Source organism: Flavobacterium sp. 38 (genome assembly GCF_057799715.1).
In genome coordinates this window covers 1-115,343 of sequence record NZ_JBYNWZ010000007.1, presented here as the reverse complement: position 1 = coordinate 115,343, position 115,343 = coordinate 1, and the positions used below count along the sequence as shown (strand labels likewise).

Genomic DNA, 115,343 nt, shown 5'->3' with positions numbered 1-115,343 from the left:
ATTTCGCAAAATCCAAATCTTCAGCACCTGGTTCTGTGCCTTTTGGATCATACACAAATCGGAAATATTTTGCGGTAACAGACGTAATTGTATGCGTATTCGGAAAATCCATATCCTGCCAGCCGTGGCGTGGCGCAATCAGTCTTTCGTGGAATTTAAAATGAACTCCATCATCGCTCACTTCAACTATTAAACGCTGTGCCTGATAATCTCTTCCTTTAGTTTCAATTACAATAGATTTGCAAGTAAATGGCTTTTCAAATTCGTATTGAATCCAGCCTGCATCGGAAAACTTGAAATTTTCTTCTTTTTTAGGATCAGCCAAAAAAGAAGCGTCTGTATTATTTGATGTCGTTACTTTTGGTAATGGATTATGCGAAGTAGTTTCGTATTCTTTTATTGGAATTGCAAAAACCGCAATGTCTTTATAATAGTCTTTGTAATGTTCTGGAACTGGCAGTTTTGAAACTAATTTTTTTCCACCTAAAATTTCAGTCGTTGACCAGACTACTTTCTGCATCGACATTTCTGGTGTAATCCACGGACCGCCTGCAACGGCAAAACCGTCTGCTCCGTGAAAAGCAAGTTTCAAACCTAAACGATCGGCTTCTTTAAACGCCCAATGAATCATATCCCAAAACTCTGGACTCAGCTGTAAAACCGGCGGATCAATCAATGGCGGATTTGCTGGACCTTTGATGGTCATTAAATACGCGCCTGCAATTCCGTTTTGTTTCATAGCTTCTAAATCTGCTGTGATTCCGGCTTTAGAATAGGCCGATTTCATCCAATACCAATACACCCAGGTTTTGGAGGATTCTAATGTTGGCTGAAAAGAGTTTTCTTTTTTATGGACTTCCTGAGCAGAGACGAAGCTTGCGAATAGGAGGATAAAAAAGAGGTGTTTTTTGTTTAACATTTCTGTTGTTTTATTTTTTTTCATTCTGTTTGTCATTTCGACCGAAGGGAGAAATCGCACTCGTAACCACAAAGATTGGCGATTAACTGTACGGAAACCCGTGTGTGATTTCTCGTTCCTCGAAATGACAAACTATATCTTTAATCTCATTTTTGTCAAACATAGCCCAAGGTTTCAACCTTGGGTACACAACGTAAACACAACGTAAAACGTAACGTGATTTACAATACGTTTCCCAAGGTTGAAACCTTGGGCTATGTTTAATAATTTTTGTCGAATTACTTTGCGTGGGCTTCTCCCGAAGCATCGGTACGCTCAGCCTGACAAAGTATATCTTTTAATTTTTAATTCTTAATTTTAATTTTTAATTGATATTGCTAGTACTTAAACTTCTTCAAACTACTCTCCAACTGATTTTTAGAACCGCTGAAAGGCATTAAATAAAAACTATATTGATAATTTCCTGATTTAATTTGATATTGTTCAATTGGCTGAGCGACAATTGTCCAGCTGTCGTTTCCTCCAACTCCCATTTGGATTAAATCGATGTTTAGCGTCAAGAATCCTGGGTCCTTTAAATCGTACGTATGACCTGATGCACTCAGATTTTCCTGAGTATAAGGCCATGCACTCATGCTCAAAAGTTTAGTGTCGTTTACCACAACAAAACCTTGATTTTTCTGTGGAGTTGATAATGCCATCCATCTTACATCGCAACGATTTCCGTTTTCCTGTGGTTTTGGATAATGTTCGATAAAATCATTAATTGGCAACGAATACTTACCAACAAACGAGCCAAAACTTCTGTCGATGTAATTTTCCAATTCTCCTTTTCCGTACCACGAAATCTGGTCGAATTTTCTTTGAACGCCCATCTGCATTCCGATTTTTGGAATATTTGGCAATTTATCTGAAGCTTTTAAACTGTAATCTACTTTTATCACGCCGTCTGGACTGATATTGTAAACCACATTTACGCTCGCACTGTCTTTTATAATTTCATAATCGCTTGTAACTTTAATTTCAGAAGCCGATTTGTCGATTTTTACATTCACCAATTTTGGTTTTGCTTTGTACCATTGTTTCAACAACTTTTGCGATTTCCATCCGCGTTTGTCGTTGTCTGTAAGCGGTCTAACGAAGTTAGGCATCAAAGGTGCAAAAACTTGTTCTTCTCCGTTGAAAACGTACGAACTCAAAGCGCCGTTTGTTTTGTTGATTTTTATATCGAATGATTTTCCTTTAATAAAATAATCCAAATCTGATTCCGAAACATTTACTGTTCCTTTAGCAGCTGGATTAACTTCGCTTTTCTTCTGAATCACGAATTGATCTTCCGCGACAGTGTAACCTTTAGAAGCCCAAAGTTCATCTGCTGAAAGCTGGAATTCTATATTTAAAATATATTCGGCATCGGCTTTCATCTTTGGCAGATATGAACTAATATTTAAAGTCGTCGATTGTCCTGCTTCTACTTTTAAAGGTTTTAAAATCTGAGTTTTAATTACGTTTCCGTTTTCTAATATTCTTAAAACCGGAATATAACTTTCTAAAGATTTAACTGCACTGCGATTTTTAATTTCTAACTGATTTCCGTTTAAAGTTGAAACCGCTGGCTGATACACCCATTTATTCTCAAAAAGCGAACCTTTTGGTTTTCCGTAAGAATCTACAATTCCTTTTGTATTGAAATTTCCGTCGTGGTATTTTTCGCCAAAATCTCCTCCGTGTGCAAAATAATTTTGTCCAGATCTTGAATCGAATTTCACGATTCCCTGATCTTTAAATTCCCAAATACAGCCTCCGATAACTCTTGGAAGCGAACGGAATTCATCCCATAATTCTTTTAAATTTCCAACTGAATTCCCCATCGCATGAGAATATTCAACGAAAATAATCGGTCTTGTATCTTTCTTTTGATCAACCAAAAATTTCGGAGTGAAAACACCTGGATAAAAACGGCTGACCATATCCACATACGAATCATCTTGCGGATTCTCAAATCTGTAAGCGTGATCGATTGTTTTTGGATATCTCGGATCAAGCGGATCGATATAACCGTCTAATTTTGCATTCCCCTGTGCTGGTTCATAATGCACTGGACGAGTCATATCAAAATCGTGAACCCAGCCCGACATCGCAGCATGATTTGGTCCTTTCCCGCCTTCATTACCCAAACTCCACATGACCACAGACGGATGGTTTTTATCGCGTTCCACCATTCTGATCATACGTTCCATATAAGCATTTGTCCAAAGCGGATCGTTAGCTAATTTTCCGCCAATTCCGTGCGTTTCTTGGTTTGCTTCATCCATGACCATGATTCCGTATTGATCGCATAATTCGTAAAAATAAGGGTCATTCGGATAATGACTTGTACGTATAAAGTTGAAATTAAACTTTTTAATCGTCGTGATATCCTGTTTGATATCTTCTCTTGTAACCGCTTTTCCTCTTGTCGGATGATGATCGTGACGGTTTACACCATATACATAGGTTTCCTTTCCATTGATGAGCATTTTTCCGTTTTCTTTCGAGAATTCGATTGAACGGAAACCTACTTTACAGCTTTTAGCATCGGTTACATTTCCATTTTTATCTTTAATCGAAATAACCATCGTGTATAAATTAGGTTCTTCCGAACTCCATTTTTTCGGATTTTTGATGTTTTCTTGGAAGAATCCAAAACGAACATTATCCAAACGCGGATAACTTTCATTGATTAAATCGAGTACAGGTCTTTGAAGCGGTTCTTTGAACATTGGTAAATTATTCGCATCATACAACTGAACATTCATTGTATAATCTTTAGCTTGAACTCTTTCTCCAGTCAGATTCTCTACTTTCGGACGAAGTTTAAATATAGCATCAGTATATTGTTTATCTAATTTCGTCTGAACAAAGAAATCCTGAATACGCAATTTCGGTTCAGCCATAATGAAAACTTCACGCTGGATTCCGCTCATACGCCAATGATCCTGATCTTCTAAATAAGAACCGTCTGTCCAACGGATTACACGAACTGAAACTACATTTTCTCCTGCTTTTAAATAAGGTGTAATATCAAATTCTGAAGGCAGAAAACTGTCTTCGCCATAACCTAAAAATTCTCCGTTTAACCACACTTCAAACCCCGAACTTACAGCTCCGAAGTGCAAAGTTACGGTCATGTCTTTCCAATTTTCAGGAACAGTAAAACTTCTTTGATACGAACCTACTCCATTGTAATCTTTCGGAATAAATGGCGGATTTATTGGTCGAAACGGATAAACAGCACTTTTGTAAATCGGATTGTCGTAACCTTTCATTTCCCAGTTAGATGGCACTTCAATTTTATCCCAGCCCGAAACTTTGTTTTGATAAAAATCTCTAGATGCTTCTTTTAAGTTTACAGCATATTTAAAATCCCAATCGCCCGTCAACATCTGCATTCGGCTTTTGGTTCTGTCGCCTTTTAAAGCGTCTTCGACAGATGTATATGAATATGCTGTAGCACGAGAAGGCTGTCTGTTGATGCTTGTAATCGTTGGATCTTCCCACGGTGCATATTGGTATTTCTTATGCAATTCTGGAACTCCCGCTGGTTCTCCTGTTACGGATTGTCCATTAGTGTAAAATGTTAAAAGTAAAATGAAAAATGTGAATACTGATTTTGGTATCGAAAATCGAAACCTTGAAAAGTGATTGTTTTGAATTGGTTGAAACATTAATTCTATTTATTTTTAGTTTTTTTGTCATTCCGACGAAGGAGGAATCGCACTAGGAATTTCGCAACTATAATCGACAATCTTTGTGGTTACGAGTGCGATTTCTCCCTTCGGTCGAAATGACAAAACTGTGTCTTAATACTTAATTCTAAATACTTAATTCTTTTTCTTCTTCTCCGGCGGAGCCACAAAATTCAATTTGCTTTTCCCTAAATCTTTCGAAGTCGCAATCGCAATTCCTCTTTGTTCTGCTTTATTGACCGCGCAATAAAAATGATAAACCACGCCATCATGTTTTACAACAAAAGATTTATGCGCAAACAAATCGTCGTAAGGTTCAGAAGATTTAACTAAATCGTCGCCTTTCCAGTCTGTCCAGTTAACTAAATCATTTGAAACCGCAAAGCGGTTAAATGCGCCTTGATTCCAACCCGTCCAAAAAGCGCCAAAATAGAACATTACCCAAGTATCATTAATACGCTGAATATAAGCATCTCCCGAAATTCCTTTATGATGATTAATTAATGGTTTATCGCCATAACGTTTCCAGGTTTTCATATCGTTTGATACCGCCATTGCGATACGCTCGGCGCCTTTAGCTGGATTGATACTATCGCCACGTGCATTGTAATACATGATAAAATTGTGTCCTGTCAGTTTATCTTTATCACGAATTACACTGTTTTTGTACATTGTGCTGTTATCCCACCATTTGACGTCTTTATCTTTTGGCGTTAAAACTGGATTTTCTAATCTTTGAAATTCGTGTGGTTTTGTCGGCGCTTCTTTTGTATACGCCATTCCGATTGACAAAACGCCTGCTTCGTAACCTTTGCTGTCTCCACCAAAATAACTCATCCAGTATTTATCATCGTATTTTTCCCATTCGTAACTTCCGCCCCAAGTCATATCTTGTAGCGAAATATATCCTGCTTTTTGGTTGACATCCCAGTGTTTTTCATTTTCTGAAAAGGACATTACTTTTCCTAAATGTTTCCAATCAAGCAAATTATCACTTTCTGCTAACCATGTTTCGTAACCTCTTCCATCGTAAATTAAATACGTCATATACCATTTGCCGTCTTTTCTGAATACACTCGGACAATCCATTTTGTAGGAGTTGTCTGTTGGCACCATTACCAAACCGTACTTATAAGGTGTTTTTACTTCTTCGTAAATTTCCTGCATTACGCTGTCGGTAATTTCACGCTTCTTGTATTTGGTTGCACAGCTTGTTAGGACAAGTGTTGAAATGGTTAGGATTAGATACTTAATTTTCATTTTTTGGTTATGTTTTGTTTGCTTTTGCCACGAAGGCACTAAGACTCTAAGTTTATTTTTTCTTTGCTACTTTGTGTCTTTGCGAGATTAATTCTAAGCTTTATTTTTAGCTCTCGCAAAGTCGCTAAGGCACAAAGTTTTTTTTATTCTTCTCTCGCAGATTTTGCAGATTTAGCTGATTTTTTATCTGCTTGATCTGCAAAATCTGCGGGAAATTTTAAACTATCCTCATATTCATTAAAATAAAATCTGTGTAAATCAGCGTTTTTACGAAGTAAATCCGTTTAATCCGCGTTCTATTTGTGCTAAATTATTTTTTTAATTCTTTCAATTTAGACTCCATTACATCTTTGTTCAGTTTTACTTTTACCATTCCTGTTGGATGAAATCTTCTTTTTAAATCGATGGCATTGTAAACGATAGTATAAACGTCATTTCCTTCTGGGATTAGGCAAAGTGGCGTTCTCATAATATCCCACCATTTATCTACTTTGGTTTCGATTGGGAGATAATGCGCTTCTGCCCAATTTACACCATCTGCTGATAACGAATACGCAATCATATTCGGTAAATGATGTCCCCAACCGTCTGGACCTCCGTCGAAAATCGCGATGTACATTCCGTTTGGCAATTGACTTACAATTGGATTTTCAACAAAAAGCGGATGCATCGTTTTGATGGGTTCCAAACCTTTGTTCATTCGCAACCAAGGGCCTTCTAAACTTTTGGATTCGGCTAAAGCCACAAACCAGCCTTTTCCTGATTTCTTCGGATAATCTGCCCACGAATTAAAAGGATACGCTCCACTGTAAAATCCGAAATATTTTTCTCCAACTTGGTACGGGAAAAAGGAAGCTACTCCCTGACGTCCTTCCCAAGGCTGAGAATCCAATCCTGGTTCCATGATAATTCCCATATCTTTATAAGGTCCGCCAATTCCGTTGATGCCCTCTACCATTGATTCGCAACGCCAAATTCTCCCGAAAGAGTGATTAGGTTCTATTTCTTTACTTACGGTATACGCCAAATAATAGCCGTACCATTTGTTTGCTTTTTCATTAAAAATTGGCATATAAGACCAAATAGCTGCACGACGATCATTCATCGGATTATCATCTTCGGTTACAGCATAAACTCCGCTTGCTTGGTAGATTGTCGATTCTCTTTTCCAGTGAATCGCATCTTTACTGGTCCAATGCCCTATTTTGGTTTTTACACGATCATAATAGTAATCAACACCTTTTTCTCCAGCTCTTTCGGTTGGAAACATATGATACGTATCACCGACTTTTACCACACGTCCGCCTTCAAAACCTCCTTGAATGTCTTCTGTTCCAGACATTCCTTCATCAATAACGGGTTTGTTTTCTCCTCCAATAATTTCAAAAAGCGGTTTTTCATCTGAAAATCCTTCCACAATAAAAGTCGGCTTCCACAATTTACCGTCTGGAAGTTTGGCGTCTCTAGATTCTAGTTTTTCAGAAGCTTTTACAACTCCCAAAATGGCAAATAAACCTTTTCCAAAATTGATGTTTTGAGTTCCTTTTGAATAAGAAACAGCATAAATATTTACTGGAGGTAAACCTGTAATCGTTACTCCGTTTTCTAAAATTAACTTGGCATTTTGAAGTTTATCAGCTTGAAGATATTCGGAATTATTTTCCTGAAAAACTCCAACCAAAACCGTTACAGCATCTTTAAATTTTAACTGCAATGGCGCATTTACACCGTTTTTGTATTTGTCTAAAGGAAGTTCAATTCCTTTTAAACCTTGTAATTCCGGGGCTAAACGAACAATATTATGTTTACTTCCTGAAAATACATGCGCGTATTGAGTAGTTTTGAAAGTTTTGTAATTGGATTTTACAATTTCGAATGACGCTGGTTTCCATGCAGTTTGGGCGTTGGCTTGTAAGCATAGGAAAAAGAGCGCTAGGAAAGCAGTTTTAAGATTGAAATTGTATTTTGTGTTTTTTGGTAACATTGGTTTTTTATTTTTTGTTTGTCATCTAGAGGAACGAAGCAATCAAATTTGCAAAAGTACTTTGTGTAATTATTAGCGAGGTTGCTTCGTTCCTCGCAATGACAAACTGGACGTTAAAACTAAGGACTAATAACTAGGGACTAAGGACTACAGTGCTTTATAACTCACCTTATATTCCACATTCGGCTTAACAATCAACTGATATTTATTCTTTTCTAATTCCGTAATCGTTCCAGAGTTTGTTTTGGGTTTGCTGGCACTTTTAAAAATTAATTTTCCTTCACCTTCGCCTGCTTTTATCTTAATTTCTTTAGTACTGCAATACACGGCAACTTCTCCGTTTGGTGTTGGGACTTTTCCTTCCATCCATTGTAAACCTCCCAAATTTGGTTTGATTTCATATTCTGAATAACCTGGAGCGTTTGGTTTTACACCTAAATAATATTTTCCTAACAAATAAATTGGACTTGCTCCCCACGCGTGGCAAAGGCTTTTCCCGTAAGGGCGACCATACATTGTTAAGTGCTCTGCTCCTTTTTTCTTCGGATTGTATTCTTCCCAGAAAGATGTTGCGCCTTCATTCAACATTCCACCCCAATACTCTTTCATTTCTTTTAAAACGTAATCCTGTTCGTCCATAGCGCACAAAGCTTCCAATTCGTAAAAACGCATATATGGCGTTGTGATTTGAAGAACATCTTTATTCAGCAACACTTTATTTTTTACACTTTGTTTTTGATCTTCAGTAAAATAATTGAAGAAAATACCGAACATATTCGCATATCGGGTTACAATATTTTGCATTTTTCCGTCAATACGCTGGTGTTTCATGACGTTTTCTTTTTTATCCCAAAACACATCAAATAATTTTGCTTTCAAATCAGCTGATAATTTTTCATACTGTTTTTGATCTTCATTCTCATTTGCAATTTTAGCACTGACGGCCATCGCTTCTAAACTTCTTGCCAAAAGCATTTGCTCAAAACTAACTTCACCGGTTTTTGGCAATCCGTCTGCCCAGTCAATGAAAACCCAATCGCCTTCTAATGGTTCGAGGAATCCGTTTTTATTTCTTCTTTCTAAACAGAAATCCATCAGCGATTTCATTCTTGGATAAAAAGTTTTAATGAATTTCGTATCGCCTGTATGCAAGTAGTAATCGTAAACACCTACAAACCAATACAGCGAATAATCCATTATGATGTTTACGTGAGCCGTCACAGGGTCTTTGCCACGAAGAGCAATCATCGTTCTTTCAACAGAAGGCGAATCAAAGAACAAATAATAATTCATCAAATAACTTTGATACGCATCGCCAGACCAAACCCAGCGGTCACGTTTGATTCCGTCAATAAAAAATTCTCGTGACGTTAAATGCATCGTGTAAGCCGACACATCCCAAATTTTATTCAATAATTGATCTGAAGATTTGAATGCGCCACGATAATCTAGTGGCAGATATTCGTAAAGCATCGAAATCGAATCGTATTTTACGCCTGCATCAGCCTGTACTTGAACATAGCGGAATGCTTTTGAACCATCGTGTGTATAGGTTTCTGGCTGTTTTCCGTCAAAAGACAAATGGTCTAAGGTTTCGCATTTGGCAGAATCCAGCGCTTCTTCGCGAGATTCTCCGTAATAAAGCGCTACTTTGCCTTTTCCTTTTAAACCGTGAATTTTAATGTAACCGAAAGTTTCTTTTCCAAAATCTACCAAATCTCCATTTCCATTTTTCTCTGTTTTTTTTGCGAATAAAGGTTTGGTTGTCAGTTTAAACTCCGAAGGTTTAGTTTTTGGAGAATCAAAATTCCAAGAACCAACAGGAATCCAAGGCGTACCAGATTGCTGTGCTTTTCCTGCTTCGTCAATCCAAAGTTTATCTTCGTTGGTTACTTTCCATGAAGCATCAGATTTAACATAATTACCTTCAATATAGATTGCAGGCAATACTTCCTGATTGTAAACTTTAAATGAAATTTTATGTTTTCCGGCCGGAACTGTTATTGATTTTGGCTGTCCATAAATTTGAACGCCGTCTAAAAGTAATTGAAAAGGCCCTTCAGAGTAAATTTTCACCTCGTCTGGTTTTGGAATATCTACTTCTGTCTGAAAAGTTACTAAAGCATAAGGACTATAATATTGCCAAAGCGGAGGAAAAACTGCTTCACGTTCTGTACGTCTTACCTGCATTTTATTGCTCAACCAAACTTCAAAATCTCCTGGATACCAGATCCATGTCGCTTTTTTTTGCTTTTCCTGCGCCAATACTAGCGAGCAAGAAAAAAGAATGGCAAAAAGAAATATAATCTTAAAAATGGAAGGGCGGTTTAGCATAGTAAGTTTATTTTGGGACTAAAGATAAGTGTTATTATCACATTTCACAACCTGCACTATCCTGCTATTTCATAAAAAACAGTAATCTTTGATAATTTTTTAAGGGAAAAATTACGAGTTATCACTTTTTTAGTATTAAAAAAAATGATGTTACAATTTTTATGGGACGCAGATGACACGGATTTTTAAATTTTTAAACACATAGAATCATAGACTTATCTGTGTGTAAAAAGTCGTTTCACTTGTTTAAACACACATAGCTATGTGTTAATGACTAAGTCATTTTCAATATTCTCTATTTAGTCAAGTAAATAAAAATCTATGTTTTTATGTGTTTAAAAATAAAATCTGCACAAATCAGCGTCTTCGCGGTAGCGAATCCGTTTTATCCGCGTTCAATTATGCAGAAATTTTATCCTCGTTTTCATCTTCCAAAATATAATTAGAAGGTGTTTTTCCTAAATGTTTTTTGAACATAAAAATAAAGGCACTTGGAGTTTCGTAGCCTAAATTGAGTGCAATTTCTTTAATGGATTGTTTTTCGCCTAATCTTTTAATGGCTTCAAGCAACTTCAAACGAGTACGCCAATCGCTGAAATTCATTCCTAATTCTTTGATAAACAAACGAGATAAAGTTCTCGTGCTCATAAAAGAGAGTTCAGCATAATAATCTATGGTTTGTTTGCTTGCGACATCATTCATTAGAAGCTCGACAACTTTTTGAAGTCTTTCATCGTTTGTTGTGGGCAAAAATGTTGCACTTGGCACAATCAAAGCCAATTCATCTAGGAAAACGTCTATTACTCTTCTTTGTGAAGCTTCTAGATTTCCTTCTGTTCCAAATGTGATGATTTTAAAAACTAATTGTTTTAAAAACATCGGAATATCAAAGGAGAAACTATTAATTGGTAAACCTTTAGTAACCGAAGGATCTATAAAAACACTGTAGTAATTTACGTCTTTCTGAAACGTAACCTGATGTTCTACTCCACCCGGAATCCACAAACCTTGCAACGGATTCACCACCCAAATATTATTGCCTACGACAACATTCATCACACCGCGAGTTGCGTATATCAACTGCCCGCGTGGATGAGCATGCGAAATACAGGTTTCATAATTCACTGTTTCTGTGTATCCTAAAACAGGAATTGACGGATCTATCTGAAATCCGTAATCTTGAGCCACCCTAAATGTCCGAATCTGATTATTCATTGTCCAAATATAGCAATTTTGACATTGTTATTTATTTCAATTTTGTAAAAAATTAGTGCCACTATTATTTTCCAAACAAATATTAATCTAAAAATAACTCATGGAAACCGTTAAAGTACAACCAGAAGTCATTAAAAAAACAACTTATTCAATCTTATTTATAATCAGCTTTTCGCATTTAATTAATGATCTTTTACAAGCTGTAGTTCCTTCAATTTATCCGCTCATTAAAGACAATTTTGGTTTGAGTTTTACCCAAATCGGAATCATCACACTTACGTATCAAATGGTTGCTTCAATCCTTCAGCCGTTTGTGGGAATGTTTACTGATAAAAATTCTAAACCGTATTCGCTGATTATCGGAATGTGTTTTACAATGGTCGGATTATTTCTGGTTTCAATTTCAACAAGTTTTGTCTTTCTATTATTATCAGTAAGTTTAATCGGAATCGGATCTTCTATTTTTCATCCTGAATCTTCTCGTGTGGCGCATTTGGCATCAGGTGGAAAAAAAGGATTGGCACAGTCTATTTTTCAATTAGGAGGAAATGCTGGAAGCGCCATCGGACCGTTATTAGCTGCTTTTATCATTATTCCGCACGGACAATCTTATGTGGCTTGGTTTTGTATAATTGCTTTGGTCGGAATTTTTGCTTTGTATAAAATTGCGATTTGGTACACTGAACACCTTTCTGAAAGAATGGCTAACAAATCGGCACATAAAATCGAAACGCATCATTTGTCTAAAAACCGTGTCATTGCATCTTTAGCTATTTTATTGGTTCTTATTTTCTCTAAATACTTCTACATGAGCAGTATTACGAGTTATTACACTTTCTTTTTGATTGATAAATTCCATATCTCAATTCAGCAGTCGCAAGTATATTTATTCTTGTTTTCTGGTGCCGTTGCAGCAGGAACTTTAATTGGTGGACCTATTGGTGATCGTTTCGGAAGAAAATACGTAATCTGGGTTTCTATTTTGGGTGTTGCGCCGTTTACATTAATGCTACCTTATGTTTCTCTTTTCTGGGTTGGAACCTTATCTGTAATCATCGGATTGATCCTTTCTTCGGCTTTCTCTGCGATTTTGGTTTACGCAACAGAATTACTTCCAGGTAAAGTGGGTCTTGTAGCCGGTCTTTTCTTCGGATTTGCTTTCGGAATGGGCGGATTGGGTTCTGCTATTCTAGGAAAAATTGCCGATGCAACGAGTATAGAATATGTATTTAGAATCTGTGCATTTCTACCGTTGATTGGTGTAATTACTGGATTCTTGCCGAATATTGAAGGTCGTAAAAAGGCTTAAATTTTATGTTGCCACGAAGGTGCTAAGGCGCAAAGTTTTTTTTAAAGTTGAATTGCGTCCAGCTTTAGCTGGATGAGAAAATAATTTTAAAGTCATAGGCTTTAACCAAACTGTAAGTAGTGCGGCTAAAGCCTTTTTCTATACTTGCTTTATACCTCCAGTTAAAACTGGAGGCAATTCATAAAATCTTTTGTGTCTTGGTGCCTTCGTGGCAAACTTTATATTCTTTTTGTGGAACATTAATTCGTAACATAAAATTCTTACATTTTATTTTCAATTCTCTAAATTTTTTACGATATTAGCAAGAGAATTCATAAAAAAACTTCACTATCGATATCCGCCTATGAGCATCCTAATATAAGCCCAAGTAACTAGTTCGTTTTTTGAATTATTTTTCTAAAACACCTAATCTATTAATTTAACCAAAAAATTTATGGAAAAAACTACATTCACTAAAGCAAAACAATTATTAGGAAACTGGCTGCCACAGGATCCGCAAATTATCGAAAATTGGACATTAAAATTAAAGGAATTTACCAAAAAAAATCCAACGCCACTTATTCCTGAAATTGTCGAATTTCAAAATATGGTATATTCAGACCCCGTTTTGTATGCAAATGTGCAGGGAATGTTTGCCGAAGCACATTTTTTAAAACAAAGTACTCCCTTACCTTGGGAACCGGAGCCTGTGACTTTTGAAGATTTTCTTGTTTTACTAAACGGAATCATGCAAACCGCTCCTGAGGCTTATCAAACTGGTGCTCCTGGAAATCAATCGCCTGCGGGTATGATTGGTTTTCCTATTAATGCACTTCTAGCCTGGCCAATGGCAACCAATTTTGGATATGATGTTTTTTCAAATGCATTGGTGAATCAGCAGTTGAAGAAAATATTAAACTACTGGTCTAAATTTTTAGTTTCGGAAGATTCCAGATATGTTTTAATCGAAAATGATCCTTCAGAAAACGTAATTGCATGGCTGAGCGACTTAGCACAATCTGAAATGATGGAAGTCGCTAAAGGAGCTTTGGGCTTAGAACCGAATCCTATTCCTGCCAGCGCTACATTTTCTGATGTTTTTCAGTCCAATCCTTCCGATCCCTATTATGGATTCAAAAGCTGGGATGATTTTTTCACCAGATTGTTTTGTGCAAATGTACGCCCTGTTACTGCGCCAAATGATGACTCGATTATTGTAAATGCCTGTGAGTCGGCACCTTTGCAAGTGGCTAAAAATGTAGCTTTATCAGATCAGTTTTGGTTAAAAGGACAGCCGTATTCGTTAGAAAACATGCTGAATTTTGATGAATTAACGCCACAATTTGCTGGTGGAACAGTTTATCAGGCTTTTTTGAGCGCCTTGAGCTACCACCGCTGGCACAGTCCTGTAAACGGTAGAATCGTAAAAACGGCTATTGTAAATGGGACTTATTATTTAGAAAATCTATATCAGGGTTTTTACAATCCACAAGGACCTGATTCTAGCGCACCCAACAATTCTCAAGCGTTTTTAACAGCAGTTGCCACCAGAGCCCTTATTTTTATTGAGGCCGATAATCCCGCTATTGGACTTATGTGTGTAATGCCTGTGGGAATGGCGGAGGTTTCTAGTTGTGAAATAACTGTAAAAACCGGCGATATTGTAAAAAAGGGAGATCAACTAGGAATGTTTCATTTTGGAGGTTCAACACATTGTTTATTTTTTAGACCAGGTGTTAATTTAGAATTCAGCAATTATGAAAACCCAGGTTTGGAGGCTCCTAATAATATTCGTGTAAACACGCAAATTTTTAAAGTGCTGTAAATTATTCTCAGGAAATAATTCTCTATATAAATAAAAAAACACATAACGTTCTTTTGAATGTTATGTGTTTTTTATTTTAGAATATAGCCTATTTCAATCGTGGGTACGCAATGCAAATCCTCAACGATATGTACCTACGGTTGAAACCGTGGGCTATGTATACTAAAAACGGTAGCAACTGTTTCGCGTTGGTGTACTAATGAAGTTCAGCCTACTGTTGAAACACTTTATGAAATTTCTAAATATTTAAAGGTTTATGTTGGGGGTTGTTGGTTTCTACGAAATAAAAAAAACGCTTTCATATTGGAAAACGTTTTCTATAATTCAAAATTTTATAAGTTTAAGATAAAACTAAATCATCGCTTGTTAATTTTACTTTTGGTTTTCCCAATTTTATTACAGCTTCTTGTACTTTAGTCTGGTCTTCTTTTGAAAGAAATACAGGTATTAAAACTGCTATTTCAATTTTCAACAATCTATTTATAACAATTAAATCTCTCAAAGTAAATGGTTTAATTCCATTTATAAGTTCAGACATATAAGTTTTGCTTTTATGACCTAAAATTAAAGCCAGATTTTCCTGTGTTAATTCAAGTTCTTTAAGTTTCTTTCTTATTATTTGTTTCCTGTTTTCAAGAAATAATCTTTCTAATTCTGCTATACGTTCAGATTTATCGCTTTCTAAAATCTTTTGATCATCAATTTTATCGACATCACTCCATTCAGCATTTTCATACTTCTCAATTATCTCACGAAGCTTCGATCTCACGTTTTTAAAGTAGACGTTGTCTTTTGCTAAAAGCCTTAGTTTCCGATCAGAAATAAGAGCTCTTTCATAATCCAATTCGTTTGTAATTATACCTTTTTCTATTAATTTTTCTATATCAAAATGCGTTTTCATTATTCTATATAGCTATTTTTTCGTAACCATTTTTCAATAGTCGTTTTGTTATTTTTAAATGTCGATTCGTATTCCTGATGCGTTCCTGCCCAAACAATTGTAGCTTCTCCATCATCATCAAACTCAATCAATATAAGTGTTCTGTGAATATTAATATTAAAGAAATAAAAACCTTCATTGTGCACACAGTCTGCATCATTTCTAATTTCGCTAAGATTATCTTTTTCAGGATTAAACTTTTCTAAATCAGCAATTAACTTGTCGATTTCGTCGCATAACTTTTTATTGCCTATGTTTTTCTTTTTAATTTTTAAAATTGTCTTTTTCCCAATAATCCTCATAATTCCAGCTTAGCAAAGATAATTAAAAGTTCTTATATAAACCGAACTTTAAATTTGTAGTTCATTTTCAAATTCATTCGAAGATTCTATTTTTTAAATAAAAAAGACAATCTTCTGTAAAAACAAACTTACAAATTATTTTTAAAAATTAACACGTATTTACTTTCTTATTTTTTCAAACAAACATAAAAAAAACGCTTTCGTCTATAGAAAGCGTTTGTAAAATATAAAAAATGAATCTCTTTAATTCCCATTAAAAACCAAATACAAAACAAAAATCACCACTCCCAATAACCCGAACAACAACTTCACTTTTTTACTTGTTTTTGGAATATCGGTTTCATCAGAAAAATTGGTTTCAGGATTTTTATCTAATAGCGAAATAGCGATTGCGGTTACGGTTAAAACAGCAAAAATGTAAAACGAAATCAATAAAAAGTGAGGCCAAACCGGATATTCATCGGCAGGAAAAATCCACAGGTACAAAACCCCAACAAACAAACTAAACGCCGAACCCCACGATAAAGTAAAGTTTACGGCTTTTTTGGTCGTGCGTTTCCAAAAAACACTCAATAAAAACACCACAGACAGCGAAGGCGCCAAAAAGCCTAAGACCGCTTGGAAAATATTGAACAAATTCTGCCCTTTAATATTATCTATCGCAACCGCCATTAAAATTGCGAACAAACATCCAGCTGCAATCGTAATTCGGCCAATCTTAATCTGGTCTTTTATTGTCGCCGTTGGATTGATTTTCTTTACATAAATATCATTCGTAAAAACGGCGCTCAAAGCATTTAGCGAAGAACCAATTGTTCCCACCAAAACGGCAATCATAACACAGATTACCAAACCGTTCATTCCGCTTGGAAAAAGATTGGTAACCATCGTCATATAAGCCAAATCGGAGTTTTTGCCCAATTCGGGATATAAAACATAACACAAAATTCCAGGCAGAATAAACAACGGAAGCGCCATTACTTTCAGCCATCCGATGAAGTTTACGCCCAATTGTCCCTGTTCTAAATTTTTAGCTCCCAAAACACTCTGCACCATCGATTGATCGGTACAGAAAAAGGCAACAGCAGCTACAGGATATCCAAGCAAAATGGCTGGCCACGGATAACTCGCATCATCCGCAGGACGAACTAAATTCCAAAAATTAGAAGGTGTTTTGGAAAGTAAAACGTCGATTCCGCCTACTTTCTGCAATCCTAAATAAGAAAGCGTCAACGAAACGACAATTAATAAAATCATTTGAAAAACGTTTACTTTCGCAATCGCTTTTAATCCGCCTGCAAAAGTGAAAATTCCAGAGAAAATCACTAAAACGGTAACGCTCTGCCACATCGGAATTCCCAGAATCTGACGCACTAAAACGCCTCCGCTGAATAATCCTAGAGAAAGCCAGCTTACGAGAATTTTTACTAAAGCGTACCAAGCCAGAATATTCTGAGTGCTGTCGCCGTAGCGTTTTCCCATATACTCCGGCATCGTGCTGACTTTACTCGCAATATATCGCGGTGCAAAAACCATCGCCAAAAGCAGTAAAAACACAAAAGCATACCATTCGAAATTTCCGGCTACGATTCCCGTTGCGTAACCAATACTCGCAAAAGCCAGCAATGACGACGGACCAACATTGGTTCCCCACATATTAAACCCGATATTGTACCAGTTTAGGGAGTTTCCAGCCAGAAAAAGCGTTTCATTTTTCTTGCTCTGCTTCACGCTTACTATGTATCCAATGACCAATAAAGTCACCAGATAAACCGCTACTATAATAAAATCGAGCGTGGTTAATTTATCGTAGATGCTGTTCATAGTCCGTATTCGTTAAGAATATCGGCAATTTTAACCGGCATTCCTGTTTGTAACGTTTTATCCATTGCCTGCAGTAAAGCCACGGTTCCAATTCCTTCTTCCATATCTGGATAAGCGGTAAAACCCTGTTCGATACTGTCTACGAAATATTCTAAATAATTCTGATATTCTCCGCCGTGGTGGCTCTGTCCTTCAAAACGGAAATAATATTTTAAAGTGCTATCGCCCCAAGTAATTACTTTTTCTTCGCCCGTTTTATCCGTAACCGCATAACGCAATTCGTGATAATCGGCCTGACTTGCGCCTTCTGTCGCTCTCAAAATCGTACTCATTCCGCTGTCGCGTTGCGCAGGTTGGGTCGGCGATGTATAGACTCCGCTCACACGTGCAATTCTGCCGTCGGTTGCTTTGAAAATAAAGTGCATCGTATCTTCATTTTTCAATCCAGCTGATTGTCCGTTACTGCTGATCATTCCGTAACCCATTACTTCCTGAATGTTCGGAAGATACCATCTGATGAAATCTACAGGATGACTCAAACCTCCGTACAGCCATTTAAACGATTGTAATAAAGACCATTCTTTCTTTAAAAACCATCTGTGATCGGCGTGGTATTGAGCTTCAATCGTAATTAAATCGCCAATTAATCCTGCTTCGTAATCGGCTCTTTGTCTTTTGGCTGGTTCGAAGAAACGAGAACTTTGTCCGATGAAAACTTTCTTTCCTGTTGATTTACTTAATTCTAACAATTCTTTAGCATCCGAAAGATCATCGATAAAGGGTTTGGTGCAAACGACATGTTTTCCGTGCAATAAAGCTTGTTTAACATGATTTGCATGCAAATGATCAGGCGTATAAATGGCGATAATATCAATTGATTCATCATTTAGTAAATCATCGTAATTGGTAGTGTACGAATGAAAATCGAATTCTTTTGCTCTTTGCTTGCACAATTCTTCGTTTCGGTCGCATACTTTTACAAGTTCCAGTTTTGAACTTTCGATAGCGGCCGACATTGTGCTTCGTCCTTCTCCAAGTCCCAGAATGGCTATTTTTAACATGGGTGGTTATTTATTTTAGATTGTTGATGTTAGATTTTAGATTTTTTTTTAGCCACGAATTCACGAATTTTCTATTGAAATACTTTATCTAATATTATTCGAATTAATTCGAAAAAATAATCGCAAAGATTTTAAAAAGAAAATTCGTGAATTCGTGGCTATCTTTCTCTTATTTAGTTTCTACTTTATTTAAGAAAATCCAGGTTTCGTCTGATTTTGTGCCATCGATTCCGGTTTGGTATTTTTTCATTAAAGCATTCCAATCGTCTACTCGCGGATTATTTTGCGTTGTTTTCGGATTTAGTTTATCCAGATTTTCACCTTTCGGAATACTGATAACTAAGATTAATTGTCGGTCTTTTTTGAAAACCTGCAACTGCTGAAAATCGGCGTTACAGAAACCTTTGGCAACTTCTGGCCATTTTTCGAATTGCGTTTTGTGATACTCTACATATTCTTTCTGCAGTTTTTCATCCGAAGGAAGATTTGCTGTTAAAACAATATTTTCCCAATCAGATGCCGGCTTCGAATCTTTACATCTTTCGAAGTTTTGGAAATCGTAAACCAGATCTTCATAAATTTTTATTTCTAAAGAAGGAAAAGCTCCCGCCAGTTTTCGCTTCGTTCTTTCTGGCTGATTCATTTTTCCGTAAATCACCAAATGATTTTTCCATTGGTAGAATTCCTGACCTACAATTCTGAATCCAACCAAAGTCGATTTGATTTTTTCGATGTCGAAGTCACTTCCAATTAATTCGATCGCATACGGTTTTGGCATTTCCTGCAATCCCCATTTTTCATCGATTACAATTTCTTTTTCTAAATCCTTGTAAGGCGCGCGAATTCCCGCTGCATCTTTAATTTTTGTACTTACATACGGGTCGTTATGTTCCCAGATATTTCCTTTTGGACCATTATGGTTTTTAAGGATTTTCTTTTCGGCAATCCAGTTGTTTTTAATCGTAAAACCTTCCGAACCTTCATCGGTATACAAATACAGCCATAAAAACGGATCGTGTGCATAGGGACTGTTGTAAACCTTGTCGATATAATTTTCTTCAATTCGGCTACCAGGCTGTGCCGAAAGCGTGTAAATTCCCGCTACATCATGAAGATGTTTGGCATAATGATGAATTTTATTCGCCAGAATTTTATTGTTCTGCATCACGTTTGGCGTATGCGTCCAACCCCAACCCATCGAAATCCCAGAATACGAAACGTCCGAAATCTCATTGTGCTCAATTGTAAGGTTTCGCACAAAACCTGCGGCGATTCCTAAAGTTCCCCAATCTTCATTGGTTACGTTGGTTATTAAATTATCAGCAATTACTTCATCCGAACACATTTCTCTTTCATCTTTTATGATTAAAGGCAAATGCGCTTCAAAAGGCTCTTCGGAGAAAATACCAACATTAATCGCGCTTCCTCCAATGTCTTTAAATAAATTTCCTTTTACCGTATTATGATTCGTTCCTTTGTTTAAATCCAAACCTGTCGAAGCCAAATGCTCAAAACGGCACGACTCAAACTGAATATTATTAGAATAATTAACTTCAACCGCCGCTCGAGGTCTTCCTACCCAAGCTTGATTTTCTAAATTCGCCTGATTTGGAGTTCCAGGCTGTTTCAATTTATAAGCATCCAAAAGATACAATCCTGCCTGCAAAGGTACGTGACCTTGTTGCGAAGGGCGGAGCCAGTTGCTGTACTGAAACGAAATTCCTTTAAAATTAAAATGATGAACAGGAGAATCAATTGTTCCTTTTACTTCAACCAAACTTTCTAAAATCGGAGCGGTAACTTTTACTGAATTAATCTCTTCTCCTACTCTAGGAATATAATAGATCTTAGCATTTTTCTTGTCTAAAAACCATTCTCCAGGCTCGTTTAAAAGTGAAAAAGAATTGTTTAAGAAATAAGCCGAATTTCCATTATTTTTAGAAATCCACGGTGCTGGCCACGGATGTTCGCTCTGAATACGGCTTTCTGGTTCTTCAAACGACAATTTTGCACTGTCTTTTTGTATTTCGATATTTTTGATACGCAAGTTGGCATTCGACCACCATTGTACGATAAACATTTCCATTCCCGGTTCAAACTTTACCGATTTATCTTTAAACGGAATCCAGCAGGTTTGCTCTTCGTGATTCCAAGACAGAATGCGTTCCATTGAAGTTCCGGCCGTATTTTTGGCTCTTACGGCTTTTTTGCCATTTACCCATAATTGTCTGTAATCAATTAAAGTTCCTGCTTTTTTAGGAGCGTCGGCCACCCAGACAGCACCTTTTTTAAGTCCGTTGATAATGGTCGTAGATTTTGTCCAGTTTTTGATTTCGATTCCACCGCTAATAATTGGTTTTGCGTTTGCATCGGCTACAATTGTTGTTGGACTATCGGGAGTTCCAGAATCTTCTGGTCTTACAAATAGTGGTTCGTTTAAATAATACGTTCCGTCCATTACTATAATTCTGATTCCGTCTTTTACAGATGGATCTTTTAATCGGCGGAGTTCTCTGGCTTTTCGCATCGCCATGTGAACCGTAGCCAACGGACTTTCTTTTGTTCCCGAGTTTTTGTCATTCCCTTTCGGGGAAACCCATATTTCGGCCGCATTTATCGAAAACGTAACGCAGAGGATTAAACAGAAGGTCAGGATTTTAGTAAATTTATTCAAACGCATTATTTAATATTTTGATTTTTTTCTGGGTAAAAAATTATTGGGCAGTCAATTTTAAGTAGATATAATTTACAAATAAATGTATTTTTAACACTTTTACCAAATAATTCGTCCAATTTACTTGAACATAAAGTTATATGTATCCTGTACCCTCCTGTTTTGGTTGTTTTTAAACCATATAAGTCATGTAAGTTTATTTTAAAGCTCTGTAGTTGATTAATCTCGCAAAGTCGCTAAGGCGCAAAGGTTATTCTCATTTTTTGTCATTTCGAGGAACGAGAAATCTCCGCTTGAAACTCTACAAAGATTGGAGATTCAGCTTGTCGAGCTACTTGTGAAGATTTCTCCTTCGTCGAAATGATAAACAGTACTTAAGAACTGAGAAAAACAATTAAAAACTTTAAATTGAACTTAAATGACTTATATGGTTCAAAACTTTCACCACAATTCTATTTTCTAAACTTTTTTTAATAGATTTGTGTAATCGATTACATTTAACTATTGTTATTTTTGTGAGAAGTAATTTTTCAGATCTATAAAAATAACACCAAAATTTTACTAACAATGAAAACCAACCGAATCAATCTTTTTTCTCTTGCAATGGCAATTATGCTTTGCCTGGGGTCAAAAAATGTAAATGCTCAAAGCGCACCTTACGATACTTATGCCAATGTTGAATTCAAAATGCCGAAAGTTAACGAACCTGTTATTCCTGCTAATACCGTAAATCTAAAAGATTTTGGAGCGGTAAACGGCGGTTACGTTTTGAATACCAAAGCTTTTGCAGATGCTATTGAAGCACTTTCGAAAAAAGGCGGTGGTAAATTGATCATTCCACCTGGAATCTGGTTAACAGGTCCGATTATTTTAAAAAGCAATATTGAACTGCATGCACAAACGGGAGCTTTGATTAAATTTTCTACAGACAAAACGTTATACCCAATTATAGAAACGAGTTTTGAAGGTTTGAATACTTGGCGTTGTATCTCTCCTATTTATGGGAAAAATTTAGAAAATGTTGCTTTTACAGGAAATGGCGTTTGGGATGGTTCTGGTGAAGCTTGGAGACAGGTTAAAAAGAGTAAATTGACTGACGAACAATGGAAGAAATTTGTAGCTTCGGGCGGTGTTTTAAATGAAAAGAAAGACAGCTGGTATCCTTCTGAACAATATATGAAAGGCGCGAAAGGTGCCGATCAGAATGTACGTCATGATTTAAAAACAAAAGAAGATTTTGAAGCGATTCACGATTTTCTTCGTCCTGTTTTGGTGAGTATTCAGAATAGTAAAAGAGTGCTGTTTGATGGTCCTGTTTTTCAAAATTCGCCAGCTTGGAATCTTCATCCGTTGTTAATTGAAGATTTAATTGTTCGAAATGTAACGGTCCGTAATCCGTGGTTTTCTCAAAATGGCGACGGACTGGATGTAGAATCTTGCAAAAATGTAATTATCGAAAACTCTAGTTTTGATGTAGGTGACGATGCCATCTGCATTAAATCGGGAAAAGATAAAGATGGACGCGATCGTGGCGTTGCCTGCGAAAATATTATTGTAAAAAATAATATCGTCTATCATGGGCACGGCGGTGTTACAGTGGGAAGTGAAATGTCGGGCGGTGTAAAAAACCTGCACGTTTCCAATTGTACTTTTATGGGAACTGATGTTGGTCTTCGTTTCAAAAGTACGCGTGGACGTGGCGGTGTGGTCGAAAATATCTTTATTTCAGATGTTTTTATGACGGATATTCCGTCTCAGGCAATTTCGTTTGATTTGTATTACGGCGGAAAATCGATCGCTGAAACACTTGCTGAAGGAGGAAATACAGTTACAACAAAATTAGTTCCTGTAAACGAAGAAACGCCTCAGTTTAAAAACATTTCAATCAAGAACGTTACGATTAAAGGCGCACAGCAAGCGGTATTTTTACAAGGTCTTCCTGAAATGAATTTGGAAAATATTGAGATTTCAAACCTGATTGCGAAATCTCAAAAAGGTTTTTCTATTATTGATGCAAATGGAATTAAAATCAGCAATGCGCAATTGGATATTGAAGCTAAAAATGCATTCGAAATTTATAATGTTCAAAATCTTTCTTTGAAAAAAGTAGAATTTAATCCTGGTTCATCAAATGCGATAACTATTGATGGTGCAACAACTAAAAATATCGATTTGAGTGGTTTATCTAAAACTACTACTATTGGAAAAGATGTTCCTAAGAAAGCGGTTAAGTTTTAATTTTTTTTTTGAAACATATAAGTTATTTAAGTTCAATTTAGCTGGATGTTAAATAGTTCTCGCAAAGACGCCAAGTCGCAAAGTTTTTTATTCTTAGCGACTTGGCGTCTTTTTTTTACGAAATTCTTTATCAAACATAGCCCGAGGTTTCAACCTTGGGTACGTAACGTAACCACCATGCGTTCCCACGGTTGGAACCGTGGGCTATGTTTAAAATTTAGGATAGAATTTCCACAATTTTGTCATTTCGCTAAAAAGTCCCTAATAATAGCAAGGCAAATCACAGTTTAACCGCAAAAAATATCAAAACTTTGCGACTTGGCTCCCGATAGCTATCAGGATTGCGAGAATTCAGCTAAACTGAACTTATATATCTTATATGGTTTAAATCTTTAGCTTATAAAACGCAGTAGCATTCTCAAACCAAATTTTATTCTGATCTTCAACAGAAAACTTCGAGATATAATTTTCTAATGTTTTTACAACTTCGTTATAATCCGAAGCCACATTTAGAACCGGCCAGTCTGATCCGTACATCAATTTATCTGTTGAGAAGTTATCGAAAATAACTTCCAGATATGGTTTTAAATCTTCTGGTTTCCAATTTTTCCAGTCGGCTTCTGTGACCATTCCTGAGATTTTACACCAAACGTTATCGCATTTTGCAATTTCTTCGATGCCTCTTTTCCATGAATCGATATCGCCTGATTTGATGTCTGGTTTTGCAATATGATCGATTACAAATCTTTGGTTCGGAAAATCTTTTACAAGACTTATCGCCGCTGGCAATTGACGATGGAAAATTAATATATCGTAAGTATAATCGAATGCTTTTAAAGCTGCAATTCCGTTACGGAATTCGGTTCCGTACATGAAATCATCTGGTTCGCCCTGAACGACATGTCTGAAACCTTTCAGCGTATTATAATTCGAATAAAAACTTAGACGGCCTTGAATATTTTCAGCTCGTAAATCGATCCAGCCGACAACGCCTTTTATAAAATCATTTTTGGAAGCCAAATCCAATAAAAAATTGGTTTCTTCTTCTGATTGACTTGCCTGTACGGCAACACAACCTTCAAACTGATTTTCTTTCAATAACGGCTCTAAATCTTCTGGAAAAAAATCTCTCTGAATTACAGCCATCGTTTCGTCAATCCAGCTGTCGCGAACGGGGTCAAACTTCCAAAAATGCTGATGTGAATCTATTCTTTTACTCATAATTTCTTAGTTAACATCGCTAATTAATGCGCGGTCTAAATGTACGTAACCTCCATCCACAAAAACAAATTGTCCTGTAGTGTGCGATGATTTTTCTGAAATAATGAAAAGCGCCGTATCCGCAATTTCTTCTGTTTTTGTCATTCTGCCTTCAAATGGAATACTTTTATTGATTTTCTTTAAAACGTTTTCTCCGTCTTCCAATGTTTTAATCCAATCTTCGTAGGCTGGCGTGTAACTTTCGGCAATAATAATGGCATTCGAACGAATTCCAAACTGAATCAAATCTACAGCCCATTCTCTTGTTAATCCTAAAACGCCACCTTTCGCAGCAGCGTAACCAGAAGTGCCACCCTGCCCCGTTAAAGCCACTTTTGAACCAATATTTAAAATATTTCCTTTTGATTCTTTTAAATATGGAAGCGAATATTTAGCTAAAAGAAAATAACTTGCCACATTCAGTTTCAAAGAATTCATGAAATCTTCGTAGCTTGAATCTAATCCTGCGCCGTCGTTTACTCCAACATTGTTAATGATAGCATCAATTCTTCCATATTTTGCAGCAATTACTTTCACCGCGTTTTCCATTGCAACAGGATCTGTCACATCGGTTTGAACAAATAACGAATTAACACCTCTATTTTGAAGTTTTTCCGCGTAAGCGAAACCTCTAGCATTTCGATCAACCAAAACAGGAATCGCGCCTTCGTCTGCTAAACGGTTAATGATCGTTTCTCCGATACTGCCTTCTTTTCCAGCCGAACCAGAAACGACAACTATTTTATCTTTTAAGTTTAAATTCATTTCTTTCTTAGTTTTAAATTTAAATTTTTAAACACATAGAAACATAGTTTTGGATTGTGTCAAAAGGCGTTTCACTTGTCCCAATTCACATAGCTATGTGTGAGAAACTAGTTTCTTTCAATTACCTTTAGTAAATAAAAAATCTATGTCTCTATGTGTTTAATTTTCCTCTCATTTTTGTCATCCTGACGAAGGAAGGATCTCCGCAAGGAACTCCGCAAAGATTGTCGATTTAGATTGTCGAGCTACTTGTGGAGATCCTTCCTTCGTCAGGATGACAAACTGTGGACAAAAATCTTTATTTGTATCCCTATTCTATCTCAATCAACGCCTTGATCACATTGTTTTTAGGATCAGTAAGATTCTTAAAATCAGTAATCATTTCGTCAAAACTTGTTCTGTGCGTGATGTATTTTTTCGGATCGATTTTTCCTTCTTTCAGGCATTTCATTACATATTCAAAATCTTCAATTGTTGCATTTCGGCTGCTCATTAAAGTCGATTCTCTTTTGTGGAAATCAGGATGACTGAAACTCAATTCTCCTTTTTGAAGTCCAACCAAAACAAATCTTCCGCCATGCGAAATATAATTGAAAGCGCTATTCATTACTTTCTGATTTCCAGTCGCATCAATAACCACGTTTGCCATGTCCCCATTTGTTAATTCAGCCAATTTCGCAGCAACATCATCGTTTAATGGATTAATAGTTTCGTCAGCATTTAATTCCGTTTTGCAGAAATTCAAACGATAATCGTTGATATCCATTACGATCACTTTTGCTCCTGCAATTTTAGCAAACTGAATCAAACCAATTCCGATTGGTCCTGCTCCCATTACCAAAACCGTATCGGTTGATTTTACTGCCGCTCTTCTCACGCCGTGCGCTGCAATTGCTAGAGGTTCTACCAATGCCAATTCATCATAATCCAAACCTTGTCCGTGCAGTAAATATTGTTCCGGAATCGAAACATATTCGGCCATTCCGCCATCAATATGTACTCCAAAAACTTTGATATTCACGCAGCAATTTGTCAATCCGTTACGGCATGCCACACATTTTCCACAGTTAAAATACGGAATAAAAGTGACTTTATCACCTGGTTTAAAACCTTCTGCATTTCCTTTTACATATTCAGCAGCCAATTCGTGCCCTAAAATTCTAGGATATTCAAAATACGGCTGCGTTCCGCCAAAAGCGTGAATATCAGTTCCGCAGATTCCGATTCTTTTAATTTTCAATAAAACCTCACCTTCTTTTGGTTCTGGAATAGCCGTTTCTTTTAGTAGAAATTCCTGTGGTTTTTCGCAAACAATATATTTCATTTGTTGATTTTTAGTTAATTCCTTTGGCGTAATTTGTAAATTTTATTTAACATAGAAACATAGTTCTTGATTACGCACAAGGCGTTTCACTTTGCATTAATAAACATAGGTTATGTGTTAAAAGCATGCTTTTTTCAAACTCCCTAAAAAAACAGCTATAAAAATCTATGTTTCTATGTGTTAAAATTTATTACACCTAAGACGTTTATAATTATTTTTTATAAGCAACAGCTTTCTGTTTGCTCGTTCCTAAACCTTCAATTCCAAGTTCGATAACATCTCCAGCTTTAATATAAATTGGATCTGGTTTGATTCCTAAACCAACTCCCGGAGGCGTTCCTGTACTAATAATATCACCCGGAAGCAAAGTCATAAACTGGCTTAAATAATGCACCAAATAAGGTATTTTGAAAACTAAATTTAGCGTATTGCTATCCTGATATTTTTTACCATTTACCGTCAGCCACATTTTCAAATTGTCAACATCGGAAACTTCATCTTTGGTTGCCAAAAATGGTCCAAGAGGCGCAAAAGTGTCGCTTCCTTTTCCTTTTGCCCATTGTCCGCCACGCTCCAACTGAAAAGCTCTTTCGCTATAATCATTCAACAAAGCATAACCCGCAACATAATCTAAAGCTTCAGCTTCTTCGACATAACTTGCTTTTTTTCCTACTACAAAAGCCAATTCTACTTCCCAATCGGTTTTTTCACTGTTTTTAGGAATGATCAAATCATCATCTGGACCGCACAAAGAAGTTGTCGATTTAAAAAAGATTATAGGTTCGGTCGGAATCAGGGCATTGGTTTCTTTACAGTGATCCACATAATTCAATCCAATGCAAATAATTTTTGAAGGCCTTGCAACAGGCGATCCCAAACGTACCGAAGCGTCTACTTCTGGCAGAGACGGATTATTTTCTAATGTTTTTTGTAATTTTTCCAGCCCATTCTCTTCAAAGAAACTTTCATTAAAATCGGTTACAATCGAAGAAACATCAAATCTTTTTTCTCCGATAATAATACCCGGTTTTTCTTTTCCGATTTCTCCAAAACGTATTAATTTCATAATCGTATATTTTTAGTTGTTAGTTTATATATTTAGAGGGTTGAAAGCCATCCAATCTTTATTTTTCGTGAATCTTCCAGCATTTACCAATTTTAAATTCGCTAAAAAAAGGAATCAAAAATAATAAATGTAAAAAATACAATTACAAAAATACTTTTTCTAAATTAATAACCGCGATCTATTTTATTTTTCTGCTCTTAAAATAGTCATCGTTCAAAATTTTATAACATTTTTTATACGGTTTGTAAAAATTAACAGCCTAAATAACCTTTTCAGCAAAAAAGAATAGTTAATAAACACGGGATTTCTTGCTCATTTCAATCTTATTTCTACTTTTGTAATTGTATTTTTTACATTTATTATTTCCAACTAACATTCACTACCCAAAATCCCTATAAAATGATAAAATTAAAAGGCATAACTTGGAACCATACAAGAGGTTTGCTTCCAATGGTTGCCACATCGCAGCGTTTTACAGAGTTACATCCAGAAATTGAAATTTCTTGGGAGAAAAGAAGTTTACAAGAATTTGCCGATGCTTCGATTGAAGATCTTGCTAAAAGATTTGATTTATTGGTAATCGACCATCCTTGGACTGGATTTGGAGCACAGACTAAAGCAATTCTTCCGTTATCCGATTATTTATCAGCAGATTATATTAAAGATCAAGAACGCAATACCGTTGGAAAGTCTTACGGTAGTTACGTTTTTCACAATAAATTATGGGCATTGCCTATTGATGCTGCAACTCCTGTAGCATCTGCAAGATTAGATATTTTAGAAAAAAACAATCTAGAAGTGCCAAAAACTTATGAAGATTTATTGGCTTTGGCGAAAAAAGGCTTGGTAGCTTTTGCTGGAATTCCAGTTGATGTTTTGATGAGTTTCTACATGTTTTGCTGCAGTTTGGGAGAAGCTCCTTTCCTTTCTGAAGAAAAAGTTATTTCTGAAACTACAGGAAAAAAAGCGCTTCAAATGTTTAGAGAATTAGCGCAGTTAATTGATCCTAAAAACTTTAACAGAAATCCAATTCAAGTTTATGAAGCAATGGTGAATTCAAACGAAATCGCTTACTGCCCTTTTGCCTACGGATATTCTAATTATTCGAGAGTTGGCTACAGCAAAAATCTATTGCACTTTTTTGATTTGGTGAGTTTAAATGACAAACCTATGATTTCTTCGCTTGGCGGAACTGGTTTAGCGGTTTCATCTTTCAGTCAGCATATTGGCGAAGCGATTCGTTATGCTGATTTTACAGGATCTTCTGAAGTTCAGCAGAATTTATATACCGACAACGGCGGTCAGCCAGGACATTTGGAAGCTTGGAAAAGTGACCGATTAAATGACTTAACTCACGATTATTTCAAAAACACATTGCCAACTTTACAGCGCGCGTTTTTACGTCCGAGATATTATGGACATATGTATTTTCAAGATCACGCCGGAGATGTTGTCCGCAATTATTTAATGTACGGTGGAGATGAAGATAAAGTTCTAGAAGAAATGAACGGACTTTATGCAGAATCTCTAAAAATTCAGACAATATGAGACCTTTAGAAGGACTAATTGTTCTGGAATTCTGCCAGTTTTTGGCGGGACCTTCAGCCGGATTAAAATTGGCTGATTTAGGCGCACGCGTGATTAAAATCGAACGTCCAGTAAAAGGTGAAGCTTGCAGACAATTGAGCATTAAAGATTTGTTTGTAGACGACAGCAGTCTGCTTTTTCATACGATTAACAGAAATAAAGAATCTTTTGCAGCCGATTTAAAAAACCCAGACGATTTGGTTTTAATAAAAAAACTAATCGAAAAGGCTGATATTATGACACATAATTTCAGACCGGGCGTAATGGAAAAAATCGGTTTAGATTTCGAAAATACATTAGCCATTAATCCACAGATTATTTACGGAACGATTACAGGTTACGGCAATGAAGGTCCGTGGGCGAAAAAGCCGGGACAGGATTTATTATTACAATCACTTTCGGGTTTAAGCTGGCTAAGCGGACGCAAAAGTCAGGGACCAGTTCCGTTTGGTTTGGCGGTTGCCGATTTAATGTGCGGAAATCATTTTGTACAAGGAATTTTAGCAGCACTTTTAAAAAGAGCCAAAACCAAAAAAGGCGTTTTGGTCGAAGTAAGTTTGTTAGAATCGATTCTAGACGTTCAGTTTGAAGCGATTACTTCTTTTTTAAACGACGGCGGTCAATTGCCTGAAAGAGGCGATATTAAAGGAAGCGCGCATGCTTTTTTAAGCGCGCCATACGGAGTTTACCAAACGCAGGATGGCTTTTTATCTCTTGCCATGGGTGATCTGATTTTTATTGGAAAAACACTTGGTTTGGATTTAAGTCCATTTGCTGATAAACATTTGTGGTTTGAAAAACGTGATGAAATTAGAACGATTTTAAGCGAAAGAATTCAAACTCAAACGTCTGATTACTGGATTGAAATTTTACAGAAAGAAGGCATTTGGTGCGGCAAAGTTTTCAATTACGAAGAATTGGACAATCAGCCTTTTATTGAGGAATTACAGTTGAAACAAACTGTAAAAAATACAGAAGGTGAAACTTTGGTTACAACCAGAAGTCCGATTCAGTTGGACGGTGAAATTTTACTTAGCGAAAAAGCAGCGCCAAAAGTGGGTCAGGATAATGTAGCAATACATGCAGCCTTTATTCAATAATTCAGTTAAAATTATTTTTTAATTATACTCAAAATGGAAATTAAAATCTGCGATATCTACTTTAATCTGTGCAAATCTGCGTGAAAATCTATTCGCAAAAAGTATTTCACGCAGATTTTAAAAGATTTAGGCAGATCAAATTAGATTTTAAATGTTAATTAAAAACGATTAAACAGATAAAACGGTTAACAAAAAATGAAACCATTAGAAGATTATTTAATTGTAGATTTTAGTCAGTTTCTTTCGGGGCCGTCAGCGAGTTTGCGTCTTGCCGATTTGGGCGCCCGCGTGATAAAAATTGAAAAACCAGGAACGGGAGACATCTGCCGAACCTTATATACTTCAGATTTGATTATGAATGGCGAATCGTCTGTTTTTCATACGATCAACAGAAATAAAGAATCGTTTGCCATTGATTTTAAGCAGCCTGAGGAACTTCAAAAATTAAAAAAATTATTAGCCAAAGCTGATGTTGTCATGCATAATTTCAGACCGGGCGTTATGGAACGCATTGGCTTAAGTTATGAAGAAGTGAAAGCCATAAATCCGAATGTGATTTACGGATCGATTTCTGGTTTTGGAGAACATCCAGATTTGAAAGATTTACCGGGACAAGATTTGCTTTTGCAGTCTTTAACGGCTTTAACTTGGCTGAGCGGCAATCAGGAAGACGGTCCTGTACCAATGGGATTGTCAATTGTAGATATGCTGGCTGGAGCGCATTTGGCACAAGGTATTTTAGCCGCTTTATACCGAAAAGCAACTCACAATATTGGAGCGCAAGTTCAGGTAAGCATGCTAGAATCGGCTTTTGATTTTCAGTTTGAAACGATTACGACATTTTTTAATGACGGAGGCGAATTGCCTGTTCGTACCAAAACCAATAATGCTCATGCCTATTTGGGTGCGCCATACGGAATTTACAAAACTAAAAACGGTTATTTAGCTCTTGCAATGGGTTCAATTCCTGTTTTGGCTTCACTTTTAAAATGTGATGCTTTACTGGCTTTCCCAGAGAATAAATTTACGCTAAGAGACAAAATCAAAAATATTCTTGCCGATCATTTACAAACGCAGGAAACACAATTTTGGCTGGATATTTTAGAACCTGCAGACATTTGGTGTGCGGGAGTTTTAAACTATCAGCAGCTTTTTGCAGAGGACGGATTTAAAGTTCTGAATTTCACTCAACAAGTAGAAATGCTTGACGGTTATACGTATAAAACTACACGCTGTCCGATAAAAATTGACGGCGAATATCTGACTTCTGGAAAAGGTTCGCCGAAACTAGGTCAGGACAACGAACGAATTATTAAAGAATTTATAGACTGCTGATGGAAAAAATTAGAATCGCCGTTCGAAAATTCGATCCTTTCGAAAGTACACTTCAAAAGCTTTGGGATGCGTTTTGCCTTCAAAACAATATAAAAATTGAAGCCGAAATGATTCCGATGGAGCTTCATGATTTATATGAAACTACAATCACAAAAAAGGGTTTAAAAGAAGGAAAATGGGATATTGCACACCTTAATACCGATTGGATTTTTGATGCTGTACATGAAAAAGCTGTTCTAGATTTATATTCCTTTATTTCCCAAAATCCGCCTGAAAATTATCCGCACGGCTGGCACAAATCGCTTTTGCATTTACAAAAAATTGATAATGGAACGTACGGACTTCCATTTCATGATGGGCCAGAATGTCTGATTTACAGAAAAGATTTATTCGAAAACGAAACGGAAAAAGAGAATTTTAAAAAGCAGTTTGGTTACGAACTTTCGACGCCAAAAACTTGGAAGGAATTTCAAGAAATTGCAACTTTCTTTAATCGACCAGAAGAAAATCTTTACGGCTGTATTTTTGCCAATTATCCAGACGGACATAATATGGTTTTTGACTTCTGTCTGCAGTTATGGACGCGCGGAGGTTCTTTAATCAATAATAAAAACCAGATTTCAATTAATAGTCAAGCAGCAATTGAAGCTTTAGATTTTTATCGAAAAATTGTGAATGACGCAAATGCTGTCCATCCGAAATCAAAAGATTTTGGTTCTGTTGAAGCAGGTTTGGCTTTCGCCGAAGGGCAAGCGACAATGGCGATCAACTGGTTTGGATTTGCTTCGATGACAGAAGTGATTGAAGAATCGAAAGTAAAAGGAAAAATTGATATTACTTCCCTCCCGTCCGATCCTGGTCATAAAACGGCTTCACTAAATGTATATTGGTTATATACTATTGGTACAGGAAGCAAACACAAAAAACTGGCTTATGACTTTTTACGATTTGCAACAACTGCTGAAAGCGATAAATTATTGACTACTGAAGGCGGAATCGGTTGTAGAAAATCAACTTGGAAAGACGAGGAAATTAATACTTTAATTCCGTTTTATCATAAACTGGAAATGCTTCACGAAAATGCTTTGACTTTACCACAGACACCAATTTGGCCAAAGGTTTGCGAATTTATCGATCATATGGTTTTAAAAGCGATCAATAGTGATATTCCGTCGGCACAATTATTAGAAGAAACACAAATTAATATTCAAAAAATAGAATAGAAAACTTTGTCAAAGTTTAAAACTTTGACAAAGTCGAAACTAACATAAAAATATTTACAAAATGAATATTCCCTATAAACCTTTACTGCCCGAAACAGAACAGCCGATTATCATTATTGGAGCGAGTGGTATTGTAAAAGATGCGCATCTTCCGGCTTATGAAATGGCTGGTTTTAAAGTTTTTGGTATTACGAATAGAACGATTTCTAAAGCATACGATTTACAGAAACAATTTAAAATTGATCATGTTTTTGAAAATGTTGCCGAAGCAGTTAAAAATGCGCCTTCAAACGCAGTTTACGATATTACGGTTCTGCCCGATCAATATATCGAAATTTTAGAGCAATTGCCAGACGGCGCTGCGGTTCTGATTCAGAAACCAATGGGAAATGATCTGGCTCAGGCACGCGAAATTGTAGAAGTATGCGAAAGAAAAAATTTGGTTGCTGCGATTAACTTTCAGCTTCGTTTTTCATCTTTTGTAAGCGCTGCAAGATATTTGATTAATGAAGGAATAATTGGTGAACTTTATGATTTCGAATTTAAAGTAACCGTAAATACGCCTTGGGAATTATTCCCTTTAATTAAAGAGCATCCAAGATTGGAAATTCTTTTTCACTCTGTGCATTATATCGATTGTATTCGTTCTTTCTTAGGAAATCCGAAAGGTGTTTATGCAAAAACAGCTAAACATCCATTGAAAAAATTATCTTCAAGCCGATCGACTATTATTTTGGATTATGGAGAAGATAAACATGTTGTAATCAATACGAATCACGATCATCATTTTGGGCCAAAACACGAAGAAAGCTATATTAAATGGGAAGGAACAAAAGGTGCCATCAAAGCTAAAATGGGCTTGTTGATGAACTACCCTGATGGTTTGCCTGACGTTTTTGAATATGCGCTTCCGAAAAAAGACAATGAAAATGAATACGAATGGACGGAAGTGAAACTGGAAGGTTCTTGGTTTCCTGAAGCTTTCATTGGCGCAATGTCCAATCTGATGCGTTTCAAAGAAGGTTCGGACTCGGTATTATCTGCCAGTGTTCAAGATGTCTTAGGCACAATGAAAGTTGTCGAAGCTTGTTATATCAGCAGTAAAAACGGCGGAATTTCTTTTGATGAAGTGTAATTAAAACACTATATTTCCAAACCATATAAGTTATATAAGATAATTTAAGCTGAATGCTTTTTTAAGCTCATAAAAGTTTTAAACAAAGCAGATTAAATGAACTTATATGGTGAAACCAAAAATTAAACCATAAAAGCTATATAAGGTAATTTAAGCTGGATGCTTTTTAAGCTCATAAAAGTTTTAGACAAAGCAGATTAAATGAACTTATATGGTGAAAACGAAAATTTAAACCATATAAGTTATATAAGGCAATTAAAATTTTGCAGCCTTATATTTGCTTTCGAATGCTTTGCGCAATCTGAGATTAAATAAACTTATATAACTTATATGGTGAAAAACACAAAAAAATAATATTATGTTTTTTAAATCAACTTTTTTCGAAGATTATACAATCGACGATAAACGAATAACTATCGGAAGAACAATAACAGAAACTGATTTTGTGGTTCATGCCGGACACACTGGAGATTTCTTTCCGCACCACATGGATGAAGAATGGTGCAAAACACAGCCATTCGGACAAAGAATTGCACATGGAACAATGGTTTTCAGCATTGGAATCGGTTTGACCGCTTCTGAAATTAATCCCGAAGCATTTTCAAGAGGTTACGACAAAATGCGCTTCGTAAAGCCAGTTCATATTGGTGACACTATTCACTCTGAAATTACAATCTCTGAAAAAGGAGATGCTAAAAAACCTGAAATGGGTGCTGTTACTGAACATGTTGAAATTATAAATCAGCGTGGTGAAGTGGTGCTTGTCTGCGATCACCTTTTGTTTGTCAATAAAAAGTAAACTTTTTCTTGAAGTGACAAAGAAACAAAGTTACAAAGAGACAGAGGTTTCTCAACTTTGAACATATTCTTTTGGCACTTAAACTTGAAGAAATAAAGCAAAAAAATAAACAACAAAGAAATTTAGGTTTCCACACTTTGAACCTTTGTCTCTTTGTCACTTTGAACCTAAAAAAACTATCAAACGAATGCAAATTACAAACCAAACTGGCGATCAACACGAAGTGCCAACGGAAGGTGGAAACGGAAAACAATATCTGCTGCCTTTTATTCTAGTTACATGCCTATTTTTTCTGTGGGGAATGGCCCACAATCTTGACTCTGTATTGATTCCGCACTTGAAAAAAGCGTGCGAATTAAATAACCGCCAATCGACTCTTATTGATACTTCGGTTTTCTTTGCTTATTTTATTATGGCGATTCCTGCTGGAATGCTTATTAAAAGGTTTGGTTACAAAAACAGTATTATTACTGGATTATTAGTTTTTGCTATTGGAGCCTTTTTGTTTGTTCCTGCTGCTAATACTCGAACTTATGAATTGTTCTTATTTGCTTTATTCGTAATCGGATGCGGATTAACAATTTTAGAAACGAGTGCTAATCCATATGCGGCGATTTTGGGGCCAGCTGAATCTTCTTCTAAAAGATTGAATTTAGCAGCTTCTTTCAACGGCTTAGCGGCAATGGTTGCTCCTATTGTAGGTTCGCTATTTATTCTTTCTGGAACTAATCATACGCCAGAACAAATGGCAGCGATGCCAGATGCTGAAAGATCTGCTTATTTATTAGGTGAAGCGGCTTCTGTAAAAATGCCTTATATTGTTTTAGGAAGCATTTTAGTTTTGGTTGCGATTATATTTTACTTCGTACAATTGCCTTCTATGAAAGCGACTCACACAGAAGCTGAAATCAAACCTGGATTTTTCTCTGTTTTAAAATTCAGACATTTGAGCTGGGGAGTTGTAGCACAATTTTTCTATGTGGGTGCGCAGGTTTGTATTACGAGTTTCTTTATTCGTATCGCACAGCAAGGTGCAGGATTAGACGAAAAAACGGCTGGATATTATTTAGGTATTTATGGTTTCCTTTTTATGGCTGGACGTTTTATCGGAACTTTCTTTTTACGTTTTGTAAAGGATTATGTTCTTCTTTCTATTTATTGTGTAATGAGCGTTTTACTTTGTCTAGTAGCAATCTATGGTTCTGGAATCGTTGTAATTTACGCTCTTGGTGGAATCGGATTTTTTATGTCTATTATGTTCCCGACAATCTTTTCTTTAGGAATTAAAGGCTTAAAATCAAATACAGAAACGGGTTCTTCTTGGTTGGTAATGTCTATTGTCGGCGGGGCTATTATTCCGTACGGAATGGGAACTTTAATTGATATGAATCATGATGATATTCAGTCTGGATATATTATTCCACTGGTTTGTTTCTTGATTATTCTTTCGTTTGGCGCTATTGGACATAAAGTGAAAACTGTTTCGGAATAGTTTTTATAGCCACAGATTCTTTTTTATAGCCACGAATTACACAAATTTCTCGAATTTTTATTTTATCGAAATATTAATTGCCTCCAGCTAAAGCTGGAGGTTTTTATTTAAGCTTCTTGAAGGGCTTTAGCCAAACTTTTTTAGCCACGAATTCACAAATTTTTATTTTACCAAGACTGCATTAACTGAAGCTTACTTGAATTTAAAAAAGAATATTTTCTAACCACAAATTACACAAATTAGCGCAAATTTTATTTCTAAAATACCAATTGCCTCCAGCTTTAGCTGGAGGTTTTTATTTAATAAAGCAGGAAGGCTTTAGCCAAACTAAACTCAAAGTTTGGCTAAAGCCCATACATTCTCAATCTTTTAACCTCCAGCTAAAGCTGGAGGCAATTCATCTACATTTTTTTCAGCCAAAAATTAGCATAGATTGTATATTTCTTTCCAATAATAAAAATTCGAGAAATTTGTGAAATTCGTGGCTAAAAAAAATCTTTTTAATCCCAATAATCTGTGGCAAAAAACACAATAAAAAACGCCTCCAAATTGGAGGCGTCTTTCTTTAGTCATGTTTAAAATTAACGGTGTTTGCCGTTACCGTGATCGTGGTTCTTGTCTGACTGTTGTTTGGAGTTATTTCCTTTTTTGTTTCCGTTGTGATTTCCGTTATTGCTTTTTACTGGTTTTTCTCCTCTGTTTTTTTGAGGTTTCCCTACATAGCCTTTCGGATAATTGGCTCTGTGTTTTGTATGGTAACTATAAGGAGAATCTCCTCTGTAATCGGTCAAAACTACTTTGTAGCCAGAGTACAAATCATAATTTCTGTATCTTGACGGAAGTCTTTTTTCGCGAATCCATTTTCCGCTGTTATCGTAAATAAATACGCTCTGATTTACATCATAATATACATCGATATCCGGCAGGTAATAATAACGGCTGTTGTCGTAACCTTGCGGTCCCCAATTTGGAGGAGTACCAATATTTACATTTACTGATACTTGCGCTTGAGCAAAAAATACACTCATAAAAAGCACTGAGGCGAATACTAACTTTTTCATGTCTTTAGAATTTAATTGTTAATCTTAGTAGATACTAATCGAAAGTAATGCCAAAAAGCTGCTGTTCAAGTAATCATTATACAAAATCACCAAACTAATCGACGGATAGTGCTTTTTAAACGATGTACTTTTCAAAAAAACGTCTCAAAAATTGAGACGTTTTTTCATTATAAACAATTATTTCCAACCACCACCCAACGCTCTGTACAAATTGATTACAGCTTGCAGTTTTTGCAGATTATCTGCTACTCCGCTTAACTGCGCTGCTAAAAGATTTTGCTGCGATGTTAATACATCTGTATAATTAGTTGCTGAACTGTATTCTAAAAGTTCTTCGGTAAAATCTACTGCTTTTTCCAAAGCTGCAATCTGCTTGGCTCTTGAATCTTCTTTTTCTACAGCCATTTGGTACGAATACAAAGCATTTGAAACTTCCTGACCCGCCACTAAAAGACTTTGCTGGAAATTATTGTATGCTTGCAATTGTTGCGACTGCGCCGTTGTCAATCTCATTTTGTTTAATCCGTTATTGAATATAGGCTGTGTTAATCCTCCAATAATCGAATAAAAAATCGAATGGCTAAAGAAATCATTCAATTCTAAATTTGAGAATCCTGTGCTTGCTGTAAGTGTCAAACTTGGGTAGAAATAGGTCTTCGCTAAATTTGTTGATTCGAAAGCAACTCTGAAGTTAAATTCCGCTTGACGGACATCTGGACGATTATTTAGCAATTGAGCAGGCATACCGATAGAAATTTGCTCTGGAATAATCTGTGTGCCTAAAACTCCTCTATCAATTGGTCCTGGAGCTTGTCCTAACAAAATGTTTAAAGCGTTTTCTGTCTCACGAATATTTTGTTTCAAATCTGGAATCAAAACTTCCGCTGCATGCTGGTTGGCCTCACTTTGCACTACTGCTGCACCTGTAACAATTGCACCTTCTTTTAAGGCTTTAATTGTTTCCACGTTTTCAATACGGGTTTTTAAAGTTTCTTGCGTAATTTCTAGCTGTTTATCATAAGACAAAAGCAAGAAATAATTATTAGCAATATCTGCAATCAATTGCGTTTGAACGGCTTGTTTTGCAGCATCTGTTGCAAGATATGTAGCTAAAGCTGCTCTTTTAGAACTGCTTAGTTTTCCCCAAACATCAATTTCCCAAGAAGTACTTACGCCCAATTTATAAGTTGTCGTTAAAGTATTGATATTGATTCCCGCCGGAAAGTTTAATCCTGCTTGAGATTGCTTATTGTGTGTTACATTGGCATCCAATTGCAATGATGGATAATACGCCAATTTGCTCTGACGCAAAGTAGCTCTCGCCTGAACAATGTTTTCAATCGCATTTTTCAAATTCAGATTTTGATCTAATCCTTTTTGAATTAATGCATTCAGTTTTTCATCTTTAAAAACCGTATTCCAAGGCATATCAGCAATCGTAGTCGAATCTGAAGAATTCTGATCGCGATACAATTGATCGGTTTTTAAAGTAGTGGGACGTTCGTATTTCTTGGTAACAGAGCACGCACTAATCAGTGCGGCTGTTATTACCAGTAAAATATATTTATTTGAACTATTCGTCATCTTTCTTGTAATTAAAATTTACTCTTTGTGAGCTTCTATTAAATGAATTTCGTCTTCATCATCATCGTCATCGTCATAACCGTCTTTTGCCGGTCCGCTAATTTTTTCCTGTAAAGTCTGGAAAATGATAAACAATACTGGAATTACGAAAACCCCTAAAATTGTTCCGATTAACATTCCGCCTACGGCTCCAGTACCAATCGATCTGTTACCAACCGCACCCGCTCCAGTAGCAAACATCAGCGGTACCAATCCTAAAATAAAAGCAAATGAAGTCATCAAAATTGGCCTTAAACGTGCCACAGCTCCGTCAATTGCAGCTTGCACAATCGGAAGACCTTTTCTTCTTCTATCCAAAGCAAACTCGACAATCAAAATACCGTTCTTCGCGAGAAGTCCAATAAGCATGATTAAGGAAATCTGCAAATAGATATTACTGTTCAATTTGAAAATAATCGAGAATAAATACGCTCCAGCCAATCCAAACGGAATTGAAAATAATACTGCAAATGGCAGAATATAACTTTCGTACTGCGCACTTAACAAGAAGTAAACGAATACCAGACACAGAATAAAAATGAAAATCGTCTCACTTCCTGATGCTAATTCCTCACGCGTTAATCCAGAAAATTCGTAACCGTAGCCTGCAGGAAGATTTTCTGCTGCCACCTCTTGAATGGCTTTAATAGCATCTCCCGAACTGAAGCCTGGTTTTGGCGCTCCTGTAATCGAAATAGAGGTAAACAAGTTGAATCTTGAAATCGATTCTGGACCAAATACTCTCGTCATTTTTACAAACTCGGTAATTGGCGCCATATTTCCGGCACTGTTTCGAACAAAGATTTTATTTAATCCTTGTGTATTGGTTCTAAATTCTGGAGAAGCCTGAATCATTACACGATATTGCTTTCCAAATTTGTTGAAATTTGAAGCATACAAACCACCGTAATATCCTTGCATGGTAGATAAAATTGAATTTACCGAAACTCCTGCATCTTTCGCTTTCGCTAAATTAATATCCATCATATACTGCGGGAAACCAGGGTTAAATGGCGTTGTCGCGTATTGAATTTCTGGACGTTCAGATAGTTTAGCTAAGAATTCCTGATTTACTTTATAAAATTCAGCCGTTGTATGACCTCCTTTATCTTGTAACTGGAATTCGAATCCACCACTTTGCCCAAAACCTTGAATAGTCGGTGGCGAAATAAAGAAAATATTAGCTTCGCGGATTCCGCTTGTCTTCGCAAAAAGCTGTCCGATTACATCGTCAACACTTAGATCACGTTCGTCCCAAGGTTTTAATTTTACAATAACCATACTGTAGGCACTACCCGCACCCGCAGTAAAGTTCTGCCCTACGATACGAAGCGTATTTTTAACGCCTGGAATGGTCTTGGCGATACTATCCACTCTTTTTGCAATAACATCAGAACGTTCCATAGAAGCTGATGGTGGCAAACTAATATTGGCAAAAACAGTCCCCTGATCTTCTGAAGGCACGAAAGCAGAAGGCGTCGTTTTCATCATATAAACTAATGCAATACCTGCAATAACGATAGAAGCTAATGCAATCCATTTTTTTACAGAAAGGAAACTTACTGAACGTTTGTATCTTGCCGTAACATTATCAAAAGCAACGTTAAACGAAGTATAAAAACGCTGTAAATAGCTTTTATGTTTATGATCGTCAGCATGTGGTTTCAATAAAAGCGCACACAAAGCTGGACTCAAAGTCAAGGCATTTACCGCAGAAAGTATAATCGCAACTGCCAGTGTAATACCAAACTGTTTGTAGAAAACTCCCGTAGATCCTCCAATAAAAGTTACCGGAATAAATACTGCAGCCATTACCAAGGTAATCGAAATAATCGCTCCCGAAATTTCGTCCATGGCATGAATTGTCGCTTTTTTAGCCGATTTATAACCATGATCCAGTTTGGCGTGAACGGCCTCCACGACCACAATCGCATCATCGACCACAATACCAATGGCAAGTACCATTGCGAAAAGCGTCAATAAGTTAATGGTAAATCCGAATAAATTCAGGAAGAAAAACGTACCCACAATCGCAACCGGAACTGCAATCGCCGGAATTAAAGTCGATCTAAAATCCTGAAGGAAAATAAACACTACAATAAAAACCAGAATAAAGGCTTCTACCAATGTATGGATTACTTTTTCAATAGAAGCATCCAAGTTTTCGTTAACGTCAACCAAAGTGGTGTATTTAACTCCTTTAGGAAAATTCTTTGCTGCTTCTTCAATCAGTTTTTTAGAATTGTTGATTACGTCACGCGCATTAGATCCTGGAGTCTGGCTAATTGCCATCGCTGCAGATTCTACACCGTTAGTTTTAATAGTCGAAGCATAACTTAAAGATCCTAACTCAACTTTTGCAACATCTTTCAGTCGAAGCATTTGTCCGTTTCCGACAGATTTGATAACAATATCTTCAAATTCTTGAGCTGTTGTTAAACGTCCTTTGTATTTAATTACATATTGAAAAGCCTGATTTCCGTTTTCACCAAATTTACCTGGCGCCGCTTCGATATTTTGTTCTGCCAAAGCAGCCGAAATATCGCTCGGAATCAGTTTGTACTGCTGCATCACGTCTGGTTTCAGCCAGATTCTCATCGAGTAATCTTTGGCACCAAAAACGGTTACATCTCCCACCCCAACTACACGCTGAATTTGCGGTACAAGGTTGATTTTTGCATAATTCTGAAGAAACGTCTGGTCGTAAGCTTTATCATCACTGTATAAAGAGAAAATCAATAAGTTACTACTCTGACTTTTCGTAACCGTTACCCCAGCCTGAGTTACCTCTACTGGCAGCAAACTTGTTGCTCTAGAAACCCTGTTCTGAACGTTTACCGCTGCTAAATCTGGATTTGTTCCTACTTTAAAGAAAATCTTAATTGAAGCATTTCCGTCGTTGGTTGCTGTAGAAGTCATGTACGTCATGTTTTCTACACCATTAATTTGCTCTTCCAACGGAATTACGATACTTTTCAGTACCACGTCGGCATTGGCACCAGTATAACTTGCCGCCACATTTACAGTTGGAGGCGCAATATCTGGGTATTGCGATATCGGCAACTCAATTAGGCCTAAAACACCTAAAATAACGATAATAACAGATATTACCGTTGAGAGTACGGGTCTTTGTATAAATTTTTTAAACATTTTTTTTATTTTAAATCGGCGTAAACTGTTTCTGGGCTTTGATTTTGGGCTTTTATTTCAGTTCCTTCTTTTAAAGAGGCTACTCCTTCTAATACAATCTGATCGCCAGGATTTAATCCGCTTGTTACTACATAATAATTGCCTGCAGAATTGTCTAATACTGTGATATTGGCATTTTTAGTTTTTCCGTCTTTACCAACAACTACAGCAAAAATCTTATCCTGTAATTCAAATGTTGCGCTTTGTGGAACTATAATTGAATTTTTAACTTCATTCGGAATTCTAACTGTTGTGCTGCTTCCACTTCTGATAATTCCTTTTGGATTTGGAAAACGCGCTCTTACATTTACAGTACCCGTTTCTGTATTAATTAATCCGTTTACCGTTTCAATACGCCCTTTCTGATCGTAAATTGATCCATCTGAAAGCAATAAAGAAACTGCTGGCATGTTTTTAATTTTCTGAGCTAAAGAAGCGCCCGTTGTATTGTTTTGTGTAAAATTCAACAGCATTTTTTCGTTTATAGCGAAGTAGGCGTACACATTTCCAATACTAGAAACGGTTGTTAGCGGATCGGCCGTATTTGAACTGACCAAACTTCCTAAACGAAACGGAATTGAACCTACAACTCCATTTACAGGACTTGTAACGGTTGTATAGCCTAAATTAACTTTAGCATTTACTAAAGCTGCATTTGCCTGAGCCAAAGAAGCCAAAGCCGACTCATACGTATACTGAGCCGATTCTAAATCGTATTTACTGATAATTCCTTTTTCAACCAATGGCTTCACTTTATTTACAGCCAATTTTGCCGAACTTACATCTGCCTGAGCACTTTTAATGCTTGCTGTGGCTGTACGAACTTCCTGCTCATATTCTGGAGCACTGATTTTAAATAAGGGCTGTCCTGCTTTTACAACCGCACCTTCATCAACAAAAATCTTATCGATGTAGCCTTCAACTCTTGGACGGATTTCTATATTTTGCTGTCCTTGTATACTAGCTGGAAAATCGCTGTTTAAAGTAGCCGATTTTGGCTGTAAGGTTACAGTCTTATATTCTTTAATCTGCGGTGCTCCTCCGGCCTGTGCCGATTTATCATTTTTACCGCATGAAGCGATAATAAGTGAAGCTGCAAGAATGCTTAAAAATGATTGCTTATTCATTGTCAAAAATGTGTAATTATCGATTATATCCTAGCAAAAGAAACAAATTATAACACACAAAAATTTTCAAATAGACGAAGAGCGACAGACAATCGATAAAGGTCGGATGACAGCCGATGGATTTTTTTAAAATATTAAACAACTGTTTAATTTTTATCCCATCGGCTCTAAATTGCTTTTTAGAGACTCTAAATCGGGTTTTGGCGATTGCTAAATTTTCATGTTCAAATAAAATGTAATATTGTCTCTAAATTACGAATTCTAATGACACCAAACATTTTCAGACCTTACTTATTTACTGGACTTCACATACTTGGCTGGTTTTTGTTAGGGTATCTTATGCTATTTTATATTCCGCTGACTTGGAATGTCGTGCTTCCGCAGGCATTCTGGCTTTGGCAAAGTATTATATTGTTTTTACTAATCAATCTATTTTATTCTACCGCAAAAATCGTAGTTCCAAAAACCATTATTAAAGACAATACTTCGCCTTTCTTGCTTTGGGCGTTTGCGGCAATTATTGCCATGCAGTTAATTGCTTATTTTTATACCTCGCAAACCGATCTACACGAGCAAATTAGTAGGGCTATCGGATTTAAGAAATACAAAAATCCGTATTTCGATAATTACGTTTTTACGCTTACTTTATTGGTTTTAGGAATAAGCACCAGTTGGGCCATGTTAACGCATTGGCAGAAAGCGGCGCAGCACAAACAAAAATTAGAGCAGGACAAAACAATGGCAGAACTGGCCATGTTAAAAGCACAGATCAATCCACATTTTTTCTTTAATTCATTGAATAGCATTTATTCTTTAACTTATACCGATATTGAAGATTCTCGAAATGCATTGCATACTTTAAGCCGTATGATGCGCTATTTGCTTTATAGTACGGAAGAAAAAACAACGTTGCTGAAAGAAGCCGAATTTATGCGTGATTTTATTGCTTTAATGAAACTTCGTGCCAATAGCAAACTTACCATTACAACAGATATACCTGAAAAAATACACGATTACCCTATTGTTCCAATGTTATTACTACCTTTAGTAGAAAATGCTTTTAAACATGGTATTCACGCCACAGATAAAAGCGAGATTTACATTAAGCTTACGCAAAATGAAAGCAATCTGGAATTTGAAGTAGAAAACACTTTTTTTGAAAAAACAACAACTTCAGATGAAGGTGGAATTGGTTTAACAAACACCAAAAGAAGACTGCAATTGATTTATCCAAATCAGCATTTCATTTCTTTTGGAGTTACCGATCACGGAACATATAAAATTAAATTGAAAATAAATCTAGAGCAATGACGGTATTAAAATGTATAGCAGTAGATGATGAACCATTGGCTTTGAAACTGGTAGAAACGTTTATTCACCAGACTCCATTTTTGGAGTTAATAACTACTTGCGACAATGCTGTAGATGCAATGGGAATTATTCGGGAAACTAAACCTGATTTGGTTTTCTTAGATATCAATATGCCCAATTTAAGCGGAATGGAATTAGCAAGACTTTTACAAGATCAAGCCGGACCGCTGCCCAAAATCGTTTTTACAACAGCTTATAATCATTATGCAATTGAAGGCTATCGTGTAAATGCTGTCGATTATCTTCTAAAACCTTTCAGTTACGAAGAATTTCTTCGTGCTTCAAGCAAAGTTTTACAATTGTCTGAAGAAGCCAGCAATAACTTTACTCCAATTGCCGCAGACGACGAATTTATCTTTTTGAAAGTCGAGTACCAATGGGTTAGAATTTCTTTAAAAGATATTACGTATATCGAAAGTCTGAAAGATTATGTAAAAGTACATCTCGAAGATTCGCAAAAAGCCTTAATGTCTTTGATTTCTCTAAAGGCATTAGAAGAAAAACTCCCTTCTTCAAAATTTATGCGTGTTCATCGTTCGTTTATAGTTTCGCTAGACAAAATAAGCGCCATCAGTAAAAACTCCATCTTTATCGATAAAATAGAAATCACAGTCGGCGAACAATATAAAGAAGCCTTCAAAACTATGGTCGATAAGTGGTTGAAATAAAATTAGAATTACAATAATCATGGAAAAAAGATCAAACAAATATTACCTTACTTTAAGCCTTAAGGAATATGCAAATGGTGAAACCGAACCAGCAAAAGAACTCGGAATTGAATTTGATAATCACGACGAAATCTTCGGAATCATTGAAAGAATTAAATCTAAAAATATATTTAAAGACGATTCTGAAGCTGTTCAATTTGCTTTAGGGCTAAAATTATTTAGTGAAATCAAATTAAAAAATCGCAAAAATCCACTTTTTGAAGAACTGAATGAAGTTTTTCCTGTCTTTATGAAAAAATTAAAAAGTCTTTAAAATCTCCTTTAAAAATAAGACTTCAACCTTATTTCCCTTCAGATTTAAAATGTTAAATTTCTGCTAAGAAAAACATAATACAATTCTTACTGGCAATATTTTAAAACAATTATCCGTTTCAATTAGGCATGTCCCACTAAATGCTTTCCTTAAAAGAAGTTTAATTTCTAGTTGAAATTCTTTTGCTTTTGAAAAGCATTTAGGCATTCTTAATTGAAAATAAAACGGAGAACCTCGTTCGAAACTGACCATTTCATAATTAACGAATCTCCACTTCTCTTTGGAAATGTTCGATAATGCAAAAATTATTTTATTAACCATTAAAATGAAAGCATTATGATAATTCAAAAAAGTATTTTTCTTCTTGCCGGAATTTTGGCTTTAGGCAGCTGTTCTAACAATGATAACGTTGATGGAGATACCGATCCAGGACCAACTGGACCTCCCGTAGAAACAGGTACGCCTAACACAAGTTATCAGCCCGCATTTTCCGGACAAACACGCGCAGGAAGCATTCAGACTACAACTGAAATCGAATCTAAAATTATCACCAACGGTTTAAGCGCTCCTTGGGGAGTTGCCTATCTTCCTGACGGACGTCTTTTAGTAACTGAAAAAGCAGGTAAAATTAAAATCGTTACCCAAGAAGGTGTTATTAGCAATGCCTTAACTGGTGTTCCTGCTGTTAATCCTGCTGAGCAAGGTGGCTTATTAGGAATTTGTTTAGATCCTGCATTTGCCACTAACCGAATGATTTATTGGACGTTTTCTGAAATTGTAGCAGGCGGAAATATTACCGCTGTAGCGAAAGGCAGAATTTCAGACAACTATACTGCGATTGAAAATGCAACGGTTATTTATCGTTCGAATACGCCTCACCCAAGCGCGAAACATTACGGAAGCCGTATTTTGTTTGACAAAACTGGAAATTTATTGGTAAGCATTGGCGAAAGATCTGATATAGATGCTCGTCCGTTAGCACAATCAGCCACTAGCAGTCTGGGTAAAATTGTCCGTATTACGACAAATGGACAAGCTGCTTCTGGAAACCCGGCTTTTACTGCTACAGGGGCTCTATCAGAACTTTATACTATGGGACATAGAAACCCTCAGGGATTGGCTATACATCCAACAACGGGTGAATTATGGGAAAGCGAACATGGCCCTAGAGGCGGTGACGAAATTAACCGAATTAATCCAGGAAAAAATTATGGTTGGCCAACAATTACGTACGGAATTGAATACAGTGGTACGAAAATTGGAGATGGAATTACACAGAAAGAAGGTTTGGAACAGCCTGTATATTATTGGGATCCAGTTGTATCACCAAGCGGTATGACCTTCTATGCAGGAAAACGAGTTCCAGAATGGCAAAACAATTTATTTATTGGTTCGTTAAGCGCTACGCACATTGTTCGTTTGGCTTTTAAAGACAATAAAGTGGCTGGCGAAGAAAGATTATTGGCCAGCGAAGGACAAAGATTTAGAGATATTACTCAAGGAAAAGATGAAGCATTATACGCCGTTACCGATCAAGGAAGACTTTATAAAATTGATAAAAAATAGAAAAAAGCAAACTTGTTCATAATACATGCCAAAAAACGCCCCAATTATGGGGCGTTTATGTTTTGGTACTGAAGTGTTTATTTAACCGCAAAGGGCGCAAAGGTTTTTTATATACTAAATCTAATACAAACGCAAAGTTCGCAAAGCTATATCTATGTAGCTTTGCGAACTTTGCGTTTACAAAATCTTTTAAATTAAAACCTTGCGTTCTTTGCGGTTAAAAAAAAATTACGCTTTTGCTTTTCTTTTTACCGTACAACCAATTTCTTTAGTTTGTGTTACAGCTGGTTTCTGACCGCTTTTTAAAGACGCAATCACATCTTCTGCATATTTGATTTTTTGAGGATTATTTCCTTCTGGATCATTATCAATTGCTCCAACATATTCTACCACATTTCCTTTTGCAGTTTTAGAAACAATGAAAATATGAGGCGTGCGTTTTGCACCATATTCGTCTGTAATTTTTTGTCCTGGATCAAATAAATAAGGGAAAGAATATTTTTTCTCTTTTGCCAAATCCTGCATTTTTACGAATGTATCTGCCGTAGAAGCTTCTGGATCGTTTGGATTTATAGCAATAACTGGATATCCTTGCGGTTTGAATTTTTTATCTAAATCGATAATTCTCTGCTCGTATCCAATTGCATACGGACAAGTATTGCAGGTAAAAACTACGATATATCCTTTTGCATCTTTAAAAGTTCCGAAAGAAACGTCTTTGTTGTCTACATTTTTCAGTTTGAAATCTGGAGCCGCGTCGCCTGCTTTAAGAGTTACAGCATTTTGTGCATGAGATAGAAAAGCAGAAAATGCCAATGCTAGTAATAAGATTATTTTCTTCATAATGGTTTAAAGTTTTTTATATTCAGTTAATAATTGTTCGTACGTAAATTCGCTTTCGACAAATTTTCTTTTGTCATTTTTGATGAAAAGCGTTGCCGGAATACTTCCTGACCAGCTTGGGTCTATTCTGTCAATAAACTCCTGCGGACTGCTTTCGTTTAACAGAAAAACTTCATTCTTCAAATTTTTCCTTTTCACAAACGGAACCACATTAGAAGCTAATTTCGATTTAAAATCTAAACTCACCAACAAAACAGCCAGTTTTTCTGATTTATGCTCAGCGCTTAGTTTTTCAAAATGAGGCAGTTCTTTGATACACGGCGCGCACCATGTCGCCCAAAAATTCACTACATAAGTGCTGTCTTTTCCGTTCTTGATTCTTTCATTCAGCTGATTTATAGTTAAAAGCTTCACATTCTGGTTGTATCCTTTTATAGAAAAAAGTAAAAATAGAAAGAAAGAGATTTTTAAAAGTTTATTTTTCATAGACTTTCGATCTTAAAAATTAATTTGTTTCCTACAAATATAAACTAATGCTTAATTAGATTTTGTTAATGAAAGTTTAATTGCAAGCTACTAAGCCTCTAAGGTACCGACGAAATGTTCCTAGCGGAACATTATAATCATGGGAACGCATTATGTTACCAATGAGATGTTCCTAGCGGAACAAAACCAATCGAACATTCTATGAGCTACCGACAAGATGTTCCTAGCGGAACATTCTTTAAGCAAACGCGTTATGGAACTACCAACAATATGCTCCTAACGGAACATTCTTAATCGAACTTGAATTAGATGTTCCTAGCGGAACATCAAATACATATAGTTGCATGTTCCGCTAGGAACATTTCATCGGTAACGACCATCGTATGCGAAATTGGTTTTATTCCGATAGGAACATCTCATCGGTAAAGTTCTAGAATGTGTTCAATTAGCTATGTTCTGCTAGGAACATCTCGTCGGTAAGTTCTAGTATGTGCTCAATTAGCTATGTTTCGTTAGGAACATCTCATCGGTAAGTTCTAGAATGTGCTCAATTAGCTATGTTCCGCTAGGAACATCTCATCGGTAACAACCATCATATGCTAAATTGGTTAATGTTCCGCTAGGAACATCTCATCGGTAAGTGCTAGAATGTGTTCAATTAGCTATGTTCCGCTAGGAACATCTCGTCGGTAAGTTCTAGAATGTGCTCAATTAGCTATGTTCCGCTAGGAACATCTCGTCGGTAAGTTCTAGAATGTGCTCAATTAGCTATGTTCCGCTAGGAACATCTCATCGGTAACAACCATCATATGCACAATTGGTTAATGTTCCGCTAGGAACATCTCGTCGGTAAGTTCTAGAATGTGCTCAATTAGCTATGTTCTGCTAGGAACATCTCGTCGGTAACAAGTCTAACTGAGTATACGTCCCGTAGGGACGTATGAACATCACAATATTGGCTCTATAAAAATATACCTCGGATCATATTCTACTTCAAATGCCTTCAGCATTTCGAGATATTCTTCCAAAAATGCTTTTTTGCTATGATGTTGCTCTTGCTTTTCTATGTAACGAATTACATTTGAAACATGACTTTTTGAATACGAAAAAGCTCCGTAGCCTTCTTGCCAAGCAAAATCTGAACATAATTTTTGTTCCTTAATCCATTTAGAGCTTTCTGTTTTTACGTTTTGGATCAAAGACGACATAGATTGTGTTGGACGCATTCCTATAAAAATATGAATATGATCTGGCATACTGTTTATGCATAACATTTTGTGCTGATTGGATTGGATTATTCCTGTTATGTACTGATGCAATTTATCTTTCCATTCTTTTGCTATTAATGCTTTTCTGTATTTTACTGCGAAAACAAATTGTATATGCACCTGCGTGTATGTGTTTGCCATAATTATCATTTTAATTTTTCTACCGATGAGATGTTCCTAGCGGAACATTTTTTGCTAATCCCTGCGGGATTTTGATCTTAATTATTATCGATGACAAATATATTATTTTGTAAGATTAAAACTACTTAAAATAATATTAAACTTCTAATAATAGTCATCTTTTTTTGACTAATTGACTCGCAATGATATTCACCTCAACTTTACAATAAATTCAGAAAACCCGAGAGTACAATAAAAACATGAAAATACTGTCGCTTTTATTAATCTTGATTTGCAGTGCGAGCTGCCAGTCGCAAACGAATTCTAAAATGAGTGAAGACAAAACAAATCCGCTATTATGTGATCCTGTAAGCGGAATGTGTGAAATGCCTGTTGGCGAACAATCGAATGGAAAAACAGCTATTTCTACAGAAAATAAACCCGTTAAAATAATTTATTACACCGATCCTATTTGCTCTTCTTGCTGGGGAATTGAACCTCAGCTTCGAAAATTAAAACTAGAATACGGCGACTATTTTGAGATTGATTACCGAATGGGCGGATTATTACCCGATTGGAGTTACAACAGTGGCGGAATTAGTAAACCTTCTGATGTTGCGCATCATTGGGACGAAGCTAGTCTGCATTACGAAATGCCAATTGACGGAAATGTTTGGATCGAAGATCCGCTAGATTCTTCTTATCCTTCTTGCATTGCCATGAAAGCAGCGCAAATGCAGAGTAAGGAGAAAGCGGTTTCTTTTATGCGTATTCTTCGCGAAAAGCTTTATTTGGATAAAAAAAATATCGCAAAATGGGAAAACATTGCTGAAGCTGCCAAAATCGCAGATTTAAATATAAAAAAGCTAAAAGCTGATTATGATGATGCCGAAGAACTTTTTCATCAAGATTTAAATTTAGGCAAAAGTCTTGGAGTAAGAGGTTTTCCAACACTATTTTTTGCAGATGCTACCAATAGCCAACTGATGGTTTATGGTTCTAAACCTTATTCTTGGTACGAAAATACGCTATTGGCATTGTTTCCTGAAGCAAAGAAGAAAAGTATTAAAAATGAGAATCCGATGGATTTGTTCGAGGTCTATCCAACATTGGCTCCTAAAGAGTATGCTGTCATTTTAGAAAAATCAACTTCTGAAGCTAAAGCTATTTTAGAGAGATTACATCAGCAAGGTTTGTTGGATAAAAAGACCATCAAAAACGGTTCTCTTTATAGTAAAAAATAAATTTTGAGTGTAAATAACAAAAGCCGTAAAGTTGAATTTCATTACGGCTTTTGCTTTTTATGTTTTATATCTAAATCTCTTTCAAATTTTATATCTAAATCTCTTTCAAAATTAAATCGGCTATAACATCTATTGCCTGATCGATAATACTTTCCGGAGTTCCTTTAAATTCGAAACGTTTGCCAATTTGCTTTTCTCCTAAAATTAGATGTATAAAAATTGTCCCGACAGGTTTTGATTCGCTTTCACTTCCTCCTGGCGTTGTTAAACCTGTTAGTGCAACACAAATGTCTGAATTGATATAGCGATAAAAATTCTGTGCCATTAGCTTCGTCACTTCTGCAGATTCGGCACTGTACTGTTCAATTGTTCCCCACGGAATGTGCAATAAATCTTCTTTCATAGAAGTGTGATAACAAACTATCCCTCCTATGAGAATTCTTCCTGAGTTTATTACGGTAGAAAATTCATAGCACATTTTTCCTGCTGAAGCACTTTCTGCAAATGCTATTGTCTTGTTTTTTTCAATTAAAGCCTTACAGCAAGCGGTGACCTTCTCTGACGCCATATCGATTAAATTTAATTACACAATTATTTCATACCAAATGTATAAGTGTAACCTCATTATAAACTTACATAATTTCTTACATTATTTACATTATAAGTAACTGTTAATTATGCAATTATAATTTAATTTTTTATAAGACCTCCCTTCTATTTACGTGCTAAATTTGTAAAAATAGCTTTTTAGTGAAGCAATAGTACATGCCATTAGATTTATAAAAGCCAAATAATTAGAAGAAATTAAATTAGAAAATAACAAATCAAAAAAACACTATTATGGAAAAGCAGCACAACCATGATTATGGTCAATTTGATCCTGATTATATCGACCAAAATACGCTTGTAGACGGAACTTATTCTAATGAAGATGAGTTTAAACAAGTTTTGAAGAAAGACGAGAATCGTGAATTTGGCGAAAGCGATCCTGATTATTACGAACAAAATACATTAGTTGATAATGATAATTATGCTCGTGACGAAGATCCGTATCAATATCAAGAAGAGTTTATTGAAGATCCTTCGCATCCTAAGGGAGATTTTGAACCAAACACGAATATCCGATCAGAAAACATTCCGAATGAAGAACGGGTTGTTAATGAAGATGACGCCATTACAAATGATGATACGGAAGAGGATTTGAAAGATCAGTACAATTCTGATCATGAAGACACTGTTGAAAAAAACAATGATGCGCCTGAGAATTTAAATGATTTTGACGCAGAACATTATCCAGAAAATCATCCTAGAGAATAAGCAAAATAATCGTAAATTGTAAAGCATTAATTAGTTATGACTTTAGCTGCTCAGATTGTCTGGCTCTTTTTACTCGCAATTCCGATTGCCTGTATCAGCTGGACTGTAACACACGAAGAAATTTTTAGAGAGCCTCATGAATGGTGTGTCAGACATTCTAAAAATGACAGATATATACTATCCAGAAAGTTCTTTTACCTTCTTACTTGTGAATACTGCTTCAGTCACTACGTTACCATTGCCTTTCTGATCCTTTGCGATTATAAACTTTTGTTAAATGACTGGAGAGGTTACATTTTGGCAGGGTTTTCTCTGGTTTTTATGGCAAACGTATATATGAGCCTTTTTGCTCTTTTACGTCAAGCTATTAAAAAAGAAAAAGTCGAAATCGAGAAAATCGAAAGCGAAACTGACAGCGATAGCGCTAAAAATGAAAACAATATTAAAAAAGAAGTATAATTAAATAAATTGACGTCATGGAGAATTTGAATTTTATAGACCCATTATTACACGGAATTACCCCTGAAACTCTAAACAATAAAAATCTATCAGTAAAGCAATTAGCATGCGCAGGAGTTGGTGCTCTTTTAGCTGCAGCTATTTTAAAGAAAACCGGAAATCCAAAAATTGGAGCAGTTGTAGGTGGTTTAGCATTACCAATATTAGCATCAGCAGGTTATAAAAAATACTGCGAAATAAAAAAAGAAAAAAACGATGCCATTTCTAGCAGCGGTATCGAATACAATCATTAATCGGTTAAAATACCTATCATAAAAAAAGAGCGCTTATAATATTAAATAAGCGCTCTTTTTATTTTTTTAAGAAATCAATTTATATTGCCTTCGACCCAGTTTAAAGCTTTATTAAAATCTATTTTTTTATAACCACGAAACTCACCTGGAACAATATAACTGAATCCGTTTGTAAAAGAGATAATTTCGTCTGTATCGGTAACAATTGCAGCTCTGTTCCATTTTCCCAAATGTTTAAGTCCCAAAAGTCCGTCTTCTAGCCACGCTCCCGCCGTAAAATTTTTAATATCAGTGTCTAAAACCAGTAAAAAATTAATTTCATTGATTTGTTTTACCAAATGCTCAACCGCTGGAGTTACAGTAGTCAAAAAATCTTCTTTTGTTACTTCTGCCAATGCTCTAAAGGCAACAATATTATCTGTCGTATCGATTTGATGTATCATGATTTTTACACATTTTGAGTTATTTAATGAAGTTTTGTTTTAAACATTTTCAGAATGTTCAATATCTACTCAAATATACTCATTATCAGTCAGATAAAAATTACATTTAACTAATCGTTTATTATATTTTTTTAAGGTTCTTTAGTAAGGGACAAAGTCTCAAAGTGACATAGTTGCAAAGGTTTATTTTGATTGCGGATACTTTGTGTATCTGTATATTTCTGTGTCAAATTTATCCACAAAGGTTTTCTGTAGAGACGCACTGTAGTGCGTTTAACGTTTTTATCAAAACAAAGGAAAATCAAAACAGATATCCTTTGCGTTAGATGCACTGCAGTGCATCTCTACATTTCTATGCAATTTTCCACAAAGGTTTTCTGTAGAGACGCACTGCAGTGCGTCTAACATTTTTATTAAAACAAAGGAAAATCAAATTGGATATACTTTGCGTTAGATGCACTGCAGTGCATCTCTACATTCCTAAACTTTGTCTCTTTGTCACTTTGAAACTCTGCATCTTAGAAGCTCAGCACCTCAGAAGCTTAGAAGCGTTAGATGCACTGCAGTGCATCTCTACAGTACTGAACCTTTGCAACTATGTCACTTTGTTTCTTTGCCACTTCAAAACTCAGCACCTCAGAAGCTTATAAGCGTTAGATGCACTGTAGTGCATCTCTACAGTACTGAACCTTTGCAACTATGTCACTTTGTTTCTTTGTCACTACAAAACTTAGAACCTCAGCACCTCAGAAGCTTAGAAGCTCCCAAAAAAAAGCCTATCTCTTTCGAAATAGGCTTTTTGAAAAAAAATAAAAAATAAACTAACACACAAACTTAGTTGTATCCTTGATTTTGTTTGAATTCTTTAGTCACGTCGATTGTGGACTGCGGAATCGGGAATACTCTTCTGTAAGGTTCTGAAACTGGTTTTGCTGTTCCTGGTAGATCAAATTTCCCGAAACGGATCATTTGTGGTCTTCTGTACAATTCCCAGTATAATTCGAAACCAATTTCGTTATATAAAACAGTTTGATCGATTGAAGTTAAAGGTTTACCTGCTACACTTCCGTATAAAGATTCTCTTTTTCTGCTGGTGCGTAAAATGTTCAAATCTTCCATAGCTTGAGCCGTATTTCCTTTTCTGAAATAAGCTTCAGCTCTCATCGTATAAATTCCCCCTAAACGAAATAACGGAATATCAACATTACTGTTTCCATTTCCTCCTTCCGGATCAAACTCATATTTAAAAATACGAGCTCCCTGATTGATTTCGTTTTGAGCAAAAACAGCCTGAGCTGGATTTTTGAAAGTTAAAGAAGGCGTAAAATCCATTTTGGTTGTAGTACTTTTTTCCATAACTAATGGCGAAACTTTAATACGTCCGTTAACCATTTCTAGTGAACCAGAAGACAATAATATTGGTCCGTATTGTGGTCCGTACTGAATTCCTCTGTTAAAGTGGAACCAAGGCAAATTAGCACTTTTCGGTACAATATCTGTAGCTGGAACGCTTACGTCAGTTCCGTCGTTCATAAACCAAGTTCCGTCTCCGTACTGGTATTTCTGCTGGAATCTCGGGTCGTCATGATTTCCATCCCATGTTGCAAAAAACTCAGGAGTTGTACAAGCTGCATTTGTTCCTCTATTTGCTGCAGAAGCTCTCTGGTTACGTTCTACACACACGTAAGCAAAACTGTTTGAACCATTTCTGATGTAATCTATTTTCTGAGAAATAGCAAAAATCAATTCTTTCCCTTTGTCATTATCTCTTGCGAAATTCTTGAAATAATCACTTTCTAAAGAATATTTTCCAGAATTAATAAGCAATGAAGTATAATAAATTACACGATCCATATCTGATCCTGTGCCAGTTGCTGCAGCTTCAGTAAAATTAAAGTTTGATGTAGCATTCAAACGATCTTTAAAAACAGCACGGTTCAAGTACATCGTTGCCAAGAATCCATAAGCCGCTTCTTTTGTAAATCTTCCGTGGTGTGTTTGCTGTGTTCCCATCTCTGCTAAATCTGGAATCAAAGCTTCAACATCTTTAATTAATTGATCAATTTGCGTATCGGCTTTTAAAATCTGCAATGGCGCATTTGGATTCATCGGATCTCTATATGGCGCTTGTCCGTATAAATCCAAAGTTGTATATAAATAATACGCTAAAAGTGCTTTCGCTTCCGCTAAAAATAATTTCTTCTCCGGAATTGAACTTTCTTCAACCGACTGAATTGCGGTTAACGAACGCGTAATTCCGTTTGTCAATTTATTCCAGTTATCCACTACAATCGCATTATCCGACTTCCATGTAAACTCGTGCATGTCTCTCCATTTTCCACCATCTCCCCAGTCACTTCCTCGAGTTGGCAAAATAGCTTCGTCTGTAGTATATTCCTGTAAAGAGAAAACTCCTCCATGATCTACAAAAGTTCCGTCTCCCAAACGGTCATAAGCTGCTGCAAGAGCTCCAGCCGGATTGGAAGCATCTTCTCCTAAAACCTCATCCAAAACAACTTCGTCAAGATTGGTACAGCTTGCAAAAAGCCATATAAAAGAAAATATCGCGAATGTTTTTATAGTAAAAATTGTATTTGTCTTCATAATAATTATAGTTTTAAAGTTGCTCCAAAACTGAATGTTCTAGAAGTTGGATAACTTGCATAATCGATACCGATAGATTGGTTTCCTCCGTTTGATTTTGGACTGTTGATTAACGGATCGTAACCTGTGTAATTTGTAATAGTAATTAAGTTCTGACCTGTTACATAAAGCGTTAATCCGTTGATCCAGTTTAATCCTTTTAAGTCAAAATTGTAACCAATACGAGCCGTATTTAATCGGATGAAATCTGATTTTTCTAAAAATAGCGTAGATAAAATTGGAGAGTTTGTTGCATTTGCTCCAGACTCGTAATAACCTGTTGCCACGTTACGGTCAGATGCTAAATTGTTTATGTTTAAAGCATTCAAACCTGTATTATTCAACAAATAACCACCAGTTTGTCCGATGATAGAGAACGAGAACGTAAAGTTTTTGTATCTCATATCACTGTTAAATCCGTAGTAGAAAGTTGGAAGTGCACCTTCAATAATAATTCTATCGCTGTTATCAATTACGCCGTCTCCGTTTTGATCTTTAAAGATGTTTGCTCCATTGGCATCAAAACCAATGTGCTCCAATAAATAGAAAGATCCAGCTGCATAACCGCTTTTGTAAATATTAGCATTTACACCCGATTGTCCAGGTCCTGAAATTGTTCCTGTTAGGATTTCTGAAACCGGAAGATCTTCAATTTTATTATTCAGAGTCGCACCGTTCATGTCGATATTCCAAGAGAAGTTTTTAGTATCAACGATTTTAGAACCTAACATAAACTCGATACCTTTATTGATGATTTTTCCGTCTATATTAGTCCAGATTGTAGTTGTTGGACTCAAAGCCTGAGAAGGAACATTCAAAATAGCATCTGTAGTGGTTTTATTGAAATAATCTAATGTTCCGTACAATTTATCATTCCATAAATTAAAATCTAAACCTACGTTATACTGCGTTACAACTTCCCATTTCAAATCAGGATTTGGTGTTCTGTTTACCGAAACTCCGTTTACCAGATTCAAATCATCGTATAAATAATACCCGTCAGCTCCAGCTAAAGAATAACTTGCCTGCGTAATTTTATTTTCAACTTCTTGGTTTCCTGTCTGTCCCCAGCTTGCTCTTAATTTTAAATTATTTAAAGTCGAAGAATCTTTTAAGAAACTTTCGTTAGCAATATTCCAACCTAAAGCAAAAGATGGGAAATAACCGTACTTGTTGTTTTTACCAAAACGAGTCGATCCGTCACCTCTCATAGAAGCGGTAAGTAGATATCTGTTATCAAAGCCGTAATTTAATCTTCCGAAATAAGACTGCAATTCGTTTTCTTGCGCATAACCCGTAGTTCCCGACTGCGTTCCTTTAAATCCAGGATTTATTGATGGAGGAACACCTTCACCTTGATTCGCAATTCCGTCAATACTGAAACTTGTTCCCGATCTTTCAAATTTCTGATAAGAGAAACCGCCTAAAGCTTCGATTTTATGTTTATTTAAATTTAAATTATAAGTCAAATAATGTTCAACCAAAGAGTTTTTAGAATCTAAATTATTCTGAACGTATTTCCCCTTCGGATTCAAATCGGTTAAGTTTGGAAAAATAGTCGTGTTTCTCTCAGCCATAGAACGGTCAACACCAATGTTCAGTTTATATTCCAATCCGTCAATAATTCTTAAAGAAGCTTCTAAGTTTCCTAAAACTCTCAACGTTCTCGTTTGATCTTGGTAAATGCTCAACAAATACGCTGGATTGTAATGCGCATTCATATTGAAATTGGTGTAATTTCCGTTAGCATCAAAAACAGAACGCGTTGGATTTGCCATTAAAGTATGAACAATCAATTGTCCGTTAGAACCTCCATCGTCAGAAGTTGGAACTCCATCATCTTTAGTTTCACTTGCCGTAAGATTCATTTTTACTTTCAAACGCTTGTTGTCTAAAAATGATTCTGCTGCGTTAATTCTTCCAGAAAGACGTTTGAAGTTACTGTTACGAACCACACCTTCCTGATCCATTTGTGCGATCGAAGCATAATAGTTTCCAGATTCTGTCTGCTTAGAAAAAGAAAGCGAATTGTTTGTGGTAATAGCCGTTCTGTAAATTACATCTTGCCAATCTGTATTTCCGCCGTGATCAAATGCTTTGTCTTTAATTGCATTTCTATATTCGCCTGCGCTTAAAACATCTAGTTTATTTGCTACAGTTGCAACTCCAGTGTAAGTATCAAAAGTCAAAGTTCCTTCACCTTTAGAACCTTTTTTAGTTGTTACCAAAACCACACCGTTAGAACCTCTCGCTCCATAAATCGCTGAAGCCGATGCATCTTTCAAAACCGTAATCGATTCGATATCGCTTGTATTCAAAAAGTTCAATGGATTTTTAGCCGAAGAAGATCCAAATCCGACGTTGCTTCCAGACGGACTCACATCATCATTAGACAACGGCACACCATCCACTACGAATAAAGGCGTACTTCCGCTTCTAATAGATCCAACACCTCTAATGGTAACGTTTACTCCTGCTCCAGGCTCACCGCTTGTATTGACAACACGCACACCAGCAACTTTTCCTTGTATCAAATTATCTACAGAAACGTTTACACCTTGTTTGAAGTTTGCCGCTTCCAATTGTGTAACCGCACCCGTAACATCTTTTTTAGACTGTTTTCCGTAACCAACAACCAAAACTTCATTTAACTCAGCCGTATTCGGTTCCAATTGAATCGTCATAAAACCTTTTTGCACGGCAACTGTTTTGGTTTTATAACCCATATACGAAATGTCAAGTGTTTTTCCGTCTCCAACCGTAATTTCAAATTCTCCATCAAAATTGGTAACTGTAGAGTTTGACGAACTAGTTTCTGATACAGTAGCTCCAGGAATTGGCACTTTAAATTCATCAACGACTTTTCCTTTTACTTTAATTCTGTCGACAGCCTTAGTGTTTACCGCTTTTGTCGCAACAGTTTTTTGAATCAAAATTAGCTTGCCGCTAATGTTATAATTGAAATTGGCTTTTTTAGAAAGATCATTCAAAATTGCTGTGATAGATCCGTCATTATAATTTACGGTATACGCTGTATTATCAGCAATTACAGCTTGTCCGTAACTGAATTTGTAATCGGTTTGCTGTGTTAGTTTTGAAAAAATAGAAACTAAAGTAGCTTTTTCTATTTTATTTGTTACTTTTGGCTCTTTTAATATAATAGTTTTACTGTAACCGCTCTGAAAGGCAAGTAAAGCTAGAACTAAAAAGACAAAACTCTTTAGATTTAAATAAGAAGGTTTAAAATACATGATTTAAGTAATTGTTTTTTTACGATGCTTAGTTATTAATAGCAGTTGTTCCCGCAACTGCTTTTTTGTTTTTAATCCACTTTTACTGTTTCGCCATAAACTTTGAATTTTAGGTTTGTGATATAATTTATTTGTTCCAAAACATTTTCTAATGTCGCGTCCTTCTTGATGAATACCGTTAACGGCGTTGCTAATACGTGTTTATCATCATACTCAAATGAAACTCCGTATTTATATTGTAAAATGGTAATTACTTGTTTTAAAGTTGTCTGATCCAGCGTTACATCTTCATTGTACCAATTCACCAAAAAGGCTTTATCCGCCAATTGTTTCGTTAGTTTTTGAGCTTCGAATAAAGCTTCCTGATTGGGCACCAAATCAACACTCTGTCCTTTTCCAGAAACATTAACTTTTCCGGTTACGACAATTACTTTGCAGTTTAATTTTGATAATTGAATGTGAAATGAAGTTCCGACAACTCTCGTCTGAATTTCTCCAGAATGAATAATAAACGGATGCTGCTTGTCTTTGGCAACTTCAAAAAACGCGTTTCCTTTTAGTAAAGAAACCGTTCTTTGATCGCCTTCAAATTTTTCAGGATACTGAAATGATGAGTTTGCTGCCAGATAAATTTTCGAACCGTCACTTAATTGGATAGATTTGGGAATCGATGACGTTTTAAATGTGATTTGTTTTTGGTTTAAAACATTTGGTCTCAAGAAAAATCCTAAACCAAGCAGAAAAAGAATGCTGGCAGCAGCCATATATTTTAAATAAGGATTGAAAGACTTCTTCTTTCCTATTCTTAATTGAATTTCGTCATAAATATTTTGAGATTCGATTTCCGGATTTCCCATAAGATCGTTGTCCCATTTTGAATTTTGATATTCGCCAAAAGCAAAATCATGTAATAAATTTTCTTCTGCCGATGAAGTTTTTCCTCGCGAACTTTTATCCAGCAAATATTCTAAACTATGTTTAATTCTTTTTATCATAATACTTATTGTTATAGATAAGTACTAGAAAATTGAAATCGTACTATTGCCAAATATTATGAAAACGTCAAGCGAAAGTTATTTTAAAATTTTTGGTTTAAAATAATAAAGGGAGCCAGCCAAGCAAGGTCTTTTAAGCCTTCGCGAAGTTGTTTTACAGCTGATGAAATCTGGTTTTTTACGGTTTGTTTTGAAATGCCAAGTTCATCTGCAATCTGATCGATTGTCATGTCTTGAAATTTATACATTAATAAAACCTCTTTTCTTTTCTCTGGAAGTTTGTCTAATGCAGCATAAAGCAGATCCATAACTTCTGGATCTATAGTCGAAAAATTTTCTATGATGTAGTCTTCAAATTTTTCTTCTAAAATAGTCTTGTCAAAACGATTGTTCTGATAATGTTTGAAAACCTGATTTTTGACCGCACGAAACAAAAAAGGTTCGATTGCATTAATATTCAGTTCTTCTTTTCGTTCCCATAAATCTACAAAAACATCCTGAACAATGTTCTGCGCCAAGTCTTTGTCCTGAGTCATCGTATAAGAAAATGCATTGAGCTTTTTCCAATATTGATTATACGTTTTTTCAAAAACTTCAGGATTATTCATAGGGCAATTAAAGGCTTTTTGGTATCGTAAAATAATAAAATGAAAATCCAATCTTTTTTGCGCCAAGGTTATCTTTAAATTAACAAATAAACACGTTTGTTGTAGAAATACTACTTTTTTAAGGTAGAAACGGTAATCACTTTGCGATTTCTTTTTTTTTATCTAACATACAAATCGACAGTGAACTTTAATTTAGTGACTTTCAAAATGCAATTTTCTTTTGATGCGTCCCCAGTCAACAGTATCAATTACATTTTAGAACTATGAAACAATTTTTGTTTGCTTTATTATTTGCCGGAACTCTAGGCGTTCAGGCACAAGACGACAATCTGAAAATTAACCAGATTCAGGTTATCGGATCACATAACAGTTATCGTCATGCGATCGAAACTGACTTGTACAATCTTATTCAAGCTAGAGATACCACTCGGTCTCTTAAAGGTTTACAATACACTCATATTAGTATTACAGATCAATTAAACAAAGGACTTCGCAATCTGGAAATCGATATTTTCGCCGACGCGAAAGGCGGAAAATACGCGCACCCAAAAGGTTTGGATATTGCCAAATCTAAAGAAGCTTACGACCCAAACGGATTGATGAAAAAACCTGGTTTTAAGGTTTTCCACATGCCAGACATCGATTTTAGAACTTCTTGCTACACATTCGAAATCTGCCTTCAAGAATTAAAAAAATGGTCGGATGCTAATCCAGACCACGTTCCTGTTTTCATCACTTTGGAACCAAAAGACGGAGATGCAAATTTCTTTGGCACAAAACCAGAAGATTTTACCGCAGCCGTTTTTGACGAAATGGATAAAGTCATTAAAAAAGAATTAGGCAAAGACAAACTGATTACGCCAGACATGGTTCGCGGAAAATATAAGACGCTTGAAGAAGCTGTTTTAAACAACAATTGGCCAACTTTAAAAGAAGCAAAAGGAAGGTTTTTATTCTTATTAGATAATAACGGCGCAAAAAGAGATTTGTACGCATTGAATCATCCGTCCCTTAAGGGACGCGCCGTTTTTATTAACGCCGAATCAGGAAAACCAGAAGCTGCGGCTTTATTCAGAAATAATGCCGAAGATCCAACCATTACCGATTTGGTAAAGAAAGGCTATATAATAAGAACCCGCGCCGATTCTGATACCAAAGAAGCCAGAGCAAATGATTATTCTCATTTTGAATTAGCCAAAAAATCAGGCGCACAAATCATCACAACCGATTATTACTTGCCAAGCACTTTCTTCAATTCTCCTTATCAAATTAAATATGATGATGGGAGTTATGTTAGAAATAATCCTGTTAATGGAGTTAAATAATTGTTTCAAGTTTTTATTTGTTTCAGGTTTCAAGTTCTTACTGGACTTGAAACTTGAAACAATCATCTACACAAAATAACCACAATAAATGTCATTGCGAGGAACGAAGCAACCTCACTTACAAAAAACAAACTTTGTGTCTTATTATAGTGCGATTGCTTCGTTCCTCGCAATGACCAAACTTTGCGTAATTCTTAGCGTTCTTCGCGGTTAATCTTCCCCGTATTCAAATCAACAGAAAAATGATCTGCGGGAACTTCATGCATGAATTTATTAAAGATAATCAAGAACAGCTTCATTTGTTTCTGAAAAGGAGTATTACTATTATTTAAAAGATCAGCTTTAGAGCCTTCTAAAAACAAATCAGATATAACTTTATATTGTTTTGCCCTTTCAATTCCAATATCGGCAAGAGCCAATTCATCTGCACTTCTAAAACGGTAAAAATCAATTAAAAGATCATTTCCTGTCCAATTGAAATCTGTTGTTTTGAGTTTGTTTTTAACCAAAATCTGTTCCGATTTTATTTCCGCTTCTTTCCATTCTTTTTGAAACTGTTGTTTATTTTTCAGAATAAAATCAAAATCTTTATCTGATTGCATATTCGCCAAAACCAATAAATCTTGAGCAGAAACATTCAATATAAATTGCTTAAAATCTGAAGGCCAATCGTCTTTTAAGAAACGTAGACGAACTAATTCCTTCAAATGAAAATCAGTAAAATCGTGATAGTTTTTAGTCTTCAAAATATCCGCATTCCAGATATCTTTTGCATTCTGACTTTCCAAAAACTGATATTCCATTTTATACAAATCAAAAAGTTCATCGTATCTCGGGACATCATCAATTGTAATCGTCTGAATATCTATAACATTGTCTTTCTTTAAAGTCAGCAATTTATACGCTGGAATATAAGCCGCAAGCGACGGCGTTTGCACATTTACCAAAGTATTTCCTTTTGGCGAAGTTCTAACCCCTGTATCGTTAATATGCATGTGGCCTCCAAAATGAATCTTCAATCCTGCATCGGCAAAAACCTGAGCTACTTCTTCAACAGGAACTCGGTTCAATTGCCATTTGTTTGGACCAAGCAATTCTTTTATTTCCGCAGAAGCGTCATCATTAAAATCAATCATCGGAAAATGGCTAAAAGCAACCAAAGTTTTACCTCGTTTTTTGGCTTCCGCCGAAATAGATTCAACCCATTTAATGAGATGCTTTTTGTTTGAAAGCACATTATTATATCCCGTACTTGCTTCTGAATAGCTTTTAGAATCTTTAGGATCGCTATCCGTTTTTTTCGGAATATATACGTTACCATCAATAGCCATTAACCAAAGTCCGTCAACTGGCTCAACAACATAACTAACGTCTGGAACTACATAACCTGGCGCAACTTCATAAAGCCGTTTAGACAATTTTGCACTTTCTAAAGCTTTTTCAAACGAATAATTTTCACTTGAATAACTCGAAAAAGGAGTTGCCCAAAATTTATTTTTTTGGTTCGGATGAAATCCAAAATCCTTCAAATTATCCGTAATTCCTAAATAACCCATTTTGGCAATATCGGCGGTAACAACTACAGGCTGTTCGATGGTGAGATTTGGCGCATACATGCCGTCTTTGCTATAAATGGGTTGACTTTTACCTTCTTTTCCTAAAAAATCTTCTTTTCCCGATTCTTGTGCAAAAGGTCCAACTGGATCATGATTTCCTGTCGTAATGAAAAATTCTATTCCGTATTTCTGAGTATATTGTTCTAAAATTTTAGCTAATCCGCGAACGTGAATTGGCTGGCCGTCATCTGTGTAATCTCCTGGAAGTGCCACATATTTGATCTTTCGCTTTGCGATATCTTCTAAAGCAGCTAGAAAAGCAAAATAGTTTTCATTAAAAATTCGTGTCGAATGCAATTGCGATGACATTGTTCGCACCAAAGCATATTGATTCGTTTTAGGGTTCAGAACGCCTTTATAATCTGAATCTGAGAATCCGCCAAATAAATCTTGCAAGTGAACATCTGATAGAAAAGCAATTTGTGTTCCGTTTAAATTTTTATTTTTTTGGGCTGAAAGTGTAAAATTGATGAATAGCAATATTAAAACTAATCGAAAAGTAAATTTTAGGCTCATAAATTGGGGACTTTTAATGCACCGCAATTTTATTGATTTAATAATGAAAGAAGTTTATGGTATTGTTATGGAATGGATAATGTTTTTTAACCGCGAAGAGCGCAATCCCGATAGCTATCGGGAACGCTAAGTTCGCTAAGGTTTATCCACAATATTTGTCCTCCTGACGAAGGAAGGATCTCCACAAGTAACTCCGCATAGAGAATCAATCTTTGTCGAGCTTCTTACGGAGATCCCTCGTTCCTCGGGATGACATACTCTGGGGTTACTTTGAACATATCCTTCGACTTCGCTCAGGAAGACAGAAAAGTTTATTGAAAGCACGCTAAGTTTTTTTAAATCTCGCAAAGACGCAGAGTCGCAAAGTCTTGTACATGCTACTTTACATTAAAAATTTACCCATAAAGCTTTGCGAACTTTGCGTTTACTCAACTCAAAGAGAAGTAAAAAACCTTTACGCCCTCTGCGTTAAAAATTACCACGCAATAAAAAAGGCCATCATCTCTGACAGCCTTTCATTACATTAAAACCAAAAAATGTAACGTGTTTAAAACCATTATGGCAAATGGGTTTCTTTTTATTTCTTTATAAAACGTTTAATTGTTTTTTTGCCGTCTTTTTCGAGGATCAAGAAATAAATCCCTCTACTTAACTGACTAACATTCAAACTATTTTCATTTATACTTTGAGAAGCTACAACTGTTCCCTGTCCATCAACAACTGTCGTTTTTCCACCGATTACGTCAGTTGTAAACGATAGTAAATCTACAACAGGGTTTGGATATACAATTAGTGCATTATTTTCTTCTTGATCTGCAATTTCAGAAGTCGCTGCGATTGGCGCTGCATTTCCGACTTTCGTAATTCTAATCCAATTGATATTCATTCCTGTATTTTGAATGTAGATTCCGAAATTGTATGTCCCAGCATTTACGTTTACAGTTTGAGTCACTGTCTGCCAATTTTGCCAACCTCCCGTGTTTGGAATAGTAACATTTCCTAAAATGATGGTTCCGCCATTTAAATCTGAAGATAGTACACCGCCTGAAGCACTTGCCACTCTGTATTCAATTAAATATGAACCACTTGTTGGGAAATTAATATTATTGTAAGCCAGCCAGTCACCTGTTTCGGTATACCCCACATTAGAGCCTCCGCCGGTGTCTGTTGTAGCTTCGACCTGAATACCGCTCATTGCTGAGTAATCTTCGGCCTGAATTAAAGTTGAAGTTTGAGAAGTTGTCGTAGTAATCAGTTTCCACTGCCCACAAGTTTGATTGTTGTTGTCCCATTGCTGTACAATAGCGCCAGAAGCAGTACTTGCTCCAGCAACCTCAACAATTCTTCCGCTGTGACGGGCAACAATTTTATAGAATCCGTCTCCTGTAGAAACTAAAATGAACTGCTGATTCGTTGTTCCGTTATACGGATATTGTTCTACACGTGTACCATTCGCTTTATTAAAACCATTCACGTCCATTGATTGACCGCTGTGATTCACAATAATCTTATACATTCCGTCTCCTAAATGTGTAAACGTAAATTTCTGATTGTTCCCAGAAGTCAACCCCCCTTGATTAATTCCTGCTCCGTTTGACATGCTTGCCGACCAAACATCCATATACAAACCGCTGTTTCTATTTTGAAGGAAAAATGTTTGGTTTCCTAAAGTTGCAACTCCGTTGGCAATAATTCGAATTGAACTTACTTTGTCATTCCAAGTCGTATTCAAACAAGAATTATCAGAATTAATAACCGTTGAAGCTCCTGTAAAATTATCGTCTTGATACAAAATCGCCTGATAACCTTGAGTAATTCGAAGTGAAGAAATATCATCATTTAAAACTCCTAAAGAATTTAATCTTGCCAGATTATAATCACCAATAGTTAATCCGCCAGAAAATCCTGTGTAGTTGCAATCTTTGTAAACGGTAATCACATCTGTAGAAGATGCTATATTTCCTCCCGGTGGAATAGTTCCTGTAATCGAATAACTTCCGATAGAACCGTAAGCCGAATAACCTCCTGCTCCAACATTTCCGGCACCGTTTCCGTCAACTCCTATAAAATATTTTCCTGCAGGAAGATTGACATTCATAGAAGCATTCAAAGCAAATGGATCCGAATTCCAATACGTTCCCATTTCTGCTCCAGCCGAATTAAACAATCGAATTAAAAGATGCAGATTTCCGTCTCTCGAAACCGTATTGGCATTGATAGAAACATTTCCGCCACCCGTTGTAAAAGTGAAGAAATCGTAATCGGCTTCACTCGAAATAATTCCATTTTTTTGGTTAATCTGACCGCTTGCATTATAATCTAAAGTCGCTGCAGAAGCTGTAGTATTTCCATAATCGTCACCGCGGTAACCCACGCCAAACTTAGCACTAGCAATTATAGCAACATCATCTTGTAAATTATTCGCATAATTGTACTGCCCCTTACTCCACTGTACAACAGGTCTGTAATAACCTGCACCCATAATTGGCGCCCAAGAAGTTCCATCTAAACCTAAGAAATAATCTTCCGCAGGATTGGTACGTCCGTCGTGACCTAGATCGAAAGTATGTCCTACTTCGTGAGAAGAAGCATCTCCACCCGATTTTCCAGAAGTGATAAACACCCAGCAAGGCACATCGTTATCCCAGTTAAAAGAACCGATATATGCTACTCCCCCCGCTCCTGGTGCTGCGGTATTTGTTGGTGTCACTACGACTCGCATTCTTCTGTTTTTTGGATATGAATTAAAAACGGCTTCGTTTGTAGTAACATTTACATTAAATGGACGATAATCTTCTGAAACTACTTCCCAGTGTTGTTGAACCGCCGCATCGTTCATTCCAGATGGTGCTGCGTTGATCGCATTTCCGTTGTTCCAAAGATTTCCTGCTGGCATATAATAACCGTCAAAATCAAGCATTATACAGCCTGCAGCTCCTGGCAAACTTTGCAGATCTAACAATGCTGGTGCAATTTCTGCGGCGGCCGCAGTTTTGCTTGCCGTATTGTCTTGTGTCGGAACATTTTTGTAATCGATACAAACCAAAGTGTTGATGTCTACTTTTTCTACAAAAGCATTTCCCTGCGCATCCGAAAAGTATTTATAGGCTTCTCTGGTTTTCTTTAAAAGAATATGCCCTTCTAGCGATTTGTCTTTTACTTTGATATAAAAAGAAGATTCTGCTATATTTTTAATTTCTCCAATTAAAAACTCACTGGATTCGTTGGATTCTTTATAGTTTATTTTTCCGTTAAAGCTTGTTTTTTCTGCCTGAAGCAAAACGGTTTTTTCTGCACTTTTTCCTGTTGCTGATGTTGCAAGCCCTTTCTTTAAATTATTCAAAAATGTTTTACTCGAACCTAAGGAAGTCTGTGCAAAAGCGAAGCTTCCAAAGACGAGAAACAGTAGCATACTAAAATGAAATTTGTAGTTGTTTTTCATATAATTTGGGGTTTATAAGATTTGTTAAATTTTGATGCTGAGTTTTTTTTAACGCAAAGCACGCTAAGTTCTTTTTTCCAATTTGGAACGCAAGCAATATCTAAATATTAAGTTCGCAAAGCTGTGTGTAAACCCAGCTTTGTGAACTTTTTTCAATTTATTGAGTCTTTTATAGAAAAACTCTTTGCGAACTTTGCGAAAAACCTTTGCGCCTTTGCGGTTAAAAAAAAATCTATTTCTTAATAAAACGTCTCACCGTTTTGATTCCGTTTTTCTCTACGGAAATCAAATAAACTCCTGTTTTTAAAGTCGAGACATCAATGCTGTTGTTATTTACCGTTTGAGAAGAAACTGTTGCTCCTCCTTCTGTATTGATGATATTGACATTTCCACCAGAAACTTCAGCTGAAAAGAAAAGCTGGCTTTCTGTTGGATTTGGATAAACACTCAAACTTTCAATAGAATCTGAAGATGCTGATTTCGCAGCCAAAGCAGAAGCCGATTTTGTAATTCTAAACCAGTTGATATTGAAACCTGTATTTTGAACATAGATTCCGAAATTGTATGTTCCTGCGTTTACATTTACAGTTTGTGTAATCGTCTGCCAGTTTTGCCAGCCTCCAGTATTAGGAACATTTACAGCACCAAGCTGAATGGTTCCTGCATTTAAATCAGATGACAATCTTCCTCCTGTAACAGCACTTGATACACGATATTCAATTACATAATTTCCTGAAGTTGGGAAATTGATATTGTAATACGCCATCCAATCTCCCGTATCGCAATAGCCAACGTTTAATCCGCCGCCAGTATCTGTCGTTGCTTCTGTCTGAACGCCACTCATGGTGTTGTAATTTTCAGCCTGAATCAAAGTTCCTGTTCCTGGAGGGTTACTTCCTTTTACAACCTGATCAACAGCTGTTAATAATGATTTTGCTCCAGTTGCATCTTGAGATAATTCCCAAATCATAACTCCCGCAGCATTCTGAATTGCAAAAGTTGTTTTTTGTTTGATGGTTGGAATTCCGTTGTAATAAATCGTATTTCCAACTTGATCTACATTTTCTGCACCTGGATATTGCGCTACGATATTCGCATACGAAATTCCCTGATTGGCAGAAGCTCCAAATCCGTAACCGTAAAACGGAAGTCCGATAACGGCTTTGCTTGCTGGCAATCCGCGGCCTGTCCAATAATTAAACTGATTTACGGCCATACTGTATGGAGAGTGCTGTCCCGGATTTCCTGGCGCCCAAGGTCCTGTTGCATCATACGCCATGATATTGATCCAGTCATACGCTGCAAAAGTAGATGAAGGTACATTTGCACCACCATATCCTTCTGAAAGCGCTGCTGAGATCAATTTCCCATTGGCATGCAATTTATTCGCCAGAGCAATTACAAATCCGCCGTAATCGCCATTAATTGCTGGGCCTTCCAAATCTACATCGACTCCGTCAAAATTATGCGCTACCACATAATCGTAGATTTTCTGGATAAAAGCGGTTCTGTTGGCTGGTGTTATCAGATTGAAATAATTGTCGCGAATCGCTCCGCCTTCCGAAACAGAACCTCCTCCAAGAGAAACAAAAACTTTTACATTATTAGCATGGGCTGTGTTGATAATCGCATTACTTCCTGAATTAAAAGTCAGATATCCATTGGCATCTGGATTTTCAAAAGCAATATTAATATGAGTCAATTTACTATACTGAATGGTACTTGAAAACGAATTCAAATCGATCCAGTTGGGGATATAAGCGATTACTTTTTTCTGCGCAATCGACAGATTAAAAACTCCTAATACTAAAATGATTGTCCATTTTAGCGGCAACCTTTGGTAATTGTTTTTCATAATAATTGTTTTAATAGATTAATAAATTCGTAAATAATTGGGACGGTATTTATGAGTTTAAAAGGTAGATTGCAGATTTTAGATTTTAGATTCGCTTGAATTGGACTACGTCCAAATTCAAGCGGAATTTTTACAACTAACAGTAAATCAATCTAAAATCTGCATTCTAAAATCTAAAATTATTTTTTAATAAAACGTTTGATCACTTTTTTACCATTCTGATCTAGAACCACAAAATAAATTCCGGTTCTTAATCTTGATACATCAATACTATTATTACTGATTTTTTGCTGTGAAACTACAGTTCCAGTCTGATCTATTATGCTTGCTTTTTCTGCGCTTACTGCTGTAGTTACATAAAGCGTACTTTCTGCCGGACTTGGATATACTGTAAGTTCAGTTGGAGTCGATTCTTCTTCTAAGGTTTCAACAGCTGCAGTTCTTGCGGTCGCTCCTGCCCCAACTTTTGTAATTTTAATCCAGTTGATATTCATTCCAGTAGTTTGAATATAGATACCGAAATTGTACGTTCCTGCATTTACGTTTACAGTTTGCGAAACCGTCTGCCAGTTTTGCCAACCTCCCGTATTTGGAACCATAACATTTCCTAAAAGTATTGCTCCAGCATTCAAATCTGAAGAAAGAACTCCGCCAGAAGCACTTGCCACTCTATATTCAATTAAATAAGAGCCTGTTGTTGGGAAATTGATGCTGTTGTATGCTAACCAATCGCCCGTTTCAGTATAACCAACATTTGATCCTCCGCCTGTATCTGTAGTAGCTTCAACCTGAATACCGCTCATTGCTGAATAATCTTCTGCTTGAATTAATACCGAAGTTTGTGAAGAAGTCGCTGGAACCAACTTCCATTGTCCGCAAGTTTGGTTGTTATTATCCCATTGCTGTACAATTGCGCCCGAAGCTGTGCTTGCTCCAGCAACCTCAACAATTCTTCCGCTATGACGGGCCACAATTTTATAAAATCCGCTTCCTGCATCTACCAAAATAAACTGCTGATTAGTTGTCGCATTGTATGGATATTGTTCTACTCTTGCGCCATTGGCTTTATTGAAATTATTGATATCCATAGACATACTGCTGTGGTTGGCAATGATTTTGTACATTCCGTCTCCCAAATGCGTGAACGTAAATTTCTGATTGTTTCCAGAAGTCAAAGCGCCTTGATTAATACCTGCACCATTTGACATACTTGCAGTCCAAACATCCATATACAGATTGCTATTTCTGTTTTGAAGGAAGAAAGTCTGGTTTCCTAAAGTGGTAACTCCGTTAGGAAGAATTCGTATAGAACTTACTTTGTCATTCCATGTGGTATTCAAACAAGAATTATCTGAAGTGATTGTGGTTGAAGTTCCTGTAAAGTTATCATCCATGTATAAAATCGCTTTATAGCCTTGTGCCACTTTAAGTGACGAAATATCATCATTTAAAACTCCTAAAGAATTTAAACGTGCCAAGTTGTAATCGCCAATTGTCAATCCGCCAGAGAAACCTGTGTAGTTACAATCTTTGTAAACGGTAATGACATCTGTCGAAGCTGGAACTGAAGGCGTAGTAAGTCCAAAATATCCTCCAAAAACAGCAATTGCTTTTGTTGGCTGTGGCGAATGAAGCGATGGCGACTGATCGGCAACGTCGTCATAAGCAAATCCGTAGGCTAGATTATCAATATTAATTCCTGGTAAATGCCAGAATTTAGAATAATGATTGGTTGGATTTACCTGATAATATTTAGAAGCATCGTACCAGTTTTGCTGACCCGGATTTGCAGTCGTTGTATTCACAACATGGCGATTTATCGCAGCTGTTAATTGTGCCTGAATCACAAGATCCAAATCTCCATCGACCAATCTTCTGTCCAAAACTCCTTTTCCTTCCAGAGCTTCTTGCGTGCTCGGACGGTTTTGCACGCGCCCTGTTCTTCCGACAAAAGCTCCAGATTGCCCAACCATTTCTAGTTGTTCGCCAATAACTCTTCCTTTAAAAACTCCAGCGTCTCCGGCGTAAAAAATCAAATCTTCATTTTTATATTTATTCCAGATCGCATCGATGTACGATTTTAAATAATTGGCGTATGGCCCAGATCCTTCCGCGTAAGCTGGCGTTTTAGAAGGTGCTGTAATTTCGCCTGTCGCATCATTTACACAACCTTGAAATTCTGCTGGAACATTCGCTTTAAAAGCGGCCACAATATCAGCGTGTTTTTTCAAATCGCCCACTTTTTTCTGATAGCCGTTTGCTCCGAATAATTCTAATCCCATTGGATATTTGTATGAATCTACACGAGTTGGATTTCCGAAGAAACCGTGCTGATTATTTGTCAGCTCAATCATTTCATACAAAATTCCCTGATTCGGATCTGTTGCATTTTGCGGATTTGGCGATGCATATCCTGAAGGCGCTCCACTAGCTCCAAAAAAGTAGAAGTACAATTGTGATCCTTTCGAAATAAAAACTCGACAGCCTGCAATTAATGGCAAAGTGAAAGTTTTGTTTGAAATTTCGCTCAGCTTGGTAAAACATGCCGCATATTTGGAGTTTTGCCCCGGCCCAGTGTTTCCGCCGTAAGTTGGTCCTGTAACTGTATTGTAAGAAGCATTCATTGGTAAAACCTGACTTGTTTTGGCATTAACCCAAACGTGGTTTCCTGTGGTATAATCTATTCCGACAATCGCAACATACAATTCAGTGTCGGCAAAGGGTGAATTATTGCTTATTGTGAACGGGATGGGTCCCTGTCCGTGCATTAGATTTGAAAACACTAAAAATAGTGTCGTCAAAATGGAAAATCTTTGTAGTCTAATTCTTTTCATATCTAAATAATTTTGGGGTTACGTAAAGAGATTTTAAACCAAAGTCATTTTCGCAGTAATGACTAAATGATCCGCCAGGTGCAATTTGGTATGCCCTCCTTGAAATCGCACCCAACGGATTTAAAAATTATTTCTTAATCAGCTTTTTTGTCCAGCTTTTCTGGTCTGATTTGAAATTTAGAATATAGATTCCTCTGCGAAGTTTACTTACGTCAATTACGCTTTCGTTTCCTTGAGGTTTGTTTTGTAAAATTAAATTTCCAGTGTTGTCATAAATCGTTATGACTTTATTGTCTAAGTTTTCAGGAGATGAAACTTGAACATAATTATTCGTCGGATTTGGATAGATTGCAAAAACAACTTCTTCTGCCTGAGGTTCTTCCGAAACATTCAAAGCCATTCTAGCTGTTGAAGATGAGCCGTAAGCTTCAATTTCGTATAACGAATATCCGTAAGGAGCCAAAGCTTTTGCATTACACAAAATTCTTAAATATCTTCCTGATCCGCTTACCGCTAAATCGTCTGTCCCTCCGTCAGAAGCCGTTTGCGTATTGATCGTTTCACTTTCGGTGAAAACATTATCTGCAGAAAGCTGAATTTTATATTGTGTCGCGTAAGCTGCTTCCCATTTTAAAACAACTCTGTTCAGATTGTAATTGGCTCCTAAATCCACATAGATCCATTCGGTTGCGTTGGCAAAAGAACTCGCCCATCTTGTACCAGCATTTCCGTCTGTTGCTTGGTTTGCAGTAAACGTTGCATTTTCTAATGTCGAAGCTGTCGCTGTTTTATTTAAAGCTAAATTCACAGTCGGATTCGGATTTTCTGTCGATACTAAATTTAAAGCTCTTAAATTATCAAAATAATAGGTGTTTCCAGAATTGGTTCCCGGTTCAAATAAGAAAACAAAACGATTTACTTCGCTGTCTGTTGTTGAAGCGTCTGGCGAACTAGCGTACGTAAAAGTTACCGTATGCCAAGCATTACTTTGTTTTACAACCCCCTGATAAATACTATGTCTTCCGACAGGATAATTGGACGGAATCGAAGCACTGCTCTCTGCCTGCCAAGAAATAACCGATCCAACTGGTGCAGAAGTGTAAACGTCCATAGCGAATTTTTTAACGCCGCCTTTGAAATCTCCAATATTGGTTAAAGTCGTATTGAAAGAGAAGTTATCGTATAATTCAGTCGATTTACGAACATATTTTCCAACATTTGAAGATGTATTGATTCCGCTTGCATTTGGGTTTGCCGTGTTTGGCGTATACGTTCCGATAGCGTCTCTAAATGTGATATTGTGAATAGTCTGATAATCTTCGTACACTACGCCAGGCGTAAAAGTATCTGGCAGTTTGGTAGAGCCAATTCTAATGTTATCAAAATAATACGTATCGTTGGTATAAGAACCTGAGTTAAACAATAAAACCATTTGGTTTACAGCTAAGTTGGAAGTTCCCGCATCTGGACTCGAATTGTAATAGAAAGTCAGCGTTTCCCATTGATTTTGTTTGGTTGTAATCGCGACATAATTACTATTTCTCCCTGTCGGATAATTGGCTGGAAGCGATGTTGCACTATTTTCTAAATTCAAACTTACCACTGTTCCAATCGGTGCCGAAGTATAGACATCGATCATAATTTTATTGGTCTGATTTTTTAATAAACCAGCATCTTCGATCGTGCTTTGCGTATTGAAAAACAAAACGTCATATTGCTCTGTAACATTTCTAACGTACCTTGCCACATTTGCGGAAGCGTTAACCGAATTACTTCCAGGATTTGCCACAACAGAATACGTTCCCGTTGTTGTTCCTTTAATAATTTTATTGATTCCATCGTAGTTTTGTAGAATGTCAGTAGCAATAATTGGTTTTTCTGGCGCCGCTTTTGTCAGCAGATTATCAAAATAATAAGTCGCTCCCGAATTCGAATTCGATTCAAAAAGAATTACCACATTATTGATGGTTAAAGCGCTCGTATTAGGATCGATTACTTTTTCGAACTCAAATTCAATCGTTTCCCATTTGTTCTGAACCGTAGTCGTTGCTTTAAAACCGCTATGTCTTCCTAACGGATAATTGGTTGCCGTTGTTACATTGCTGTTTTCTAACTGCATCGAAATTTTGGTTCCAACTGGCGCCGAAGTATAAATATCAAAAGAAAGTCTTTTTCTTCCGTAAACATAATCATTCGCATTTGTGATGGTTACATTTCTGATATTCAAAACATCATACAATTCGCTTGAATTTCGAACATATCTTCCAACTAAAGCAGAAGTGTTTATTCCAGTTGCAGAAGGATTCGCAACAGCTTCTGTCAAAACTCCTGTTTTTACCGGATACAATACATTTCGATTACTTTGAAAATCTTCATGTATTTTTTCAACTGGCAAAGCTGGTTCGGTTGTAACCGCCAGTTTGTAGTTGTTGACATTACAGCCAGAAACTGTTGCAACCACAGAAACATCTCCTCCAGAAGTTCCCCAATTTACAGTAATCGAATTTGTTCCCTGCCCTGATGCAATTGTTGCTCCCGCTGGAACTGTCCAGTTGTAGGTCGCCCCCGCAATTGCATTTACAGAATAGGTTTTACTAGTTTCATTTTGGTATACTTTGTTATCGCCTGTTACCGCATATTTAAAACTCCCATCGTAAACACGAACATAATCGACTTGTAATTTTGCTGGGAAATCGGCAGGAATTGGCTCTACTCCCATACCGTTAACTCTCGTGTAAGGCGTTCCGTAGCTTCCAACTGCGAGATTCAGAATAATATAAAAATTGCTGTCATTAAAAGGCCATCCGCTATTTACAGTTGTATTTGGCGTTGCCGTATGAAACAGCACATCATCTACAAACCATTTAATGATATTTGGTCCCCATTCTACAGCATACACATGAAAATCTGCTGATAAATCAATTGGCGAACTATAACTTCTACCCGTAAACTGATAGCCTCCGCCATCATAATGAATGGTTCCATCTACCGATTTCGGGTTTCTGTGTTTGGCTTCCATAATATCAATTTCTCCCGTAAATGGCCAATTTCCGTTTACTGGAAGCATCCAGAAAGCAGGCCAAGCGCCCTGTCCGTTAGAAAGTTTCATACGGGCTTCAACTCTTCCGTATTTTAAAGCATATTTTCCTTCTGTAGTCAATTTTGAAGAAGCATACGGCTGATCTGGAAACTGTGAATTGGGCTGATATTTTGCCTCAATATTTAAGTAACTGTTTGATCCTTCTTTAACAATTGTTGCCTGATTGGGATCGTAACGCTGTGCCTCAGCATTTCCGAATCCGCAGAGCGACGGACAGCCGTTTCCTGATATGCTCTGCCATTTGGTTAAATCTACTGCTGTGCCGTTAAACTCATCAGACCAAACCAGCGTATTGCATTGGGCATGAGTTTTAAAAAATGGCAACAGTAAGATGAAAACTGCAACACAAAATTGTTTAAAAAAATAAGAATTGCTTTTCGGTGGTCGGCCGAAAAAAGAGTCATTTTGATTCATTTTTAAATAGGTTTTTAGTTAGTAAATGTTATTTCTTGAATGCAGACTGCTTTACAAAACAGTTTGTATTTTCCGACAATAACAGCGCAATATTAACTAAAAAATCAGGCTAGACTTACATTTTGGAGTACGGTTTGACTACGGTACTCGAAAAAAACATCTAAAAATCAACTCTAAAAACACGTACAAGTACTTAGGATTTTACTTCTTAATAAAAATTTAAAAATTAAGAATGAATTCTGTTATGTTAGTATCAGAAGGAAGCTGTAATTTTTTGCGAATACGGTAACGGGTATCTTCAACACCTCGAACAGAAATCCCTAAAAGCGGTGCAATTTCTTTTGTATTAAAGTTCATTCGCAGATAAGCGCACAAACGCATATCGCGAGGGGTAAGTTCAGGATAGCTTGCTTTTAGCCTTTGCATAAAATTATCATGCAACTGATTGAAAATTTCTTCAAATTCGTTCCAATGCTTGTCTCCCTGCAATTCGTGGTCAATTAATTTATTTATTTTAGAGAGAAGACTAAAAATTACATTTGGATCATTCTTTTTATCAATCTGTGCGATGAGTTCTTTTATCGAAAGCAAAATTTCATTTAAATGAATCAAATTGACCGTATTTGAAGCTACTTTGGCATTTTTCAGGTTTATGGTTGCTTCGAGATTTTCGCGCATAATGTTCATATTTTCCTGTTCCAAAGTCAGTTTCTGTTCATTAAGCTCTGCACGGCTGCGAAGCAATTCCTTCTCCTGATTTTCTATCAATTGTTCACGCTGACGCCCAGCAACCAATTTCTGATATCTGACAATCAAATAAATAACCACACTGTAAAGCGCAAAATACAATAGATACGCCCATATTGTTCTGTACCAAGGCGGCAAAACTTCAAAGCGAAAAACAGCTTCTTCGCTCACTACATCATACATATTTTTTGCTCGTACATGAAAAACATATTCGTTTTCTGGCAAGTTGGTATATTCTTTCTCCGTCTGCAAACTATAATCGGACCAGCCAGGCTCAAAACCTTCTAGCCAGTATTCGTATTTCGTGGCATGGGCGTCATCAAAACAAAGCGAAGCAAAAGAAAAATGAAGTGCGTTATTAGTATGCGGTAAAACTGTCGAGAATTTATCGTTTTCAGATCCTTTTTTGTTCGGAAGCACATCATATCGGCTGGAATACAGCAAACTATCTTTCGGAAAAATGCATTTAACTTCAGAAATGACCGTTTTATATTTGGTTTGATATTTTTTATTTTTAATGGCACTGTAATGAATCAAACCTTCTTGCGTACCGAAAAAAACATCACCGCTTTTTGTGGTCTGAATGTTTTCGAAACCCGGAACATATATATAGCGAAGCTTTCGAAAAGGAAGTTCTTCAATCTTAAAACTTCCATTTTTCTGCTTGCTCATTTTTCCTGTATTTTCGCCAGAAACGTACCAAATATTATCTTGCTGATCTGGTTTTAGTAAGCGAATATGATTTTCTAATCCGAGGTATTTCTTGAAAAGCGGATCTGGAATCATTTTTTTTGAAGATAAATCCTGTCTGTAAACCCCTTTTGTGGTTCCGAACAAAATCTGATTATCGACTTTAAAAGTATTCAGAAACAGACTCGACGGAAAACCATTTTTATCATTATAAAACTGAATATCAGCAACCGTATCAAATGCTGCATTAAATTTAAGTTTGTAAATTCCTTTGTATCCGTGCGCGATCCAAATGTTTCCCTGTTTATCGGTTTCCATAATTCTGCTGCTTTCTTCAAAGCCTTTTATTCGACGCTGAAAAACCCAAGAACCGTTTATTTTTTTGAGCAAATACAGTCCGGTATAACCGCCAACAAGCAATAAATCTGGATGATTCGGAATTAAAATTCCCTGCCAAGCACCGTCTATTTTGGCCAACGCTTTCGCGGAATTTCCATTGATTTCGAAAATTCCGTTTTTTTCAAAAGCCAGTAACGAATTACCGAAAACACCAACATTCCAGACATTTTCAGACATTCCAGAAATATGCTGAAAAGTTATGTTTTCTCTTTTTCCGCTTTTATAAGCTCCCCAATCCAGCCCAAACACCCCATTATCGGTGCCGATATACAATTTATTCTCATAAATCTGACTGCAATAAATTTTGGTTTCAGAATTGGAACTGTCTATAATTTTGGACAAAGGCGATGAAATCTGAATCAGAGAAATTCCGCCTTTTAGCGTTACCCACAAATTTCCTTCTTTATCTACCTTAAAATTAGTCACATATTCATTCTGAAGCCCCATTTGTTTGTCGATATGCTGAATCAAATGTCCTTCACCATCTATAACTATCAACCCAGATTGACGCGTTCCGATTCCGAAATATCCATCAGAAAGTTCAATTCCAGCCGAAATCTGATTTTGCTTCAGCAAATGATCTGCTTCTGTCACAAAAGGCTTGATTTGATTTTCGCTGAAGATAAAAAGACCGTTTTTTTGAGTGAATAATAAAAGGCCGTTTTTAGTTCTAAAAATCTTTCTTACCTGCATTCCAGCAAACTTCTGAACGCTTTCCATTGGAATTAACACGTTATCTTTTAGTTTTAATAATCCATTCTCGCTATCCGAAACATAAATTTCTTTTCCCACTTCGAAGAAATCATCAAAGGTTGTTTGAGGCTCTACTACTTTGATTGTATTGTTTTTATAAATAAATATGCCTTCGTAAGAAAAAAAGATAACTTCATTATTTCGGATAACGGTATGCAACACATCACCAAAATTTCGAACCGATTTTGGAAGCAGTTTAACCAAAGAAGTATATTGATATTGTCCATTCGGAAGCTGAATCACAAATCCGAAATCGCCTTGAGCGCCAACATATATTTTATCCTTTTTATCAATAGCCATCGAGCGCACCATGCTTCGATTTTCTGGTTGCGTCACAATTGCCCAACGAACCCCGTCAAACTGCATAATTCCAAAATGATTCGCAAAAAACATCATGCCTTTAGAATCTTGCAGAACATCCCAATTTTCAGACGCAGCTTTATAAACTTTCGGATTGTAATTGGCTATAAAAGGAACCCCAATCTTTTTGATTTGGGAATTGATTTTTAGGGAAATAAATAAAAGCGATAGAAGTAAAATTCTAATTTTAAATTTCATCATTCTGTTTGTGTCTGTAGGTTAGTTTTGTGATTTTGGGAAATCACAACCTGAAAATAGCTCTTTGGGAAAAGATATTTCCTAGGAAATCGTATTATTTCTTTAGTACAGTATTACAAATTCAACATGAAAAGTGCACTAAAAAAAAGAATGTACAAACTCAAATATATAAAATTTAATTTTAATGCAACAAATTACATTTTAAATTAAGAATTGGTCAATTTGACTATTTGAATTTGATAATTTGTCAATTAGGTAATGTGAAAATGAGATAATTTTTTAATGTCGTGAAGCTTTGTCAAAGTTTTAAACTTTGACAAAGCTGTCGTATTTTAGAAGTTCTTTAAAAGCTTATCGAGCTGTCAGGCTGAGCGGAGTCGAAGCCCATTCCAAATTCCATTACTAAAAACCAACCCTTTCTTTAAATAAACTTATATCACTTATATGGTTCAAAATATTTTCAGCAATCTGCCCAATTCTTCATAAGAAGAAAAAAGCTCTGCTCCTTCTTCTTCCAAATCTTCATTATTGAAACCGTTTACTAAACCGTACACTTTAAATCCGCCGCTAATTCCTGCTTTTACACCAGATTTACTATCTTCGACCACAATGCAATCTTTTACCTCAAATCCCATTTCTTTTGCAGCATGCAGAAATATGCCTGGCTCTGGTTTCCAACTGCCTATTTGGTACGAGCTATATATTTTATTTTCGAATTTATCTAGCAATCCCGCCACTTCAAGATTTAAACGAATCTTTTCTACGGGTCCGCTCGAAGCTACACAATAAGGAATTTTTAGGTTATTGATAAAATCTTCAACACCTTCCATTGGTTTGACTTGGGTTCTAAAGGCTTCAAAACTTTTCTCACGATATTCATTTTCAAATGTTTCTGGGAGATTTTGTCCAATGGCTTCTTCAATGTGGCAAAAACAATCTTTTAAACTTCTGCCATTAAAATAGCGGTAAGCATCTTCCAATTCCATTTCAAATCCGTGCTGCTGTGCCATTTCAAGCAATATTCCATTTCCTATTTTTTCTGTATCGACCAAAACTCCGTCACAATCGAAAATTATACATTTAACCATTTTTGTTGATTTTAATAAATCTCAATTTACAAAAAGCAAATGAGATAATGGGGCAATTGAGATAATTAGATAATGTTTAATTATCTAATTAAAAGAGTCTTGTACAAAATCACTCCAAATCTGTATTTTAATTTCTTATTTGATTTGTACTTTTATGAAAACTATTAAACCTACAAATTTTGAAAAAACATCTTTTTATCATAACCATTCTGGCAGTTCATTTTACTGCTTTTTCTCAGAATAAAACTATTACTATTTCTAATAATTTAAATGTCGATAGAGAATTTGAAACTGTTGAATTGAACAAAAAAATATTAGGTTTACCAGTTTCAGTGAAACTTGAAGATTATGCGATTAAAGAAAATAATACATTTTTGGAAACTCAAACAGTAGATAATGACGGCGACGGAATTGCCGATGTACTTCTTTTTCAGCCTAAAATAAAAGCTTCCTCAAAACAGGATTTTGAAGTTTTTGTTGGGACAAATCCTTCTGCATCAAAATTAATTAGCTGTTATTCTCGTTTCGTTCCGGAACGAACAGACGATTATGCATGGGAAAATAATAAAGTTGCTTTTAGAACTTACGGTCCTGTGGCACAAAAAATGGTTGAGGACAAAATTCCAGGCGGTACTTTAACAAGCGGAATTGATGCTTGGCTGAAAAGAGTCGATTACCCAATCATTAATAAATGGTACGAAAAAGCCACAAACGGAACGGGAACCTATCATAAAGATACTGGAGAAGGTTTGGATAATTTTCACGTTGGTGATAGTCGTGGCGTGGGCGGAATTGCAGTAAAAGTGGATGGAAAATACTATTTTTCTAAAAATTTCATCAGCTGGAAAACCATTACAACCGGACCAATCAGAACAAGTTTTATTTTAACGTATGCCGATTGGGATGCCAAAGGAAACAAAATAACTGAATCGAAATTGATTAGTTTGGATTATGGAAGCCAACTTTCCCGTTTTGAAATTAATATCACTGGAACAAAAGAAATCGCTGCGGGATTAACGCTTCATGAGAAAAAAGGAACTATTGGCACCAATTTAAAAGAAGGCTGGTTAAGCTATTGGGAACCTATCGATGATTCGGAAATCGGAACTGGACTGGTTGCTCCAAAAGGTACGTTACTTAGTTTTGACGATCATGTAACTGACGAAAAGGATTTAAGCAATCTTTACGGAAATATCTCGGTTAAAAATAACAAAGCTATTTATTATGTCGGTTTTGGATGGAAAAAAGGAAGTCCGTTTCAGACTAAACAGGAATGGGAAAAATATTTAAGTTCTTTTGCTGAGAAGATTAATAATCCTTTGGTTGTGAAGGTTAAGAAGTGATTTTTTTGGCCACTAAGGCGCTAAGGCACTAAGTTTTTTTATTTCGCGCAATCCCGATAGCTATCGGGAGCGGAGGCGTAAAGTTTCTATTTTTTAAGTTTAGTTTGTCATCCTGAGCGGAGTCGAAGGACACGCAAGTAACTCTACAAAGAACTGTACACATTTACACCTGACAGGTTTTAAAAACCTGTCAGGTGTCGTCGAAAAAATAAAAAATTAGTAATTTCAAACATAGCCCACGGTTTCAACCGTGGGAAACGTTTTGTAATTACAGCAGCTATTAATAATCAACGATTACGGATATCCCTAGTGTACCCACGGTTGAAACCGTGGGCTATATTTATAAACTATATGCAATAAAAAAGCAACAGTTTTTTGTCATTTTAGGAACGAGGAATCTCAATGATAAACTCTACCAAGATTGGTGATTTTGTTTGAGGAATTTCTAGTGTGATCCTTCCTTCGTCAGGATGACAAACTAAACTTAAAAATAAACCTTCGCGCCTCTACTACCGATAACTATCGGGATTACGCGATTAAAAATAAAACTTCGTGCCTTAGCGTCTTCGTGGCAAAAAAACCTATCGCTTACCAGGAAAATAATTCTCCTTTAAAATAATCTCCAGCGGAATATATTGCGTTTTCTCCACCGATTCCTGAAGAACCAATTTTTTATACAAATAATTAATTCCCATATAACCTTGCTGTTCCGGTCTTTGATTGATCAGGAAATCAATTACGCCTTTGTTGAGATATTCAATATTTTCATTCAATAAATCGTAACCGATAATTCGCACACCTTTTATATTATTTTCATCTAAAAATCGGGCTACAATGTACGCTCTGGAATTGGGTACAAAAACACTATTTACACCCGAAAACATTTCCAAATTCAATTGATCAATTCCAGAATCCTTAATTGTGACTTCAGAAAACTTAAAATTGGTCAATTCATCATGATCTTTAAAATAAGAATAAAATCCGTTGATCCGTTGTAAGTAAACCGAGGTGCTTTCGATTTCTCTTGCAATTTTAAAAATCAAAACGTGCCTTTCATTTTTAACCGCAAAACTGATTAACCTTCCAGCCAAATAACCACTTTGAAAAGCATCCTGCCCCACATAAGCATGTTCGTTTTCTTCGGAAATATTCGAATCGATCATGACAACGGGAATTCTTTTTTGCTGGTATTCCTTTAAAAACAAAACAGAATCTTCATAAAAAATAGGAGCAAAAAGCAAACCGTCACAAGTGAACTGCATTACTTTTTTAACGGTTTCTTTAAAAGAGGCCAGATTATAATCGTAGAAAAAATAGTCCAAAACAATTCCGAATTTGCTAAACTCTTGAGCCGCTTTTTCTATTCCATCGACCTGACTTTTCCAATATTCCAACTTTTCAGATTTTGGAAGAAAAACAGCAAAACGAAATTTTTTGTTTAAAGCCAAATTACTCGCCAGAATATTCCGTTTATAACCAAACTGTTCAATTATTGCATTGACTTTATCGACAGTTTCCTGTGCCACTTGTCCGCGGTTATGCAAAATTCTATCTACCGTTCCAGGAGAAGTATTGGCGAGTTCGGCTATTTTCTTAATTGTTATGATACTAATTCGTTTTAAGTTAAATTCTTACTAAACATACACTTTATTCGTTTTTTTATTTAGAAAAGTTGTTTTAGTTAACTTTTTCTCTACATTTGTAAACAGACCGTGTGCGTACACGCAAACATACACATATGTTTCTAAAAAATCATAACTTTTGGTAAAAATTTTATTAAACTAAATGATTTTCAGAGCAATTCGCTTTCTAAAAAAAGAATCTGAATCGGTTAAAAACTAACTAAATACAACTAAAAATGATTATTGACTCACTGCAAAATGCTTCCAAATACTTTGGGCTTCATCCCAATTTTAAAAAGGCATTCGATTATGTAAATCAAAACGACATTAGCAACTTGCCAGACGGTGCAATAGAAATTGGTGAAGGCTTGAAATTAATCGCCATTTCTGGTCAAGGAAATACACGCGAAGAAGCTGTAAAAGGTTTTGAATGCCATGACCAAAACATTGACATTCAGATTTCATTAAAAGGTCCTGAGACTTTTGCATGGAAACCTAGAGAAAAATGTGTAAATCCAAATGGAGAATATAGTGACGAAAGAGATGTTAGATTCTTTCACGACGCTCCAGATACTTTCTTCGAACTTCAAGAAAACCAATTTGCGATCTTATTTCCAGAAGATGTACATACAGCAATGATTGGCGAAGGTTTACTGCGAAAAGTGGTTATTAAAGTAAAAATATAATTATGAGTACAATTCAAAACTCGATTGAAGTAATCGTAAATCAGGGCATGCTTCCTTTGTATTTCAATGCTGACGAAAGTAAAAGTATTGCTGTTTTAAAAACATTATACAATGTCGGAATTAGAGCGGTTGAATATACGAGCCGTGGTCCAGAAGCACTTTCAAACTTCAAAAAAATGATTGAAGTTCGAAATGCCGAAATGCCTGGAATGCTTTTAGGCATTGGAACTATCAAAAATTTAGCGCAGGCAGAAACGTATTTTTTAACTGGAGCCGACTTTTTTATCAGTCCGGGATTTGTTCCTGAAATAGCTTCGTTTTTAAATTCTAAAGGAGTATTGTATGCGCCAGGATGCATGACACCGACAGAAATTATTGCGGCAGAAAATGCAGGCGTACAATTCATTAAACTTTTCCCAGGAAATATTCTAGGTCCAGATTTTATGAGCGGTATTAAAGATGTTTTTCCAAATCTAACTTTTATGCCAACTGGTGGAGTCGATACAACTAAAACGAGTATTCAAAGCTGGTTCAATGCTGGAGTTTCAGCAGTTGGAATGGGCAGCAAACTCATCAGCAAAAAAGTGATGGAATACGAAGAATACGATACTATCGAAAAGGAAACTAGAAATGTTTTGGAAATTATTGAAAACCTGAGAAAGGGATAAATTCCAAATTTTAAATTCCAAATTCCAATAAAACGAAACAAAAAAATTAATATAAACATACTTTATTTTCCAGATTGGAATTTGGAATTTTAAAGTATTTGAAATTTTAAAAATTTAATGGATTCAATATTTAATTTAAAAGGAAAAATAGCTCTAATAACAGGTGGCGCTGGAGTTTTAGGAAGTCGTTTCGCTAATGTTTTGGCGCAACAGGGCGTTATTGTCGGAATCGTTTCGCAGTCACTTGAAAAAGCGGAGAACACTGTAAAAGACATTGAAGCAAATGGCGGAAAAGGTTTTGCTGTTCAAGCGAATGTTTTAAACAAAGAAGAAGTAGAAAAAGCGAGAGATTTTATCGTTGAAAAATACGGGCGTCTTGACATCTTGATTAATGCTGCTGGAGGAAATATGCCAGGCGCAACGATTCAGCCTGATCAGGCGGTTTACGATATGAAAAGTGATGATTTGCAAAAAGTAATCGATTTGAATATTATTGGAACGATGCTTCCAACTCAAGTTTTTGCGGAGCTTTTTGCGAAACAAAAATCAGGAAATATCATCAACATTTCGTCGGCGTCTGCACAAAGACCATTAACGAGAGTGGTGGGTTATTCGGCTTCAAAGGCGGCTATTGATAATTTCACACAATGGATGGCGGTGGAACTGGCTCAGAAATACGGCGAAGGAATTCGTGTAAACGCTATTTCTCCAGGTTTTTTCATTGGCGAACAAAACCGTGCTTTGTTATTGACTCCAGAAGGAAAATTAACGCCAAGAGGAGAAAAAATCATTGATCACACGCCAATGGGAAGATTCGGAACTCCAGAAGACATTGACGGTGCGCTTTTATTTTTATGCAGCGACATGTCAAAATTTGTAACGGGAACAATCCTAAAAGTAGACGGCGGATTTGCAGCAACTAGTATTTAATTAGCGTGCTCTCCTGCAAGGTTTTCGAAACCTTGTAGGTATAAATTTGAACACGAATTTCACTAATTACCACTAATTATCATTTGCAATATTGCGAGATTTTGGAAGCCTTTTAGATATAAAATAATATCGTTCTAAGATTCCGAAAATAATAAATGATTCTTATGAAAACGAGTGCCCTAGCCCCGATAGAAGTGGAAATCCTTTTGTGTCTCGTTTCTTTAACGAGACACAAAAGATTGAAACGGATAGCGGGAAATAGCTCCTCAAAAAACTTTATAAATAATTAAACCTACAAGGTTTCGTAAACCTTGCAGGAAACTAAACCAATAAAACTAAAATGGAACAAACACTAAGATGGTTCGGACCAAATGATCCTGTTTCTTTACAAGATATCAAACAAACCGGCGCAACGGGAATTGTAACGGCTTTACACCATATTCCGAACGGGCAGGTTTGGACAATTGAAGAAATCATTAAACGAAAAGTTGAAATCGAACATGAAGACGGCGATCCGAAAAAAGGTGCTTCTGGGTTGATTTGGTCGGTTGTTGAAAGTATTCCGGTTCACGAGGATATTAAAAAACAGACTGGAAATTATCTGGAATACATTGAAAATTACAAAGAAAGCATTCGCAATTTGGCTTTGTGCGGTATTAAATGTGTTTGCTACAACTTTATGCCGGTTTTAGACTGGTCAAGAACGGATTTATCGTATACGGTTGAAGACGGTTCGAAAGCTTTACGTTTTGATATTAATGCTTTTGCTGCTTTTGAATTGTTTATTTTGAAAAGACCTGACGCGCAAAAAGAATACTCGCTGGAACAAATTCAGAAAGCAAGAGATTATTTTGATGCGATGAATGAGGAGGATAAAATCAAACTGCAACGCAATATTTTAGCTGGACTTCCGGGTGCAGAAGAAGCGTATACGGTTGAGGATTTCTTGGTGACATTAAGCGCTTACAATCATATTGACAGACAAGCTTTAAAGAATAATTTATTTCATTTTCTAAAAGAAATTATTCCGGTTGCTGAGAGTAAAGGCGTTTTGATGGCGATTCATCCAGACGATCCGCCATACCCGATTTTAGGTTTGCCAAGAGTGGTAAGTACGGAAGAAGATTTGATTGAATTAATGAACGCTGCTCCTTCTCCATCAAACGGATTTACGATGTGTACAGGCTCATATGGTGTTCGTGCCGACAATGATTTGCCAGGAATTGTAAGACGTCATGGCGATAAAATGAATTTTATTCACTTAAGAAGCACGCAACGCGACGAAGAAGGCAGTTTTTACGAAGCGAATCACCTTGAAGGCGATGTTGACATGTATGAAGTGGTGAAAGCAATTCTAGAAGTAGAAAAAAGAAACAACAGCCAATTGCCAATGCGTCCCGATCACGGACACCAAATGCTGGATGATTTGAAGAAAAAGACCAATCCGGGTTATTCTGCAATTGGGCGTTTAAGAGGTCTTGCAGAACTGCGTGGATTGGAACTGGGAATCAAGCGATCTTTATAAGGGTTTTGCCACTAAGGTGCTAAGGCTCTAAGTTTATATTTTTTTTTAATCTCGCAAAGTCGCAGAGACGCAAAGTTTTTTTTGCCACTGATTAAAGTGATTTAAAGGATTTTTTTTCGCAGATTTGGCAGATTAAGGAGATTTTTTATTCTCATTTTTGTCTTCCTGAGCGAAGTCGAAGGACACGCTAGAAGCTCGACAAAGATTGTCGATTTTGTTTGCGGAGTTACTTACGCCTCCTTCGACTTCGCTCAGGATGACAAACTAGACTTAAAAATCTTTGCGCCTCCGCTCCCGATAGCTATCGGCATTGCGAGAACCAGAAAAATCTTAGAGCCTTAGCGTCTTAGTGGCAAAAAACAAAAAAACTAACTAGCCACAAAAACCACAAACCATGATTCGCCAAACCATTCTTATCTCCTGCTCTTTATTTGCGAATGTGATATTGGCGCAGGAATTACCTAAAATCCTATCTCAAAAAACAAACTATTTACCCGATTTCAGTTATGCGGGTTACCATTTTGGCGAAAAACCGCTTCCTGAATCTAACGGAAAAATTATTAATGCAACCGATTTTGGCGTAAAATCCAATGATCAATTAGACGATTCTAAAGCACTTTTAAAAGCTTTTAAAGCAGCAAATGCAGTCGATGGAAATGTAATCCTGAAATTGCCTGCGGGACGAATTATTCTGAGCGAAATTCTCTACATCGAAAGAAGCAATTTCGTGCTTCGCGGTGCGGGTTCTGCTGAAAACGGAACCGAAATCTATTGCCCAAGACCGATGATGTATCTTAAAGATTCTGAGGTTTTGGCTGAACTCCGCGAGTATTTAACCACTTTCGACAAACGTCAGCGTGAACCCGAAAATAACATCGATCTTCCTTTTTCACAATATGCGTGGTCGGGCGGTTTTATCTGGACGCAGGTTCCGGGGGAGCGCGTAAAATCTTATTTGGATAAATACGAACCCGAATCGAACCCACTGGCGAAAGTAAGTTCAGGAAAAATGGGCGAGCATGTTATTACAGTTTCTGAAATTAAAAATCTGAAAGTTGGTGACGTTGTTGAATTGCAATTATTTAATAAAGACGGCGAAAACGGCGAAATCATCAATGATTTATATCAAGGCGCAAAAGTAAAACCGGGATCGCATCACTGGAAGTTTCCAAAACTTCCAATTGTGAGACAACAGGTTGAAATCACTAAAATTTCAGGCTCCAAAATTACTTTAAAAACACCTTTAACCATTTCGATAAAACCAAGTTATCAGGCACAATTAGTGGAATGGAAACATTTAAATGAAGTCGGAATTGAACATCTTCGTTTTACTTTTCCAGATATTCCGAGAGTCGCGCATCATGTAGAACCTGGAAATAATGGCATTTTCTTAACCCGTTTATTTAATTCATGGGTAAAAGACGTCAAAATAACTAATGCCGACAGTGGTATTTTAGCCGAAGAAGTGGCCAATACTACCATTCAAGATATTATAACCGACGGCCCACATCTAGCACATTATACCGTAACTTTAGGCGGCGTGCATAATATTTTGGTCAAGAATCTGAAAATTTATAATTCTGCTGTTCATCCGTTAAGTTTCAACACTTTTGCTACTAAAAACGTGTATCAAAACTGCGAAATATTTACCGATCCTGTTTTAGATCAACACTCGGGTGCCAATCATCAAAATTTGTTTGATAATATAACGGTTCATTTTAAAGCCGACAAAAACAATAGTTACGCTTTATTTGGCGGTGGCGGCGCTGACTATTGGAAGCCTTCTCACGGTCCTTTCAGTACGTTTTGGAATCTGAATGTTCAGGTCGAAAATCCAGATGCATCAAAACCGGTTTTATTGTACGGAATGAAAGACGGCGCTTTAGCCAGAATCATTGGCGTTCACGGAAATACGAAATTTAAAATCAAATATGATGTTGACCCTTATATTGAGTTTTTGAATCAGGCGATTGATAAAGTGCCTTCGTTGTATGATTATCAGTTGCAAAGACGATTAAGGTAAGTTTAAAATTGCCACAAAGGCACGAAGTCACAAAGTTCCTCATTTTTGTTTCACGCAGATTTAAAATGATTCAATCAGATTTTACAGATTTATTTAAAAATCTTAATTAATCTGCTACAATCTGCCGAATCTGCGTGAGACAAAAATCTTAGTGTCTTAGCGCCTTTGCGGCTAAAAAAAATAACCCGCTATGAAATACAAAATAGCTTTTCTCGCAATTCTATTTATTTTCGGAAATCTATTTTCCCAAAATAAATACCGCCTTAAAAATATCTCCACAACCGACGGGCTTTCGCAGAGTTCTGTCATTGCTATTCATCAGGATAAATTTGGGCAAATGTGGTTCGGAACCCGCGATGGATTGAATAAATATGATGGAAGCCGATTTACCATTTTCAGAAACGATGCTGCTGATAAATATTCGATCAGCAACAATGATATTTTGGCAATTGACGAAGATACTTCAGGAAAAATCTGGGTGGGAACTTATAATGGTTTAAACTGTTACGATCCTGTTTCCAATCGTTTTACGAGATATTTGCATACCAAAGCCAATCATACCATTAGCAATAATGCGGTTTGGAGCATTCGTGAAATTGGCGGCGAAATGTGGTTTGGAACTTCAAAAGGATTAACGATTTACAACAAAAAAACAGAGCGTTTTACATCGGTTTTTCATTCAGATGACGATGCTTCTACCCTTCCGAGCAATAATATTCTGAGTATTTTAAAAACCCAAAAAGGCGAAATCTGGATTGGAACTACAAAAGGTTTATGCCAATTGACTAATAGACAAAATGGAAAATTCAGCTTTAAAAATTATCCGTTAAACACAACCGATTTATTAAATGTTCAGTCAGTAATTGAAAACAAAGATGGCAGTTTATGGGTCGGAACAAAAAATAAAGGGCTTTTAAAATTTGATCTGAAAACGAAGGCTTTTGTTTCTTTTCTTTCAGCTGAAAAATATCGTGAAATCAATACTGACATTCGTTCTTTACTAATCGACAATCAAGGTTCTTTGTGGGTTGGTGCGTATGACGGAATTTATATTCTGGGACAAGATAAAAGTCTTCAGAAAATCAATAACAGCAATAATAATAACGGAATCGACAAAGTGAAATCGGTTTTTATGGATCGAAAAGGTTCCATTTGGATTGGCTGTTATTACAAAGGCGTGAATCTTTGGGATATTTCGAATGTCAATTTCTCGAATTACAATCAGAATTCTAAAAAGATTCCGATGAGTTTTGATGTCGTGAGTTCTATTATTGCCGATAAAAATCAGAATATTTATTTTGGAACTGAAGGCGGCGGAATTACCATTTTCAATGCAACTACCGAAGCAGTAAGTTACATCAACAGCAAAACGGGGCAATCGAATAAAAACGACATTAAAGCGATGTGCCTTTCTGACGATCATATTTTATGGATTGGAACTTTTTCGAAGGGATTATCAGCTTACAATACAATTTCAAAACGAATTGAAGATAACAGAATCGCTTCTGATTTAGCTGAATTATTAAAAGAAAGCGGTGTTTATTCGCTTAAAGCGGAAAATAAAATTTTATGGATTGGAACTTTTGGTAAAGGTTTGATTCGTTACGATACTTTGGATAAAACTTTTCAGATTATTGGCAATGATAATACAAAACCAGTTTTTCTGACCAACAACATGGTTCGCAGCATTTTAATCGACAAACAGAACTATATCTGGCTTGGCACTCAAAATGGTTTAAATCGTATTTCGCTTCGAAATTTCAATCCGAAAAAATATACAATAGACCATTACTTTTATGATCATTCTTCGTTGTCTGGCGATGATATTCTGACTTTGTTTGAAGATTCTCAAAACAAAATCTGGATTGGCACAAAAGCAAAAGGATTGCATTATTTTGATGGAAAAAAATTCAGCCGAATCAATTTAAAAATTGGAAACACATTTATTACGTCCATTCATTCGATTCTAGAAGATAACAATAAAAACCTTTGGATCAGTACCAATCAAGGAATTATCAAGTACAATACGATTAAAAAAACGATAGCGATTTATGATCAGAAAGACGGTTTGGCGAGTAATGAATTCAACGATAATTCGGCTTTAAAAGTGGGCGCGAATCGGTTTTATTTCGGAAGTCCGTCTGGAGCAACTTATTTTGATGCGGGTAAAATTTCCTTAAACCAATATGCTCCGCAGGTTTTAATTACCGATTTGAAAATTAAAAACGAAACTGTCAATGCGCATGATAAAGACGGTATTTTAGAAAGAAGTATCGGTTTTACTAAAACCATTATTTTGGATTATGATAAGGCAAATTTCTCGATTGGTTTTGCGATTCCGAATTATATTCGATCAAAAAACAATCAATACAGCTATCGCTTAATTGGATTGGAAAATAACTGGACGACAACTAAAAACAGCGAAGCTAATTTTGCGATTCAGAATCCGGGAACGTATACGTTTGAAGTGCGCGGTGCCAATAACGATGGGGTTTGGAATCAGACTCCGACTACTTTGAACGTTGTGGTAAATCCGGCTCCGTGGCGCAGTATCTGGGCGTTTTTACTGTACGGAATTATCATTGGTTTGGGACTTTACGGTTTGATCTGGATTATGAAATCGAAAGCCAGATTGAAACAAAAACTGGAACTGGAGTATCTGGAAACGCAAAGAATTGAAGAAAACAACAAATTGAAACTGGATTTCTTTACGAATATTTCGCACGAATTCAGAACGCCTTTGACTTTGATTTTAGGTCCGTTACAGCAGATTTTGGCTGATTATAACGGAACCAACGAAATGTACAAAAAGCTTTTGGTGATTGAAGGAAGCGCCAATCATCTGTTAAGTTTGATTAACCGTTTAATGGATTTTAGAAAACTCGAAAACCATCAGGTTACGCTGGAATCGGCAAACGGAAATATCGTCAAATTCACCAAAGAAATCTTTTTATCGTTTATTGAATATGCCAAAGACGGCGGTTACGATTATACATTTGAAACTGAAAATGAAGAAATTCTGGTGTATTTTGACCGATACAAATTGGAACGCGTTTTCTATAATTTGATTTCGAATGCTTTCAGATATACTCCAAAAGGCGGTTCGATCAATATTAAAATCAATCACGATCAGCAGAATCTTTTTATAGCGGTTGAAGATTCGGGAGTTGGCATTTCTGAAGAACATATTGACAAAATTTTCGATTTGTTTTTTGAAGTTCCGACACACAATCAGGTTCAGAAAAATTATAACAAAGGAACCGGAATCGGACTTTCGATCGTAAAAAACATTGTCGAACTTCATAAAGGGAAAATCGATGTTACCAATAAACCTTCTGGCGGCGTTATTTTTACAGTGACTTTACCGCTTGGGCGCGAACATCTGCTTGACAGCGAAATTATTCCGGATTTTAAAATCAGCGACGATATTGCACAGTATCAGGCACAATTGGAACCTTCGGAAGTTATTGAAAATGAAGATCTGGAAGATTTAATTGTAAACGAAGAAAAACAGACCATTTTGTTGGTTGAAGATCATAAGGTTTTGAGAAAGTTCATGAAAAACCTGCTCAAAAAAGATTATAATATTATTGAAGCCGAAAATGGAAAAATTGCTTTAGAAAAAGCGCTGAAATTTGTTCCAAACCTAATCATCAGTGACGTAATTATGCCCGAAATGGTGGGAACGGAATTGTGTTCTAAAATAAAAGAAAACATCAAAACCAGTCATATTCCGGTTATTCTGCTGACTTCCAGATCTTCATTAGTATACAAATTTGAAGGATTGGAAAGTGGTGCCGACGATTACATCAGCAAACCATTCAATTTAATAGAATTCAGACTTCGTGTAAAAAACCTTCTGAGCATGACAGAACGTTTAAAAATGAAGTTTTCTAGCGAAGACAGTTTTATTCCGTCAGAAATCACGGTTTCTTCGCTTGACGAGGAATTATTAAAAAAAGCATTCAAAATTGTAGAAGAAAATATTTCGAACGAACAATTTGATATTCCGTTTTTCTGTTCAGAATTGGGTGTCAGCCGAACGATGTTATTTCTAAAAATTAAAGCTTGGACGAATTGCACGCCAAACGAATTTATTCACGAAATAAGATTAAAACGCGCGGCTCAATTATTAGAACAAAACAAATTAACCGTTTCAGAAGTCAGCTATAAAGTCGGCTTCAACAATCCGAAATACTTTAGCAAATGCTTTCAGAAAAAGTATGGCGAAACTCCGTCGCAATATGCAGACAAATTTTATAAATCTTCTGCTATAATTTAACAAACCTACTGTTTTAGGGACTTAAAAAAGGGTATCTGTATTTTTAGATACCCTTTTTTGTACTTCTATATCGTTTTCGGCATCTACATTTGCGATATGAAAATCAAGAAAAACTACTTCTCATTGCTACAGATTTTATTTGTCGTAATCATCATCGGAATGAGCTTACTGATTTTTTACTACAGCTAACTTTTAACCTTAAAACCAAAAAATGAATGTTTACAAATCACAAAAACAAACCGTTTAAATGGTGTTTACTGGTGTCTTTTTTACTGGTAAATTTCATTGTGAATGCACAGGACAAAAAAGTCACCGGAAAAATTACTTCCAGCGAGGATCAACTCGGACTTCCTGGTGCCAATGTTTATATTAAAAATTCCTCTGTAGGCGCTTCTGCCGATATGGACGGAAATTACTCTGTAATTGTTAATGAAAAAAATGCTGTTTTAGTTTTCAATTTTGTCGGATTTCAAAGTGTTGAAGTTCCCGTTGGCACTAAAAGCGTAATTAACGTAAGCTTAAAACCAGATACCAAAGCGCTAGACGAGGTTGTGGTAGTAGGTTACGGAACACGTAAAAAGAGCGATATTACAGGATCTGTTTCTTCAGTTACGGCAAAAGAACTGACGGCTTTTCCACTTTTAAATGCAGAACAGGCTTTGCAAGGACGTGCAGCGGGGGTTTCTGTTATGACGAATAACGGAGGCGAACCAGGCGCGCCAGTAAAAATCAGGGTTCGTGGAGGAACTTCGATTAATGCGAGTGGAGATGCTTTGATTGTTGTGGACGGGTTTGCAGGTGTTTCTATGCCAGCGCCACAAGATATTGCTTCTATCGAGGTTTTGAAAGATGCTTCGGCAACAGCAATTTACGGATCTCGTGGATCTAACGGGGTTATCATGGTTACGACGAAAAAAGGAAAACCAGGAAAACCAGTAATTGAATTCAGCAATTCGACTTCTGTGCAATCGGTAAATAACAAATTGCATTTATTGAATGCTGATCAGTTTGCGGCGTACAGAAAAAGTTTCACCACACATACGCAAGGTCCTGCAAACACAGATTGGCAAGATGTTATTTATCGTGACGGAATGATTTCGAATACACAATTGTCATTTTCTGGAGGATCTGAAAACGTAAGATATTATGTTTCTGGAACGTATTTCAATCAAAATGGAGTTGTAATCAATTCTGGAATTGATAAATATACAATTGTAAGCAATTTGGAAGCTGATTTATCTCCAAAGTTTAAAGTGGGTTTAAACACTTTTACCAGCAAACAAAACAAAGAAGGAATTGTGAGCCAGACGGGCGCCGGAGGAACGGGTGCTGCGGGTGTAATTGCTTCTGCTTACCGTTTTATGCCAGATAAAGGTATTTATAATGCCGACGGATCTTATACGACTACAGCGCCGATTGGAGACGATATTGACAACCCGTATGCGACAGCAATGGAAAATATTCTGGAAACGGTTTCTATCGTAAACAGAAGTAATTTCTTTGGACAATATCAAATTACAAAAGATCTTGATTTTAAAACGACTTTAGGTTTAACTGATAATAATTCGCAAACAGGAAGATTTATTCCGTCAACTTTAATTGCAGGAAAAAATATCAAAGGAGAAGCTTCTGTAAACAACACTAGATTTTCTTCTTTCTTGACAGAGAATTATTTGACTTTCAAACGTGAAATTATCGACAGAGGTATGCTAACAGTTTTAGGTGGTTATTCGTATCAGAAAAACAAAAACGAAAATTCGTATGCTGGTTCGAGAGGATTTTTAACAAATACAAATTCTTATAGAAATTTAGGCGCTGGAACTGTTTTCTTAAAACCAGATTCTGGTTTATCTGAAACCGAGTTGATTTCTGCTTTTGGACGTTTAAACTTTGATTATGCTGACAAATATTTGCTAACCTTTACAGCGAGACGAGATGGTTCTTCGAGCTTTAGTAAAAATTATAAATACGGAACTTTCCCTTCTGGGGCAATTGGATGGAATATCAGCAAAGAAAACTTCTTAAAAGACAATAAAACAGTTTCTAACTTAAAATTGAGAGCGAGTTATGGAGCAACAGGAAACCCTTCAATTGGTGCCTACTCTACTCTTTCTAGATTTTCTGAAATTTATTATGTGAGCGGTGACGTGATTACCAATTCAGTACAGTTGACTTCATTAGACAATCCGAACTTGAAATGGGAAACTTCGTATCAGCAGGATTACGGAATTGATTTAGGCTTGTTTGATAACCGAATCAGCATTACGGCAGATTATTACAAAACCATTACGAAAGATTTATTGTTCAACCGTCCGCTTCCAGGAATCTCAGGAATTGCTTCTCAGCTTCAAAATGTGGGAGAATTGGAAAATAAAGGATGGGAATTGGGAATTAACACTAGAAATTTTATTGGTGCTGATTTTACTTGGTCAACCAACTTTAACATTTCTTCGAACAAAAACAAAGTATTAAAATTAGCCGATAATAAAGATCTTTTAATCAATTCTGCGCCAGGACATTTCTTGGCAACTGAATCTCAGATTTTAAGAGTCGGACAGCCTGTTGGTTCTTTCTTCGGATTTATTTATGATGGTGTAATTCAGCAAGGTGAAACAGTTTTACCTGGAAATTTTGAAACTGCTCCTGGAGGTGAAAAATTCAGAGATTATAATGGCGATGGAAAACTAGATTCTCAGGATAAAACCATTATTGGTAATCCAAATCCAGATTTCATTTTCGGATTCAATAATGATTTCACTTATAAAAATTTGGATTTGAATATCTTTTTCCAAGGTTCGCAGGGAGGTCAGATTTTAAACTATACTTTGATGGAATTGGCTTCTGGAAATAATAATGCGACAACAGAAGTTTTAGATGCTTGGACACCGACCAATACAGATACAAACATTCCTGCAAATGCGGCTAGAACCAAAAGAATCACTTCAAGATTTGTTTATGACGGAAGTTATATTCGTTTGAAAAACGTTTCTATCGGTTACAGTTTAGACGAAAAAGTAGTTTCGAAAATCGGATTAAGCAAAGTTCGTTTTTACATCAGTGCACAAAACCTTTGGACAATTACAGATTATCCAGGAACAGATCCAGAAACCAACTACTTAAACGACACCAATTCAAGAAGTAACACCAACCTTGGATTAGATTACGGAGGATATCCAAACGTAAGAACGTTCACTTTCGGATTTAATTTAAAATTCTAGTCAAATAAAAAATATCATGAAAAAATATATAGCTTTTTTATGTATCGGAACACTCGCTTTTTTCAGCTGTTCTGATCTGGAAGAAAAACCGGTTGGAATTATTCGTCCGGACAACTTCTTCAACAACACCGACGATTTACAGGCTGCTGTAAACGGAGCTTTTGCCAACATTGGCCACAACAATTACTGGGGAAGAGAATTTACAATTGCCTTAATGCTTCGTGACGATATGTCTGACATTGGCGATAGAACCACACAAGCCGCGCGTATTGATGTAAACGATATGAGCATGAACGATACCAATGCGCTTGTGGCCAACTTTTGGCCTCAGTCTTATGTTATCATTACCGCTGCTAATCAAGCGATTGAAGGTGCTAAAAAAACCCCTGGAGATCCTGCAAAAGTAAACGCGATTGTGGCTCAGGCACACTTTGCGAGAGCATTTGCCTACTATCATTTAGTGCGTCTTTTTGGCGATATTCCGTATGTTGATTTTGTTGTGAATGATGTGAATCAGGTTAATTCAATCGGTAAAACAAAAGAGGCTGAAATTTATCCTAAAATCATTGCCGATTTAGAATTTGCGAAACAATGGCTGGATGACAAACCAAAAGTAAAAGCGGTGCCTGGAAAAGGAACTGCGGCGGGCTATTTGGCTTCTGTTTACTTGACTTTAGGAAATTTTCAAAAAGCGTATGACGAAGCTAAATTTGTAATTACAAACGAAGCTAAATTTGGTTTGGGTCTGGATGCAGATTTTCAGGATTTGTTTAATGCTACAAAAACGGCTTCATTAAAAGAACCTCTTTTTACAATTGATTTTAACAACTTAACTTCAGGAAATTACGGTCAGGATTATACGGCATTTTTTACTGGATCTTTAAAAGACGATAGCTACAGCTACGGACAAGGATTCTCGGTTGCTGTTCCTTCTTTAAAAGTATTCAATACTTGGGATCAAAGAGATTACAGAAGAGCGGTAAGTTTTGATACGATTATCAGAAAGAAAACAGGTCCAGGCGGATCGCTGCAGGTTTATCCGTCAAGCGATAACGAAAAAGCGCCACGTCCGCATATTGCTAAATATTTCCGTTTTCCGGGAAAAGCTGGAGCTAACGGAAGAACTTCACAGCACAACTACATTACGATGCGTTTTGCAGAAGTTTTGCTAACGGCTGCTGAAGCTTTAAACGAAATCAATCCTGGAACTACAGAAGCTGATGGTTACGTAAACCGTGTTCGCGCAAGAGCAAGAAATAAAGCTGGAAAACTGGTTTCTTTTCCTGCAAACGTAACTCCAGGACTTTCTCAAACCGATTTCAGAAAAATGGTTATTGACGAAAGAAGATTGGAACTGGCTTTTGAATATGTGAGATGGTACGATATCAAAAGGCTTAAAATCGGACCAGAAGTTTTTGGACCAAACGGTTTAGAACCGCATGCTAATTTCGATCCAAACAGAGATTACCTATGGCCATTGCCAGGAACTGAATTGGCTATTAATCCGAATTTACAACCGAATAATCCCGGTTACTAATTGTTGATTATGGTACGCGGATGACACAGATTCGCTTTCGCAAAGACGCTGATTTTAACGGATTTTTTTCTTTTTGGTTGTCATTGTTTCACGCAGATTTAAAAATGATTTTGGCAGAGAGCGCAGAATTAAAGTTCCCGCAGATTGGGCAGATTGAGCAGATTTATTTCAAAAAAATCTTTAAAATCTACGTGAAACAAAAAAATCCGCTCAATCTGCCAAATCTGCGAGAGTAAATTTAAAAAATCTTTTTAAATCTGCTTCAATCAGCAAAAATCTGCGTGAAACAAAACTAGCGAAAATCCGCGTCCAAAAAAATATATATTTTAAATATGAAGAATGTCAATTTTGTTTTTCTAATTCTGGGTTTTGCATCGCTGGCAACAGCGTGCAAACCTGGGGTTAATCCTCAAACAACAACTTCTGCTGCGACAGAAAAATTATTGAAAACCCGTTACCAAATGCTGCTCGATTATCCAGTCGATTCGATGTCGATGCCGAGAAGCATGAACATTAAAACAATGGAAATTCGAAAAGTTCCGTCAAGAGACTGGACAAGCGGATTTTTCGCTGGAAATCTCTGGCAATTGTACCGTCTAACAGGCGATTCCCGATACAAAGAACAAGCTCAAAAATGGACTCCTTTTAGCAAAAAAGAAAGTGTCAATAGTAATTCGCATGACGTAGGTTTTAAAGTGTTTTGCAGTTTTGGAGAAGCGCTGAAAGTGGAAAACAAGAAAGAATACGAAGCTGTAATTGTTAAAGGCGCCGAAACTTTATGCACAAGGTTTAGTCCAAAAGTGGGTTCTATTCGTTCTTGGGATTTCAACAAAGAAATCTGGGATTATCCCGTAATCATCGATAATATGATGAATTTGGAGTTGCTTTTTGAAGCATCTAAAATATCTGGAAATCCAAAATACCGTGACGTTGCCATTAAACATGCTAACACGACTTTAAAAAATCAGTTTAGAGCAGACAATTCGTGTTATCATGTTATAGATTATAATCCGAATACGGGAGAAGTTAGAAAGAAAACGACTTTGCAGGGTTACAATGACGATTCGGTTTGGGCGCGTGGCCAAGCTTGGGCAGTTTACGGATTTACGATGTCGTACCGATACACCAAAGATCCCGCTTATTTGAAACAAGCTGAAGGAACCGCAAAGTTTTTTATGACGAATAAAAATCTGCCAGAAGACGGAATTCCATATTGGGATTTTAAAGATCCGAGTATTCCGAATTCGGCTCGTGATGTATCTGCCGCAATGGTGATGGCTTCTGGACTATACGAATTGTATACTTACACCAAAGATAAAAGCTATCTCGCTTTCGCGGATAAATTAATGGCTTCCGTACAATCTGAAAAGTATATTTTAAGTACAGAAATCAAAGCCCCTTTCCTACTCGATCACAGCACAGGAAACTGGCCCAAACACGACGAAATCGACGAACCAATTATTTATGCCGATTATTATTTTCTGGAAGCTTTGCTTCGCAGAAAGTAACAAAGATGCAGAGTTACAAAGTAACAAAGTTTTTTGCCTTTGAGCCTTTGTCACTTTGTCCCTCTGAACCTAAAATGCTATATAACCTATGAAAAAACCACTGTACCATTATAATACATTTTACATTTTTATTACCCTTGTTTTTGTTCAAATTTGTCTGAGCAGCAGTTTTGCTCAGACAAAAACAAACATTAACGACAATTGGCAGTATTTGGAAAATCATACTGCCAACCTCAGCGAAGCTCAAAAAGCTTCTAACTGGATTTCTCTAAACTTGCCACACACTTGGAATGCCGAAGATGCCACCGATTTAAATCCGGGCTATCGACGCGATGCGAGCTGGTACCAGAAGAATCTCAATATCTCTAAAATTGATCAAAATCAGGTTTATTCGCTTTATTTTGAAGGATCAAATGTTACTACGAATGTTTATGTAAACGGTAAAGAAGCTGGATCGCATATTGGCGGTTATATTGGTTTTTCTATCGATATTACTAAATTCATTAAAGAAGGAAACAACGACATTTTTGTTCGTGTAGACAATAGTTATGATATCGAAATTATTCCGTCTCAAAAAAGTGATTTCTTTATTTATGGCGGAATAACGCGCGACGTTTGGTTGGTTTCGAAATACAAAAGCCATATCGAAAACCTGAAAATAACTACGCCTGAAGTTTCAGCTAAAAAAGCTTCCGTACAAATTGTTTCGTCCATTATAAATCCAGAGAATTCAAAAGATTTGTCCCTTACTGTAACTTTAAAAACTCCAAAAGGAAAAAAAGTTGCGAGCAAAACGATTACCGTTTCTGATAAAGTTTCAACCATCACTTTCGAAAACATCAAAAACCCAGAGCTTTGGGATACTGAAAAACCGAATTTATATAAACTGACGGCTTCTTTATCTGAAAAAAATCAAGTTAGAGACAGCGTTTCAGAAAAAGTTGGTTTTAGATGGTTTGAGTTTAAAGATCATGGCCCTTTTTATCTTAACGGAAAACGTTTATTAATTCGCGGCACACATCGTCATGAAGAACAAGCTGGAGTTGGCGCTGCCATGAGCAACGAACAGCATTGGGCCGATATGAAATCGATAAAAGAAATGGGCGCAAACTTTGTCCGTTTGGCACATTATCCGCAAGATCCTGAAATTTACAAAGCTTGTGATGAACTAGGATTATTGGTTTGGGATGAATTGCCATGGTGTCGAGGCGGAATCGGAAATGAGGTTTGGAAAACCAATACCAAAAATATGCTGGCGGAAATTATCAATCAAAATTACAATCATCCGAGTATTATAATTTGGTCTTTAGGAAACGAAATGAACTGGCTTCCTGACTTTCCTGACGGAGACAATGCTGATAAAATGAATGCTTTTTTAACGGAACTAAATGACATTTCGCATAAGTTAGATCCGACAAGAAAAACAGCGATTAGAAAGTATTATGAAGGTTCGCATATTGTAGATGTATTCTCGCCTTCGATCTGGTCGGGCTGGTATTCTGGAAGTTACAAAAGCTACCAAAAAGCAATTGATGTTTACAAAAAAGAATACAAACATTTTATTCATGCTGAATATGGCGGAGATAGTCATGTTGGCCGTCACAGCGAAAAGCCAATAACGGGCGAAAATGTAATAAAATCTGAAGGTTGGGAAGAAGCGATTGTTCAAACCAAAGTGGCCAACATTGCTCAAATTGGCGATTGGAGCGAAAATTATATAGTTGATTTGTTTGACTGGCATTTGCATATATCCGAGAATGATCCAACGTTTGTGGGAAATATTCAGTGGGCATTTAAAGATTTTGCAACGCCGTTACGTCCAGAAGATGATATTCCGTACATGAATCAAAAAGGTTTGACAGATAGAAACGGAATTCCAAAAGATGCCTATTATGTTTTTAAAAGCTACTGGGCGACAACACCTTTCGCGTATATCGAATCGCATACGTGGACAGAACGCCAAGGTCCTGAAAATACACCGCGAACCATCAGTGTTTTCAGTAATTGCGAAAAAGTAACTTTGTTCCATGACGGAAAATCATTGGGAGAAAAACAACGAAATCTTTCCCTTTATCCTGCAAATGGATTAACTTGGGATGTCAATTTCAAAAAAGGGGAAAATGTTTTATTAGCTGTTGGAAAAACGAAAGATGGCAAAACAGTTTCTGATACCTTAAAAGTGAATTATCGTTTCAATAAAAATGATACGGCAGTTTCATTACAATTGTCATCAGAAAAACTAAAAAATGGGAATTATTTAGTTACTGCAATTGCAATCGATAACAATAATTTACGCTGTCTGGATTATGAAGCAAGCGTGTATTTTCAATGTTTAAAGGGAGGAAAAACATTGAAAAACCAAGGAACACCAACAGGAAGTGAATCGATTAGAATGGCAAACGGTAAAGCTTCGATTGAAGTAATTCCAGATGGTTCTGGAAATCCGATAGAAATGACGGCTTTGAATCAGAGTTTTAAAGGAGAATATTTGATTGTTCCTGTTCGATAGAAGGTTCTGAGGTTCTGAGCTGCTAAGGTTCTAAGTTTTTTGTTTCACGCAGATCTTAAGGGATTTTGGCAGAGATCGCAGATTTAATTTTCTCGCAGATCTGGCAGATTACGCAGATTATTTTTCGATACGGCTTGTCTTCCTGAGCGGAGTCGAAGGACACACAAGTAGCTCGACAAACAAAATCGCCAATCTTTGTAGAGTTTCTTACGTGTCCTTCGACTCCGCTCAGGAAGACAAAAAATGAGAAAACTTTGCGTCTTAGCTCCCGATAACTATCGGGATTGCAAGAAGCAAAAACAAAAAAACTTTGTGCCTTAGCGCCTTCGTGGCAAAAACAAAACACAATTACAAAAACAAATTAATACAAAAAATGAAAAAACTATTAACCGCATTACTCCTAACCTCTTCCGTTTTGGTGTCTGCACAAAATCTAATCTCAAACGTACCCAACCGCAATACCACTTCGTTAAACGGAGTATGGAATTATATCATCGATCCGTATCAAACGGGATTTTACAGCTTTCACTTGGATCAATATGATAAAAATGAAAAAGCGCCAAAAGGAGCTTTTTTCAGCAATTATCATGCTCAAAACAAACAGGAATTAGTAGAATATGATTTCGATAAATCGCCAACAATTACGATTCCAGGCGATTGGAATTCACAGGTTCCTGAATTAAAATATTATGAAGGAAATGTATGGTTCAAAAAGTCGTTTGATTATAATTTAGCACCTAAAAAACGTCTGTTTGTATATTTGGGAGCTATCAATTACAAAGCTGATGTTTATTTGAATGGGAAAAAACTAGGTACGCACGAAGGCGGATTTACACCATTTAATTATGAAGTAACTTCGATTGTAAAACCAAAAGACAATTATCTGGTTATTAAAGTTGATAACACGCGCCACAAAGAAGATGTTCCGACAGTAAATACCGATTGGTGGAATTACGGAGGAATCACGCGCGATGTGACTTTGATTGAGGAAGATGATTCTTTTGTAGAAGATTACACCATTCAGCTTAAAAAAGGAAATGCTGCGGTAATTTCAGGCTTTGTAAAAATCAATAATCTAAATTCGACTCAAAATGCCGTTTCGATTTCGATTCCAGAATTGAAAATCAATTACAAAGGAAAAGTTGGCGCTGACGGAAATCTGAATTTTGAAATTCCTGCGAAGAAAGTTTCATACTGGTCGCCAGAAAATCCAAAATTATATGATGTTACGATTGATTGTAATGGAAAAAAATTAAGCGATAAAATTGGTTTTAGGACTATTGAAACCAAAGAAGATAAAATCTTGCTTAACGGAAAACAGATCTTTTTACGTGGAATTTCTATTCACGAAGAAAATGCCAAAGGCGGTCGCGCTAATTCTGTTGAAGATGCTTTGCGTTTGTTAAACTGGGCAAAAGAAATGGGCTGTAATTATGTTCGTTTGGCACATTATCCGCATAACGAAAACATTATTCGTGAAGCCGACAAAATGGGAATCATGGTTTGGGAAGAAATTCCAGTGTATTGGACAGTGGAATTCACAAACAAAAATACCTATCAAAATGCCGAAGATCAGTTAACGGCTTCAATAATAAGAGATAAAAATAGAGCTAGTATCATTATTTGGTCAATGGCAAATGAAACACCAATTTCTGAAGCAAGAAATACTTTCATTAAAAATTTGGCATCACACACGAGATCATTAGACAATACAAGATTAATCAGTGCGGCTTTATTAACAAAAAATGAAACTATAGATGATCCAATTGGTGAAGTTTTAGATGTTGTGGCTTTCAATCAATATCTAGGCTGGTACGGCGGAAATCTGGAAGATGCTGAAAAAAAAGTCTGGAAATCGAAATACAACAAACCAATTGTGGTTTCTGAATTTGGAGGCGATGCGAAAGCTGGTTTTCACGGAGAAAAAAACGAACGCTGGACAGAAGAATATCAGGAATACTTATACATTCAGAATTTAAAAATGATTGAAAAAATTCCTCATCTAAGCGGATTAAGTCCGTGGATTCTGGTTGATTTCAGATCTCCGAAAAGATTGCTTCCAGGGATTCAGGATGGTTATAATCGTAAAGGTTTAATTTCGAATGACGGAGAGAAAAAGAAAGCATTTTATATCATGCAGAATTTTTATGCTAAAAAGAAAAGCGAATATTAAAACAAAGTTTATCTGTAGAGGCGCACTGCAGTGCGTCTACACAACGGGGAATCACAATACGTTAGACGCACTGCGGTGCGTCTCTACAGTAAAAAATGACGAAAAAAGAAAAACTGTTACCAATTCATTAACAAAAAACCGACTTGAATTTATATGATTTTTCTTCATTATTAACTTACTTTGTGATAATCTAAAAAAATTGTAATCCTATGAAAAAATTATGTTTATTGGCAGTTACTTTGTTTACTGCTTTTACAGTTCAGGCTCAAGATGTGGTAAAATTTGCTCCGCTTGACAATAGCCCTGTTGATATTTCTTATTTCCCAAACAAAGCCGTAAAATTCAAAAAAACGGATACTCCAAACCCAGTTATCAAAGTGACTTACGCAAGACCTTCTGCAAAAGGAAGAACTATTTTTGGTGACGTTGTTAAGTTTGGCGAAATCTGGAGAGTTGGTGCTAACGAAAACACAGAAATTAAATTCTACAAAGACGTAACTATTGGCGGTAAAAAAGTTCCTGCTGGATACTACAGTTTATTTGCTATTCCTGAAAAAGATAAATGGACCATCATTATCAATAAAGAATTGGATTTATGGGGTGGTTATGCTTACGACGAGAAGAAAGACGTAGTAAGAGTTTCTGTTCCTGTTAAAAACGTTTCTGATGTAATCGAAGCTTTATCTATTGCTTTTACAACTCAAGGGAATGTAGCTAATTTAGTTATTGGTTGGGATAAAACTACGGTTGAATTGCCAATTACAGTTAAGTAATTTTTAATGATATAGGCCACGAAGGCACAAAGTCGCAAAGTTTTTTAAGCTTTGCGATTTTTTTTTGCCACGAATTTCACGAATTGCACTAATTATTATTTTAATTTTTAAAAAAAATATAACCGCAAATTACACAAATTTTCACAAATTATTTTTAAATCTAATTTGCGAAAAATTGCGAAATTTGTGGTTTAAACTTTTGCAAAGATTTTCGGTTTAGTAGAAAAAAATTAGTGTAATTCGTGTAATTCGTGGCTAACTAAAATCCTTTTAATTGAAATAATCTGTGGCTTTAAACCTTCACAGTTTCTATAATTTTATCCAAAGTAATTGGTAAATCGCGAACACGTTTTCCTGTTGCGTTGAAAACAGCATTGGCAATTGCAGGCGCCATTCCAACTAAGGCAGTTTCACCAAGACCTTTTGTTCCCATTGGATTACTGATTGGATCTTTTTTATTGACGAAAAACACTTCTTGCTTCTCAATATCGGCATTTACGGGAACATGATAATCGGCAAAATTATTATTGATCGGACGCCCAAAACGATGATCGATTTCCAGAGCTTCCATTAATCCCATTCCGATTCCGCCAACTGCTCCACCGAACATTTGTCCCGCAGAAGTTTTCTGACTGATAACTGTTCCAATATCGGCACAAGAAACGACATGTGCTAAACGGATTTTACCCAAATTCGGATTCACTAATACTTTCACAAAATGAACAGAGAACGAATAAATCGAATATTTCTTTGCTTCTTCCACAGCTTTAGAAAGATTCTCCACTTCAAGATTCTCTAATTTATTAGTGCTTAAAAGCGAAGTCAGAGCAATCGATTTTGATTTGTCTTTTTTAGAAGAAATTAATCCGTTTTCGAAAGTCAGATCCGTAATTGGAATTCCTTTAAAAGTTGCATTTGTTCCTGCTAATTCCAGTACTTTACTAACCAATAAATTACAGGAATCATGCACTGCCGAACCTACAGAAGAAGTCGTTGCCGATCCTCCTTGCGTTGGTCCTTTTGGTAAACCGCTTTTTCCCATTTCGATGATCACATTTTCAGATGGAAGACCTGTAATTTCAGCTCCAATTGCCGTCATCATGGTCGCGGTTCCAGGTCCCATATCATTTACACTGCACTGTAATACTAAATCACCATTCGCAAGAAATTTTGCTTTTACCGAAGTCGGACTTCTATAACAGCCAAAAGTTCCAGTTCCCATTCCGTAACCTACAAGCCAGTTTCCTTCTTTCACCGAGCCTGGTTCGTTTTTACGGTTTTTCCAACCAATTTTTTCCATACCCGCTTCGTAGCATTCTAAAAGGAATTTACTGCTCCACGGTTTATTTTGTTCCAGATCTTTTTCTGCATAATTGCGTTTGCGAAATTCAATCGGATCTAAATTTAATTTATAAGCCATTTCATCCATGGCAGATTCTAAGGCAAAAGATCCCGTTGCTTCTCCCGGTCCGCGCATCCAGATTGGCGTGCAGGTATCCAAAGGCACAATTCTATAACGAGTTGAAACATTCGCACAATCATAAATAAATCGCGACATATTTACCGTTCCTTCCATAAAATCTTCATAACTCGAAGTCATCGCAACGGCTTCATGAGTCAATCCCGTTAATTTTCCGTCTTTAGTTGCACCCAATCCCATTTTCTGAATGGTATACGGTCTAAAACCAACATTGGTAAACATCTGCTCACGATGCAAAACCAGTTTCACCGGACGATTTAATTTTTTTGCCCCAATTAAAGCCGCAATTTCATACGGCCAAGTATGCAATCCCATTCCGAATGCACCACCAATATATTCTGCATGCACCTCAACATCTTCTACAGGAACGCCAAAAACCCCGGCTACACTTTTGCGTGTTCCTTCAACTCCTTGACTTTTAGTATACAAAATAGGTTTATTTCCATCCCATTTCGCAATGATATTAGCCAATTCCATTGGGTTATGAACTTCGGTCGGAATCGTATATTCTGTTTCCAAAACAACTTCGCCATTTTTATAACCGTCATGCTCGCCACGATGATAGTCGTTTCCTTTATCTGTTTCGACTTTTTTCTCTTTATCGGCAGCTTTTTGAAGTTCGGTTGAATGTTCTTCTTTAAAATAATCCGCTTTAATTAAGCTCGCTGCGTAGCGCATACGTTCAAAAGTATCCGCAATGACCAAAGCAATCGGCTGATCGTAATACAAAACCGAATCGTCTTTGAAAATCTGCAGCGGCTGGCCAAAATTATGTTTGTCTTTTGCTTTTTGATACCCCGAAGGTTTATCTACATTTAAATGTGTAATCACCGCCAAAACTCCCGGTGCCCATTCTGCTTTTTTGGTATCTATAGTCTTGATTCTTCCTTTTGCGATCGTGCTTCCAACAAGGCAAGCATAAACAACTCCAGATGTTTTATATTCAGCCGAATATGTTGCAGAACCTGTTACTTTAGCAAATCCGTCAACTCTATTAATATTACTTGTTTTGCTCATAATTGAATTATTTTGATGCTGCTATTGTAAGTGCTTCTGTTACTGCATTTCCTCCAAGCGTCAATTTAAAATCATTGCCGCCGTATCCTCTTGCGCCTTTCATAGACAGATTTCCTGCTTGTTTAAAAACCTCTTCTGAAACTGTTTTTCCTTTCAAAAATTCTTCGGTTTCTGTTAATCGCCAAGGTTTATGTGCCACACCACCCATAGCGAGTCTGGCATCATTTATCTTGTTATTTTTTATATCTAAAGCCACAGCAACTGAGACCAATGCAAAAGCATAACTTGTTCTGTCACGAACTTTTAGATAATGAACATTTTTAGTAAAATTATTATCTGGAATTTCAACTGAAGTAATCAATTCTCTTTCATCCAGTTTATTGTCTTTTTCAGGCGTATTTCCTGGAAGTCTGTGAAAATCTGTAAAATTAATTTCTCGTTTTCCTTTTGGCCCTTCCACAAAAACTTTCGCGTCAAGCGCCGCCAAAGCCACGCACATATCACTCGGATGTACAGCTATACAGCTGTCAGAAGCGCCAAAAATAGCATGCATTCGATTAGAACCGCCAATAGCGCCGCATCCGCTTTTGGGTACTCGTTTATTGCAAGGCATATCGTTATTGTAATAATACGAACAGCGTGTTTTTTGCAACATATTTCCTCCCACCGTTGCCATATGACGAATCTGCTGTGATGCTCCCGCCGCCAAAGCCTGAGCAAGTAAAGGATATTTTTCTTTTATAGAAGCATGTTCGGCAACCTGACTATTTTTTGCCAATGCTCCGATTGAAACTTTTCCTTTTAAAAATTCTATTTTCTTTAAATCCAATCCGTTGATGTCGACCAATTTGTCTGGTGCGACAATATTCTTCTTCATCAAATCTATCAGATTAGTTCCTCCGGCAATAAACATTGAGGAGTTGTCTTTGGATTTTCCTGTCACTGCCGAAGCAGATGATAACGCTTTTAATATCTGAAAGTTTTTCATAGTTCCTTCCCTCCTTCCTTCACTTCAGTTATAGCATCAACAATATTATGATAAGCACCGCAACGGCAAATATTACCGCTCATGTACTCGCTTATTTCTTCTCTGCTGTTGGCATGACCTTCTTTGATGCAGGCAATTCCCGACATAATTTGTCCCGGCGTGCAATAGCCGCATTGAAATCCATCGTGTTTGATAAAAGCTTCTTGCATGGGATGCAGTTTTTTGCCTTTAGAAAGTCCTTCGATTGTAGTTACCTGAGCGTTTTGCTGCATCGATGCTAGAGAAAGGCATGACAAAATTCGGGTTCCATTTACGTGAACGGTACACGCACCACATTGTCCGTGGTCGCAACCTTTCTTGGTTCCTGTAAGCTGTAACTGTTCGCGAAGCAAATCGAGCAAAGTGGTTCTTGGCTCAATATTCAGATTGTGTTTTGTGCCATTTACTTCAATAGAAAGCGGTACGGTTTCTAAATACTCCGCTATTTTTTCGTCCCATTTCTTTTCTGATGCCATTACCAATGAAGGCGGCGTCAGCGCCAAAGCGGTAAAAAGTCCCGATTTCTTTATAAAGTCACGGCGGGAATTAGCATCCTCGGGCGTTACTTTATTCTGGTTTGTTTTTTTAGAAGCCATTCAGTCTATTTGTTAAATTAGCCAATTCACTTTTGTTATTCTAACAAATTTAGCGATCTTCTGTAAGAAAAAATTATAAAATTCAAACATTACTCTTATTTAGAATAATTACAATTTTACTTTTTTAAACCATATAAGTGATGTAAGTTTAATTAAGAAGAGGACTTAAATCTCTTATATTACTTATTTGGTTTAAAAACTTTGCGAAATTTATCATGTAATGTTTTTTTCTCGCAGATTTGGCAGATAAATCAGATTATTGTTGCGTTAAGAGATTTCGCAGATTTTTTAAAATATACTAAAGAAATCTGCAGAATCAGCAGAATCTGCGAGAAACAAATTATCCCTTACTTAAACTTATATCACTTATATGGTTTAAAAACTTTGCGCCTCTTCTTTCTGAGATTTATTATGCAAAGTTTTTTTCTCGCAGATTCTGCAGATAAAGCAGATTATTGTTGCGTTAAGAGATTTCGCAGATTTTTTAAAATATACTCAAGAAATCTGCAGAATCAGCAGAATCTGCGAGAAATAAATTATTCCCTTACTTAAACTTATATCACTTATATGGTTTAAAAACTTTGCGCCTCTGCGACTTTGCGAGATTATAAAATTGTATTTTTACTTTTTAAGCAAAAATATATGTCGCAACAGCCAATTATTTATCTGGATAATAATGCTACAACCCGCGTTGATGATAGGGTTTTAAATGCTATGCTTCCTTATTTTACGGAATTTTATGCCAATTCGACTGCTTCGCATATTGCAGGTTTAACGGTTCAAGAAACGGTGGAAAATGCTACATGGCATACGGCTGATTTGATTAATGCTGATGCTGATGAAATCGTTTTTACTTCTGGTGCAACTGAGGCGATCAATCTGGCGATAAAAGGTCTGGCTCATCAAAATCGTAAACATATTGTAACAATTCAAACAGAACATAAAGCGGTGCTCGAAAGCTGTCGTTTTATGGAAAGTATTGGGTTTGAGGTTACTTATCTTCCAACTGCATCAGACGGGGTTTTAGATATTCAACTTTTAAATGAAATAATTACAGATAAAACATTGGTTTTCATCGGAATGTTTTCAAATAATGAAACAGGGGTCATACAAAATATCAGTGCTATTTCTAAAATTTTAAAAGCTAAAAATGTGCTTTTTCTATGTGATGCAACACAGGTGGTAGGGAAAATTCCGATTGATGTAAAAGAACTCGGAATTGATCTTTTGACTTTATCGGCACATAAATTTTATGGCCCGAAAGGTGTTGGTGCTTTGTGTGTTTCGGCGAAAGCCAAAATTAAACTGCAACCTCAAATTCTTGGAGGCGGACAGCAACGAAAATTACGCAGCGGTACGCTTAATGTTCCGGGAATTATTGGTTTAGGTAAAGCTTGTGAAATAGCTGCAAATGAATTAGATGAAAATCAGAATAGAATAAAACTATTGCGAGACAAATTAGAGAATGGCTTATTGCAATTTGAAGGTTCATTCGTAAATGGTAACATCGAAAATAGGATTTATAATACTTCAAATATTTGTTTTCCAGGCGTCAATTCAGAACAGCTTATTTTGGGTTTGGGGAATATTTCGGTTTCAAATGGCGCTTCTTGTTCGGCTGTAACTTCTGAACCCTCGCATGTTTTAAAAGCAATGGGATTGTCAGATGAAGAAGCTTTGAGTTCAATTCGCTTTAGTCTGGGAAGATTTACAACTGCTGAGGAAATTGATATTGCTATTGAACGGGTTTTGGAATTGGCTCGACGGTTACGTGTGTGAGTTTTTTTTACTAAGTCGCTATTTGATTTTGCCACGAAGGCGCTAAGACACTAAGTTTTTTAATCTCACAAAGTTTTTCTTTTTTTGCCACTAAGGCACTAAGTTTTTTTAATCGCGCAAAGTCGCGAAGTCGCAAAGTTTTTAATCAAAACTAAACGTAATCCAATCTTAAAAATAATCTTTGCGCCTTAGTGTCTTCGTGGCAAAACCCCTTTGCCCCTTTGTCACTCTGCCCCTTTGTCACTCTCAAAAAGAAACTTCAAATAATCTTCTTCGGTATCGATATCAATATTTCCCTTTTCGAAAGGAACAGAAACTACATCTTCAGTATATTTTTTTAGGAGTTTTTTGGCTCCTTCCTGCCCTTTTAATTCTTGGAGTTCTTGGAAGTATTTTTGACGAAATAAAACTGGTATTCCTAAGGTTTCGGCGTAAGCTGAAGCTGCTATTCCTTTTTGGCTTTTCTGAGATTCGCTGATTAAATTTTCAAAAATAGAATTCGTTACAAAAGGCTGATCACAAACTGTTAGAATGCATTGTTCGCAATCTGGATTTAGAAATAATAAATCTGCAATACCTTTTACTATGGAAGAAGACATTCCGGTTTCCCATTCTGGATTGAAAGAAATTGTTATTTCAAGCGACTGAAGCTCTTTTCCAATTAAATCATGATTAGAACCTATTACGACTATTACAAATGAGTTTTCAACCTTTAAAGCTTCTGAAATGGTGTTTTTCAAAAGAGTCGTTTCTTTATATTCTAATAACTGCTTCGGTCTGCCTAATCTGGAAGAATTTCCTGCGGCTAAAATGATAATGCCTGTTTTATGTCGAAATTTATTCTCCATAATAAACTTCATCGTGTATTTTACCCGATTTGTATTTTAAAGATGTTCCTATTCTGGCAGATGCGACGGCTTTAATTTCAGAAATAATAGATAGGGCAATTTCTTCAGAAGTTTCGGCTCCAATATCTAAACCAACAGGACTATGAATTCGGCTTAATTGTTCGTCGTTTACCGTAATTCCTTCTAACAAAAGATCGTCGAGCATTCGACTGAATTTTGACTTTGGACCGAGAATTCCAATGTAATGGCAATTGGTCTGCAGTAACGATTTTAAAACCGCCAGATCATATTTGTAATTATGTGTCATCAAAACAAAATAAGTCTGATCGTCAATCGTTATGTTATCTAGAAATTGCTCTGCTTTTACAACCGAAACCTGACTCGCTTTAGGAAAACGTTTTGCAGTTGCATGTGTAGCACGGCCTTCGCCAATGCTTATTTTCCATCCTAAAACAGCAGCCATTTTTACAAGTGGCTGAATATCGTTTCCTGCTCCCGCAATTACTAATGAAATAGATGGTTTTATATATTCTATCAATGCTTCACTGTCATTTTCTTCCTGAAGTTTCTTTACTACAGAAATTTTGCTTTTTAGCACTTCTTTTACATCAGAAATCAAGCTCAAAGCTTCGTTATTATGGCTTAAAATCGGACTGTCTTTTCTAAAAAATAAAGTGGTTCCCATTTGAAAAGCGTTTCTTTTTAAAGAAAAAACTGTCACTATTACGGCTTCCTTTCTTTCTAATTCCAATTGCTGTAAAAGCTGAATTGGATTATTTTCTACTTCGTCGTTTATGTATTCAAAAAGAATATGAACAATTCCGTTGCATCCGAGTTGTAAGCCTACTTCAGCATCATCTTGATTACTTGTATTATAAGTAACCAATTTATTTTGTTTTTGATGGATGGAAAGAAGTGCTTTTCGCAGTGCATCTCCTTCAAGGCATCCTCCGCTTATAGCGCCTGTCAGCAATCCGTCTTCTGTCACGAGCATACGCGCGCCAGGCTGTCTATACGACGAACCTTCGACTTTAACTACCGTAGCCAAAGATGCTTTTTTTCCTGCTTTCTTAGCTTCAGAATATGCTTTTAGAATTTCGCTGATTTCTTTCATATAAATATCTTCCTAACAAAAATAAGGAATTCTTTTAAAGGGAAATAATTCCCATAACAAATGCCGTCTGTACAGCTTCGGCGGTATTGGTGACTTTTAATTTTTCAATGATATTCTGCCTGTGGCGTCTTACCGTATAAACCGAAATATGCATTTCTAATGCAATCTGTTCGCTTTTATTTCCTTTTGCAACACTTGTCAAAACTTCAATCTCTCTTTTCGAAAGTATATTTTCTGTATTGTTTTTATATTTTTCAGGTCCGATTACTTCGCCAGTTTTTATATTAAAAATCTTTCCATCAATTCCAGTTCGAGGCTGTAAATCTGTTGACGGCAGATACAAACATAGAGCAAGAGAAATGCTTCCGTTATTAAACGTATTCAAATAAATCGTTCGGTGATTGATATAACTAATTTTATCATTAGAATCCTTCATTCGTAGTCGGCTGAAGGTACTGAAATTACTGTATTCTTCTTTCGGAATTTCTTTTAAAAACTGATAAAAATTAAGCTCCAAAACATGCCTTTCGACCAAATCATCTGAATTGATTTTAGTAAAAATGCATTCTTCAAAAGCAGAATCAATTTCGGAATTTTCATCTGGAAGTCCGAAAACTGCACCGAAGCTGCCTGAATAAATGTAACTTTTGTCCAGCTGATAATCTGATAAAACAGCTACACATTGTTCTATTTTGACATAATTGCGTACAAATTGCTTGTACATTTCGATATCATTTGATTCTCCAATCTCAAATTTCTGTTCTAAAAAGGTAGTCATTAATTGGTTTTCGACGGAAGAATTCTGTGGCATTTAAAAGTGCAATTGGTTAATTTTACGTATTGCCCTTTTTGAAAAGCAACTTTATTTTTGAAAAACTAAAAATATTACTTTCTATCTCAAAAAAATAATCTATGAAAACATTTTTTTATAACACCATTATTATTCTTAGCCTTTCTGCTTTAATGAGCTGCAATAATAAAAACGAAATTGCTAAAACAACAATGAAAGAAGAAACAAAAACTGATTCTGCATTTGTAAATGGTTCACCTTGTGATATTAAATTATCTTCTATCCATTTTACAAAAGCGGTTAACGGCGCCGATACGCTGATAAAAACGGAAGCAAACGAAAAAATCGTTTTTAAAGCGGGCGAGAAATCAGATTACTTTTCTGATCCAGACGGAAAATTATCCAATACTACTGCACCAATGCTTTTGTCTAAAGTAGACAATACAAAACCTTTTACGCTTACCGCGAAAGTTACGCCGGAGTTTACAAAAACAGGTTTGTACAATGCCGGTGTTTTATACATTTATGTAAACGATAGTTTTTATCAGAAGTTTTGTTTTGAACAAGACGAAAGAGGCAATCATAGAATTGTCACGGTTCGTACTATGGGAACTTCTGATGATAACAATCACGATGTGGTAAAAGAACCTACTGTTTACATGAAAATCTCTTCAGATACTAAAACAGTTGCAAGTTATTATTCGCTAGACAAAAAGAATTGGCAAATGGTTCGTTTATACAAAAATAATTACCCTAAAGAAATCTGGATGGGAATTAGTACGCAATGTCCTGTAGAAAAAGGTACGCAAAGTATTTTTGAAGAAATCAACCTAGAAGAAAAAAGTGTTTCTGATTTTAGATTAGGAATTTAAATTTTAGATTTTAGATTTTAGATTTTAGATTTTAGATTTTAGATTTTAGATTTTAGATTTTAGATTTTAGATTTTAGATTTTAGATTTTAGATTTTAGATTTTAGATTTTAGATTTTAGA

The 115,343-nt window shown here is 36.3% G+C and carries 77 protein-coding genes (1 of these 77 running past the window's edge); 35 read left to right on the top strand and 42 right to left on the bottom strand.

Annotated features, from left to right (window positions below; genetic code table 11):
• The 6 genes from AC3E9W_RS17220 to AC3E9W_RS17195 form a co-directional block, all read right to left on the bottom strand.
• Positions 1 to 943, bottom strand: partial view of a glycosyl hydrolase gene (locus AC3E9W_RS17220; protein ID WP_488769304.1) — the 5' portion only. The gene continues 2,471 nt to the left of window position 1, outside the view; 943 of the gene's 3,414 nt are visible here — the first part of the coding sequence; the start codon lies at positions 941 to 943; its stop codon lies beyond the left edge, outside the window.
• Between the two features lie 353 nt (positions 944 to 1,296).
• Positions 1,297 to 4,626 carry a glycoside hydrolase family 2 TIM barrel-domain containing protein gene (locus tag AC3E9W_RS17215; RefSeq protein WP_488769303.1) on the bottom strand — a complete coding sequence of 1,110 codons (3,330 nt, stop codon included), beginning with the start codon at positions 4,624 to 4,626 and terminating at the stop codon, positions 1,297 to 1,299.
• A gap of 156 nt (positions 4,627 to 4,782) precedes the next feature.
• Positions 4,783 to 5,907 carry a glycoside hydrolase family protein gene (locus AC3E9W_RS17210; protein ID WP_488769302.1) on the bottom strand — a complete coding sequence of 375 codons (1,125 nt, stop codon included), beginning with the start codon at positions 5,905 to 5,907 and terminating at the stop codon, positions 4,783 to 4,785.
• 310 nt (positions 5,908 to 6,217) lie between these two features.
• Positions 6,218 to 7,891, bottom strand: coding sequence for a glycoside hydrolase family protein (locus tag AC3E9W_RS17205; RefSeq protein ID WP_488769301.1), 1,674 nt, complete (start codon positions 7,889 to 7,891; stop codon positions 6,218 to 6,220).
• 147 nt (positions 7,892 to 8,038) lie between these two features.
• The gene (locus AC3E9W_RS17200) at positions 8,039 to 10,225 is read right to left on the bottom strand and encodes an alpha-L-rhamnosidase-related protein (RefSeq protein ID WP_488769300.1); all 2,187 of its coding nucleotides are present in this window, start codon (positions 10,223 to 10,225) and stop codon (positions 8,039 to 8,041) included.
• Positions 10,226 to 10,624: 399 nt separating this feature from the next.
• Positions 10,625 to 11,440 carry an AraC family transcriptional regulator gene (locus AC3E9W_RS17195; RefSeq protein WP_488769299.1) on the bottom strand — a complete coding sequence of 272 codons (816 nt, stop codon included), beginning with the start codon at positions 11,438 to 11,440 and terminating at the stop codon, positions 10,625 to 10,627.
• 100 nt (positions 11,441 to 11,540) lie between these two features.
• Here AC3E9W_RS17195 and AC3E9W_RS17190 point away from each other — a divergent pair, with 100 nt between their 5' ends.
• From AC3E9W_RS17190 to AC3E9W_RS17180, 3 genes are all read left to right on the top strand, one after another.
• Positions 11,541 to 12,749, top strand: coding sequence for an MFS transporter (locus AC3E9W_RS17190; protein ID WP_488769297.1), 1,209 nt, complete (start codon positions 11,541 to 11,543; stop codon positions 12,747 to 12,749).
• Positions 12,750 to 13,182: 433 nt separating this feature from the next.
• Positions 13,183 to 14,553 carry a phophatidylserine decarboxylase associated domain-containing protein gene (locus tag AC3E9W_RS17185; RefSeq protein ID WP_488769296.1) on the top strand — a complete coding sequence of 457 codons (1,371 nt, stop codon included), beginning with the start codon at positions 13,183 to 13,185 and terminating at the stop codon, positions 14,551 to 14,553.
• Positions 14,554 to 14,712: 159 nt separating this feature from the next.
• Positions 14,713 to 14,970, top strand: a complete 258-nt coding sequence (locus tag AC3E9W_RS17180; protein WP_488769378.1) for a helix-turn-helix domain-containing protein — start codon at positions 14,713 to 14,715, stop codon at positions 14,968 to 14,970.
• Here AC3E9W_RS17180 and AC3E9W_RS17175 read toward each other — a convergent pair.
• From AC3E9W_RS17175 to AC3E9W_RS17155, 5 genes are all read right to left on the bottom strand, one after another.
• Entirely contained in the window at positions 14,894 to 15,454 is a 561-nt protein-coding gene (locus AC3E9W_RS17175; protein WP_488769295.1) for a helix-turn-helix domain-containing protein, read from the bottom strand. The two genes, AC3E9W_RS17180 and AC3E9W_RS17175, sit on opposite strands and share 77 nt — an antisense overlap.
• Complete coding sequence (locus AC3E9W_RS17170; protein WP_306156249.1) at positions 15,454 to 15,795, bottom strand: type II toxin-antitoxin system HigB family toxin; 342 nt, start codon at positions 15,793 to 15,795, stop codon at positions 15,454 to 15,456. The genes AC3E9W_RS17175 and AC3E9W_RS17170 overlap by 1 nt, the downstream gene beginning before the upstream one ends.
• Positions 15,796 to 16,038: 243 nt before the next feature.
• Positions 16,039 to 17,619 (bottom strand): sodium:solute symporter, encoded by a 1,581-nt coding sequence (locus tag AC3E9W_RS17165; RefSeq protein ID WP_488769294.1) that lies wholly within the window; start codon positions 17,617 to 17,619, stop codon positions 16,039 to 16,041.
• Positions 17,616 to 18,680 (bottom strand): Gfo/Idh/MocA family protein, encoded by a 1,065-nt coding sequence (locus AC3E9W_RS17160; RefSeq protein ID WP_488769293.1) that lies wholly within the window; start codon positions 18,678 to 18,680, stop codon positions 17,616 to 17,618. Before AC3E9W_RS17160 ends, AC3E9W_RS17165 begins: the two co-directional genes overlap by 4 nt.
• A 169-nt stretch (positions 18,681 to 18,849) precedes the next feature.
• Positions 18,850 to 21,360, bottom strand: coding sequence for an L-rhamnose mutarotase (locus tag AC3E9W_RS17155; protein ID WP_488769292.1), 2,511 nt, complete (start codon positions 21,358 to 21,360; stop codon positions 18,850 to 18,852).
• Positions 21,361 to 21,921: 561 nt separating this feature from the next.
• On the opposite strand from AC3E9W_RS17155, the gene AC3E9W_RS17150 reads away from it, so the two are divergent.
• Positions 21,922 to 23,592 carry a glycoside hydrolase family 28 protein gene (locus AC3E9W_RS17150; RefSeq protein WP_488769291.1) on the top strand — a complete coding sequence of 557 codons (1,671 nt, stop codon included), beginning with the start codon at positions 21,922 to 21,924 and terminating at the stop codon, positions 23,590 to 23,592.
• Between the two features lie 384 nt (positions 23,593 to 23,976).
• On the opposite strand, the gene AC3E9W_RS17145 is transcribed toward AC3E9W_RS17150, so the two are convergent.
• The 4 genes from AC3E9W_RS17145 to AC3E9W_RS17130 all read right to left on the bottom strand — a co-directional run bounded on the left by AC3E9W_RS17145 (position 23,977) and on the right by AC3E9W_RS17130 (position 28,007).
• The gene (locus AC3E9W_RS17145; RefSeq protein ID WP_488769290.1) at positions 23,977 to 24,813 is read right to left on the bottom strand and encodes an amidohydrolase family protein; all 837 of its coding nucleotides are present in this window, start codon (positions 24,811 to 24,813) and stop codon (positions 23,977 to 23,979) included.
• 6 nt (positions 24,814 to 24,819) lie between these two features.
• Complete coding sequence (locus tag AC3E9W_RS17140; RefSeq protein WP_488769289.1) at positions 24,820 to 25,617, bottom strand: SDR family oxidoreductase; 798 nt, start codon at positions 25,615 to 25,617, stop codon at positions 24,820 to 24,822.
• Positions 25,618 to 25,927: 310 nt separating this feature from the next.
• A complete protein-coding gene (locus AC3E9W_RS17135) occupies positions 25,928 to 26,941 on the bottom strand; it encodes a zinc-binding alcohol dehydrogenase family protein (RefSeq protein WP_488769288.1) in 1,014 nt (337 codons plus the stop codon).
• 211 nt (positions 26,942 to 27,152) lie between these two features.
• Positions 27,153 to 28,007: a fumarylacetoacetate hydrolase family protein gene (locus AC3E9W_RS17130; protein WP_488769287.1), complete on the bottom strand. Its 855-nt coding sequence runs from the start codon at positions 28,005 to 28,007 to the stop codon at positions 27,153 to 27,155.
• Positions 28,008 to 28,406: 399 nt separating this feature from the next.
• Here AC3E9W_RS17130 and AC3E9W_RS17125 point away from each other — a divergent pair, with 399 nt between their 5' ends.
• From AC3E9W_RS17125 to fucP, 7 genes are all read left to right on the top strand, one after another.
• Positions 28,407 to 29,555, top strand: coding sequence for an ABC transporter substrate-binding protein (locus AC3E9W_RS17125; RefSeq protein ID WP_488769286.1), 1,149 nt, complete (start codon positions 28,407 to 28,409; stop codon positions 29,553 to 29,555).
• Positions 29,552 to 30,694 carry a CaiB/BaiF CoA transferase family protein gene (locus tag AC3E9W_RS17120; RefSeq protein ID WP_488769285.1) on the top strand — a complete coding sequence of 381 codons (1,143 nt, stop codon included), beginning with the start codon at positions 29,552 to 29,554 and terminating at the stop codon, positions 30,692 to 30,694. Before AC3E9W_RS17125 ends, AC3E9W_RS17120 begins: the two co-directional genes overlap by 4 nt.
• 195 nt (positions 30,695 to 30,889) lie before the next feature.
• Positions 30,890 to 32,029 carry a CaiB/BaiF CoA transferase family protein gene (locus AC3E9W_RS17115; RefSeq protein WP_488769284.1) on the top strand — a complete coding sequence of 380 codons (1,140 nt, stop codon included), beginning with the start codon at positions 30,890 to 30,892 and terminating at the stop codon, positions 32,027 to 32,029.
• Positions 32,029 to 33,252, top strand: coding sequence for an extracellular solute-binding protein (locus AC3E9W_RS17110; RefSeq protein ID WP_488769283.1), 1,224 nt, complete (start codon positions 32,029 to 32,031; stop codon positions 33,250 to 33,252). The genes AC3E9W_RS17115 and AC3E9W_RS17110 overlap by 1 nt, the downstream gene beginning before the upstream one ends.
• Positions 33,253 to 33,313: 61 nt before the next feature.
• A complete protein-coding gene (locus AC3E9W_RS17105; protein WP_488769282.1) occupies positions 33,314 to 34,387 on the top strand; it encodes a Gfo/Idh/MocA family protein in 1,074 nt (357 codons plus the stop codon).
• A gap of 358 nt (positions 34,388 to 34,745) precedes the next feature.
• Complete coding sequence (locus AC3E9W_RS17100; protein ID WP_488769281.1) at positions 34,746 to 35,186, top strand: MaoC/PaaZ C-terminal domain-containing protein; 441 nt, start codon at positions 34,746 to 34,748, stop codon at positions 35,184 to 35,186.
• A gap of 187 nt (positions 35,187 to 35,373) precedes the next feature.
• Positions 35,374 to 36,678 carry an L-fucose:H+ symporter permease gene (gene fucP, locus AC3E9W_RS17095; protein ID WP_488769279.1) on the top strand — a complete coding sequence of 435 codons (1,305 nt, stop codon included), beginning with the start codon at positions 35,374 to 35,376 and terminating at the stop codon, positions 36,676 to 36,678.
• Positions 36,679 to 37,259: 581 nt separating this feature from the next.
• On the opposite strand, the gene AC3E9W_RS17090 is transcribed toward fucP, so the two are convergent.
• The 4 genes from AC3E9W_RS17090 to AC3E9W_RS17075 all read right to left on the bottom strand — a co-directional run bounded on the left by AC3E9W_RS17090 (position 37,260) and on the right by AC3E9W_RS17075 (position 43,678).
• Positions 37,260 to 37,739, bottom strand: a complete 480-nt coding sequence (locus AC3E9W_RS17090) for a hypothetical protein (protein ID WP_488769278.1) — start codon at positions 37,737 to 37,739, stop codon at positions 37,260 to 37,262.
• A gap of 177 nt (positions 37,740 to 37,916) precedes the next feature.
• A complete protein-coding gene (locus tag AC3E9W_RS17085) occupies positions 37,917 to 39,323 on the bottom strand; it encodes an efflux transporter outer membrane subunit (RefSeq protein ID WP_488769277.1) in 1,407 nt (468 codons plus the stop codon).
• An 18-nt stretch (positions 39,324 to 39,341) separates the two neighbouring features.
• Positions 39,342 to 42,512, bottom strand: a complete 3,171-nt coding sequence (locus AC3E9W_RS17080; protein WP_306160779.1) for an efflux RND transporter permease subunit — start codon at positions 42,510 to 42,512, stop codon at positions 39,342 to 39,344.
• 5 nt (positions 42,513 to 42,517) lie between these two features.
• Positions 42,518 to 43,678, bottom strand: coding sequence for an efflux RND transporter periplasmic adaptor subunit (locus tag AC3E9W_RS17075; RefSeq protein WP_488769276.1), 1,161 nt, complete (start codon positions 43,676 to 43,678; stop codon positions 42,518 to 42,520).
• Between the two features lie 264 nt (positions 43,679 to 43,942).
• Between AC3E9W_RS17075 and AC3E9W_RS17070 the strand changes: the two genes are divergently transcribed.
• The 4 genes from AC3E9W_RS17070 to AC3E9W_RS17055 all read left to right on the top strand — a co-directional run bounded on the left by AC3E9W_RS17070 (position 43,943) and on the right by AC3E9W_RS17055 (position 47,596).
• Positions 43,943 to 44,989, top strand: coding sequence for a sensor histidine kinase (locus tag AC3E9W_RS17070; RefSeq protein ID WP_306160775.1), 1,047 nt, complete (start codon positions 43,943 to 43,945; stop codon positions 44,987 to 44,989).
• Complete coding sequence (locus tag AC3E9W_RS17065) at positions 44,986 to 45,717, top strand: LytR/AlgR family response regulator transcription factor (RefSeq protein WP_456895143.1); 732 nt, start codon at positions 44,986 to 44,988, stop codon at positions 45,715 to 45,717. The genes AC3E9W_RS17070 and AC3E9W_RS17065 overlap by 4 nt, the downstream gene beginning before the upstream one ends.
• A 19-nt stretch (positions 45,718 to 45,736) precedes the next feature.
• Positions 45,737 to 46,030, top strand: coding sequence for a DUF3861 domain-containing protein (locus tag AC3E9W_RS17060; RefSeq protein ID WP_488769275.1), 294 nt, complete (start codon positions 45,737 to 45,739; stop codon positions 46,028 to 46,030).
• 336 nt (positions 46,031 to 46,366) lie between these two features.
• A complete protein-coding gene (locus tag AC3E9W_RS17055; protein ID WP_488769274.1) occupies positions 46,367 to 47,596 on the top strand; it encodes a PQQ-dependent sugar dehydrogenase in 1,230 nt (409 codons plus the stop codon).
• A 228-nt stretch (positions 47,597 to 47,824) separates the two neighbouring features.
• Here AC3E9W_RS17055 and AC3E9W_RS17050 read toward each other — a convergent pair whose 3' ends face one another.
• The 3 genes from AC3E9W_RS17050 to tnpA form a co-directional block, all read right to left on the bottom strand.
• Positions 47,825 to 48,439, bottom strand: a complete 615-nt coding sequence (locus AC3E9W_RS17050; RefSeq protein ID WP_488769273.1) for a thioredoxin family protein — start codon at positions 48,437 to 48,439, stop codon at positions 47,825 to 47,827.
• Between the two features lie 6 nt (positions 48,440 to 48,445).
• Positions 48,446 to 48,925 carry a TlpA family protein disulfide reductase gene (locus AC3E9W_RS17045; RefSeq protein WP_488769272.1) on the bottom strand — a complete coding sequence of 160 codons (480 nt, stop codon included), beginning with the start codon at positions 48,923 to 48,925 and terminating at the stop codon, positions 48,446 to 48,448.
• Between the two features lie 947 nt (positions 48,926 to 49,872).
• Entirely contained in the window at positions 49,873 to 50,334 is a 462-nt protein-coding gene (gene tnpA / locus AC3E9W_RS17040; protein WP_306160764.1) for an IS200/IS605 family transposase, read from the bottom strand.
• Between the two features lie 308 nt (positions 50,335 to 50,642).
• Between tnpA and AC3E9W_RS17035 the strand changes: the two genes are divergently transcribed.
• Entirely contained in the window at positions 50,643 to 51,557 is a 915-nt protein-coding gene (locus tag AC3E9W_RS17035; protein ID WP_488769271.1) for a DsbA family protein, read from the top strand.
• Positions 51,558 to 51,651: 94 nt separating this feature from the next.
• Here AC3E9W_RS17035 and AC3E9W_RS17030 read toward each other — a convergent pair whose 3' ends face one another.
• The gene (locus tag AC3E9W_RS17030; protein WP_488769270.1) at positions 51,652 to 52,125 is read right to left on the bottom strand and encodes a CinA family protein; all 474 of its coding nucleotides are present in this window, start codon (positions 52,123 to 52,125) and stop codon (positions 51,652 to 51,654) included.
• Positions 52,126 to 52,397: 272 nt separating this feature from the next.
• Between AC3E9W_RS17030 and AC3E9W_RS17025 the strand changes: the two genes are divergently transcribed.
• The 3 genes from AC3E9W_RS17025 to AC3E9W_RS17015 are packed head-to-tail and all read left to right on the top strand — an operon-like array spanning position 52,398 to position 53,626.
• On the top strand, positions 52,398 to 52,874 hold the full coding sequence (locus AC3E9W_RS17025) for a hypothetical protein (protein ID WP_456895157.1): 477 nt from the start codon (positions 52,398 to 52,400) through the stop codon (positions 52,872 to 52,874).
• Positions 52,875 to 52,910: 36 nt separating this feature from the next.
• A complete protein-coding gene (locus AC3E9W_RS17020; RefSeq protein WP_306160757.1) occupies positions 52,911 to 53,333 on the top strand; it encodes a hypothetical protein in 423 nt (140 codons plus the stop codon).
• A gap of 17 nt (positions 53,334 to 53,350) precedes the next feature.
• Positions 53,351 to 53,626, top strand: coding sequence for a PrgI family protein (locus AC3E9W_RS17015; RefSeq protein WP_306160755.1), 276 nt, complete (start codon positions 53,351 to 53,353; stop codon positions 53,624 to 53,626).
• A gap of 74 nt (positions 53,627 to 53,700) precedes the next feature.
• Here the strand turns inward: AC3E9W_RS17015 and AC3E9W_RS17010 are convergent, their stop codons facing one another.
• The 5 genes from AC3E9W_RS17010 to AC3E9W_RS16990 form a co-directional block, all read right to left on the bottom strand.
• Entirely contained in the window at positions 53,701 to 54,069 is a 369-nt protein-coding gene (locus AC3E9W_RS17010; RefSeq protein WP_306160753.1) for a SpoIIAA family protein, read from the bottom strand.
• An 834-nt stretch (positions 54,070 to 54,903) separates the two neighbouring features.
• Positions 54,904 to 56,673 (bottom strand): RagB/SusD family nutrient uptake outer membrane protein, encoded by a 1,770-nt coding sequence (locus AC3E9W_RS17005; protein WP_488769269.1) that lies wholly within the window; start codon positions 56,671 to 56,673, stop codon positions 54,904 to 54,906.
• A 5-nt stretch (positions 56,674 to 56,678) separates the two neighbouring features.
• Positions 56,679 to 59,963 (bottom strand): SusC/RagA family TonB-linked outer membrane protein, encoded by a 3,285-nt coding sequence (locus AC3E9W_RS17000; RefSeq protein WP_488769268.1) that lies wholly within the window; start codon positions 59,961 to 59,963, stop codon positions 56,679 to 56,681.
• 71 nt (positions 59,964 to 60,034) lie between these two features.
• The gene (locus AC3E9W_RS16995; protein WP_488769267.1) at positions 60,035 to 60,958 is read right to left on the bottom strand and encodes a FecR family protein; all 924 of its coding nucleotides are present in this window, start codon (positions 60,956 to 60,958) and stop codon (positions 60,035 to 60,037) included.
• Positions 60,959 to 61,041: 83 nt separating this feature from the next.
• Positions 61,042 to 61,566 carry an RNA polymerase sigma-70 factor gene (locus AC3E9W_RS16990; protein ID WP_488769266.1) on the bottom strand — a complete coding sequence of 175 codons (525 nt, stop codon included), beginning with the start codon at positions 61,564 to 61,566 and terminating at the stop codon, positions 61,042 to 61,044.
• A gap of 263 nt (positions 61,567 to 61,829) precedes the next feature.
• Between AC3E9W_RS16990 and AC3E9W_RS16985 the strand changes: the two genes are divergently transcribed.
• Positions 61,830 to 62,891: a phosphatidylinositol-specific phospholipase C1-like protein gene (locus tag AC3E9W_RS16985; RefSeq protein ID WP_488769264.1), complete on the top strand. Its 1,062-nt coding sequence runs from the start codon at positions 61,830 to 61,832 to the stop codon at positions 62,889 to 62,891.
• A gap of 194 nt (positions 62,892 to 63,085) precedes the next feature.
• Here AC3E9W_RS16985 and AC3E9W_RS16980 read toward each other — a convergent pair whose 3' ends face one another.
• The 7 genes from AC3E9W_RS16980 to AC3E9W_RS16950 all read right to left on the bottom strand — a co-directional run bounded on the left by AC3E9W_RS16980 (position 63,086) and on the right by AC3E9W_RS16950 (position 80,903).
• Positions 63,086 to 65,023: a metallophosphoesterase gene (locus tag AC3E9W_RS16980; protein ID WP_488769263.1), complete on the bottom strand. Its 1,938-nt coding sequence runs from the start codon at positions 65,021 to 65,023 to the stop codon at positions 63,086 to 63,088.
• A gap of 577 nt (positions 65,024 to 65,600) precedes the next feature.
• Positions 65,601 to 68,465: a carbohydrate-binding protein gene (locus AC3E9W_RS16975; RefSeq protein ID WP_488769262.1), complete on the bottom strand. Its 2,865-nt coding sequence runs from the start codon at positions 68,463 to 68,465 to the stop codon at positions 65,601 to 65,603.
• Positions 68,466 to 68,697: 232 nt separating this feature from the next.
• Positions 68,698 to 70,320 carry a glycosyl hydrolase family 18 protein gene (locus tag AC3E9W_RS16970; protein ID WP_488769261.1) on the bottom strand — a complete coding sequence of 541 codons (1,623 nt, stop codon included), beginning with the start codon at positions 70,318 to 70,320 and terminating at the stop codon, positions 68,698 to 68,700.
• Positions 70,321 to 70,499: 179 nt separating this feature from the next.
• Positions 70,500 to 73,154 carry a beta-1,3-glucanase family protein gene (locus tag AC3E9W_RS16965; RefSeq protein ID WP_488769260.1) on the bottom strand — a complete coding sequence of 885 codons (2,655 nt, stop codon included), beginning with the start codon at positions 73,152 to 73,154 and terminating at the stop codon, positions 70,500 to 70,502.
• A gap of 127 nt (positions 73,155 to 73,281) precedes the next feature.
• Positions 73,282 to 76,668, bottom strand: a complete 3,387-nt coding sequence (locus AC3E9W_RS16960; protein ID WP_488769259.1) for a family 16 glycosylhydrolase — start codon at positions 76,666 to 76,668, stop codon at positions 73,282 to 73,284.
• Positions 76,669 to 76,887: 219 nt separating this feature from the next.
• The gene (locus AC3E9W_RS16955; protein WP_488769258.1) at positions 76,888 to 79,818 is read right to left on the bottom strand and encodes a triple tyrosine motif-containing protein; all 2,931 of its coding nucleotides are present in this window, start codon (positions 79,816 to 79,818) and stop codon (positions 76,888 to 76,890) included.
• 446 nt (positions 79,819 to 80,264) lie between these two features.
• Entirely contained in the window at positions 80,265 to 80,903 is a 639-nt protein-coding gene (locus tag AC3E9W_RS16950; protein WP_488769257.1) for an HAD family hydrolase, read from the bottom strand.
• Positions 80,904 to 81,082: 179 nt separating this feature from the next.
• Between AC3E9W_RS16950 and AC3E9W_RS16945 the strand changes: the two genes are divergently transcribed.
• Positions 81,083 to 82,246 (top strand): BT3233 family polysaccharide utilization protein, encoded by a 1,164-nt coding sequence (locus tag AC3E9W_RS16945; protein ID WP_488769256.1) that lies wholly within the window; start codon positions 81,083 to 81,085, stop codon positions 82,244 to 82,246.
• A gap of 581 nt (positions 82,247 to 82,827) precedes the next feature.
• Here the strand turns inward: AC3E9W_RS16945 and AC3E9W_RS16940 are convergent.
• Entirely contained in the window at positions 82,828 to 83,835 is a 1,008-nt protein-coding gene (locus AC3E9W_RS16940) for a substrate-binding domain-containing protein (RefSeq protein WP_488769377.1), read from the bottom strand.
• Positions 83,836 to 84,104: 269 nt separating this feature from the next.
• Here AC3E9W_RS16940 and AC3E9W_RS16935 point away from each other — a divergent pair, with 269 nt between their 5' ends.
• From AC3E9W_RS16935 to AC3E9W_RS16880, 12 genes are all read left to right on the top strand, one after another.
• The gene (locus tag AC3E9W_RS16935) at positions 84,105 to 84,554 is read left to right on the top strand and encodes a NanQ anomerase/TabA/YiaL family protein (RefSeq protein WP_306160726.1); all 450 of its coding nucleotides are present in this window, start codon (positions 84,105 to 84,107) and stop codon (positions 84,552 to 84,554) included.
• A gap of 2 nt (positions 84,555 to 84,556) precedes the next feature.
• The gene (locus tag AC3E9W_RS16930) at positions 84,557 to 85,222 is read left to right on the top strand and encodes a beta/alpha barrel domain-containing protein (RefSeq protein WP_488769255.1); all 666 of its coding nucleotides are present in this window, start codon (positions 84,557 to 84,559) and stop codon (positions 85,220 to 85,222) included.
• 117 nt (positions 85,223 to 85,339) lie between these two features.
• Positions 85,340 to 86,152, top strand: a complete 813-nt coding sequence (locus AC3E9W_RS16925) for an SDR family oxidoreductase (RefSeq protein ID WP_306160722.1) — start codon at positions 85,340 to 85,342, stop codon at positions 86,150 to 86,152.
• A 340-nt stretch (positions 86,153 to 86,492) separates the two neighbouring features.
• Entirely contained in the window at positions 86,493 to 87,677 is a 1,185-nt protein-coding gene (uxuA, locus tag AC3E9W_RS16920; protein ID WP_456895196.1) for a mannonate dehydratase, read from the top strand.
• 394 nt (positions 87,678 to 88,071) lie between these two features.
• Positions 88,072 to 89,700: a hypothetical protein gene (locus AC3E9W_RS16915; RefSeq protein WP_488769254.1), complete on the top strand. Its 1,629-nt coding sequence runs from the start codon at positions 88,072 to 88,074 to the stop codon at positions 89,698 to 89,700.
• Positions 89,701 to 89,890: 190 nt separating this feature from the next.
• Positions 89,891 to 93,982, top strand: coding sequence for a two-component regulator propeller domain-containing protein (locus AC3E9W_RS16910; RefSeq protein ID WP_488769253.1), 4,092 nt, complete (start codon positions 89,891 to 89,893; stop codon positions 93,980 to 93,982).
• 215 nt (positions 93,983 to 94,197) lie between these two features.
• Entirely contained in the window at positions 94,198 to 97,200 is a 3,003-nt protein-coding gene (locus AC3E9W_RS16905) for a SusC/RagA family TonB-linked outer membrane protein (RefSeq protein WP_488769252.1), read from the top strand.
• Positions 97,201 to 97,216: 16 nt separating this feature from the next.
• Positions 97,217 to 98,737 carry a RagB/SusD family nutrient uptake outer membrane protein gene (locus AC3E9W_RS16900; protein WP_488769251.1) on the top strand — a complete coding sequence of 507 codons (1,521 nt, stop codon included), beginning with the start codon at positions 97,217 to 97,219 and terminating at the stop codon, positions 98,735 to 98,737.
• A 332-nt stretch (positions 98,738 to 99,069) separates the two neighbouring features.
• Complete coding sequence (locus AC3E9W_RS16895) at positions 99,070 to 100,245, top strand: glycoside hydrolase family 88 protein (RefSeq protein ID WP_488769250.1); 1,176 nt, start codon at positions 99,070 to 99,072, stop codon at positions 100,243 to 100,245.
• Positions 100,246 to 100,333: 88 nt separating this feature from the next.
• Entirely contained in the window at positions 100,334 to 102,754 is a 2,421-nt protein-coding gene (locus tag AC3E9W_RS16890) for a glycoside hydrolase family 2 protein (RefSeq protein ID WP_488769249.1), read from the top strand.
• A 373-nt stretch (positions 102,755 to 103,127) separates the two neighbouring features.
• A complete protein-coding gene (locus AC3E9W_RS16885) occupies positions 103,128 to 104,927 on the top strand; it encodes a glycoside hydrolase family 2 protein (protein WP_488769248.1) in 1,800 nt (599 codons plus the stop codon).
• Positions 104,928 to 105,136: 209 nt separating this feature from the next.
• On the top strand, positions 105,137 to 105,700 hold the full coding sequence (locus AC3E9W_RS16880; RefSeq protein WP_488769247.1) for a DUF2911 domain-containing protein: 564 nt from the start codon (positions 105,137 to 105,139) through the stop codon (positions 105,698 to 105,700).
• Positions 105,701 to 105,992: 292 nt separating this feature from the next.
• Here AC3E9W_RS16880 and AC3E9W_RS16875 read toward each other — a convergent pair whose 3' ends face one another.
• From AC3E9W_RS16875 to AC3E9W_RS16865, 3 genes are read right to left on the bottom strand one after another with little or no spacing between them, the layout of a single operon-like run.
• Positions 105,993 to 108,197 (bottom strand): xanthine dehydrogenase family protein molybdopterin-binding subunit, encoded by a 2,205-nt coding sequence (locus tag AC3E9W_RS16875; protein WP_488769246.1) that lies wholly within the window; start codon positions 108,195 to 108,197, stop codon positions 105,993 to 105,995.
• 7 nt (positions 108,198 to 108,204) lie between these two features.
• Positions 108,205 to 109,185, bottom strand: a complete 981-nt coding sequence (locus AC3E9W_RS16870) for an FAD binding domain-containing protein (protein ID WP_488769245.1) — start codon at positions 109,183 to 109,185, stop codon at positions 108,205 to 108,207.
• Positions 109,182 to 109,820 carry a (2Fe-2S)-binding protein gene (locus AC3E9W_RS16865; RefSeq protein ID WP_488769244.1) on the bottom strand — a complete coding sequence of 213 codons (639 nt, stop codon included), beginning with the start codon at positions 109,818 to 109,820 and terminating at the stop codon, positions 109,182 to 109,184. Before AC3E9W_RS16865 ends, AC3E9W_RS16870 begins: the two co-directional genes overlap by 4 nt.
• 642 nt (positions 109,821 to 110,462) lie before the next feature.
• On the opposite strand from AC3E9W_RS16865, the gene AC3E9W_RS16860 reads away from it, so the two are divergent.
• Entirely contained in the window at positions 110,463 to 111,599 is a 1,137-nt protein-coding gene (locus AC3E9W_RS16860; protein ID WP_488769243.1) for a cysteine desulfurase family protein, read from the top strand.
• 224 nt (positions 111,600 to 111,823) lie between these two features.
• Here AC3E9W_RS16860 and AC3E9W_RS16855 read toward each other — a convergent pair whose 3' ends face one another.
• Genes AC3E9W_RS16855 through AC3E9W_RS16845 form a run of 3 tightly spaced genes read right to left on the bottom strand, consistent with a single transcriptional unit; the run spans position 111,824 to position 114,339 of the window.
• Entirely contained in the window at positions 111,824 to 112,447 is a 624-nt protein-coding gene (locus AC3E9W_RS16855; protein ID WP_488769242.1) for a nucleotidyltransferase family protein, read from the bottom strand.
• Positions 112,437 to 113,561 (bottom strand): XdhC family protein, encoded by a 1,125-nt coding sequence (locus AC3E9W_RS16850; RefSeq protein WP_488769241.1) that lies wholly within the window; start codon positions 113,559 to 113,561, stop codon positions 112,437 to 112,439. The genes AC3E9W_RS16855 and AC3E9W_RS16850 overlap by 11 nt, the downstream gene beginning before the upstream one ends.
• Positions 113,562 to 113,595: 34 nt before the next feature.
• On the bottom strand, positions 113,596 to 114,339 hold the full coding sequence (locus tag AC3E9W_RS16845; RefSeq protein ID WP_488769240.1) for a response regulator transcription factor: 744 nt from the start codon (positions 114,337 to 114,339) through the stop codon (positions 113,596 to 113,598).
• A 134-nt stretch (positions 114,340 to 114,473) separates the two neighbouring features.
• Here AC3E9W_RS16845 and AC3E9W_RS16840 point away from each other — a divergent pair, with 134 nt between their 5' ends.
• Positions 114,474 to 115,223: a DUF1349 domain-containing protein gene (locus AC3E9W_RS16840; RefSeq protein WP_488769239.1), complete on the top strand. Its 750-nt coding sequence runs from the start codon at positions 114,474 to 114,476 to the stop codon at positions 115,221 to 115,223.
• Positions 115,224 to 115,343: the final 120 nt, after the last annotated feature.

Excerpts from the sequence above, each read along its gene's own strand:
- AC3E9W_RS17155 (WP_488769292.1), bottom strand. The coding sequence starts at position 21,360 with ATGCGTTTGAATAAATTTACTAAAATCCTGACCTTCTGTTTAATCCTC.
- AC3E9W_RS17115 (WP_488769284.1), top strand. The coding sequence starts at position 30,890 with ATGAAACCATTAGAAGATTATTTAATTGTAGATTTTAGTCAGTTTCTT.
- AC3E9W_RS17075 (WP_488769276.1), bottom strand. The coding sequence starts at position 43,678 with ATGAATAAGCAATCATTTTTAAGCATTCTTGCAGCTTCACTTATTATC.
- AC3E9W_RS16845 (WP_488769240.1), bottom strand. The coding sequence starts at position 114,339 with ATGACTACCTTTTTAGAACAGAAATTTGAGATTGGAGAATCAAATGAT.
- AC3E9W_RS17015 (WP_306160755.1), top strand. The coding sequence starts at position 53,351 with ATGGAGAATTTGAATTTTATAGACCCATTATTACACGGAATTACCCCT.
- AC3E9W_RS17045 (WP_488769272.1), bottom strand. The coding sequence starts at position 48,925 with ATGAAAAATAAACTTTTAAAAATCTCTTTCTTTCTATTTTTACTTTTT.
- AC3E9W_RS17055 (WP_488769274.1), top strand. The coding sequence starts at position 46,367 with ATGATAATTCAAAAAAGTATTTTTCTTCTTGCCGGAATTTTGGCTTTA.
- AC3E9W_RS16840 (WP_488769239.1), top strand. The coding sequence starts at position 114,474 with ATGAAAACATTTTTTTATAACACCATTATTATTCTTAGCCTTTCTGCT.
- AC3E9W_RS16895 (WP_488769250.1), top strand. The coding sequence starts at position 99,070 with ATGAAGAATGTCAATTTTGTTTTTCTAATTCTGGGTTTTGCATCGCTG.
- AC3E9W_RS16865 (WP_488769244.1), bottom strand. The coding sequence starts at position 109,820 with ATGGCTTCTAAAAAAACAAACCAGAATAAAGTAACGCCCGAGGATGCT.
- AC3E9W_RS17020 (WP_306160757.1), top strand. The coding sequence starts at position 52,911 with ATGACTTTAGCTGCTCAGATTGTCTGGCTCTTTTTACTCGCAATTCCG.
- AC3E9W_RS16985 (WP_488769264.1), top strand. The coding sequence starts at position 61,830 with ATGAAACAATTTTTGTTTGCTTTATTATTTGCCGGAACTCTAGGCGTT.
- AC3E9W_RS16970 (WP_488769261.1), bottom strand. The coding sequence starts at position 70,320 with ATGAAAAACAATTACCAAAGGTTGCCGCTAAAATGGACAATCATTTTA.
- uxuA (WP_456895196.1), top strand. The coding sequence starts at position 86,493 with ATGGAACAAACACTAAGATGGTTCGGACCAAATGATCCTGTTTCTTTA.
- AC3E9W_RS16965 (WP_488769260.1), bottom strand. The coding sequence starts at position 73,154 with ATGAAAAGAATTAGACTACAAAGATTTTCCATTTTGACGACACTATTT.
- AC3E9W_RS16950 (WP_488769257.1), bottom strand. The coding sequence starts at position 80,903 with ATGGTTAAATGTATAATTTTCGATTGTGACGGAGTTTTGGTCGATACA.
- AC3E9W_RS17005 (WP_488769269.1), bottom strand. The coding sequence starts at position 56,673 with ATGAAGACAAATACAATTTTTACTATAAAAACATTCGCGATATTTTCT.
- AC3E9W_RS16875 (WP_488769246.1), bottom strand. The coding sequence starts at position 108,197 with ATGAGCAAAACAAGTAATATTAATAGAGTTGACGGATTTGCTAAAGTA.
- AC3E9W_RS17070 (WP_306160775.1), top strand. The coding sequence starts at position 43,943 with ATGACACCAAACATTTTCAGACCTTACTTATTTACTGGACTTCACATA.
- AC3E9W_RS16915 (WP_488769254.1), top strand. The coding sequence starts at position 88,072 with ATGATTCGCCAAACCATTCTTATCTCCTGCTCTTTATTTGCGAATGTG.
- AC3E9W_RS17050 (WP_488769273.1), bottom strand. The coding sequence starts at position 48,439 with ATGAAGAAAATAATCTTATTACTAGCATTGGCATTTTCTGCTTTTCTA.
- AC3E9W_RS17215 (WP_488769303.1), bottom strand. The coding sequence starts at position 4,626 with ATGTTTCAACCAATTCAAAACAATCACTTTTCAAGGTTTCGATTTTCG.
- AC3E9W_RS16855 (WP_488769242.1), bottom strand. The coding sequence starts at position 112,447 with ATGGAGAATAAATTTCGACATAAAACAGGCATTATCATTTTAGCCGCA.
- AC3E9W_RS16960 (WP_488769259.1), bottom strand. The coding sequence starts at position 76,668 with ATGAATCAAAATGACTCTTTTTTCGGCCGACCACCGAAAAGCAATTCT.
- AC3E9W_RS16905 (WP_488769252.1), top strand. The coding sequence starts at position 94,198 with ATGTTTACAAATCACAAAAACAAACCGTTTAAATGGTGTTTACTGGTG.
- AC3E9W_RS17120 (WP_488769285.1), top strand. The coding sequence starts at position 29,552 with ATGAGACCTTTAGAAGGACTAATTGTTCTGGAATTCTGCCAGTTTTTG.
- AC3E9W_RS16860 (WP_488769243.1), top strand. The coding sequence starts at position 110,463 with ATGTCGCAACAGCCAATTATTTATCTGGATAATAATGCTACAACCCGC.
- AC3E9W_RS16930 (WP_488769255.1), top strand. The coding sequence starts at position 84,557 with ATGAGTACAATTCAAAACTCGATTGAAGTAATCGTAAATCAGGGCATG.
- AC3E9W_RS17010 (WP_306160753.1), bottom strand. The coding sequence starts at position 54,069 with ATGATACATCAAATCGATACGACAGATAATATTGTTGCCTTTAGAGCA.
- tnpA (WP_306160764.1), bottom strand. The coding sequence starts at position 50,334 with ATGGCAAACACATACACGCAGGTGCATATACAATTTGTTTTCGCAGTA.
- AC3E9W_RS17125 (WP_488769286.1), top strand. The coding sequence starts at position 28,407 with ATGATAAAATTAAAAGGCATAACTTGGAACCATACAAGAGGTTTGCTT.
- AC3E9W_RS17205 (WP_488769301.1), bottom strand. The coding sequence starts at position 7,891 with ATGTTACCAAAAAACACAAAATACAATTTCAATCTTAAAACTGCTTTC.
- AC3E9W_RS17170 (WP_306156249.1), bottom strand. The coding sequence starts at position 15,795 with ATGAGGATTATTGGGAAAAAGACAATTTTAAAAATTAAAAAGAAAAAC.
- AC3E9W_RS17160 (WP_488769293.1), bottom strand. The coding sequence starts at position 18,680 with ATGTTAAAAATAGCCATTCTGGGACTTGGAGAAGGACGAAGCACAATG.
- AC3E9W_RS17035 (WP_488769271.1), top strand. The coding sequence starts at position 50,643 with ATGAGTGAAGACAAAACAAATCCGCTATTATGTGATCCTGTAAGCGGA.
- AC3E9W_RS17065 (WP_456895143.1), top strand. The coding sequence starts at position 44,986 with ATGACGGTATTAAAATGTATAGCAGTAGATGATGAACCATTGGCTTTG.
- AC3E9W_RS17210 (WP_488769302.1), bottom strand. The coding sequence starts at position 5,907 with ATGAAAATTAAGTATCTAATCCTAACCATTTCAACACTTGTCCTAACA.
- AC3E9W_RS16995 (WP_488769267.1), bottom strand. The coding sequence starts at position 60,958 with ATGATAAAAAGAATTAAACATAGTTTAGAATATTTGCTGGATAAAAGT.
- AC3E9W_RS17025 (WP_456895157.1), top strand. The coding sequence starts at position 52,398 with ATGGAAAAGCAGCACAACCATGATTATGGTCAATTTGATCCTGATTAT.
- AC3E9W_RS17145 (WP_488769290.1), bottom strand. The coding sequence starts at position 24,813 with ATGAGTAAAAGAATAGATTCACATCAGCATTTTTGGAAGTTTGACCCC.
- fucP (WP_488769279.1), top strand. The coding sequence starts at position 35,374 with ATGCAAATTACAAACCAAACTGGCGATCAACACGAAGTGCCAACGGAA.
- AC3E9W_RS17190 (WP_488769297.1), top strand. The coding sequence starts at position 11,541 with ATGGAAACCGTTAAAGTACAACCAGAAGTCATTAAAAAAACAACTTAT.
- AC3E9W_RS17175 (WP_488769295.1), bottom strand. The coding sequence starts at position 15,454 with ATGAAAACGCATTTTGATATAGAAAAATTAATAGAAAAAGGTATAATT.
- AC3E9W_RS17110 (WP_488769283.1), top strand. The coding sequence starts at position 32,029 with ATGGAAAAAATTAGAATCGCCGTTCGAAAATTCGATCCTTTCGAAAGT.
- AC3E9W_RS16890 (WP_488769249.1), top strand. The coding sequence starts at position 100,334 with ATGAAAAAACCACTGTACCATTATAATACATTTTACATTTTTATTACC.
- AC3E9W_RS17100 (WP_488769281.1), top strand. The coding sequence starts at position 34,746 with ATGTTTTTTAAATCAACTTTTTTCGAAGATTATACAATCGACGATAAA.
- AC3E9W_RS17135 (WP_488769288.1), bottom strand. The coding sequence starts at position 26,941 with ATGAAATATATTGTTTGCGAAAAACCACAGGAATTTCTACTAAAAGAA.
- AC3E9W_RS16880 (WP_488769247.1), top strand. The coding sequence starts at position 105,137 with ATGAAAAAATTATGTTTATTGGCAGTTACTTTGTTTACTGCTTTTACA.
- AC3E9W_RS16900 (WP_488769251.1), top strand. The coding sequence starts at position 97,217 with ATGAAAAAATATATAGCTTTTTTATGTATCGGAACACTCGCTTTTTTC.
- AC3E9W_RS17130 (WP_488769287.1), bottom strand. The coding sequence starts at position 28,007 with ATGAAATTAATACGTTTTGGAGAAATCGGAAAAGAAAAACCGGGTATT.
- AC3E9W_RS17185 (WP_488769296.1), top strand. The coding sequence starts at position 13,183 with ATGGAAAAAACTACATTCACTAAAGCAAAACAATTATTAGGAAACTGG.
- AC3E9W_RS17105 (WP_488769282.1), top strand. The coding sequence starts at position 33,314 with ATGAATATTCCCTATAAACCTTTACTGCCCGAAACAGAACAGCCGATT.
- AC3E9W_RS16935 (WP_306160726.1), top strand. The coding sequence starts at position 84,105 with ATGATTATTGACTCACTGCAAAATGCTTCCAAATACTTTGGGCTTCAT.
- AC3E9W_RS16885 (WP_488769248.1), top strand. The coding sequence starts at position 103,128 with ATGAAAAAACTATTAACCGCATTACTCCTAACCTCTTCCGTTTTGGTG.
- AC3E9W_RS17060 (WP_488769275.1), top strand. The coding sequence starts at position 45,737 with ATGGAAAAAAGATCAAACAAATATTACCTTACTTTAAGCCTTAAGGAA.
- AC3E9W_RS17200 (WP_488769300.1), bottom strand. The coding sequence starts at position 10,225 with ATGCTAAACCGCCCTTCCATTTTTAAGATTATATTTCTTTTTGCCATT.
- AC3E9W_RS16850 (WP_488769241.1), bottom strand. The coding sequence starts at position 113,561 with ATGAAAGAAATCAGCGAAATTCTAAAAGCATATTCTGAAGCTAAGAAA.
- AC3E9W_RS17165 (WP_488769294.1), bottom strand. The coding sequence starts at position 17,619 with ATGAACAGCATCTACGATAAATTAACCACGCTCGATTTTATTATAGTA.
- AC3E9W_RS17030 (WP_488769270.1), bottom strand. The coding sequence starts at position 52,125 with ATGGCGTCAGAGAAGGTCACCGCTTGCTGTAAGGCTTTAATTGAAAAA.
- AC3E9W_RS16990 (WP_488769266.1), bottom strand. The coding sequence starts at position 61,566 with ATGAATAATCCTGAAGTTTTTGAAAAAACGTATAATCAATATTGGAAA.
- AC3E9W_RS16955 (WP_488769258.1), bottom strand. The coding sequence starts at position 79,818 with ATGATGAAATTTAAAATTAGAATTTTACTTCTATCGCTTTTATTTATT.
- AC3E9W_RS17000 (WP_488769268.1), bottom strand. The coding sequence starts at position 59,963 with ATGTATTTTAAACCTTCTTATTTAAATCTAAAGAGTTTTGTCTTTTTA.
- AC3E9W_RS16870 (WP_488769245.1), bottom strand. The coding sequence starts at position 109,185 with ATGAAAAACTTTCAGATATTAAAAGCGTTATCATCTGCTTCGGCAGTG.
- AC3E9W_RS16925 (WP_306160722.1), top strand. The coding sequence starts at position 85,340 with ATGGATTCAATATTTAATTTAAAAGGAAAAATAGCTCTAATAACAGGT.
- AC3E9W_RS16910 (WP_488769253.1), top strand. The coding sequence starts at position 89,891 with ATGAAATACAAAATAGCTTTTCTCGCAATTCTATTTATTTTCGGAAAT.
- AC3E9W_RS17090 (WP_488769278.1), bottom strand. The coding sequence starts at position 37,739 with ATGAAAAAGTTAGTATTCGCCTCAGTGCTTTTTATGAGTGTATTTTTT.
- AC3E9W_RS17195 (WP_488769299.1), bottom strand. The coding sequence starts at position 11,440 with ATGAATAATCAGATTCGGACATTTAGGGTGGCTCAAGATTACGGATTT.
- AC3E9W_RS17080 (WP_306160779.1), bottom strand. The coding sequence starts at position 42,512 with ATGTTTAAAAAATTTATACAAAGACCCGTACTCTCAACGGTAATATCT.
- AC3E9W_RS17140 (WP_488769289.1), bottom strand. The coding sequence starts at position 25,617 with ATGAATTTAAACTTAAAAGATAAAATAGTTGTCGTTTCTGGTTCGGCT.
- AC3E9W_RS17085 (WP_488769277.1), bottom strand. The coding sequence starts at position 39,323 with ATGACGAATAGTTCAAATAAATATATTTTACTGGTAATAACAGCCGCA.
- AC3E9W_RS16980 (WP_488769263.1), bottom strand. The coding sequence starts at position 65,023 with ATGAGCCTAAAATTTACTTTTCGATTAGTTTTAATATTGCTATTCATC.
- AC3E9W_RS17150 (WP_488769291.1), top strand. The coding sequence starts at position 21,922 with ATGAAAACCAACCGAATCAATCTTTTTTCTCTTGCAATGGCAATTATG.
- AC3E9W_RS16975 (WP_488769262.1), bottom strand. The coding sequence starts at position 68,465 with ATGAAAAACAACTACAAATTTCATTTTAGTATGCTACTGTTTCTCGTC.